This is a genomic window from Streptomyces sp. NPDC003635, from assembly GCF_053587635.1.
Window position 1 is genome coordinate 1 of sequence record NZ_JBSFOK010000037.1, and the last position, 94569, is coordinate 94569.

The following is a 94569-nucleotide window of genomic DNA, read 5'->3' on the forward strand; positions in this document are numbered from 1 at the left end:
GGGAATGGAACCGACCGAGAGCGCGCCGCCGGGCCAGGACGCGCCCGCCCGCGGGCACCGTGCGCGACAGGCTCATCAGACCGGGACGAGCGAGAGGAAGTGCTTCAGATAGCGCGCGTTGACCCGGCGCATCGACAGCAGCACGTACAGGTCGGCGACCCCGAAGTCCGGGTCGTGGGCCGGCTCCGCGCACACCCAGGCGCCGAGGCGGAGGTAGCCGCGCAGCAGCGGGGGCAGTTGCGTGCGCCCTTCGGGACGGGCCGAGCCCTCGGCGTTCCAGGGCAGCAGCGGACGGACCCGGTACTCCTCGGGCGCCAGGTGCTTGTCCCGCACCCGGTCCCAGGTGCCCGCCGCGAGGGCACCGCCGTCCGCGAGCGGGATGGAGCAGCAGCCGGCCAGCCACTCGTGGCCGCCCTCGACCATGTACCGCGCGATCCCGGCCCAGATCAGGCCGATCACGGCGCCGTCACGGTGGTCGGGGTGGACGCAGGAGCGGCCGACCTCGACCAGGCCCGGGCGGATCGGGTCGAGCGGGGCGAGGTCGAACTCGCCCTCGGAGTAGAGCCGCCCGGCGACCGCGGCGCGGTCCGGGGGCAGCAGCCGGTAGGTGCCGACGACCTGGTCGCTGATCGTGTCGCGGACCAGCAGGTGGTCGCAGTACGCGTCGAAGGCGTCGATGTCGTGCCCCGGCTGCGGGGTGGACAGGAGGGCGCCCATCTCGCCGGCGAAGACGTCGTGACGCAGCCGCTGCGCGGCCCGTACGTCGTCCTCGGTGCGGGCGACGCTGACGGTGTAGCGGGTGGGGGCCGCCGGCTGCGGGGGGCGGTCGAGCGTGGAAACGCCGTTCATGGCTCTCTCCTGGTCACGGGCCGGGGACGATTGAGCGGCCGGAACAGTTCTTCCGACGCCGGGCGTCGTCCGCGTGACCATCGCCAGGAGCGCGGATGTGAGCTTGTTGAACGGAACGGTCAGGACACCGTCACTTGGGCGGCTCGCAACCCTCCAGCCGGTAACGCGTCTCCGCGGCGTCCAGCACCCGCTCCAGGACGAGGTCGCCGGTCATGTGGGGGAAGAACCGGCCCGAGGGCCAGCTGCGCTCGTAGGGCGGCGGGTCGAGGACGAGCAGGCGCACGCCGTCGACGACCGGTATGTCGGCCGGCGTGCCCTCGTTCCACACCCACTCTCCGCCGGGCGTCACCAGGTTGAACGACCCCACGGTGTGCACCTGCCCCGGCGCGTCGCGGCACACCGCCGCCTCCTGCGGGGACGGGGCCCGGCCGGGCACGTGGCCGCCGCCGACGAGGACGTCCGCGAGCAGGGTGTGCAGCTGGAAGTTGTCGCCGATGCCGCTCATCCGCATCCGGTAGCCGGTGCCGGTGGGCCGGTGCAGCACGACCAGCGGCTCGTCGTCGAGGACGAGCAGGGCGTACGTCAGACACTTGAACTCGTGGCCCGACGCCTCCGCCACGGCCCGCACCGCCCGCAGCAGCCGGGCGCGCAGCGAGCCGTCCAGCGCCGTACGCACGGCCGGGTGGTTGAGCATCGCGAGGGACGCCATCTCCCACTGCGGCATCGACAGCCAGGCCAGGGCCGCCTCCGGTCCGACCCGTTCGAAGAGCGCCGGATCCACCTCGCCGGGCTCCGGCTCGGGGAAGTCCCCGCCGCCGGTCTCGGCCCAGCGTTCACAGAACTCCCCCGCGTCGGCGAGGGTCTCGGCCAGCTCCACGAAGACGTACGGCGCGCAGGGCCCGGGGTCCGCGCCGCGTTCCACGCAGGCGCCGACGATCACGGCCACGGTGCCGCGAGGCCCCGGGGGCACCTGGGGCAGCAGCGCGGCCAGGCGCGGGGCGGCCTGGGCGACCTCCTGCGGTCCCGCGTCCTGGAAGCTCCGGTACATCTCGTGGAACGCCTGTTCCGCCCGGTCCGGTTCCTGCTCGCGCACGGCGGCCTCGAACCGGCCGACGGCGTCAATGAACCGCTCCTGACGCTGACTTGCGAAGATCATGTGCGCAGCCTATCGAGCCCGGACAAGCGAAGCGGGGCCGGGGAGCACCCTCCCGGCCCCGCTCGTCCGCACGGTCTCGGCGAACGTTCACTGGTGCGGTACGGCTACCGCTTCCCGGCCTTCCGGGTGGCCCGCAGCCACTCCTTGTTCATGCTCGTGATGGAGACCAGCGGGATCCCCTTGGGGCAGGCCGTGGCGCACTCGCCCGTCAGCGTGCACCCGCCGAAGCCCTCGTCGTCCATCTGCGCCACCATGTCCAGCACCCGCGTCTCCCGCTCGGGAGCGCCCTGCGGCAGCACGTTCAGGTGGTTGACCTTGGCGGAGGTGAACAGCATCGCCGCGCCGTTCGGACACGCGGCCACGCAGGCCCCGCACCCGATGCACTCGGCGTGCTCGAAGGCGAAGTCGGCGTCCGGCTTCGGCACCGGTGTGGCGTGCGCCTCCGGAGCGGCCCCGGTGGGCGCGGTGATGTAGCCGCCGGCCTGGATGATCCGGTCGAACGCCGAGCGGTCCACCACCAGGTCCTTGATCACCGGGAAGGCCGACGCCCGCCACGGTTCGATGTCGATCGTGTCGCCGTCCTTGAAGGACCGCATGTGCAGCTGACACGTGGTCGTCCGCTCAGGACCGTGCGCGTCGCCGTTGATCACGAGCGAACACGCGCCGCAGATGCCCTCACGGCAGTCGTGGTCGAACGCGACCGGGTCCTCGCCCTTGAGGATGAGCTCCTCGTTGAGGGTGTCGAGCATCTCCAGGAACGACATGTCGGAGGAGATGCCGTCCACCTCGTACGTGGACATGGCGCCGTCGGCGTCGGCGTTCTTCTGCCGCCAGACGCGCAGGGTGAGCTTCATGCGTAGCTCCGCTGAGTGGGGTGGACGTACTCGAAGACCAGGTCTTCCTTGTGCAGGGTCGGGGCCTCGCCGGTCCCGGTGAACTCCCAGGCGGCCGCGTAGGAGAACTCGTCGTCCTTGCGGGCGGCCTCGCCGTCGGGGGTCTGCGACTCCTCGCGGAAGTGACCGCCGCAGGACTCCTCGCGGTGCAGTGCGTCGAGGCACATCAGCTCGGCGAGCTCCAGGTAGTCGACGACGCGGTTGGCCTTCTCCAGCGACTGGTTGAACTCCTCGCCGGTGCCGGGCACCTTGATCCGCCGCCAGAACTCCTCGCGGATCTGCGGAATGCGCTCCAGCGCCTTGCGCAGCCCGGCGTCGCTGCGGGCCATGCCGCAGAACTCCCACATCAGCTCGCCGACTTCGCGGTGGAAGGAGTCGGGGGTGCGGTCGCCGTCCACCGAGAGCAGGAGGTTGATCCGGTCCTCGGTCTCGGCCAGCACCTCCTGGACCGCGGGGTGTTCGTCGGTCACCGCGTCCTGGTGCGGGTTCCTGGCGAGGTAGTCGTTGATGGTGGCCGGCAGGACGAAGTAGCCGTCGGCCAGGCCCTGCATCAGCGCGGAGGCGCCGAGCCGGTTGGCGCCGTGGTCGGAGAAGTTGGCCTCGCCGACCGCGAACAGGCCCGGGATCGTGGTCTGGAGGTCGTAGTCGACCCACAGGCCGCCCATCGTGTAGTGCACGGCGGGGTAGATCCGCATCGGTACCTGGTACGGATCCTCGTCGGTGATCCGCTGGTACATGTCGAAGAGGTTGCCGTACTTGGCCTCCACCGCCTTCCGACCCATCCTCTTGATCGCGTCCGCGAAGTCGAGGTAGACGCCCTGGCCGCCGGGGCCGACACCGCGGCCCTCGTCGCAGACGTTCTTCGCGGCCCGGGAGGCGATGTCGCGGGGCACGAGGTTGCCGAAGGACGGGTAGATGCGCTCCAGGTAGTAGTCGCGCTCGTCCTCGGGGATCTTGTTCGCGGGACGGTCGTCGCCCTTGGCCTTCGGCACCCAGATCCGGCCGTCGTTGCGCAGCGACTCGCTCATCAGCGTCAGCTTGGACTGGTGGTCGCCGGTGCGCGGGATGCAGGTCGGGTGGATCTGCGTGAAGCAGGGGTTGGCGAAGTAGGCGCCGCGCCGGTGGGCCCGCCACACGGCGGTGGCGTTGGAGTTCATGGCGTTCGTCGACAGGTAGAAGACGTTGCCGTAACCACCGCTGGCCAGGACGACCGCGTCGGCGAAGTAGGTGTCGATCTTGCCGGTGATGAGATCCCGGGCGACGATCCCGCGAGCCCGGCCGTCGACGACGATCAGGTCGAGCATCTCGGTACGGGGGTGCATCTCGACGTTCCCCGCGGCGATCTGCCTGCTGAGCGCCTGGTACGCGCCGAGGAGGAGCTGCTGGCCCGTCTGGCCGCGGGCGTAGAAGGTCCGGGAGACCTGGACGCCGCCGAAGGAGCGGGTGTCGAGGAGACCGCCGTACTCGCGGGCGAAGGGCACGCCCTGCGCGACGCACTGGTCGATGATCTCGACGGAGATCTGCGCGAGCCGGTGGACGTTGGACTCGCGGGCCCGGAAGTCGCCGCCCTTGACGGTGTCGTAGAACAGGCGGTGCACCGAGTCGCCGTCGTTGCGGTAGTTCTTGGCGGCGTTGATGCCGCCCTGCGCGGCGATGGAGTGGGCCCGGCGCGGGGAGTCCTGATAGCAGAACTGGACGACGTGGTAGCCCTGTTCGGCGAGGGTGGCGCCGGCCGAGCCGCCGGCCAGGCCGGTGCCCACGACGATCACCGTGTGCTTGCGCCGGTTGGCGGGGTTGACCAGCTTGGCCTCGAAACGGCGCTTGTCCCAGCGCTCGTTGACCGGGCCCTTGGGCGCCTTGGAGTCGGCGACCGGCTCACCGGTCCGGTAGTCGGTGTAGGTCATCTCAGCTCACCACTCCGGTCATGACGCCCACGGGGACGGCGAGGAAGCCGCACGTGAGCACAAGCGCGAGAACGTTGGCGACGGTCTTCAGGGCGCGGTCGCGGGTGCGGCTGCCGACACCCAGGGTCTGGGCGGCGCTCCAGAAACCGTGCCGGATGTGCATGCCGACGGCGAGCACCGCGACGATGTAGATGACGTTGCCGTACCAGGTGGAGAAGGTGTCGATCACGTTCTGGTACGGGCGTCCCTCCTCGAAGCCGCCCGAGTGCACGGTCCCGGTCGTCAGGTCGAGGATGTGCCAGACGATGAACAGGGCGAGGATGATCCCGCCCCAGCGCATCGTGCGGGTGGCGTAGCTCGCCCGCGGCTTCCTGTGCACGTACTTGTTGGGCCGCGCCTTGATGTCGCGGCGGCTGAGCTGGTACGCGGAGACGCCGTGCGCGATCACCGCGACCACGAGCACGATCCGGACGAGCCAGAGCGTCCACTCGTAGTGCATGAACGGCTCGCCGACCGTCCGCAGCCAGTGCGCGTACTCGTTGAACTCACCGGCCCCGAAGAAGATCTTCAGGTTTCCCATCATGTGCACGACGAGATACGACAGCATGATCAGCCCGCTGACCGCCATCACGGTCTTCTTGCCGACGGAGCTGTTCCACACCGTACGTGCCATGGACGGTCGTCGGTCCGTCCGCGTTGCCAGAGCCATGTCACTAGAAGTTAGAGGGCGGGAGCCCGATCGGTCCAAGACATCCTCCGGCTCGTTTCCATAGCCAACGTCTATCGTGGGTGCCATGCAGTTCCAGCAGCTCCAGTACTTCGTGGCGGTCGCCGAGACCCGGCACTTCACCCGGGCCGCCGACCTGGTCCACGTGGCGCAGCCGTCCCTGTCGCAGCAGATCAAGTCCCTCGAGCGGGAGCTCGGCGCGGACCTGTTCCTGCGGGCTCGCGGCAACATCACGCTCACCGACGCGGGCGAGGCCCTGCTGCCGCTGGCCCGGCGCATCCTGGCCGACGCGGATACAGCGCGGCTCGAAGTCCAGGAGCTGGTCCAGTTGCGCAGCGGTCGGGTCCGCCTCGGTGCGACCCCCAGCCTCTGCACGGGCCTGCTCCCCGACGTCCTGCGCGCCTTCCACGACCGCTACCCCGGCATCCGCCTGCTGATCGAGGAGGGCGGCTCGCACGACCTGGTGCGGGAGCTGGCCCGAGGCGCCCTGGACCTGGCCCTGGTGGTCCTCCCCCTCCCCACCCCGTCCCCGGCCCTGGCGACGGTGGAGCTGCTCCGCGAGGACCTGGTGGTGGTCTCCTCCCCCGACGCCCCGAGGCCGGGCCGGGGCGGCCGCTCGGTCCGCATCGCGGACCTGGAGGGCGAACGCCTGGTGATGTTCCGCCACGGCTACGACCTGCGCGAACTGACGGTCGCCGCGTGCAGGGCGGAGGGCTTCGAGCCGGCCTTCGCGGTCGAGGGCGGCGAGATGGACGCGGTCCTGGGCTTCGCCCGCGCGGGCCTGGGGGTGGCGGTGGTCCCCCGCATGGTGGCGGCCCGCGCGGGCCGGGGCCTGCGCGTCACCCCCCTGACCCGCCCCGGCCTGCACCGCACGATCGCCTTGGCCCACAGGAGCGACGTGGCTCCGCCGCGGGCGGCTCGGGAGCTTCAGCGGATGCTGCTGGAGCGGTAAACCCGAGGTGAACCCCTCCCCGGCGCGGGGCACCCGGCCCTACCCTGGCGCGGCGGGCGCGGAGGGGGGAACCGATGCCGGGGGTGTGGCGGGGCGTGCGGGTTGCCGGGGTGCTGGTGACCGTGGGGGTCGTCGTCGGGTGCTGGTTGTGGGGTCTTCAGCGGTGGGACCGGGGAGCGCACGCCGTCATCGCGGCCAACGAACGGCTGAGGCTGGAGCGTGCGGGGCAGCCGTCCGGCGAGTTGGACGCTTCGGAAGCTGACCGGGCCCGTCCGGGCCGAGGCAGCAGCGGCGAGATCTCCGTACGACTGCACCATGACAGGGACGGTGAGTGGGCGCTCACTACCCGATACCGCCTGGCACTGAAGCCCACGGACCCGCTCGTCGACGAGCTGCGCATCGACCCTTCCTTCATCGAGAAGGTGATCGCCGTTGTGCCGGGCGGAGAGGAGTCGAGCAACAGATCCGACGACTTCGACGAGTCCTACGAGGGCGGACCCCGGTGGTGTCGGTTGAGCCAGAATCCCGAGGACGGGACCGTGACCGTGACGGCCGAGCGCACGACTGCACGGTCCGAGGCCGATGTCTTCCCCGCCAACACTCTGCAATACAGCTTCGGGAACGACGTCCTGGACCGTGACGGACGCAAGGTGGCATTCCCACACGGCCGATGGACGTGGAGCCTGGAGGCCCCCGCCCCTTGGGGTATCAGTTTCAAGGGCAGACCCGCCGTCCAGACCACCGAATCGGTCCACTTCCTCATGTCGGCAAAGGCCAGGCCGGAGTTCGTGGCGGTGACATACAACCCGACGTACGAGGAGCAGGACGCGGACGCTGACGCTGACGCCGTGACCGTCACAGGGCTCAAGGGCGCGCTCTCCCTGGGGGCGGCAGTGGCCGTCGCGGTCGCCGCGCTGCTGAGCTTCGGCTCCCGTGCTCTGCGGCGGTTTCTCGCCCTCGGCGCCACGCTGCTCGCCTGCACGGCCCTCGCCCTGCTGGTGTGGGACCTCATCATCTGGGACTGGGAGGAGCTGTACTGGCTGCGCGCCGCGACCAGGTACTGGGCCTACAACATGCCCGCCAACGGCACTCCGTTCGAGCTCAGGTTCCAGGGCGTACTCCTCGGCACGCTGTTGTTCGCCCTGCCCCTGCTCGCCGTCTGTGGGGAGCGTCTCGTACGGACCGACAGACCGCCGCCCCTGCGGCATGTGCTCGCCCTCGTCCTGCCCGCAGCCGCTCTGCTGGTCGCCTCCAGGCTCCTGGGCGGCCCACTGTGGACCTGGCCCACGGTGGCCTGCGCGCTCGCCGCGTCGGCGGCCGCGGGCGCGGTGCTCCTCGCGGCGGTCCTTGCCGGTGCGGCGGTACGGACCTGGGCGTCCGCTCTCGCCGCGGCGGTCTTCGCGGGGGTGGCGGCCTCGGTCGCCCTCGAGTTCGTCCCGGTGGCGCTGGAGCTGCGGTGGGACGAGAGCACCGCAGTGCCCTTCCACCCCGGCCTCGCGTCCTGGCCGCTGACATACCTCCTACTGACGCCCTGGGTGACGGCACTGCTCCTGCTCGTCGTCCCGCAGGTGCCCAAGGCGGTCCGCATTGCGCTTCTCCCCCTGCTCGTGTCGGCCCTGCTGCCTTGGTGGACGCCGTACGTGGACGCCGACTACGCCCATCCGCCGTCCTTCCCGCTGCTCGTCCAACTGACCGGCCAGTGGCCCGCGGAGAGCTTCGTCGGCGGCATCCGCGTCATCGCTCCCGCGTTCCAGGTCATCTGGCTCACCTGCGCCATCGTCCTGCTAGCCCAACTGCGGCGCGCAGGTGCCTCACCGGGTCACTGGGGCGCCTCCGCCCACTCAAGCTGCACGGCTCTGCTCCTCCTCGCCGCCCTCGCTCCGCTCGCCGGCGACCCGGAAGTCTGGCTGCCGCACTGGACGACGGCCGCCGCCCTGGCGGTCGTATGGCTCGGAGCCCGCATCCTGCTGCCCGCCGAGCGCGAGCAACGTGCCACCCGCCTGCACGCGTTGACGGGCGCTGCGCATGCCCGCCTCGTCAACTCCCTCGCCCGCGCCCTCCTGTTCGCCGAAGGCCGCCACCGCTTCCTCACCGCCTCCCGGGGCACCCTCGCCGACGCCGCGGTCACCCCCGAGGAGTGGCAGCAGCGGTGGCACAGCCTGCGCGCGCCTACGGCCCCCGACGCCGCCCGCGAGGCCGCCCGGCTGCGCGCCGCCGCCCTAGGCGGATCCGGCGGAACGGCCGCCTGGGCCAATGGCGTTGTGGCAGCGCTCGTCTCCGGGCTGCTCACCGCGCCGTGGACCGCGTGGCCCGCCTGGCACGGCCGTGGCTACAGCGGCCTCCCCGAAGCGGTGACCGTGGCGGGCGCCGCGACCTGGGTGTGGCTCGCCCACGGATTCGTCTACGGCTATCTGTATCCCTGGATCCGCGGGCGCGGACCTGTGTCCAAGGCCGGCTGGCTGTGGGCCGTCATGGCGCCGGTACAGCTCCTGCTGCTCTGGCCCCGGCTGCGACTCCCCTTCGACCAGACCGCGCTGACCGTGTGCCTGCTGCTCGCCCAGAGCGCGGTCATGGCCCTCGGCCTCGCCCTGTACTGGGAGATCAGGCTCATCCACCGCGCCGACCTGCTGTGGGGGCACGTGCGCAACTTCCGCCGACTGTCGTCGCTCGCGGCGCCGGTCAGCACGGTGCTCGTGGCGGCCGTGGCCGCTGCGGTCACCGTGCTGGCCTCCTCCTGGGCTGGGGACCTCACCGCACCAGAGGTGCCCCCGAGCCTGCCGTCGCCCACGGCCACGAACGCCCGGTAAGAGCTCAGCCCGTCGCGTCCACCAGGGCCAGTTCGTGCAGGCGCTCCGGTGGGCCCGGGCGGGCGTAGTACCAGCCCTGGGCCGTGTCGCAGCCGAGTATGCGGAGCTGTTCGGCCTGCGCTCCTGTCTCGACGCCCTCCACCGTCACGGCGAGGTTCAGGCTGTGGGCGAGGGAAACGATCCCCTCGACGATCTTGAGGTCGACGGGGTCCGCCGGGAACTGCTGCATGCTCTGGGTGAAGGAGCGGTCCAGCTTGAGGATGCTCACCGGCAGGCGGCGCAGGTTGGCGAGGTTGGAGTAGCCGGTGCCGAAGTCGTCCAGGGCGATGTCCACGCCCATCTCGGCGAGGCGGCGCAGCGGCTTCAGCAGGTCGTCGTCCGCGCCGATCAGCGCCGACTCCGTGACCTCCAGACAGAGCGCGTCGGGGTCCACGCCCTCGCGTTCCAGGATGTCGACCGTGTCCTGCACCAGACCGGGATGCGTGAGCTGGCACGGCGAGAGGTTGACGTTGATCCGCAGCGGGCCCGCGTCCGCGTGCCGGTCCCGCCAGTCCCGGGCCTGGCGCACCGACTGCTCCAGCACCCAGCGGCCGAGCGGAACGATCAGTCCCGTGTGCTCGGCGAGCGGGATGAACCGGTCCGGACCGAGGACGCCGTGCTGCGGGTGCAGCCACCGCACCAGCGCCTCCGCCCCACGGACGCTGCCGTCGCCGAGGTGGACCAGCGGCTGGTACTCGATGAAGAACTCGCCCCGGTCCAGGGCGGTCGGCAGCGCCGTCGTCAGCCCGTGCCGGGTGATCGCGCGCGCGTCCGCCTCCGGGTCGGCCAGCTCGAAGCGGTTGCCGCCCGCCGACTTGGCCCGGTACATCGTGATGTCGGCGCTGCGCAGCACCTCCGCGGGGCTGCGCTCGCCCGCCGGGCCCTCGACGATGCCGATGCTGCCGCGCACGGTCAGCTCCCGGCCGTCGACGCTGATCGGGGCGATCAGCGCGTTCATGATGCGGGCGGCCAGCTCGTCCACCTCGCGCTGGGTGTCGGGTCCGGTGGTCAGCGCCACGAACTCGTCGCCGCCGAGCCGGGCGACCATCTCGCCGGGCGCGGTCGCGCAGGCCTGGAGCCGGTCGGCGACCTCCACCAGCAGCCGGTCGCCGGCCGCGTGACCCAGGCTGTCGTTGATGGTCTTGAAGCCGTCCAGGTCGAGGTAGCACAACCCGAACCGCTGGCCCTCGCCCGCGCACAGCGCCTTCTCCAGGCGCTCGAAGAACAGCGTGCGGTTGGGCAGCCCGGTGAGCGCGTCGTGCGTGGCCTCGTACCGCAGCCGGAGGTTGAGCAGCCGCCGCTCGGTGGTGTCCTCCATGAGCGCGAGCTGGTACTCGGGGTTGCCGTCGGCGTCCCGCAGCAGGGAGACCGTCAGATTGGTCCACAGGACCGTTCCGTCGGGGCGGTAGAACGCCTTCTCCACGTGGTAGTGCTCGCGCTCGCCGCGCACCAGCTCCTCGTAGAGCTTCCAGACCTGCGGCGCGTCCTCGGGGTGCGTCCACTCCATGACGTTACGGCCGCGCACCAGGTGCTCGGCACCGCCGAACATGCGCACCAGGGCGCCGTTGACCTGCAGTATGTTGCCCGCGAGGTCGGCGATGCCGATCCCTATGGCGGCGCCCTCGAAGACCGCGCGGAAGCGGGCCTCGCTGGCGTGCAGCGCCTGCGCCACCACGCCCTGCGCCTGGAGGGCCGCCACGGAGATCGCCTCCTGCTCGGCCAGCGTCCGTTCGCGCAGCGCCTGCGCGTACCCCGCGGCCATGGCGTGCTGGAGCCGGGCGCTGCGGGCCCGCAGATCCTCCTGGGCGCCGCCATGGCCGCAGTACAGCACGAGGTAGGCGTCGACGCAGTCGAGGCTGCGGCTGAGCGCCTCCGGGTCGGTGCAGTGCGCCGTCACGAGGGCGGCGCCCACCGCGCGGCCCGCGTCGGCGTCGAAGGCTCTGGCGACCAGCGCCTGGCTCAACCGCCGCGCGAGCGGCAGCAGTTGCTCCTCCAGCTCGGGCCGGGTCGACGACGTGGAGGTCACCGGGAACACGGCCCGGCTCCAGATCGTCGCGAACCGGCGCAGTCTGTCCTCCGGCCCGTCCGGCTCCGCGCTCACGCCGTACGCCCCACGCCCGCGTAACCGGAGAAGGCCCATGGATCCTCCTCCTCCGGTGCGGTGTCCGGCCGCCACCGCGGCATCGACACCAGTCCGGGTTCCACCATGTCGTACCCCTCGAAGAACCGCGCGATCTCCTCGCGCGAGCGCATGATCAGCGGGTTGCGAATGTCCTTGTATACGCCCACCGTGCCCTCGGCCCGGTCCGCGGAGAGCGGGATTCCCTCGTACGAGGCATGCGTCAGGATCAGCAGGCTGCCGGGCGCGAGCGCGTCGCGCAGTTCGGCCACCGCCCCGTACGGGTCGTCCGTGTCTTCCACGAAGTGCAGTATGGCAACGAGCAGCAGGGCCACCGGACGGTTCAGGTCGATGAGCCGCTCGACCTGAAGGCTCGACAGAATCTCCTGGGGCTTGCGCAGATCGGCCGCTACGACGTCGGTGTGCTCGTCGCCGTCCAGCACCACCTGGCTGTGCGCGACGGCGACCGGGTCGTGGTCGACGTAGACCACGTGCGCGCCGGGTGCCGCCGCCCGGGCCACCTCGTGGACATTGCCGAAGGTCGGGATGCCGGAGCCGATGTCGAGGAACTGGGTGATCCCCTCGGCGGCCGCGTAACGCACCGCGCGGCGCATGAACGCCCGGTTCGCCTGCATGATCTTGGGAAGTCCCGGCATGAACTCCATGGCCTTGCGCGCGGCTTCCCGGTCGACCTCGAAGTTGTGCGAACCGCCCAGGTAGTAGTCGTAGATTCGGGAGACGCTCGGCACCGTGATGTCGATGCTCCGGGGGGCCCAGGCGGGACGCTCCATCTACCTCTCCAAGGCTCAGGCGATCCAGTGTTCGAGCTGAGGCTACTGATCGCCTGCCAAAGGAGCGAGCCGAAACGGAAATTGACCATCCGTTCCCGGTCACTGCCTGCGGCACGTGCCGAATTCGGCGGCCGTGATTCCGCTACGAAATGCAGTCGAAGCATTCCACAGAGTTCCGAATCATGCGGAACGGGACGAAGAGTTGGACCGGCACCGCACACAGGTCCACCCCCTCCGTGCGGTGCGAAGGGGGTGGACCTGGGTCGAGCGCGCTGACCGTTCGTCCGGCACTCGCTGGGCTCTCGCCTCCTACTCCTTTTCCGGCGCGCCGACCGGCTTTCCGTCGGGGGCCACGGCGTACCAGGTGCCGCCGACGCCCTGACCGTTGGTGTCACCGGGAGCCTTGTCACCGGCGAAGGTGTAGATGGGCCAGCAGTTGATGGTCTGCTGCTCGCCCTTGCCGTCCTGCCGGGCGAAGGTCATGTAGCCCTTCTTCTGGATGCCCTTGGTGTCGCCGAAGTCGACGGGCGCCACGGCGGGCCACTTCTCCAGGCAGGCGTCGGTGCAGTTGGAGACCGGCTTCGGCCAGGCCTCGTCCTTCATGAAGCGGTAGACCGTCATGCCGTTCTTGTCGACGACGATCTCACCGAGCTCGGGGTCCTGACGGGTGGACAGGCCGGGCTGGTCCGCCGCCGCCTTGGCCTTCTTGCCGTCGGGCGCCAGCGCGTACCAGGTGCCGCCCACGCCCTGGCCCTTGGTGTCGCCCGCGTTGACGTCCTTGGCATAGCGGTACGCCGGCCAGCCGCCGATCGTCAGCTGCTTGGTGCCGTCGGCCCGGGTGACCTCGCCGAGCTGCGACTTGTCCACACCGGCACCAGCGCTCGCGTCGTCCGCGGGAACCGGCGGCCAGGCGGTGGCACAGTCGCCCTCGCAGTTGGTCTTCGGCGGTTCCGCGGTGTCCTTGTCGAAACGGTAGAGGGTGAGTCCGGCGCTGTCGGTCAGCACCTGACCGAGTTCGGCGTTGGTGGACACGGAAAGCTCACCCGCCGGGGTGGTCTGGGTCGCCGCACCCTGCGCGCCGGTTCCGGCGGTGCCGGACTCGGCTCCGGCGCCCAGGCCCGTGCCCGCGGTTCCGTAGTCTCCGGCCGCGGCCGTCGCACCGACGTTCTGGCTCGCCGGCGGGGTGCTCTCCGAACCGCACGCCGTAGTCAGCGCCAGCACCGCCACGGCGCTCACCACGAGCGAGGCGCTCCGCCACGAGGTCTTCATCGTCAACTCCCCATTATCACAAGGGTGTTGCAGCGCCCTTCTGCGCCGCCGCACGACACTGGGTACGGGCGCCGACCATGGTCGTGTTCAACCGCGGGCAAAATTTCTTGCCGAATCCTGTGATTCCCGGCGCCACTCGCACGGCCGAACGAACCGACGACACGCGAGCGGGCCGCCCAGCAAGCCGTGCGACACGCACGTCCCTCCTTCGGGGCAATCCCCAGGGCAGTGGGGGTCTCGCGGGCCTTCGAGGGCCCAGGATCTTGGGCGTGCATGGACCCGACTCGACCCAATCCGCGCTCGCTGCCCGGGTGTTGGCGCTGCTGGCGCTGAGCTGGCTGGTGGTCGGGGCACCGGCCGCCCCGGCCGCGGCCGACGCCTGCGCGTACGCCTCGACGGGGCCGGGCGGCACGCAGGCGGTGGCGGTCGCCGGGAGCGGCACCTGGCCGACTCCCCCTTCGTGCCCCACACCGACCCCGCCACCCCCGCCGCCTCCCCCCACGCCGTGCCCGACCCCGACACCCACCCCGACGCCCCCCAAGCCCACGCCCACCCCCGAACCGCCGCCCGAGCCCACCCCGAAGCCCCCCGCACCGACTCCCACCCCGGCTCCGAAACCACCGCCGCCCCCACCGCCTCCGCCCCTCGAGCCCGCTGCCCCCCGCCCACAGCCCACCCCACCCCCTCCCCCACCCCCCGCACCGGCCCCCGAGCCGACTCCGACGCCGTCGGCCAAGCCCACGCCGCGCCCCGCCGCGGCCCCGGTGCACTACCCGCGCCACCGCACCACGGCCAAGCGGCCGCCGTCCCGCGGTGCCACCAAGCCCCTCACCTTCGTCCTGCTCATCGCCGCGCCCGCGATCGTCGCCGTCGCCGCGCTGCGCCCGCGCTGATCCCTGGAGGCACCCCTTGCCGGAATGGCTTGTTCTCACCCTCGCGATGCTGGCCGCCTGCGTCGTGGTGGTCGGCATCACGTTCATCCGCCACCGCACCGCGGCGGACGACGAGGACCCATCCGACACCCCGGACGTCATCGAGTACATGACGATGTGGATCGGCGTGGTCTACGCCATCGTCCTGGGCCTGGCCATCGCGGGCGTGTGGGAGGGCCGCAGCGCCGCACAGGACCACGTCCAGGCGGAGGCCATCGCCCTGCACGAGATCTCCGAACGGGTCCGGGTGTATCCGCCGGAGGTCCGTGACCGCATTCGGGAGGATGTCAACGCCTATGTCGGACACGTCGTGACCACTGAGTGGAAGTCGATGGCCGACAAGGGCGAGGTCACCGACCGCGGCACGGAGCTCCTTCAGCGCGTCCGGGCGGACGTCACCGACTACGAACCGCGCGACGACTTCGAGGCGCAGGCCTACCAGCCGCTCGTCGACCAGGTCGCCGCCGCGGACCAGGCCCGCAACGCCCGGGCCAGCTCGACCGGGGAGACCATGCCGGGGGTGGTGTGGTTCGGGCTGATCGCCGGGGCCGTCGTCACCATCGGGATGATCCTCGCCCTGCAGATCCGGCGGACCCCGCGCGAGCTGATCCTCGCCGTGCTGTTCTCCGCGCTGATCGCCTTCCTGCTCTTCCTCATCTGGGACTTCGACGCGCCCTACAGCCGTGGCATCACGGCGTCCGCGGAGCCGTTCCTGGACCTCTTCCCCGACGCCAAGGGCTGACGGGGGCTCACTCCCGCGAGAGGCCGGGGGGCGGGGCGCCACGCCGCCGCCGTCCCCCGGACGCGGGAACGGTCGTCCCCTGAGCGGACCACACGCTTGCCCCATTCGCACGACAGCGTTCGCGCAGGTGTGCGCACCTTCCTAGCGTTTCGATCATCGAGGTGCATTTCAGGCGCAAGCGGAAAAGGTCCGCAGCTGCTCCTCGGGGACCCGGAGGAATCACCATGCGCGCGATACGCGTCGCTTCGGCCGCACTGCTGGGGCTGACCGCCCTGACCCTCACCGCACCGGCCGCCCTGGCGAAGGGCGACGACAACATCACGCCGTTCGGCTTCAGCGTCCTGCCCTCCTCGATCGCGGCGGGCGGACAGGTCACCCTGCGGATCGACCGGAGCGGCGGCGGCTGCAAGGGGCCGGCGACGGTCACCTCCGCGGTCTTCGACGCCGTCACCATCCTGCCGCACCACTCCCAGGCGACGGCCGACGTGGACTGGGACGCCAAGCCGGGGGCCGTGTACAAGGTGACGTTCATCTGTGACAACGCCAGCGGCACGACGGATCTGACCATCGTCGGCGGCCGGCCGACCCACCATCCCGTGCCCCTGCCCGTCGTCCCGCCGCACGGCGTGCACGCCGGCGAGGGCGGCAGCTTCGCCGGGTTCGACCTCAAGGAGATCGGCCTCGGCGCCGCGCTCATCGCCGGCTCCATCGGGGCCGCGTACCGCCTCTCCCGCAAGCGCGCCACGGAGGACGGCGGCTGACCCGCCACCGCGCACAGGCCTTCGCCCCGGTTCCCCCCTCGAAGGGGGCCGGGGCGAAGGCCTTCTGACGTGACGTGCGGTCCCCGAACGATCCGGGACGGATCCCGACGTACGCCGGATCAGATCCGCTTCTCGGACCGGCGGCGCATCCAGAACAGCCCGCCGCCGACGACGGCCGCGGCCACGAGCCCGCCGCCGATGGCGATGTCGGTGGGGGTGGCCCCGGACGTGGAGCTGCCGCCGATACCACCCTGCACACCGCCGATGACGGTGAAGGCGGCGGGACGGGTCAGAGTCCTGCCGTCGCAGTTGACGGTGATGTCGTGCGTGCCTGGGCGCGCGTTGGAGTTGACCGTCGCCGTGCCCTTCGAGGTCTCGTTGGCGCCGTGGATGGGCGACAGCCTGGTCGTGGGGAAGGCGTCGGAGGTCGCGGTGCCGCCGTTGCGGCAGCCGTCGACGGTGATGGTCAGCTGGCCGCCGCGCGCGATGACGCTCGGCAGGGCGACGATGTTGCTCGGGGTGTCCCAGGCCACGGCCGCGGGGGCGGCGAGCCCGAGGGCGGCGACCGCCGCCGCTGACACCGCCAGGGCACGAGAGTTACGCATGTGATCCTCCGCGGAAGACGCCCCGGGAACCGTCCCCGGTCGATCGGCGAGAAAGCGCCTCCCGATAAGACCCTCAGATGCCCGGCACAGAGCCGCATTTCGAGAATGGTCCGTCCTGGTGAGAGGACACGCCGAAGGAAAACCGCACAATCGGATATTGCCGCAGGTCACGGACCGTCAGAAATTTCCTGGTCACGGCAACTCGGATGGCGCACCACGCTCTGGCCGAAGGAGTCCGGACCACCCGTTCGCCTCCGCATCCGTCGCCGGTTTCCCGCCCGGCATTTAGCGTTCTCGTATGCGCGAATGACGTGGCGACGGCCGCGTCGAGAGGGGAAACGAATGTCTGCGTCCGAGCTGGCCGAAGAGGAGGAGCAGCGGAAGAAGCGCGCTCCTTGGGGCGTGATAGCGCTTGTTCTGCTGACCGGCCTCGCGCTCATTCGCAATGGTTCGGGGGAGTTCGACGTGGGGCCTCCGCAGCCCGCGTCGGCCGCCGCGGCCGACAGCCGGGTGCAGAGCGGCACCTTCGCGGGCGCCGCGGCCCCGCTGCCGTACGCCGTTCCGGACCGGGTGCGGATTCCCGCGATCCAGGTCGACGCGCCGATGATGGCCGTAGGGCTGGACGCCCAGGGATGGGTCGGCGCCCCGCCGCCGGAGGACCCGAACCTCGCGGGCTGGTTCTCCGGCGCCGTGTCCCCCGGCGAGAAGGGCACCGCCGTCGTGGTCGGCCACGTCGACAACCAGCAGGGCCCCGCCGTGTTCTACGGACTCGGGGCCCTGAAGAAGGGGAATCGCGTCGAGATCGCGCGCAAGGACGGCAAGACGGCCGTGTTCGAGATCTACGGCATCGAGGTGTTCGAGAAGAACAACTTCCCCGGCGACCGGGTCTACCGCTCCAAGGGGACCTCGGAACTGCGGGTCATCACCTGCGGCGGCGGGTTCTCCGAGCAGAACGGCTACGACGGCAACGTGGTGGCCTTCGCCCGCCTGGTCGAGGTTCGCTGACCGTACCCCGGCCGGGCGGGCGGCCGCCCGTCAGGCGTACTGCCGTCGGGGGACGGTGATGTGGTAGCCGGCGTCCAGCAGATCGGGCAGGTAGTCCCGCAGCGCGTGGACGCTCTGGGAGCGGTCGCCCCCGGCGTCGTGCGAGAGCACCACGACCCCGGGGGCGGCGCCTTTCTCCACCCGGTTCGCGATGGTCCGGGTGCCGGGGGTGGTCCAGTCGAGGGTGTCGACCGTCCAGGCCAGCGGCTCCATGCCCAGCTCGGCGCCGAGTTGGAAGGCGGCGCGGTTCCAGGCGCCGTAGGGCGCGCGGAACCACTCGGGGCGCTCACCGTACGCCTCCTCGACGATGTCGCAGGTCCGTTCCATCTGGGAGCGGATCTGACCGCGGGTCAGCCGGGTCAGCAGCGGGTGGGACCAGGTGTGGTTGCCGACGACATGGCCTTCCTCCGCCATCCGTTCGAGCAGGTCGGGGCGGGCGGCCGCCATCTCCCCGCAGACGAAGAACATCGCCCGCACCTCGTACTCGGCGAGGGTGTCCAGGATGGCGGGCGTGTAGCGGGGATCGGGGCCGTCGTCGAAGGTGAGCACCATGGACCGGCCACGGCCCTCCATGCGCAGCAGCGGGGTGCCCCGGACCGGGGTGCGGCGGGGCACGGCCCGTGGGGCGCCGTAGCCGGTCAGGGGCTGGAGTCGGTAGGCGGAGGGCTTGAGGGCGCGGCGCGCCTGGGGGCCGGCGGCCGGTGCGGCGGGCCTGACCGGCTCGGCGTCCCCGCCCAGCGCGAACAGTCCGGCGGTGCCGGCCGCGCCGACGGCGGCGGCGCCGGCGAGGAGAGCCCGGCGGCGGGTGAGCAGCCGGGAGAGCAACTGATCCTTCTGCATGACTCATGAGTCGCCCGCCCCGCCACCGACGCACCACGACGGCACTGGACCGGCGGCACGATTCCACCCACCCGGCCCATGACGGGCCGTCAGCGGAATCCCTCACGGAGCGTCAGCCGAGACGGATCGGCGGGAGCGGTTGCGACGGATCGACAGGAGCGGCAGCGGCGCCGGACCGACGGGAGCGGCAGGGTCTGGCGGATCGTCAGGCCCGTGCGGAACCCGACCGTGCGGTCGACGCCGATACCGGGTGGGTGCCCTCAGCGCCCAGCCGCTCCCGTTCGATACCGGACGCGGACCTGTTCGGGCAGGTCCGCGTCCGGCTCGGCGCGCCCGGTCTCGTCCCCTCCGTCTAGGCCGAGCGACGACAGCGCGGGCGGAGCCGTGGTGGTCGCGGGGCGCGGGCCGCCCCTCGGGTGCCCCATTCCCCGGAACTTGTGCCGGCTCCGGGCGAGGGAGGCGGCCCGCTCGCCCGTCGGGCGTCCCGTCGGCCGGGGGGCCTGCGGCTTCCGATAGCCTCGGCGCCGTGACGGAACAGCACGCTCACCAATTCGAGCGCGGGACGGACGGGCCGAAGGTCATCCTGGTCGGGGTGGACGGCTCCGACTCCTCATTGCGGGCGGCGGCCTACGCGGGTGGTCTCGCCCGGCGGCAGCGCGCGCTGCTCGCCGTGGTGTACGTCCAGCCGGTGATGTCGGCGGGGGCGGCGCTCGGGGCGCCGGTCGCCGAGGTGACCGATGAGATCGCCGAGGACCTGGTGGCGCAGATCCGGGACGCGACGGAGCGCACGAAGGGGATATTCGATGTGCGCTGGGAGTTCCACACCTTCCGCGGTGACCCCTACAACGGCCTGGTGCAGGCGGCCGACGACCTCAAGGCGGACGCCGTGGTGGTCGGCGCCTCGGAGCAGGCGGGCCACCGGATCGTCGGTTCGGTCGCGATCCGTCTGGTGAAGGCGGGGCGCTGGCCGGTGACGGTGGTGCCGTAGCGGCAGGGGCCGCGGGACGCGCCCCGGCCGTCCCGTCAGGGCCCGGGCCGTGCCCCTCCCCCGTGGAGGCACGGCCCCGGACCTCTACAGAGCACGCAGGAAGTCGAGCACGATCCGGTTGAAGTCCTCCGGCTTCTCCAGGTTCAGGTAGTGGCCGACGCCGTCGATCAGTTCCGTGCGTCCGTTCGGGACCTCGTGGACGAGGCGGTCGGCCGCGTCGAGCATGTCGGCGGGTTCGAGGGTGCCGTTGAGGGCGAGGACGGGGACGTCGATCCTCCGGAGCCGGGGCCAGGAGCCGGTCACGCGCACGTGCCAGTCCTTCTCGCCGGGCGTGTGCTTCATGATCGTGTGCAGGGCCATCTCCCGCAGCCGGCGGAGGATGTCGGGGTTCACCTCCGCTGCGGTCCGGTGCTCGCCCGGCACCCCCTTCAGGAACGCGGTCAGCCAGCCCTCGATGTCGCCCGCGCCCAGGGTGCGGGCGTACTCGGCCTGGATCTCCCGGGTCCAGGGGTCCTGGTACTCGTAGTCGCCCGTCGCCGCACCGCAGGTGACCACGGCACGGACGAGGTCCGGGTGCTCCAGCACCGTGTCCGTGGCGATCACGCCGCCCATCGACACCCCGACGAGCACCGCGGGCCCGGTGTCGAGGTGACGCAGCAGGTCGGCGAGGTCGTCGGCCCAGCGGAACGGCTCGGTCGCGTTGGCGGAGAAACCGTGGCCGCGTACGTCCGGCACGATCACCCGGTACTCGGCGGCGAGCGCCGGTATCTGGTCGGCCCAGAAACGGTGGTCGACGAAGCCGCAGTGCAGCAGCACCACGGGGTCCCCTGAGCCGGTGTCGAGGTAGGCGAGGTCGCCGTCGCGGGACGGGAAGCAGCGAAGATCTGCGGCAGTAGTCATGACAACCAAGGTGTCATCTTTCGCGAGGTTTGACAACTCAGTTGTCATGATGGGGCGATGCATGATGTTCCGGTGAACGACAACGACGCACCGCTGCCCGCCGACGAACTCGGCCACCAGGTCTCCGAGGTGTTCGACCTGATCGGCGCGCTCTACCGCCGCGGCCTGCGCAAGATCGAGCAGGGCGAACAGGTCGAGGGGGTCTCCGTCGGCGTGCGCTCCGTCCTGGTGCTGCTGCGCCGGTTCGGGCCCATGACGGTGCCCCGGATGGGCGGGATCATGGCGCTGTCCCGGCAGTTCGTGCAGCGCATGGTCAACGACGCGGTGGCCGAGGGCTGGGCGGAGGTCACGCCCAACCCCGCCCACCAGCGGTCCTCACTGATCCGGATCACGGCCGCGGGCGAGACGACGATCGACGCGATCCTCGCCCGCGAGCACGCCCTGAACCGGCAGGTCGGCGGCGACCTGACCGACGCCGAACTGCGGGCGTGCAAGCGAGTGCTGAAGGAGATGCTCAAGACCTTCGACCATGTCGACATGGGCTGAGCCGCCAATCCACAAGGGCTGACCTGACAGGGGCTGACCTCCGGGCTTACTCCCCCATCACCAGCCCGTCCTGCTCCGCGCCCCGGCTCAGCACCACGTCCCGGATCCGGTCCCGGACGCCCGCGACGTCGGCGCCTTGCTTCACCGCCTGGTTGAGGTTCACCACCCGGCCGGCGTCGACGTCGAACAGCTGGGGGAGGAATTCGGCCTTGGTCACGTTCCAGCGTCCGCCCGGCTTCGCGGGCGGGGCGAAGGTGAAGCGGCCGATCGTGGACTGGTTCCCGCGCGGGTCGGGGCTGCCGCCGTGGTTGTACATCTGGCCCGCGATCTGGTCGCCCATGCCGTAGACGACCCAGGTGCCGTTGACCTTCTCGTAGGCCTGCGGGACATGCGCGTGCGTACCGAGGATCAGGTCGATGTCGGGCCGGCCGCCGGTGCGGGCGGCGGTGAGGGAGCGGGCGAGGGTCAGTTGCCGCTCGTCGGGCTCGTCCTGCCATTCGGTGCCCCAGTGCAGCGACACGACGACCACGTCGGCGCCGGCCCGGCGGGCGGCCCGGGCCTCGGCGAGGATACGACTCTCGTCGATGAGGTTGACGGCCCAGGGCTGTCCGGGCGGGAGCGGGTAGCCGTTGGTGTCGTAGGTGTAGGCGAGGTGCGCGACCTGGGCCTCGCCCGCGCGCAGGACGGTGGCCGTGCGGGCCTCCGCCTCGGCGCGGGCGGATCCGGCGTGCCGTAAGCCGGCCCGGTCGAGGGCGTCCAGGGTGCGGCGGATGCCCTCGGCGCCGTCGTCGAGGCTGTGGTTGGAGGCGGTGGAACAGCCGTCGTATCCGGTGGCGGCGAGGCCCGCGGCGACCTCGGGCGGGGACTTGAAGGCCGGGTAGCCGGTGTAGTCGCCGTTGGCGCCGTAGACGGTCTCCATGTGGCACAGGGCCAGGTCGGCGCGGGCGACGACGGATTTCGCCCCGGCGAGCATGGGGCGGAAGTCGTGGCCCGCGCCGCCCGCGTCGAAGCGCGCGCGGTCGATGATCGAGCTGTGCGGGAGGACGTCGCCGGAGGCGACGAGGGTGAAGCCGCGGGCGCCCGTGGCGGACGGGGCGGGACGCCCCGGGGAATCGTGCCGGTCGGCCTGGCAGGCCGCGCCCGCCGCGAGGAGGGCCGTCAGGGCCAGGGCAACCTGTCGACTGCGTGCGATCATCACTCACCCCGATGTAGTCGTATTTACACACCAATAGGTAAGAATCGCGACACATCGGCAGCCGGTTCCGACACGCCGATTAGCCCGTCCGGCCGCGCGCGAACGGTGGCCGGGACCGTTCGTCGAACCGTTCGTCGACGCGATCGACCGTCCGTCGCAGACCCGTGTGCGCGGCCTGTCCTCGGGCGGCGCCCTGCGATGCCATACGGCCATGACGGCCGGAACCACACTTGTGAACGGGACGACCGCCGAGCACGAGCTCGCCGCGCTGCAGCGCGAGCACGGCCGGCCTCTCTTCGCGCTGCTGCTCAGGCTCTGCGACGGAGACCGGCAGCGCGCCGAGGATCTGGTGCAGGAGACCCTCGTCCGCGCCTGGCAGCATCCCGAGGCCCTGCGCGCCGACGACTTCGACTCCGTGCGGCCCTGGCTGCTCACCGTCGGCCGGCGGCTCGCGATCGACGCGCGGCGGGCCCGGCAGGCGCGGCCCCCCGAGGTCGGCGACGCGATCCTGGAGAACGCCCGGGTCTGCGCCGACCACGCCGAACGGGCGGCCGCGATGCTCGACGTGCGCGAGGCTGTGAAGACACTCACTCCGGAGCACCGTGAAGTCCTGGTGCTCGTGTATTTCCAGGGGGCCAGTGTGGCGGAAGCGGCGCAGGCCCTCGGCATCCCGCCCGGTACCGTGAAGTCCCGCGCGTACTACGCGCTGCGCGCCCTGCGCAGGGTGCTTCCGGGTTACGCGGCCGACCTGCGGTGAAACCGACGGCTGAGTCAAACCTCCGTAAAGCGCCTTGCTGAGGACCATGGTTGAGTAATCGGCTGTCTTCATCCGTGTTCCGCACTGGGAGTCCGGGATCGGGCGACGCGTACGCACCGGAGGAAGGCAGGAAGGGATGCTGCACAGAGGCCACGAGAGCACGGAGGGCACCGGCGGCGGTGAACTCACCGTCCCCATGGCGTGGTTGTACGCCGAGTACATCGCCGACGAACTGCTGCGGACCGGTGATCTGATGCCGCCGACGTCCTTCGAGTTCCGCGCCGGGCGCGACGCGCTGGCGCTGACGATCTTCCTGTCCGACACCGGCGGTGAACTCTCCGGCATCCGGGTCGTCTCCCAGCTCGACACCTGGCTGTCGCTCACCGCGTACGACCAGCCCTGGCAGGACTGGGTGCGCGAGCGCATGGCCAAGCTCGCCGCCGAGGCGATGGAGTCCGGGGGGCCCACGCCCGACCTGGACCTGGCCGAGGCGGCCTGGCGCTGGCTGGAGGAGACCGAGCTGCTCGCCCCGGACCTGAACGCGGTGCCGGGCGGCGGCGCGCTCGGCACCGAGGACGAGGGGCCGAAGGTGTGGACGCCCGCCTGGCAGCTGGGGCTGCCGCTCGGGCACCTGGCGATCCACCTCTTCTAGATCCCGCCCGTTCGGGCCCCGGCCGGAAAAAATTCCGGCACGGGACCAATCCGCCGCAACGGCCGCTCCGAATCCGTTGGTTGCGATTCTGTGTGTGCCTTGAGTGATTCGGCGGTCCGGTGCGTACGGGTGGGAGCAAGGAGTAACCCACCCCACACCCAACGGCACGAGGATTCCCCATGAGGTCCCTGGAGAGGCATCGCGACGTCGCCGCGTACGCGCTCGGCGTGCTGGACGAGGCGGACGCCTTCCGCTTCGAGGATCACCTCATGGAGTGCCCCAGTTGCGCGGCACACGTGACGGAATTCGGTCCCGCCACCCGTCAGTTGATGCTGTACCGCCGGGCCACCCCGCGCTCGGTGCACCCGATGAGCAAGCCGGGACCGCGGCTGCTGGACCGGCTGCTCGGCGAGGTGGCGGGACGCGAGCGGCTGCGCCGCCGGAGCCTGCTGTACGGCCTGGCCGCCTCGGCGGTCGTGGCGCTCGGCGCGCCGGGGATCGCGATGGTGGCGGCGGACGGCGACAGCCCGGCGCGCCGGGTCGAGGCCACCGACCAGCGCTCGGGCGTGTGGGCCCAGGTCACGTCCGAGAACGAGGAGTGGGGCACCCAGGTCGAGCTGAAGGTGAAGGACGGCGCGGGCCCCCGCACCTGCCGGCTGATCGCCGTGGGCCGCGACGGCTCGGAGCAGATGGTCACCAGCTGGACGGTGGCCCGCCATGACGCCCGCGAGAGCACCATGATGGGCGCCGCCGCCTTCCATCCCGGGGAGATCGCGCACTACGAGGTGCGCACGACGGCCGGGGAGCGCCTGGTCGTGCTCGAGGCGCCCTGATCCGTCGGGCTCGAGGCGGAAGCCGGAAGACACGCATCCGTCACCACTCCCCCGGCGGCCGCAGGCCCCGGGTCCTCCCTGTGGCCTCTCACCCGTACGGCCGTGTCGTCCGTCCCGTCGCCCCGGCCACCGGGCGGGCCGTGGCGCCCGGTGTGAGACTGCTGAGGAACACGCCCCGACCGTGCCCGCGGTCCCGACGAGGGGAGAGACGGTGGCGCCGTCGGAGACCGGTGACGGTCTGCTGGAGGAGTTCCTCGCCGACCCGGCGACCCCGTCGCTGGACCTGTCCACCGCGGTGGCCCGCTGCTCCAGGGCGCTCGGCCTGCAGCACTCGGTGGTCTATCTCGCCGACCTCCAGCAGCGCCGGCTCGTCCCGCTCACCGATGTCGCCTCCGCGCTGCCCATCGACGATTCGCTGGCCGGCTGGACCTACCGCACCCAGTCGCTGCGGGTGGAGGAGTCCGAGACCGGCGGCATGACGGCGTGGCTGCCGCTCGTGGACGGTGCCGAGCGGCTGGGGGTGCTGGCGGTGCACCAGCCCGCCCTGACGCCGCTCTCCCTGCGCCGCAGCCGCACCCTCGCCACCCTGCTGGCGGTCATGGTCACCTCCAAACGGGCCTACAAGGACACCTTCGTACGGCGGACCAGGACCGAGCCGATGCGGCTGCCGGCGGAGATGCTGCGCGCCTTCCTGCCGCCGCGCACCGTCGGCACCGCGCACGTGGTGTCGACGGCGGTGCTGGAACCGGCGTACGAGATCGGCGGCGACGCGTTCGACCACTCGCTCACCGAGACGACGCTGCACGCGTCCGTCCTCGACGCGATGGGCCACAACCTCGCCTCCGGGCTGACCACCGCCGTCTCGCTGGCCGCGTGCCGCAACGCCCGCCGGACCGGGGCCGAACTGCCGGAGCTGGTGCGGTCGGTCGACGAGGCGCTGTCGCACTGGCTGCCGGACCAGTTCTGCACCGGTGTGCTCACCCAGCTGGACCTGGGCAGCGGAGTCCTGCGCTGGAGCAACTGCGGGCATCCGGCGCCCCTGCTCATCCGCGACCAGCGGCTGCTGGTCGACGCGATGGAGCGGGAGGCGGATCCGCCGATGGGGCTGCCCTCGCTGCTGTCCGGCCGGGAGCGGCTGATCCACGAGATGGATCTGCTGCCCGGCGACCGGGTGCTGCTGTACACGGACGGGGTGACCGAGGCGCGCACCCGGGACGGCGAGGAGTTCGGTCTGGAGCGCTTCGTGGACGAGGTCATCCGCGCGACCGCCGCGGGCGAACTGGCCCCCGAGACCCTGCGCCGGCTCATCCACCGCATCCTCGACGCCCAGCCCGGCCGGCTGCGCGACGACGCGACGATCCTGATGATCGAGTGGTGGCCGCCGTCCGGCTGAGCCGGCTCACTTCAGCAGCCGGGACAGCCTGCGGTCGGCCAGCGGCTTGCCGCCGGTCTGGCAGGTCGGGCAGTACTGCAGCGAGGAGTCGCTGAAGGAGACCTCGCGGATGGTGTCGCCGCAGACCGGGCAGGGTTCGCCGGTGCGGCCGTGGACGCGCAGGCCACTCTTCTTCTCCGCCTTCAGACGGCCGGCCGCGAGGCCCCGGGACCGTTCCACCGCTTCGGTGAGCGTGGTGCGCAGGGCTTGGTAGAGGGTGGTGGTCTCGTCCGGGGTGAGCTTGGCCGCGAGTTTGAAGGGGGACATCTTCGCCGCGTGCAGGATCTCGTCGCTGTAGGCGTTGCCGACCCCCGCGATCAGGCTCTGGTCGCGCAGCGCCCCCTTGATCTGGCGGCGTTCGTCCTTCAGGAGGGCGGCCAGGCGGGCCTCGTCGAAGTCGTCGGCCAGCGGGTCGGGGCCCAGCCGGGCGATGCCGGGGACCTGCCGAGGGTCCTGGACCAGGTACACCGCCAGGCGCTTCTGGGTCCCGGCCTCGGTCAGGTCGAAGCCCTCGCCCGTCTCCAGGGCGACCCGCAGCGCCAGCGGTCCCTTGCCGGGTTTGGGCGGCCCGTCGGGGAGACGGTCCTTCCACTGCAGCCAGCCCGCGCGGGCCAGGTGGGTGATCAGGCGGGGTCCGTCCGCCGTCTCCAGGTCCAGGAACTTGCCGTGCCGGCGCACCGCCGTGACCTCGTGGCCCTCGACAGCGGAGAGGGGAGGGTCGTACGTCTTCAGGACGCTGATCGCCACGGGCAGCACGCGCACGATCTCCTTGCCGACGAGATGGTCGGTAAGAAAGTCCTTGAGCGCTTCGACCTCGGGCAGTTCCGGCATACGTCCAGAGTGCCACCGGGGGCCGGTCAGTTCCGTCCGGGGGCGGTGAACTCGCACCACACGACCTTGCCGCCGCCGCGGGCCTCCACCCCCCACACGTCGGCGAGCAGCTCGACCAGGAGCAGCCCTCGCCCGGAGACCCCGTCGTCGCCCGCTTCCCGGCGGCGGGGCAGGGCGCTGGAGGAGTCCTCCACCTCCACCCGCAGCCGCCGCTCGGCACCGGTGAGGACCCGCAGGGTCACGATCGCCGACCCCTCGGTGTGCATCAGGGCGTTGGTGATCAGCTCGTCGGCGACCAGTTCGATCTCGTCGGCGCGGTCGCCGGAGCCCCAGGTGCGAACGGCGGCCCGGATCATGTGCCGGGCATGGGTGAGGGCCTCGGGGTCGCCCGGGGCGACGTGCTGCCGGAGCCGGCCGGCGGTCTGCGGGGAGTCCACGCCCCGGCGCCGCAGCAGGAGCAGGGCCACGTCGTCGTCACCGCCACGCTCCTCGGCCACCTCTATCAGCCGGTCGGCGAGTTTGCGCACGTCGTCCGGGCTGTCCGCGACCAGGGCCGTCAGGGTGCTGGTGCCTTCGTCGAGGTCGAAGCCGGGCTGCTCCACCAGGCCGTCGGTGCACAGCAGCAGGGTGTGGCCGGGATCGAGCTCCAGCGTGCGCACCGGGTACTCCAGGCGGCCGAACTCGGCGGACAGACCCAGCGGCAGACCGCCCTCCACCAGGACGCGCCGACAGGTGCCGTCGGGCGTCCGTACCAGCGGGTCGATATGGCCGGCGCGCACCATCTGCACCACTCCGGTGGACAGGTCGGCCTCGGCGTACAGGCAGGTCGCGAAGCGGTCGGTGTCGAGTTCGTGGAGGAAGACGGAGGCGCGCGCCATCACGGTGGCCGGGGTGTGCCCCTCGGCCGCGTAGGCGCGCAGGACGATCCGGAGCTGCCCCATGACGGCGGCGGCGTGCGTGTCATGGCCCTGGACGTCGCCGATGACCGCTCCGACCCGTCCGCCGGGCAGCGGGATCAGGTCGTACCAGTCGCCCCCGATGTCCCTGCCGAGGGTGCCCGCGGCGGTGCCGGCGCGGTAGCGGACGGCGATGTCGGCGCCGGGGACGCTCGGGATGGTGCGCGGCAGCATGGCCTGTTGCAGCCCGGTGGCCAGGTCCTTCTCCTGCTCGTAGAACATGGCCCGCTGCAGGCTCTGCGCGATGCTGCTGCCGAGGGCGACGAGCACGTTGCGATCCTCGGGCGAGAAGCCGCGACGGTCGCTGTAGAGCAGGCCCATGGCGCCGATGGGGCGGGCCTGGGCGATGAGCGGGAGGTAGGCGGCCGAGGTGATGTCCAGGTCGGTGATGTGCGGCCACAGGATGGGGTAGCCGTTGGCGAACTCCTCCGGCGACTCGATGAAGCGCGGGGTGAGGGTGCGCACCACCTCGCTCATCGGGTACGGCTCCTCGATGCCGGTGACCCGGGTGCCGGGGACGAAGCTGCCGGCGGGGCCCTCGGCGATCAGCCGGATCCGGCCCGCCTCGACCAGTCCCATGACCAGGCTGGTGGCGCCCAGATGGGTGACGCCGTGGGTGTCCTTCAGTACGTCGATGACGTCCTGCACGGTTCGGGCGTGGGCGAGCGCGGCGGTGGTCAGCTCGACGACGTTCGTCTGCTGACGGCGCAGTTCGTCGGCGGCGGCCTGGTCGCGGCGCGCCGCACTCTCGCTCAGTTCCTGGGTGGCGTCCCGGACGATGCCGATGATGCGGCGCGGGCGGCCCGTCCCGTCGCGCCGGATGTAGCCCTGGGTGTGGGTCCAGCGCAGGGAGCCGTCGCGGCGGCGGATGCGGAAGTAGGCGCCGTAATTCTCGCTGCCGTCCTTCATCGCCTGGGCGACCATGGCGTCCAGCCGGTAGCTCTCGGCGCGCGGGACGCGCACCGCGAGGCTCTCGGCGCGGCCGTCGAACTCGTCGGGGCGCAGGTCGAAGACCTCGTGGGCCTGGGCGTCCATGTGGAACAGGCCGCTGTCCAGGTCCCAGTCGAAGCTGCCCATGCGGTTGAGCGCCAGAATCGGGTCCGGGTGGGCGGGCCAGTCGTCCGGGAGTGACAGGGCGCTCGCTCCCCGATCAACCATGGGCCTACCTTGCCAGGATTTGTCCGATTCTTCGACTGGGGGCTTGACCGGGGAGGCCCGCGGAGGGCTCCCCGGTCAAGCCGGGGCGGGGCGCGGTCAGTCGGTGAAGACGTTCGTCGGGCTGCCGAAGATGCTGCCGGAGGGGGACCGGCCCTCGGGGTCGTCGGGGATCAGCCCGCCCCCGTCGGGCAGGTCGGCGGTCTCCGGGACGGACTCGGGACCGACCTCGTCGGGCACGGTGCCGCCGAAGTCGGGCAGCGAGGGCTCGGTGGCGGTGCCCTCGTCGGTGCCGGTGTCCTCGTCCGTGGGCACGAGCGGGCTCTGCGGCTCGGTCGTCGGCGGGGTGGCCGTGACAGTGGCCGGGGGACAGTCGCTCGGCCCGGCCGGCACCTCGGGCGGTACGTCCTCGGTGGCGCCGGGGGTGACGGTGACCGTGGGGGTCACGCAGTCGGTCGGCGTGCCCTCGGGTGCGGCGGAGTCCGTGCGCTCGTCGAACGGATCGGTGGTCCGGTCGGAGGGCTCGGTGCTCTCGTCGTCCGGGGACAGACCGGCGTCCGGGACCCGCGTGTGCGGAGTCGTCGGCCGCAGGGGTTCCGGGCGGGGCACGGGCCGGTCGTGGCGGCAGTCGTGTCCGATCCGCCGCTCGATCCAGGTGTTGCTGACGACGTTGATGATCGTGATGTTGGTGATCACCTGGGGCGCCGGAGCCACCACGACCACCTGGGTCGGCCGGTAGCCGGACCAGGCGCGGCCGCTGGTGGCGGGGCTGCCCTTGGTCGCCACGGCCGGGGTCAGCGGGTTGCCGCAGGCGCAGCGCACGCGCGGCACGCCCCGGTTGTCGACGAGGACGGCGGTGCCGGCCTGGAGGACGGACTGGTAGGTGGTCACCCGTCCGTCGCGGTAGCCGTGGTTGGTGACCCGGGTGTCGGCGCGCAGCTCGACCGGGGCGAGCCCCCTCAGATAGTCCGGGATCCCGGCACTGGAGATGCCCGCGGCCCCGGCGAAGGCGCGGGCCCGGTGCTGGTCCGCGGTCAGGTGGCCGATCTGCCGGTCCACGTCGCAGCTGCCGACGCGTGCGGTGCCGGCGTACAGGCCGGGGGTGGAGCCGGAGTAGGACCGTGCTCCGCCGGCGGACCCGGTGGGCGGCGACTGCGGCGTTCGGGTGACGGGCGGCGGGGTAGCCGTGGAGGTGGCCGTGGAGTCCGTGAAGGGGTCGGGCCCCTGGGCCGCGGCCGGCTGGAGGAACACCTCGCCGCTCGCCGCCGCGCCCTTGTCGCCTCCGTCGTCACCGCAGCCGGCGACGAGGACCGCCACAGCGAGCGCGCAGGCCGTGACCAGGATCCCGGTGGGTGTCCGGGTGGGGGTTCGCACCACGTTCTCCCGCCTCTTCTGGGGGCAATTCGTCCTTATTGTCCGCTTCACCCGCACGGGTTACGCAACCGGAGGGGTCCAGCACGGAGAGTGACCGGAGGGCGGAAGCTGTCGGGCGGGGCACGGACGCCGTCGAGGGGACCCGGACGCCGTCGGCGGGACAATGGACGAAGGAGCACAGGTCGTGGAGTGGTTCACCGCACCCGAGTACTGGCTGAGCCGGCTCGTCTTCCAGCGGGCTCTGGCCGGGGTGTACCTGGTCGCCTTCCTGACGGCCGCCCTCCAGTTCCGGGCGCTGATCGGCGAGCGGGGCATGCTGCCGGTGCCGCGCCATGTGGCACGGCTGCCGTTCAAGGCGGCGCCGAGCCTGTTCCAGCTGCACTACTCGGACCGTTTCTTCGCGGTGTGCGCCTGGTCGGGCTGCGCGGTGTCGGCGGCGCTGCTCGCGGGGCTCGACGGGCTGCTCCCGCTGTGGGGCGCCATGCTGCTGTGGCTGGTGCCCTGGGCGCTGTACCTGTCGATCGTCAACGTCGGCCAGACCTGGTACTCGTTCGGCTGGGAGTCCCTGCTGCTGGAGGTGGGCTTCCTCGCCGTGCTCCTCGGCAACGACGAGGTGGCCCCGCCGGTCGTGGTGCTGTTCCTGCTGCGCTGGATCCTGTTCCGGGTCGAGTTCGGCGCGGGACTGATCAAGATGCGGGGCGACGAGTGCTGGCGAAAGCTGACCTGCCTCTACCACCATCACGAGACCCAGCCGATGCCGGGCCCGCTGAGCTGGTTCTTCCACCATCTCCCCCGGCCGCTGCACCGGATCGAGGCCGCCGCCAACCACTTCACCCAACTCGTCGTGCCGTTCCTGCTGTTCACCCCACAGCCGATCGCCACGGCCGCCGCCGCCCTGATGATCCTCACCCAGCTGTGGCTGGTGCTCTCGGGCAACTTCTCCTGGCTGAACTGGATCACGATCGTGCTGGCCCTGTCGGCGCTCCGGCTCCCCGACACCTCACCCACGGTGCCGGACGCGCCCGCGTGGTACGCGGCCGTCGTCCTGGCGGTCTCCGCCCTGCTGCTCGCCCTCAGCTACCGCCCGGTCCGCAACATGGTCTCCCGCCGCCAGGTGATGAACCGCTCCTTCGACCCGCTCCATCTGGTCAACACCTACGGCGCGTTCGGCAGCGTCAGCCGGGTCCGCTACGAGGTGGTGGTCGAGGGCACCGACGAGGCCGTACCGCGCGAGGACTCGGACTGGCGGGAGTACGAGTTCAAGGGCAAGCCGGGCGATCCCCGGCACTGGCCCCGGCAGTTCGCGCCGTATCACCTCCGGCTCGACTGGCTGATGTGGTTCGCGGCGCTCTCGCCCGCGTACGCCGGCTCCTGGTTCGGCACGTTCGTGGAGCGCCTGCTGGAGAACGACCGGGCCACCCTGAAGCTCCTGCGCCGCTCCCCCTTCCCGCCCGACGCGCCGCCCCGCTACATCCGCGCCCGTCTGTTCCGCTACCGCTACACGACCTGGCGGGAGCTGCGGGAGACGGGAGCGTGCTGGGAGCGGACCTATGTGCGGGAGTACCTGCCGCCGACGCGGCTGGCGACGCGACCGGGGCGTCATGTCCCGTCCTGAGGGCCGCCGGGTCCGCGCCCAGCGCCTCAGTCGGGGAGGTTTCCGTCGCCTCCCAGGTTCGCGACCATGCGGCGCAGCACGTTGATCGTGGTGACGAAGTCAGCCGTGTCGACGCTGGCGTGAACCTGCTGCTGCACGCGCAGGTTGCGTTCCCTGGCCCGCAGCCGTCCCGTCTCCCCGGCCTCGGTCAGCGTCATGGCCCCCGCGTCCTCCGTGAGCCAGCCACGGGCGACGAGATCGTCGAACACGGCGTCGAAGTCGATGCCGAGATCCTCGTACCGCGCGAGCCGCTCGACCAGCGCCGCCCGGGTCCACCTGCCCGGAGCCGCGGCCGCGTGGTTGAGCGTCCACCAGTGCGGCTGGGTGAGACCCTCCACCGCCAGCTGGGTCCGGATCGCGCCGACCACCAGCCGGTACGCCTCGCCGCTCCAGGCGCCGATGGGCTGCGCGGCCAGTTCCTGCTGTGTGTACTCCTTGAGCGTCACGCGTCCCGCCTCCCTCGTGCGATCAACAGAACGCGATCACCGTAGAACCTCAAGTTTTCTTGAGGTCAAGGCGCTTGTCCGTGGCGCCCTGTCAGCGGCGTCGGGCGAGGTCGTGGACCCGAGTGGCGGTACCGGAGAAGACGGCCGCGCGTTCGGCTTCCGACAATCCGGCGGCTGCCGTCAACTGCGCGGCCGTGTCGATGACTTGACCGTAGGAGACTCCGCGACCGTCCAGGAGGCGGGGTCCGCCTCGGTGACCAGGCCGGAGAGCTTGCAGACGGTGTTGGGCAGCGCGGCGAGGGCGCGCAGGTGGGTCACCCAGGGGCCGAGGGCGCCGGAGGCGATGGGCGGCTTGCCCAAGTGGTCCAGGACGAAGACGAGTCCGGGCACGGCGGCGGCCGCCTCCACGCAGGCGGGGAGCTGGTGGGGCAGGACCACGAGGTCGTACACCAGCCCGGCCTCCGCCACGGCGTTCAGGCCTCGGCGCACGTCGGCCCGTAGCAGCCACCGCGGATCCGGTTCGTCCTGGACCTGGTGGCGGATCCCCTTCAGGCGGTGCCCGCCGGGGAGTTCGCGCAGGCGGGCGAGTTCCTCCGCGACGCCGGGTGCGGTCAGGTCGGTCCAGCCCACCACCGCGGCGATCAGCTCGTGCCGGTCGGCCAGGGCCAGGAGCTCCGGGGTCTCCCCGGGCACGGTGACGGTCTGGACGAGGGCCGCGCGGCCGACTCCCGCCGCCTCGGGCGCGAGGTCGGCGATCGTGAAGTCCCGCCGGAGCGGGCTGTCCGGGCCTGTCCAGTGCTGGTCCCGCGCGGACAGGTCCCAAAGGTGCACATGCGCGTCCACGGCACGACCCGGCCGGCTCATGGCAGCGCCCCTATGAGGGGCAGGCCCGCGTCCGCGCCTCCTCATGACGGCTCCTTCAGCAGGCCCGCCTCCCGCAACTCCCGCCAGAACGCCTCGGGCACCGGCGTCGCGAACTGCTCGGCGCAGTCGTGGACCTCCGCCGCCGAGCGGGCGCCGGTGAGGACCGTCGTGACCGCCGGATGGGCCGCGCAGAAGGCGAGGGCGGCGGCACGCAGGCTGATGCCGTGCCGCTCGGCGGTCTCCTTCATGCGCAGGGCCCGGTTCACCAACTCTCCCGGTGCTTGCGTGTAGTTGTACGTCGACTGCGGGCTCGGGTCGGCCAGCAGGCCGGAGTTGAACGGACCGCCGATCACTACCCTCACCCCCCGCTGCTCGGCGGCGGGGAGGAGTTCGGTGAGCGCGCTCTGGTCGAGCAGGGTGTAGCGGCCGGCGCAGAGGACCACGTCGACGTCGGTGTCGCGGACGAAGCGGGCCAGCATCTCCGCCTGGTTCATCCCGGCACCGATCGCGCCCACCACGCCCTCGGAGCGGAGCCTCTCCAGGGCCGGATAGCCTTCGCGGAAGGCCGCTTCGGCGTGGTCGTCGGGGTCGTGGAGGTACACGACGTCCACGCGGTCCAGACCGAGCCGTTCCAGGCTCGCGTCCAGGGTTCGTCGTACGCCGTCGGCGGTGAAGTCCCACACGCGGCGCTGGGTGGCGGGGACGGCGAAGCCGTTGGCCAGGTCGTCGCCGCCCTCGTCGGACGGCTCAAGTCTCCGGCCCACCTTCGTCGAAACCGTGTACTCCTCGCGCGGCCGCTCACTGAGGGCCGCGCCCAGGCGGCGCTCGGAGAGGCCGAGGCCGTAGTGCGGGGCGGTGTCGAAGGAGCGGATGCCGCGCTCCCAGGCGGCGGTGACCGTCTCGTACGCCTGTGCGTCGGTGACCTCGGTGTAGAGGTTGCCGAGGGCGGCCGCGCCGAGGCCGAGCCGGGTCACGGGGTCACCGGTCGCAGGCGCAGGCCCTGCATGCCACCGTCGACGGCGAGGGCGGTGCCGGTGGTGGCGCCGGACAGCGGGCCGGCCAAGTAGACGACGGCATTGGCGACTTCGGCGGCGGATACCAGGCGTCCGGTGGGCTGGCGGGCCTCCAGGGCGGCGCGTTCGGCCGCCGGGTCGGGGGCCTTGGCGAGCAGGCGGCCGATCCACGGGGTGTCCACCGTACCGGGGTTGACGCAGTTCACCCGGATGCCCTCGCGGACGTGGTCGGCGGCCATGGCGAGGGTGAGCGAGTACACGGCGCCCTTGGTCGCGCTGTACAGCGCCCGTTGCGGCAGGCCCGCCGTGGCGGCGACGGAACAGGTGTTGACGACGGCCGCGTGCGCCGAGCGGCGCAGATGCGGGAGGGCGGCGCGGGCGACACGGACCATGCCGATGACGTTCACGTCCATCACGTGGTGCCACTCGGCGTCGTCGTTTTCCTCGACGGTGCCCTGGGCGCCGATGCCCGCGTTGTTGACGAGGACGTCGAGTCCGCCCAGCTCGGCGACGGCGGCGGCCACGGCCTCGCGCACCGAGGTGTCGTCGGTGACGTCGGCGCGGTACGCGAGCAGGGGCTTGTCCACGAAGGAGGGGTCGAGGTCGAGAACGGCGACCCGGGCGCCGCGCGCGGCGAGGAGTTCGGCCGTGGCCCGGCCGATGCCGGAGGCGCCCCCCGTCACCAGCGCCTTGAGTCCCGCGAGGTCGCTCATGCCGCGTGCCCCTTCTTCTCCTCGAGGTCGGCGGCCCAGAACGCGCCGTCCGGGAACGTGTACCGGGCGATCGACTCGGGGCGCATGGCCGCCGAGAAGCCCGGTGCGGTGGGTGCCGTGTAGTGACCCTGGCGGACGACCACGGGGTCGAGGAAGTGGTCGTGCAGATGGTCGACGTACTCGATGACCCGGTTCTCGGTGGTGCCGGTGACCGCCACGTAGTCGAACATCGACAGGTGCTGGACCAGTTCGCACAGGCCGACCCCGCCGGCGTGCGGGCAGACCGGCACCCCGAACTTGGCGGCGAGCAGGAGGATGGCGAGGTTCTCGTTGACGCCGCCGACGCGGGCCGCGTCGAGCTGGACGATGTCGAGGGCGCCCGCCTGGAGCAGTTGCTTGAAGACGACCCGGTTGTGGACGTGCTCGCCGGTGGCGACCTTGACGGGGGTCACCGCAGCGCGGATCGCCGCGTGTCCGAGGACGTCGTCGGGGCTGGTGGGCTCCTCGATCCAGTACGGGTCGAACGGGGCCAGCTCCCGGGTCCAGCGGATCGCCTCGGCGACGTCCCAGCGCTGGTTGGCGTCGATCGCGAGACGGACGTCCGGGCCGACGACCTGGCGGGCGACGCGGCAGCGCCGTATGTCGTCGTCGAGATCCGCGCCGACCTTCAGTTTGATCTGGCGGAAACCGTCGGCGACCGCCCGGGCGGCGAGCCGGGTGAGCTTGTCGTCGTCGTAGCCGAGCCAGCCGGCGGAGGTGGTGTAGGCGGGATAGCCGTGCCGGCGGAGCCGCGCGGCGCGCTCGTGTGCGCCCTCCCGCCCCCGCCGGAGTATCTCCAGCGCCTCCTCGGGTGTCAGCGCGTCCGTGAGGTAACGGAAGTCGATCTGGCGCACGATCCACTGCGGGTCCGCCTCGGCCAGCAGTCGCCACAGCGGTGTGTCGGCCCGTTTGGCGGCCAGGTCCCACACGGCGTTCACGACGGCCCCGATCGCCATGTGCATCACGCCCTTCTCCGGTCCCAGCCAGCGCAGTTGGCTGTCGCCGATGAGGTCGCGGTTCAACGTGCCCGGATCCGCGCACAGTTCCTCGACGGGCCGTCCGACCACATGCCCGCGCAGGGCCTCGATCGCGGCGACCTGGACCTCGTTGCCCCGCCCGATGGTGAAGGTGAATCCGTGGCCCTCGTGTCCGTCGGGCGCGTCCGTGCGCAGCACGACGTAGGCGGCCGAGTAGTCGGGGTCCGGATTCATCGCGTCGGAGCCGTCGAGCTCGCGCGAGGTGGGGAAGCGGATGTCGTAGGTCTCCACCGCCGTGATACGGGACACGGAGCGCCTTTCACTGGGGCGGTCGGCGGAGGCAGCCGACGGTCAGTCCGAAAGAGCAGATGTCGGCATACTTATCAGACCAATCCCCTGAAGGAACACCCTTCGATGGCGGCTTTCCGGACTATCTCGCCCAGTGGTCAGACCACTTGGGTGGTTACACTTCCGCTCACCCGGCGAGTGGAGGAAGCGCGTGGACGAGGAGACGGCCCCGCGGAAGGGCACGGTGACCCAGCGCGCCATCGAGCGGATCAAGGCGCTGATCGCCGAGGGACGCCTGGAGCCTGGCCAGCGGCTGCCGACCGAGCGGGACCTCGCGGCCCGACTCGGCATCTCCCGCAGCTCGATGCGCGAGGCCGTCCGCGCGCTCACGGTAATGGGCGTACTGGAGGCCCGGCACGGCTCGGGCATCTACGTCACCCGGCTGGAGGCCGGCGACCTCCTGGAGACCTTCGGCGTCGTCGCCGACCTGTCCCGGGGCCCGGGTCTGGTGGAGCTGCTGGAGGTGCGCCGCATCCTGGAGTCGACGGCGACCGCTCTGGCCGCCGCGCGCATCACCCCCGAGCGACTGGCCAAGGTGGAACGGCACTTGAAGGCGATGCACGCCACCGACGACCCGGAGGAGATCCTCGCCCACGACCTGGCCTTCCACCGCGAGATCGCGAGGGCCGCGGGCAACGACACCATGGCCGCGATCCTGGAGGGCCTGTCCTCCCGCACCTTCCGCGCCCGGGTCTGGCGCGGCTACCAGGAGGAGGGCGCCTTCACCCGCACCCGCCGCGAACACGCCGCGATCCACCGGGCGCTGGCCGCCCGCGACCCGGAGGCGGCCCGGGCCGCCGCGGCGGCGCACGTGGGGGAAGTGGAGGAATGGTTGCGGGCGCAGCTTCCGGGCTGAGCCCTTCAGCCCGCCAGGACCCGCACCTGGGCGCTGGGCAGTTTCTTCCACCAGTGGCCGTACCGGCCGTACACCCGCGGTTCGCGGCCCGCCAGCAGCGCCACCAAGGCCGCCGCCTCCTCGGCGAGCCCTTCCCACACCTCGTCCGCGAGCTCGTGGAAGGCCGTCGCCTCAATGCCGCCGCTCTCGGCCGGCCGCCACACTCCGGCGACCCGGCCGTCGACCAGGAGGGTCGGCAGCACATCGCCGTTGACCCGGGTCACCAGCGGACGGTAGTCCGGCGGGATCAGCCGGCCGCGGTCGGCGTGGGCGAGCAGCACGCTGTCCCACATCGCCATCAGCCGGGGCGGTGCCGGGGTGTCCCCGGGCGGGCGGAGGGCACCCGGGAGGTCGTACAGGACCGTGCCCTCGGGTCCCTTCAGTTCCACCAGGGAGTCGGCGAGCGAGCGCACCGCGGTGCGGACCCGGCCCCGCTGCACGGTGGCGAACTGGGCCACGTCGGCCACCGAGGCGGGCCCGAACGCCGCCAGGTAGCGCGGGACGAGTGCTCGCAACGCCTCGTCCGGCCCGCCCGGGAACCTGTCCTCGGGCCCGGCCACATGCGCGGGCGAGGTGCCGAACGACCACGGCCGGCCGGTCACCGCGTGCACCAGCGGGGCGCAGGCGCGCAGCCCCCACCAGGCGCCGTCCTTCCTCTCCTCGCCGACCCGCTCCGCGAGCCACGCCGTCATGGCGCCGTTGGACCGCGGTTCCCCCGCGAACTCCAGCAGTCCCGGCTCCAGTTCGGCGGCGTCGGCGGGGGTCAGTCCGGCGGCGGCGAAGCGGTGTCCGAGCCGGGAGGCGTGCAGCGTCGGCCGCATCGCCTCCCGGACCATCCGGTAGTCCTCGGCGTGCACGGCGTGCAGGGTGATCCGCAGCAGGGTCGCCTTCAGGAGCGTGCGGTCGGCGAAGGCGGCGTCCACCTCCGCCGCCGCGAGCCCGTCGACCCGGTTCCACAACGCGAGGTACGGCGACGCCGGCTGCTGCCCCTGGAGCGCCAGGATCCGCCGTACCGCCTCGGCGACTCCCAGCGGTTCCCGGCGCAGCAGCAGTTGGCGGCCGAGGGTGGCCCGGTTGAGTTCCCGCGCGGTGATCGTCACACCCGGGATTGTGCCGTCATCCCCTCCTGAACCGCAGCGTCATCAGCTCGAACGGCCGCAGCCGTACGGCGATCCTGTTGCCGTCGTGCTCCATCGGGCCCCCTGGCAGGGGGCGCTCCAGCAGGTCCGTGGCGGCGACCTCCGTGAAGTCGAAGCCGGTGGTGAGGGTGGCCCGGGAGCGGCCTCCGTGGGCCTCGTGGAAGCGGACGACCACGTCGCCGCTGCCGTCGTCGGCGAGCTTGACAGCGGTGACGACGACCGCGTCCCGGTCCACGCCCACCAGCGGCGCGACCTCCGTGGCGCCGGTGAGCCGGCGCTCGGGCAGATTGATCCGCCAGCCCTCACGGACCGCGTCGCCGATGTCCGCGCCCGGTACCAGGGCGTGCCGGAAGCGGTGCACGCCCTGGTCGGTCTCGGGATCGGGGAAGCGCGGGGCGCGCAGGAGGGAGACGCGGACCGTGGTGGTCGTGCCGCGGTCGCCGTCGGTACGGACCGTGCGGGTCACGTCATGGCCGTACGTCGAGTCGTTGACGATCGCGACACCCCAGCCGGGCTCCCCCAGGTGCACGAACCGGTGGTTGCAGGCCTCGAACTTGGCCGCCTCCCAGGAGGTGTTGGTGTGGGTGGGCCGGTGGAAGTGCCCGAACTGGGTCTCCGACGCGTACCGTTCGGCGTGCACGTCGAGCGGGAAGGCGAGCTTGAGGAACTTCTCCGTCTCGTGCCAGTCCACCTCCGTGTCCACGAGCAGCCGCCGCTCCCCCGGCGCGAGGGACAGCAGTTGGGTGACGCGGGAGTCGCCGAAGGACCGTACGATCCGCACGCCGTCCGGCTCGGGGACGAGTTCGTCCACCTCGGTGAGGTCGGTGACCGTGTGGCGGTAGAACTCGTCGACGTCCCAGGCGTCCCACATGTTCGGGAAGTCGGAGTGGAGCTGGAGGAGGTTCCCGGCGAGCCCGGGCGGGACGCTCTCGCGGTCGCCGTCGTGGTCGTAGGCGGAGACGACGAGGCCCCGGGCGTCGATCTCGATCCGGAGCAGGCCGTTGTCGAGGACGTGCCCGCCGTCGCGGCGCCCGGTGACCGTGGTCCGGCCCTCGGCGACCGGGGTCCGCGCGCCGCCCGCCGGGATGCCGTGGCGGGTGTGCGGGGCGGAGTTGAACACCAGCGGCGTCGAGCCGTCGCCGGCCAGGGCGCGCTGGGCGCCGTCGATGACGGCGTTCAGCTGGCCCGCGAGCCGCTCATAGGTCGCCCGGGCCTCCCGGTGCACCCAGGCGATGGACGACCCGGGCAGGATGTCGTGGAACTGGTGGAGCAGCACCGTCTTCCAGATGCGGTCCAACTCCTCGTAGGGGTACGGGAATCCGGTACGCACAGCCGCCGTGGCTGCCCACAGCTCCGCCTCGCGCAGGAGGTGCTCGCTGCGTCGGTTGCCCTGCTTGGTCTGCGCCTGGCTGGTGAGGGTGGCGCGGTGGAGTTCGAGGTAGAGCTCGCCGACCCAGACCGGCGGGTTCGGGTACTCGGCCTCGGCCTTCTCGAAGAACTCCGCCGGCGTCTCCCACACCACGGTCGCCGAGCCCTCCAGGTCGCGCAGCCGGGCGGCCTTGGCGACCATCTCGCGGGTGGTACCGCCGCCTCCGTCGCCCCAGCCGGTGGGCGCGAGGGAGTGCCGGGCGGCGCCCTTGTCCTTGAAGTTGCGGGCGGCGTGGGCGATCTCGCCGCCCTTCATGGAGCAGTTGTAGGTGTCGACGGGCGGGAAGTGCGTGAAGACCCGGGTGCCGTCGATGCCCTCCCAGGCGAAGGTGTGGTGGGGGAACTTGTTCGTCTGCGACCAGGAGATCTTCTGCGTCAGCAGCCACTTGGACCCGGCCGCCTTGATGATCTGCGGGAGACCGGCGGCGAAGCCGAAGGTGTCGGGCAGCCAGGCCTCGTCGTTCTCCACGCCGAACTCGTCCAGGAAGAACCGCTTGCCGTGCACGAACTGCCGGGCCATCGCCTCCGAGCCCGGCATGTTGGTGTCCGACTCCACCCACATCCCGCCGGCCGGCACGAACCGCCCGTCCGCCACCGCCTTCTTCACCCGCGCCCACACCTCGGGCCGGTGCTCCTTCACCCACGCCCACTGCTGGGCCTGGGACATGGCGAACACGAACTCCGGCTCGTCCTCCAGCAACGCGGTCATGTTGGCGGTCGTACGGGCCACCTTGCGGACCGTCTCGCGCAGCGGCCACAGCCATGCCGAGTCGATGTGCGCGTGGCCGACGGCGCTGATCCGGTGGGCGGACGGGGCGGCCGGCTCGGACAGGACGGTCTCCAGGCGGGCCCGCGCCTGGGCCGCCGTGCCGTTCACGTCCTGGAGGTCGATCGCGTCCAGCGCCTTGTCCACCGCCCGCAGGATCTCCCAGCGGCGCGCTGAGTCCACGGGCAGCTCGGCCATCAGCTCGCCGAGCACCTCCAGGTCGATGACCAGCTCCCACACCGTCTCGTCGAGGACAGCGAGATCCATCCGGGCGAGGGTGTACTGCGGTGCGCTGCCGGCGGTCTCCTTGTCGCCCAACGAGGTGGGCCGGAAGGGGTGGTAGTCGAGGATGACCGGGTTGGAGGCGGCCTCGATGTGCAGCCGCACCTCCTCGCCGCCGTCGACGGGCGCACCGATCCGCACCCACTGGTTGCGCGGGTTGAGGCCCTTCACCGGGGTGCCGTCGGGCCGGTACACCAGGCCCTCGCACTGGAAGCCGGGCATGTTCTCGTCGAAGCCGAGGTCGAGCAGAGCCTCGACGGTCCGCCCGGCCCACGCCTCGGGCACGGCCCCGCTGACCCGGAACCAGCTGGTGCCCCACGGAGCGCCCCAGCGGGCGCCCACCTCGATCGGCTCGGGCTCGGCCGCGAGCCCTTCGGCGACCGGCACGGGCTCACCGGGCGCGTGCCACACCGCCACCTCCAGCGGTACGGACTCGGGGTACACGGCGGGGCGGATGCGCTCGTCGAGGACGCGCTTGAGGCGGGCTTCGACCAGGCTGCGGTCGTCATGCATGGGGTGCTCCGTAGGTCGTCCGGGTGGGGGTGGTCACCGGCGGTGGTGACGGTCGCGGGGGGGTACCAGGAGTGGGTCACGGTCGCGGGGGCCGATGTGGTGTACAGCTCCCCTACGGCACGCAGTTCGAACCGTGCCGCCGTCTCGCCCTGCTCGGCCTCGAGCCCGGCGACGAACCAGGCGCGCCGGCAGGTGGCGCCGAGGAAGCGCAGGGTGCCGTCGGGGAGGAGGCGGTGCGGGGTGTAGTGGCGTACGTCGCCGGAGCCCGGGTTCCAGGCGAGACGCACGTCGCCGCCGCTCGCGCCGGTGACGCGGAGGCCGGAGGGCACGGCGGGCGTACCGGGCTCGGCGGACCGGACGGCGAGCCCGCCGAGCCGCCAGGGCACCGGTTCGCTGCTCCCGTCGCGCGGGCTGAGCCGGACACCGATCGCCCGTATGGTGCCGGTCCGCACTGTGAGCCGTTCGGTCGCGGTCTGCCAGGTGTGGACCGAGTTCACAGGAAAACAGGTGTACGGCGGTGTCGCGCCGGGCGTGGAGGATTCAGCCGTCGCGACGGCCAGCTCGACGTTCACCGCACCCGTGTCGATCCGGTGCGTCAGCTCGACAACGGAGTTCACAGTGATCGGCAGCCGAGTCGCGTACACGTCCAGCACCGCAGCCGCCCTCGAACCACCGCAGCCCGTGCCCGGTGTTGAACACGCTCGCGAGCGGCACCGACGTCACGGTCGACCGTTCGGCCACCGACACGGCCGGCGCCCGCCAGCCGTCCATACCGGCAACCCACCCGCCGCCACCCGGCACCCGGCACCCGCGACCGCCCCCCGCGAGCCGCCCCCGACAACACCCCACCGGAGGACAATGGCTGCATGCGGCTGCGGAGACTCGCCTGTGGTGCCGCCGGGCTAGTGTTGCTGGTCGGGGCCGCCTGTACCGGTGGCAGGGACGATGGTGCGCGCGAGACGACGTCCGCGAGCCCCGCCCCCCGTACGGCCACCGCCGGCCCCGGCCCCCGTACGACCACCGCGTCCCCCACGCCCTCGAAGCCCGTCGCCCCGGTGTCGATCCAGGCCCTGATCCAGCGCGAGCACGACGGCTCCGGCCTCCGCCTCGGCACGGTCCTCGCCCGCACCGGCGCCTACACCTCCTACGCGGTGACGTACGAGAGCGACGGTCTGACGATCTCCGGCCTGCTGAACATCCCGCGCGGAAAGGGCCCGTTCCCGGCACTCGTGCTCGCGCACGGCTACATCGACCCGGCCGTCTACACCACCGGCCGGGGCCTCGCCCGCGAACAGGACCTGCTCGCCCGCGAGGGCTACGTCGTCCTGCACACCGACTACCGCAACCACGCCCGCTCCGACGACGACTCCGACAACGACGTGAACCTGCGCCTCGGCTACACCTCCGACGTCATCGGCGCCGTGATGGCGCTGCGCGAATCCGGCCGCCCGGAGATCGACGGTGACCGGATCGGTCTGCTGGGGCGCTCGATGGGCGGCGGGGTCGTGTACAACACACTGGTCGTGGCGCCGGGTCTGGTCGACGCGGCCGTCGTCTTCGCACCGGTGAGCGGCAGACCGCAGGACAACCTCGAACGGTTCCAGCGCGGCGAGGGCGACCCGATCGCGGCGGAGATCGACGCCGCGCACGGCACGCCCAAGGAGAACCCGGAGTTCTGGCGGAACGTCTCGCCGCTGACCTTCGTGGAGCGGGTGACCGAGCCCCTGCTGATCCATCACGGCACCGCCGACGACACCTGCCCGCCGGCCTGGACGAAACGGACGGTCGCGGCGTTCGAGGCGGCCGGGAAGGACGTGGAGCTGCGCTGGTACCAGGGCGAGGGGCACACCTTCGGGCCGCGGTGGCCGGATTCCATGGACGCGACGACGGCCTTCTTCGAACGCCACCTGCGTTGATCCGCACTCTCGACGCGGGGCGCGCCGAAGGGCAGAGTTCTCCCCGACGCACACGTACCCGCGAGTAGTCCCTGCGCAAGGAGCCCTCCGTGACCAGCTGGGTCGGCCGGACCGCCGCCGAGATCGCCGCCGCCGTGCGGGAGAAGCGGGCCACGCCCCGGGAGGTGGTGGCCGAGCACCTGGAACGGATCGCCCGCCTGGACGACCGGATCGGCGCCTTCCGCACGGTCCGCGGGGAGGCGGCGCTCGCCGAGGCCGAGGCCCTGGGGGCCCGTGGCGACCTGGCGGAACTGCCGCTGGCCGGGGTGCCGGTGGCGGTCAAGGACAACCTGGCCGTGACCGGCGAGTCCCTGCGCGTCGGGTCCGCGGCGACCTCGGCGGCGCCCTCCCCTGGCGACCATGTCACGGTGGCCCGGCTGCGGGCTGCGGGCGCGGTGGTCGTCGGCCTGACGAACGTCCCGGAACTGTGCGTCTTCGGCACCACGGACGGCGTGCACGGCGTCGCCCGCAACCCGTGGGACCTCACGCGCTCGGCGGGCGGCTCCTCGGGCGGCAGCGCCGCCGCGGTCGCCGCGGGCCTCGTCCCGGTCGCGCTGGGCAACGACGGTATGGGCTCCTTGCGCATCCCCGCGGCCAACTGCGGCCTGGTCACCCTCAAGCCCGGTCACGGAGTGGTACCGGCGGGCATCGGCGAGGGCGACTGGTTCGGCATGTCGGAGAACGGCCCGCTGGCCACGACGGTCGAGGACGTCCGCCTGATGCTCTCGGTCCTGGCGGACGCCGAACCGACGGCCCCCGTCCCACCCGGTCGGCGCCGCATCGCCCTGTCCCTGCGCAGCCCGATCTCCGGAGTCGCGGTGAGCGCCCCCTACCGCGCGGCCGCCCGGGAAACGGCCGAGCTCCTGATGAAGGCGGGCCACCAGGTCCGCCGCGCGGACCCTCCGTACCCGCTGTCCCTGAGCCTCACGTCCCTCGCCCACTGGACGGCGGGCACGGCGATCGACGCCCGGGGCCTGGACCGGCGCGCGCTGACCCGCCGTACGAGGGTCCACGCGACGATCGGGAGGCGCTTCACGGGGCACGCCGGAAAGGGGGAGAGCCGCGAACAGCTGCGCCGCCGTCTCGCGCCCTTCTTCGAGGAGTACGACGTCCTGCTCACGCCCGCCCTGGCCCGCCGCTCTCCCGAGGCGGCTCCCTGGCACGAACGCGGCTGGCTCCGCAACATCATGGTGAACACCCACTACTCCCCCTTCACCCCGCCCTGGAACCTCACCGGCTGGCCGGCGATGGCGATCCCGGCCGGCACCCTGCCCTCCGGCGCCCCCTGCGCCGTACAGCTGGTCGGGCGGTCCGGGACGGAGGCCGATCTGCTGGAACTGGCGGCGCAGCTGGAGCGGTCGCGGCCGTGGCGGCGGACGGCGCCGGTGGACGACCCCGAGTAACTCCATACGCAGTACTCTCCATGCAGTGGTTTGAGCGAGTGCTACAGGCGGAGTGGTGGCGATGGTGAGACGGAACGACCAGCGGCGTGCCGCCCTCGTCGACGCGGCGATCGAGGTACTGGCCAGGGAGGGCGCCCGCGGGCTGACCTTCCGGGCGGTGGACGCGGAGGCAGCCGTGCCGGCCGGGACGGCCTCCAACTACTTCGCCAATCGCGACGAGCTGCTCACCCAGGCCGGTGCCCGGGTCTACGAGCGGCTGCAGCCGGACGAGGCCACGCTCGCGCGTCACCGGGAGGCCGAGCGGGACCGGGAGACGTACGTGGAGCTGATGCGCGAGCTCGTCGGCCGCGTGTCCTCCTTCCGTACCGGCTACCTCGCCCTGCTCGAACTGCGTCTGGAGGCCACCCGCCGCCCCGAACTGCGCCGGGTCCTCACCGAGCGGGTCCGGGCCGACGTCGACGCCAACCTCGCCTACCACGAGGCCTCCGGCCTTCCCGGCGACGCCATGGCCGTCAAGCTGCTCATCCTGACCCTGAACTGGCTGATCGTGGAGCAGCTCACCCTCCCGGACGTGTTCACGGAGGCGGAGCGCGACCGGCTGGTCGCGGCGGCGGTGGAACGCATCGTGACGCCGGAATAGGTGAAAAAGAGGTCCGGGCCCCTGTCGATCCGGCCCCGTCCCGTTCGTCGTGTTGATGTAAGCCCCAACCGCCGCACACGACACGACAGACGAGGCATCCCCATGGAACAGCTACTGAAGGTCATGAACTTCGGCGTCTCGCGGGACGGCATCGGCGCCGGCGAGGACCAGACTCTCGAGAGGCCGTTCGGGCACGTCCAGCCTGAGAAGCTGTTCGCCTGGGCGGGGGCCACGGCGAGCTGGCACATGCGGTCCGGCCCCGGGGGCAGCCGAGGGCTGGACGACTACTTCACGCGGGACTACGACCGCAACATCGGCGCCGAGATCATGGGCCGCAACAAGTTCGGGCCCCAGCGCGGGCCCTGGCAGGACCACGAGTGGCAGGGCTGGTGGGGCGACGAACCGCCGTTCCACACCCCGGTGTTCGTCATGACCCACCACCCGCGCCCCTCGTTCACGCTCTCCGACACCACGTTCCACTTCGTCGACGGCGACCCCGCCACGGTCCTGGACCGGGCGCGGGAGGCGGCGCGGGGCAAGGACGTCCGGCTCGGCGGCGGGGTCACCACCATCCGCGAGTTCCTCGACGCCGACCTCGTCGACACCCTGCACGTGGTGGTCTCGCCGGTGGAGTACGGCTCCGGGCTGCGTCTGTGGGAGTCACCCGACGAACTGCGCGACCGCTTCCACCTGGACGTCGTCCCCAGTCCGAGCGGGGTGACGCACCACCTGTTCTGGCGCAAGTGAGAACACCGCCCAGAGGCTTGCGGGAGGATGCTCAGAGAGCCTTGTACATGATGTGCAGTCCCACCAGGCCGTGCCGCGGATGGTCGAAGGCCTCCGGAACCGTGCCGAGGACCGTGAAGCCGAGGGACGTCCACAACCGCACGGCCGGGTTGGTCTCGACGACGGCGTTGAACACCATGCCGCGGTAGCCGACCGCCTTCGCGGCCGTGAGCACGTGCTCGGCGAGGAGGCGGCCGATGCCGCGGCCGCTGTGCTCCGGGTCGACCATGAAGCCGGCGTTGGCGATCCCGGCGGCGGGACCGCCGTAGTTGGGGGTGACGTAGGCGGAGGCGACGATGGCGCCGGTCTCGTCCTCGACGACGTAGACCCGCTTCGGAGGGGCGGTCCACAGGGTTCGGGCCGCCTCCTCGGAGGTGTCCGGGTCCCAGGCGTAGGTCTCGCCGGCCGAGACGACGCGGTGCCAGAAAGGCCAGATCCGCGGCCAGTCGTCGGCCGCGGCTTCTCTGATCAGCATGGGCGCCAGTCTCGCACGCCCATGCGATCGTCGATCGACAAAAAGCTGCCGGCGTCCTCAGTCGACGCTGGGCAGGATGTGGGGCTCGGCGAGGTCGTCCTCGTAACCCGCGAGGCGGATCGGGGCGGACCGGGCCCACACGTCGAGGCTGCCGAGTTCTCCGGGGCGGCGGCCCGCACGTTCCGGGCGCTCCTTGGGACGTGGTTCACGCTTTGTCTTCTCCGGTGTCACCGCGCACTCCTTATGTGTCGGGTCACCCTCGGGACCAGCTGCGCCGGGGTCGCTGCGCCCGGCGTCTGAAGCCCCGCTCAGGTGCGAGTCGAAAGGCAGTTCGGACGCGGTGGCGCCGGTTTCTCGTACGGAGCAGGCCGTTGTCGACCGGCATGTCCCGGGACGGACGGTGGGTGTGGGTGGGACCCATTAGTGCTGTCCGTCCGGTACAGAGTAACCAAATGAGCGGGTACCCGCTCGATGGCGCTGAAAACTCGGGGTTACTGTCTGAAGACGTCCTGTTTTCGCCCGTACTTCCCCCTCCCTGTCACGCAGTTCAGGTCCCGTTGGCCGAATCGCAAGGCGCCCATGATCTGCTGACGGAGGCAACGGCTTGTCCGGCGGGAGGACTGACGCATGGAGCTGCGCAGTGTCGAAGAGCTGATGGATCTGCTGTACGCCTGCCGGGGCACACGGGTCGCCCCCGGCCGCGGCGGCAGCGCCGGAACCGATCTGCGGCAACACGCGCTGCGTACCGCCGCGCTGTTGCGCCGGGGCCGCCCCGCCGACAAGGAGCTCCAGGTGGCGGGCCTGGTCCAGGCCATCGGACCACTGCTCGGCCCCGGCGACCGGGCCACCCAGTCCGACCGCGCCGCCGACGCCGTACGCCCCCTGCTGGGCGAGCGGGTGGCGCGCCTCGTCCGCGCGCAGGGCCAGGACGAGGACCTGCTACGGCTGCGCCAGGCGGGCGAGGAGGGCCACGACCCCAGCTTCGACGCCGGCGTCCTGGAGGACTGGCGGACCGTCTTGGAACTGCTGGCGGCACGGAACTCCCGCCTGGGGGCTGTCGACTGACGATCCGTCATGAGACGGTACGGCGATGACGTCGCCGTACGGACTCCACGGCAGGACCGCCCTCGTCACCGGCGCCACCCGCGGCATCGGGCTCGCCGTCGCCCGTACGCTCACCGAGGCGGGGGCGCGGGTGTGCGTGACGGCGCGGGACGCGGCGGAGGTACGGCGGACGGCGGCGGAACTCGGGGGCGCTGGGCTGCCCGGAGACGTGTCGGACCCCGCCCACCTCTGCGCCCTGGTGGACCTGTGCCTACAGCAGTTCGGCCGCCTCGACGTCGTGGTCAACAACGCGGCGACGAACCAGCCGTTCGGCCCCCTGATGGCCGTGGACCCGCGGGCCTGGCGCACGGCGTTCACGGTGAACGTGGAGGCTCCCCTGCGCCTGACCCAACACGCGTGGCGAGCGTGGATGCGCGAGCACGGCGGTTCGGTGGTCAACATCTGCACGGAGGGCGCCGAACACGTCGGCCCGAACGTCGGCGCCTACGGCACGAGCAAGTCCGCCCTCCTCCACCTCACCCGCCAACTGGCCGGCGAACTGGCCCCGAAGGTGCGCGTCAACTCGGTCTCCCCCGGCCTCGTCCGCACCGAGATGGCCCGCTTCGTGTGGGAACCGGCGGAACAGCGCATCGCCCCGACACTGCCCCTGGGCCGGATCGGCGAACCCGAGGACGTGGCGCGGGCCGTGACCTGGCTGGTGTCGGACGCGGCGGAGTGGGTGACCGGCGCGGACCTGGTGGTGGACGGAGGCACGCGCGTACGGGCGGCTCAGCCGGCCCTCGGCGCCCAGGGGGACGCCGTACCCGACGTGCTGCGTGCCTCGGCGGCTCACCACTTGCCCGGCGCGTAGTCCTTCATGAAGACGCCGTACAGGTCCTCGCCCGCCTCGCCGCGGACGATCGGGTCGTAGACGCGGGCCGCGCCGTCGACCAGGTCGAGGGGGGCGTGGAAGCCCTCGTCGGCGAGGCGGAGCTTGTCGTAGTGGGGGCGTTCGTCGGTGATCCAGCCGGTGTCGACCGAGGTCATGAGGATGCCGTCGCTCTGGAACATCTCCTGGGCGCTGGTCCGGGTGACCATGTTCATCGCGGCCTTGGCCGCGTTGGTGTTCGGGTGCCCCGCGCCCTTGTAGCCGCGGCCGAACACACCCTCCATCGCCGAGACGTTGACGACGTAGGCGCGGCCGGAGGACGCCTTGCGCGCCGCCTCCGCCATCACCGGGCGCAGCTTGCTGATCAGGATGAACGGCGCCGTGTAGTTGCACAGCTGGGTTTCCAGCAGCTCCACGGGGGAGATCTGCTCGATGGTCTGCACCCAGGTGTTGGTGTCGACGACGTCGGGGACGAGCCCGCCCGCGTCGATGGCGGTGCCGTCGCGGTGCCGCTCCACGCTGGCGTTCCCGGCGACCAGGGCGAGGTCGGCGACCTTCTGGGCGTCCAGCCCGGAGGCCCCGAGCGGCAGCGCGGCCAGTCCGTCCACCGCGCCGGAGTTGAAGGCGCCGATGACCTGGTGGGCGGGGAGTTCACCGGCGGGCAGCGGGGCCGACTCGCCCTCCACCAGGGCGGCGTAGGCCGACGGCAGGCGCCGTACCGTCTGGGTCGCGTTGTTGATCAGGATGTCGAGCGGGCCCGCCGCGGTCATCCGGTCGGCGAGCTCGACGGCCTGGGCAGGGTCGCGCAGGTCGATGCCGACGACCTCCAGGCGGTGCATCCAGTCCGCGGAGTCGTCCATGGCCTTGAAGCGGCGGATGGCGTCCTTCGGGAACCGCGTGGTGATCGTGGTGTGCGCCCCGTCCCGCAGCAGCCGCAGCGCGATGTACATGCCGATCTTGGCGCGGCCGCCGGTGAGCAGCGCGCGCTTGCCGGCGAGATCGGCGCTCGCGTCGCGCTTGGCGCGGTTCACGCCGGCGCAGTCCTGACAGAGCTGGTGGTAGAAGTAGTCGACTTCCACGTACCGGGCCTTGCAGGTGTAGCAGGAGCGCGGACGCTGGAGTATCCCCGCGATCTTCCCCGCCTCGGTGATCGACGACGGCAGGATGCCTTCCGTCTCGTCGTCGATGCGCTGCGCGGAGCCGGTCGCCGTGGCCTCGGTGACCGCCTTGTCGTGGGCGGTCTTGGCGGCGCGGCGCTCCTGGCGGCGGCGCTGCTTGACCGTGCGGTAGACGCCGGCCGTGGCGCGGCGCACGGTGATGGCGTCGGGGTGGTCGACCTCGAGCTTGTCGAGCTCCTCGAGCACGCTGAGGCAGACGGCGAGCCGCTCGGGGTCGATGCCGGGGCCGTACACGACCGCGTCACCGGGCTCGTGCACGACCTCTTCCGTGGTCGCCGGGCCTTCCTCTGTCACCGTCATGCCGCTGCCGTTCCCTGCTCACCCGTGCGGCCCCGGGGGCCGCGTCCGCTGTCGAACGGGGAATTCTACGGAGCGCCGGGCCCGACCGCCAAAAACCGGCAGGGTCAAGGGTCGCAGGCCGTGATCAGCGTCTCCACCTCCGCCGTCAGCGCCGCCGCCAGCCGGTCCAGGTCCGGTACCGCCGCCCCGTCGGCCACCAGACCGTAGTGGACCCGGCCGCGGTAGGTGGAGACCGCCACCGCCAGGGACTGGCCGTGGGCCAGGGGGGCGTAGGGGAAGACGGCGGTGACCGGGTTGCCGCCGAGTTTCAGGCCGAGGCCGGGCAGCGGGACGCTGGTGACCAGGATGTCGAACCAGAGCCGGGCGGCCTGGCTGACGAGGGGGCCGCCGAGTCGGTGGCCGAGCGCCGGCACGTGGTCGGCGAGCAGGGCCACGGCGCCCGCTCCGCGGTGGGGGCCCGCGTCCTTGTTGCGGTCCATGGCGGCGCGGACCGTGTCGAGCCGGCTCAGCGGGTCGGGGTCGTCCACCGGCAGCCGCATCAGGTAGCCGGAGAGCCGGTTGCCCTGGGGGTGCGCGGTGCGCGGGCGCCGTCTGGAGACCGGGATGAGGGCGCGGGGCGCCACCCCCTCGCTGCCGTCACCGCGCTCGTCGAGCCAGCGGCGCAGCGCGCCGGCGACGACCGCGATGAGAACGTCGTTGACGGTGCCGCCGACGGCCTTGCGGATGATGTGCACGTCGTCGATGTCGACGACGACTCCGGCGGTACGGCGGGTTCCGCTGGGCTCGGAGGTGAGCGCGGCGGTCGTCCGCGCGCCCAGGGTGGACACGGCCACCGAGGCGCCGATGTCCAGCGCCCGGCCGACGTCGGAGAGGGCGCCACGCACCAGCCCCGGCAGCTTGCGCACGTCCGGCAGCAGCCCGCGCGGGGGCTCGGCCGGGCGGGGCCGGGGCTCGGGCAGGTCCATCGGGTCGAGGACGGCGGCGGCGAGCGTCAGCGCGCGCAGCCCGTCGGCCAGGGCGTGGTGGAACTTGAACAGCACCGCGAAGGACACCCCGTCCTCGCCGGGCAGCACATGGGCCTCCCAGGGAGGCCGGCCGCGCTCCAGGGGGCGTTCCATGAGGCGTCCGGCGACCGCCTGGAAGTCGTCGGTCGGGGCGTGCAGCCGTACGTGGTCGAGCGGGTCGAAGTCGGGAGCCGGCTCCCGGGCGGCGCCGCCGAAGGCGAGCGGTCGTTCCCCGAACGGCTGCCACACGTCCCGGATCCGCATCCGCAGCCCGGGGACGGCCGCGGCGCGGGCGGCGAGCAGATCGGCGGCGTGCGCCCCGGCCGTGGGCGAGTGCGCGGAGAAGACGCCGAGGGCGCCCAGGTGCATCGGGTGCCGCTCGGACTCGATGTTCCAGAACGCCAGGTCGAGTGGGGCCAGCAGGTCAGAAGTCAAGGGCTTGCCTCGCGTCGACGACGGGTGGACAAGCAGTCAATCGCCCCTGGCCGATTACGGTCAAGTACGATCAAGCTACACACAGTTAACAGCAGATTAAGTCCCGCTCCTCGCGGAAGGGGTGGAACTCATGGTGCATATGAGGTCACTTCAGCACGGGTTACGGCGCCGGGCATCCCGAGGGAGTCACCCGGGAGGCGTCACGAATGTGACCGGAGGTGCGGGTCGGGAGGAGACCCCGCCTACGACACGACCTGCCCCTTCCCCAGCGCGATCACCCCGTTCTTGGACACCGTGTACAGCTCCGCGTCCCGTTCCGGGTTGACGCCGATCGTCGCGCCCGGGGGCACCTCCACGTTCTTGTCCAGGACCGCACCACGCACCACAGCGCCCCGGCCTATGTGGACGTTGTCGTGCAGCACCGAGCCCTGGACCACCGCTCCGGGGTCGACCCGTACGCCCGGTGAGAGCACGGAGCCGGTGACCTGGCCGCGGATGAGGCATCCCGCGCTGATGATCGACTCCCCCGCGATGCCGCCCGCGCTGAAGCGGGCCGGGGAGAGCTGGTTGGAGTGGGTGTAGATGGGCCACTGCCGGTTGTAGAGGTTGAAGGCGGGGCGCTCGGCGATCAGGTCCAGGTGGGCGTCGTAGTACGCGTCCAGCGTGCCGACGTCCCGCCAGTACCCCTGGTCCCGGGTGGTCTCCCCGGGCACGTGGTTGGCGCTGAAGTCGTAGAGCTGGGCCTCGCCCCGGTCGGTGAGCTGGGGCAGGATCGAGCCGCCCATGTCGTGCACGGACCGCTCGTCCTCGGCGTCGCGCTGGAGCGCCTCCACGAGGGCCTTGGTGGTGAAGATGTAGTTGCCCATGGAGGCGAAGACGCACTCCGGATCGTCCGGGAGTCCGGGCGGATCGGCCGGCTTCTCCAGGAAGCGGTCCACCGTCTGCCCGTCGGAGCCCGGGCTGATCACGCCGAAGGACGACGACTCGTTGCGCGGGACGCGGATTCCGGCCACCGTCACGCCCGCGCCGGACTCGATGTGCTGGGCGAGCATCTGGCGCGGGTCCATGCGGTACACGTGATCGGCGCCGAACACGGCGACGTACTCGGGGCGTTCGTCGTGGATCAGGTTCAGGGACTGCAGGATCGCGTCCGCGCTGCCCAGGTACCAGCGCGGGCCGAGGCGCTGCTGGGCCGGGACCGGGGTGACGTAGTTGCCGAGCAGACTGGACATCCGCCAGGTCGTGGTGATGTGCCGGTCCAGCGAGTGCGACTTGTACTGCGTGAGCACGCAGACGCGCAGGATGTCGCCGTTGACGAGGTTGGACAGGACGAAGTCGACGAGCCGGTACGTGCCGCCGAAGGTGACCGCGGGTTTCGCGCGGTCCGCGGTCAGAGGCATCAGGCGTTTGCCTTCTCCGCCCGCCAGCACGATTCCGAGCACCGAAGGTCCGCCACGACGCATGGCCACTCCCCTCACCGTGGTTGATCCATGCCTGCCCCCGCACACGGCCCCCTACGCCTGTTCGAGGACCTCCTCGTAGAGGCGGACCGTGCGCCGCGCCACCGTGTCCCAGCCGAACTCGCCCACCGCGCGCTCCCGTCCGGCTTCACCCATCGCCCGGGCACCCTCCGGATCCCCGATGACGGAGTCCAGGGCACGGGCGAGAGACGCCTCGAAGTCGTCGTCCACCGGCACCAGAAGCCCCGTCTTGCCGTCCTCGACGACCTCGGGGATCCCGCCGGTCCGGGAGGCCACCACGGGAGTTCCGCAGGCCATCGCCTCCAGGTTCACGATGCCGAGCGGCTCGTACACCGACGGGCAGACGAACGCGGCGGCGTGCGTGAGGAGTTGGATCACCTCGGGGCGCGGCAGCATCTGCGGGATCCAGTGCACGCCCGCACGGGTCCGGCTCAGCTCCTGGTAGAGCTCGCGGAACTCCCGGTCGATCTCCGGGGTGTCGGGGGCGCCCGCGCACAGCACCACCTGGGCGGCCGGGTCGATGTCCCGTACCGCGCGCAGCAGATGGGGCACGCCCTTCTGACGGGTGATGCGGCCGACGAACAGGATGTAGGGGCGGGAGCGGTCCAGGCCGATCCGGTCCAGGACGTCGGTGTCCGGATCCGGCCGGTACAGGGCGGTGTCGATGCCGTTGTGGATCACTCGCACCCGGGCCGGGTCCAGCGCCGGGTAGCAGGCGAGGATGTCCTCGCGCATGGCGCCCGACACGGCGACGACCGCGTCCGCGGCCTCGATCGCGGTGCGCTCGGCCCAGCTGGACAGGGCGTATCCGCCGCCGAGTTGCTCGGCCTTCCAGGGGCGCAGCGGCTCCAGGGAGTGCGCGGTCATCACATGCGGGATGCCGTACAGCAGCTTGCCCAGGTGGCCGCCGAGATTGGCGTACCAGGTGTGCGAGTGGACGAGTTCGCCGCCCTCCAGGGCGGCGGCCATCGCGAGGTCGACGGAGAAGGTGCGCAGCGCGTCGTTGGCGGTGTCGAGCGCGGACCAGGGGCGGTGCCGCAGCACGCCCTCCGCGCGGCCCTCGCCCCAGCAGTGCACCTCCAGGTCGACCAGGGGCCTCAACTCCCGGGCGAGGAACTCCACATGAACGCCGGCACCGCCGTACACGTCCGGCGGGTACTCCCGGGTCAGCAGTCCCACTCGCACCCGCAACCCCCTGTCTCAGCCCGTTCCCTCATGGTCACCCAGATGCGGCGCGCGGGGAAGAGCGCGGGGGCCGTGTGAAGCAACAGTCGCCGCACACGCCCCCGCCCGGCACCCGGTAGTAGAGGCAGCAACTGCGCCGCCGCAGGGTCTCGTCGAGCGTGCCCGCCAGACGGGGGTGCGCGAGGAGCCCGGCCGTCAGGGCACGGGTGCGCACGACGGCCTCGGTACGGCCCTGGGCCCGCGCCCACCGCTCCAGCTGCCGGGCGGCGCCGGCCAGCGCGGATCCGGCGTTGCCCCACAGCAGGCCCGCCGCGACCCTGCAGTGGTCGTGCACCAGCGCGGTCAGTGGTTCGAGGTGGGCGGTCAGGACGGCGTCCGCCAGGTCCACGGAGGAGGGCCGCACCTCGGTGAGCCACAGATCGTCGGGCGCGCCCCCGTCGGGGTCCCAGCGCAGCAGCCGCGGGTCGAGGTCCGGGAGCCGGCCGTACAGCACCGCGCAGCCGAGGGCCACCGACCACAGCCGTGCCGCGAGACCTTGCTGAGCCACCGAGGCCGCGATCCGCACCTCGGGGGCGCGCAGGGATTCGGCCACCTTCCGTACGCGGAAAGTCATAGAATTCTCGTAAACATCCGATGATGTGCCGCCATAGATCTCGGCCAGGGTCGGCAGGGTTCGCGCGGGCGCTCCGGAGGTGCGTAGGACGAAGAAGCCGCCGAGAGGTCGGAGCGCGATGAGTCCGGGGTCGAGGTCCACGAGGAGCAGTAGTACCAAGGCCGGTCGTAGCCGCCTCGGGGGGTGCCACCCACCCTGGGGAGGACGTAGGGCGTTTTGTACTCCATCGGCAGTAGGAGGCATTGCGTGCTCAGGTACGACGACGGGAAGAACTTTTGAGGGCATCGTGTTGGCTATGGAAGCCGACCGTTCGCCGCGCGGGACGAAGCGCCCCCGCCTCACGCAGAGGAGCAGCTCATGAGCGCCCTCGCGTTGTCCGTGCTGCTGTCGCTCGTCTCCGCCGTCGCCTACGCGGGCGGAGCGATCGTGCAGGAGCATGTCGCGGTGTCCACCCCCGGGCAGAGCTACGCACCCCTGCGCCGGCCGACCTGGTGGGCCGCGGTGGCGCTGAACGGCCTCGGCGGACTGCTGCACGTGGCGGCCCTCGCCTTCGGACCTCTGAGCCTGGTCCAGCCGCTGGGCGCGCTCACCATCGTCTTCGCGCTGCCGATGGCGGCCCTGTTCGTCGGCCGCAAGGCCGGGTCGACCGCCTGGCGGGGCGCCATCATGGCGACCGTCGGTCTGGCCGGTCTGCTCTCCCTGGTCGGCACCTCCGAGTCGCAGTCGCTGGGCACCGCCGAGCGCACCGGCGTCGCGCTGGTCACCGCGGGTGCCGTGGTGACGCTGATGATCGCGGGCCGGGCGGCCCACCGGCACCCGGTGGTGCGCAGCGTGCTGCTGGCGACCGGGTCCGGTATCGCCTTCGGTATGTCCTCGGTGTTCACGAAGATCGTCGCCGTCGACTGGGACGGCGGGGTCTCGGCGGGTGACCTGCCGTCCCTGGCCACCATCGGCGTGTTCGCCACGGCCGGCCTGCTGCTCTCGCAGGCCGCCTACCGCGGCGCCGGACTCGCGGCCCCGCTGGCCGTGCTGACGGTCGTCAACCCGGTCGTGGCGGCCGCGGTCGGCATCACGATGTTCGGTGAGACCTTCCGCTACGGCACCACCGGCACCGCGCTCGCGCTGAGCTGTGGCGTGGTGGCGGCGGGCGGTCTGATCCTGCTGACCACGGAGCGCATCGAACGCACCCAGGGGAAGGCGACGCTCCCGGCGACGTCGGCGCCCGCGGTCCCGAAGGAGTCGGTACCCGCGCTCGCCCTGGAGTCGGCGCCGTCGCTCGTGGACGCGTCGACGCCCGCCGGGAAGCCCTCGGCGGCGAAGGAGCCGGCGTCCGCCAAAGAGCTGGTCATCGTGCTCCCGGCGCAGCAGAACGACACGCTGACGACGCCCGGCAGCTCCTCGCCCCAGCTGTACGGCCCGTTCTACGGCGGGCCGTACGTCCCGATGCCGCTCCTCGACCGGCACCGGGCGCGCATCAGATCCTGACCCCTCCTGCCCTCAGGTAGGCCACCGGGTCGATGTCCGACCCGAATCCGGGCCCGGTCCGCACCTCGAAGTGCAGATGCGGGCCCGTGCTGTTGCCCGTGGAGCCGGAACGCCCGATGCGCTGGCCCGTACCGACCTGCTGACCGTCCTTCACGGAGATCGCCGAGAGATGGGCGTACTGGGTGTACCGGCCGTCCCCGTGCCGGATCACCACCTGGTAGCCGAAGGAGCCCTCCCAGCCCGCGCTCACGACCCTGCCCTCCGCCACGGACCGCACGGACGTGCCGGTGGCCACGGGGAAGTCGACGCCGGTGTGGTAGCCCTGCGACCAGGAGGTGCCCGCCTTGTGGTACGGCGTGCCGGTGGGCGCGCTCACCGGCGAGACCATGGTCTTCTTCGAGGACTTCGCCGCCGCCTTCTCGGCGGTCTGCCCGGAATCGCGCTTCTTCGGCTGGGACTTCCTGGGCTCGGCCTTCCTGGGCTCGGCCTTCTCGGGCGCGGTCCTCGTGGCCGATCTGCCGTCCAGCGCCAGCCGCTGGCCCGGCAGGATCAGGTCGGGATCGGCGCCCACGGTCGTCCGGTTGGCGTCGTACAGCCCCTGCCAGCCACCCCGGACGTCCTGCTCGTCGGCGATCGTGGAGAGGGTGTCGCCGCGTACCACGGTGTACATCTGCGCCGTGCCGGCCCGGGACTGGGGTGTGGTCTGCGGCTTGACGTCCGGCGCCGAGGTCTTCAGCCGCGGGGCGTCCCCGCCCCGGGTCAGCCCGGCCTGGACCGAGCAGACCGGCCAGGCGCCGGGGCCCTGTCCGTCGAGGACCTTCTCCGCTATGGCTATCTGCTGGTCCTTGGTCGCCAAATCGGCCCGCGGCGCGTACCGCGTGCCGCCGTACTGCTCCCAGGTGGACTGGGCGAACTGGAGGCCGCCGTAGTAGCCGTTGCCGGTGTTGATGTTCCAGTCGTTGGTCGACTCGCACGCGGCGACCTTGTCCCAGGTCTCCACGTCGGCCGCCTGCGCGCTTCCGGTACCGATCAGCGGGATCGCCATCCCGGCGCTGCCCGCCGTGACGGTGAGCGAGGCGCGGTTGATCCTGTTCGGCTGATACCGGCGGTGCCGGCCGCGTACGGCCATATCGGTGCCCCCTCGACATGCGTCAGGAGGGCCAAAAGTAAGCGCCCGTAACAGGCCATGACAAGACGGCAATCGGTCGTGCTGTGGCTCAAGAGGCCCGACGGAGACTCCAGTTGAAATCGACTGAGGCGGCGCCGGTATCGCGTACGTATCTGGCTGCGGAACATCGAGCTGCCCGGACGTGCGGTGGACGTACCGGCACGTCAAGATGGTCAGCGGCCATACTGGCGGGCACGAACGGCACCACCGATACCGGATTCCTTAGGAGTCAACCGTATGAGCAATTCAGCCCAGATCGGCGTCACGGGTCTCGCGGTCATGGGCCGCAATCTCGCCCGCAACTTCGCCCGCAACGGCTACACGGTCGCGGTGCACAACCGGACGTCGGCGCGGACGCACGCCCTGGTGGCGGAGTTCGGGGACGAGGGCGAGTTCATCGCGGCCGAGACCGCCAAGGACTTCGTGGCGGCGCTGGAGCGGCCCCGCCGCCTGGTCGTCATGGTCAAGGCGGGCGAGCCGACCGACGCGGTGATCCAGGAGTTCGCCCCGCTCCTGGAGCCCGGCGACATGATCATCGACGGTGGCAACGCGCACTTCGCCGACACCCGGCGCCGTGAGCGCGAACTGCGCGAGCAGGGCATCCACTTCGTCGGCATGGGCGTCTCCGGCGGCGAGGAGGGCGCGCTGCACGGACCGAGCATCATGCCGGGCGGGCCGAGGGAGTCGTACGACTCGCTCGGACCGATGCTGGAGAAGATCTCGGCGAAGGCGGCCGACGGGGCGCCCTGTGTGACCCACGTCGGTCCGGACGGCGCCGGGCATTTCGTGAAGATGGTGCACAACGGCATCGAGTACGCCGACATGCAGCTGATCGGTGAGGCGTACCAGCTGCTGCGCGAGGTGGCCGGCTACTCCCCCGCCCAGATCGCGGAGATCTTCCGCACCTGGAACACGGGCCGCCTCGACTCCTACCTGATCGAGATCACGGCCGAGGTGCTGGCCCACGTGGACGCGGCGACCGGCAAGCCGTTCGTCGACGTGGTGGTGGACCAGGCGGAGCAGAAGGGCACGGGGCGGTGGACCGTGCAGATCGCGCTGGACCTCGGGGTGCCGGTGTCCGGTATCGCCGAGGCCGTCTTCGCGCGGTCCCTGTCCGGGCACGCGGCGCTGCGGGACGCCTCGCGGCACCTGGCCGGCCCCAAGGCGACGGCGCTCGGCCCGGACGAGGCGGCGGCCTTCGCCGACCGGGTGGAGCAGGCGCTGTACGCGTCGAAGATCGTGTCCTACACCCAGGGCTTCCACGAGATCGACGCGGCGCGCGCCGAGTACGACTGGGACATCGACCTCGGCGCCGTCTCGGCGATCTGGCGGGGCGGCTGCATCATCCGGGCGGCGTTCCTGGACCGCATCCGCGCCGCGTACGACGCCCGGGCGGACCTGCCGAGCCTGCTGTCCGACGAGACGTTCGCACGCGAGATCGCCGAGGCGCAGGACGACTGGCGCGAGGTGATCGTGGCGGCGACCCGGCAGGGCGTCCCGACCCCCGGCTTCGCGGCGGCCCTGGCGTACTACGACGCGCTGCGCGCCGAGCGGTTGCCCGCGGCGCTGACGCAGGGGCAGCGGGACTTCTTCGGTGCCCACACGTACCGGAGGGTGGACCAGGAGGGCTCGTTCCACACGCTGTGGGGTGGGGACCGGTCGGAGGTGTCCGCCTAGCGGCCGGGGGCTGTCCGGTCGCTCGGGCGGCGGGGGCGTGGGGGCTGGTCGCGCAGGTCCCCGCGCCTCTCGCTTCAGACCTCGCCCTCAGGAGAGCGGTGGGCCTGGTTCCGGGTTCGGTACCGGTTCCGGCCCCGGTGGGATCGGGGACGGCGTCGGGTCCGGGACCGGCTGAGGGCCCGGAGGTGTGGGCGCGGGGGGCGGCGGGCCCGGGGTCGGCGGCGGTTCCGGAGTGGGGACGGGGTCCGGGGTGGGGACGGGATCCGGAGTGGGGGTGGGGCCCGGGGTCGGGTCCGGGTGGACCGGGTCCGGGTAGGGGTTGGTCATCGTGTCCTCCAGCCTGGGGTCAACGTCGGCTCTCTGGACTACTGCCCCGCGTACCCCGCCTCGCCCGGACAGTCACCCGCCTGGGCCCCGCTGTCGCTCAGAAACGGCCGGGGTGGGCGACCAGCCACTCCTTTGCCGCGCGCAGGAGTTCGGGGTCGGCGGGCGGGGCCTCCTCGGGGTGGCGTTCGGCCCACTTGGTGACGTACGGGCACAGGGGGGCGACGACCGTGGCCTCGCGCTCGGCGATGGCGTAGAGCTCGCGGGCGAGGGAGCCGGCGATGCCCTTTCCCTCGTGGGCGGGCTCGACGATGGTGTGGACGGGGACCAGGGCGCTCCCGGGGCTGTCGAGGACGAAGTACTCGATGTGACCGACCACTTCGTCACCGGCGAGCGCCTCCAGGCGGCCCGCCGCCCGGTCGTCGCGGATCTCGGTCTCGCTCATGGGCACGCTCCTGGTCCCTCTGGTCCCGTCAGGCCGGTACGGCCTGCGGGCTGCGCTCCTGGTCCGAGCCCGGCACCGGTTCGGACGGGTCGGCGCCGAGGGCCACGATCCGGTTGTCGCGGTCCACGTGCACGACCCGCGGCTGCAGCGCCCGGGCCTCGGCGTCGGTGACCTGAGCGTAACTGATGATGATCACCAGGTCTCCGGGGTGGACGAGGTGGGCGGCGGCGCCGTTGATCCCGATCACACCGGAGCCGCGCTCACCCTCGATGACGTACGTCTCCAGCCGGGCGCCATTGGTGATGTCGACGATGTGGACCAGCTCGCCGGGCAGCAGATCGGCGGCGTCGAGCAGGTCCGCGTCTATGGTCACCGATCCGACGTAGTGCAGGTCGGCCTGGGTGACGGTGGCGCGGTGGATCTTGGACTTGAACATGGTGCGCAGCATCGATGCACTCCTGGGGAGATAGGCTCCCTGCCTGCGTTTTTGCAGGTCAAGGGCTGTCTCGACACTCTACCGGCAGCGGCGCGGTGGCGACCGTGACGGTCACCACAGTCGATGCCGTCAGCACGCGTCCTCGTCCAGCTTCTCGACCACCCGCGCGGAGATCTCGCCCAGCGTCCGCAGCTCGGCGGGGGTGACATGGTCGAGGAACAGTCGGCGCACCGCTTCCACGTGGAGCGGGGCGGCCGCCTCGATGGCCGTACGGCCCTGCTCCGTGATCGCGACGAAGGCACCGCGCCCGTCCTCAGGGCATTCCTGCCGTACGACCAGACCCCGTCCCGCCATCCGCGCGATGTGATGGGACATCCGGCTCTTCTCCCATTCCAGGGCGCGGGAGAGATCCTGATAGCGCTGCCGGCCCTCCGGCACGTCCGTGAGATGGACCAGCACCGCGAAGTCGGCGGCCGAGATGTTCGACTCGGACTGCAGCTGCCGCGCGAGCCGCCCGCCGAGCCGCTCCTGCAGCCGGACAAAGCTCCGCCAGGCCTGCTGCTCCTCCGGCGTCAGCCAGCGCACCGTCTCCTCCATGGAGAAAGTGTACGTGTAGTTGACACTTCACCGAATTCGCCCCGCGGTCACACCCTTCGGTGCCCCAGCAGGTACGTCCGTACCGCCGCCGGCAGCCCCGCGTCGGCGGCGGTCGCGACCGGGGTCCAGCGCATCCGCTCCGGAGCGAGAGTGGCGCCGTCCGACGGGTCCTGGGTCAGAAGCTGGCACACCACGGTGGGTACGTCGTGCGCCGAGCCGAGGCTCTGGGTGCCGTCCACCAGGTAGCCGGTGAGTTCGTAGACCACCCGTGCCGCCGTCGCCTCGGGCGACTCCGCCGGCTCCGGAGCGCCCGTCGGCAGGCCCCATCCGCCTCGCCCGTCCACCATCAGCACCTGCCCGTCGTACACCACAACCGCCTGCACCTCCGGTGTCATCGCCGGTCCGCCCCTTCCTCCGTGGCGCTCCGGCCGTGGGGCCGGGCGATGCTTCCCTACCCACGTCGGCCGGGTGAGGCACCTGGTGAAGGAGTCAGGACGGTTTGCGTACGGTGCAGTGGAGGGTGTCCTTGACGACGTCGGCGACGATCGTGTCGCCCGGGTCGGCCACGCCGCCGAGGAGGAGGTCGGCGATGCGGTTGTCCAGTTCGGCCTGGATCGTGCGGCGCAGCGGCCGGGCGCCGAACTCCGGCCGGTGGCCGTGGGCGACGAGGAGCTTCTTCGCGGCGTCGGTGACCTCCAGGCGCATGCCCTGGGCGCGCACCCGGTGCTCACTGCGGGCCAGCAGTTGCTCCACGATCCGCGCCAGGTGCTCCTGGTCGAGCGCGTGGAAGACGATGATGTCGTCGATGCGGTTGAGGAACTCGGGCAGGAACCGTCCCCGCAGGTCCTCCATCAGCTCGTCCTTGATCTCCGACGTGTCGCCCTTGTGGTCGAGGATCCGGTGCGCGCCGATGTTGGACGTCATGGTGATCACGCAGTGCCGGAAGTCGACCGTGCGGCCCTGGGCGTCGGTGAGCCGCCCGTCGTCCAGGATCTGGAGCAGGGTGTTGAAGACGTCCGGATGGGCCTTCTCCACCTCGTCGAACAGCACCACGCTGTACGGCTGGCGGCGGACCTTCTCGGTGAGCTGGCCGGCATCCTCGTAGCCGACGTACCCGGGAGGCGCCCCGACCAGACGGGCGACGGTGTGCTTCTCCTGGAACTCGCTCATGTCGAAGCGGATCATGCGGTCCTCGTCACCGAACAGCAACTCGGCGAGCGTCTTGGCGAGTTCGGTCTTGCCGACCCCGGTCGGGCCGAGGAAGAGGAAGGAGCCGACGGGCCGGTTCGGGTCGCCCATCCCGGCCCGGTTGCGGCGTACGGCCTGGGAGACGGCGACGACGGCCTCGTCCTGGCCGACGATCCGCGCGTGCATCTCCTCCTCCAGCTTCAGCAGCCGGTCCTTCTCGCTCGCCGTCAACTGCGCGACGGGGATGCCGGTACGGCGGGAGACGACGTCGGCGATGTCGTGGGCGGTCACCGTGACCACGCCCGCGCGCCGCTCCTCGATCGCGGCCAGCTCGCCCTCCACCGCGGCGATCTCCTGCTTGAGCCCCGCGGCCTTCTCGAAGTCCTCGGCCGTGACGGCCTGCTCCTGTTCCCGCCGCAGCTTGGCGATACGCTCCTCGCGGTCGGCCACCTCGGTGGACCGTCCGGCGCTGCGCAGCCGTACCCGCGCGCCCGCCTGGTCCATGACGTCGATGGCCTTGTCCGGCAGGAAGCGGTCGCCGACGTAACGGTCGGAGAGCTCCGCCGATGCCGCCAACGCCTCGTCCGTGAACCGGACCTGGTGGTGCGCCTCGTAGGAGTCGCGCAGCCCCTCCAGGATCAGCACGGTCTCCTCGACCGTCGGCTCCGGCACCAGGACGGGCTGGAAGCGGCGCTCCAGCGCGGCGTCCTTCTCCACGTGCTTGCGGTACTCGTCGATCGTCGTCGCGCCCACGACGTGCAACTCGCCCCGCGCCAGCGCCGGTTTGAGCATGTTGCCCGCGTCCATCGCGCCCTCGCCGGCAGCGCCGGCGCCGACCACGGTGTGCAGCTCGTCGATGAACAGGATGATCTCGCCCTCGGCCCGCTGGACGTCCTCGATGACCTTCTTCAGCCGCTCCTCGAACTGGCCGCGGTACTGCGCGCCCGCGACCATGGCGGACAGGTCGAGCGAGATCACCCGCTTGCCCTTCAGCGTGGCGGGCACCTCGCCCGCGACGATGCGCTGGGCCAGGCCCTCCACGATGGCGGTCTTACCGACGCCGGGCTCCCCGATGAGCACCGGGTTGTTCTTCGAGCGCCGGGAGAGGATCTCGACCGTCTGCTCGATCTCCTCCGCCCGTCCCACCACCGGGTCGAGCTTCCCGGCCCTGGCCTCCTCCGTCAGGTCCCGGCCGTACTCCTCCAGGGTCGTGGCCGGTTCCCTGCGCGCGGGAGGGGTGTGGTCGCCGCGGGCCGCCTGCTCCAGCCTGCTCATGTCCTGGCCGTCGGCCCGCAGCAGCCTGGCCGCCCCGGAGTCGCCGCCGTCCAGCAGCGCGGCGAGGATGTGCTCGGGACCGATGTACGAGGCACCGGTCGCCTGGGAGCGGGCGTAGGCGGCGCCCAGGGTGCGCTTGGCGGCGGGGGTGAGACCGGGCTCGGCGGAGGGCTCACCGGCCTCGCGGGGCAGCACCTTGGCGATCTGGGTCGCGAGGGCGTCCGGGTCCACCCCGGCCTGGTCGAGGATGCCGCGTGCCGGGTCGACCTTCGTCGCCGCCCACAGCAGATGCTCGGTGTCCAGGTCCGCCGTGCCGTCCTCGACCGCCTTGCGGGCGGCGAGATTCAGCAGCTCCTGGGAGGACTCGGTCAGCAGCCGTCCGATCGGCACGCGCTGCACGGCCGGGGGCGAGGAGGCGGGCGACATCCCGAAGAAGCGGTTGAGCATCTCGCCGAAGGGATCGGCGGAACCGAATCCGAAGGACGACATCGACATGAGGGCTCCTGTCCCGCGAGATCGACAACATCCACCATCTTGGGCGAAAAAGTCACATACCGCTCATTCGCCGGTCTGTATGCGTCAGCCGGTGACCATGTCGGCGACCGGGGGACCGGACGCGCCCCCCATGTGCCGGGGCTCCGCCCCTACGATGACCGCCGGGGAGCGGAGGAAACATGATCGAGGACGTGGACGGCCGGGCCTATCGCCGGCAGCGATGGGCGGCGCGGACCGCGTTGGCGGCCGCCGGGCTCACGGTCGTCGTCCCCGTCGCCCTCGGTGGGCTGAACGGAGTACTGCTGCTGGTGTCCGGCGCGTTCGGGCTGGTGGTGACGGCGGCCGCGGCGTGGTGGACGGTGTCGCTGCGAGGGCCGCTGCGCTGGGTGGCGGCGCTGGTGGTCCTGGTCGTCCCCGCGGTCGTCGTCGCCCTGTTCGCCGTCACGCTGTTCTGGGCGCTGCCGGTGTCGCTCGCGCTGTGGGGCGTGGCCGTCTGGTGCGGCCGGTACGCCCTGCGCGGCACCGGGGTGCACCGGGTGCGGGAGCGCCGGTGCCCGCCGCCCCGGCGACCGTTCCTGATCATGAACCCGCGCTCGGGTGGCGGGAAGGTCGAACGGTTCGGGCTGCGGGAGCAGGCCGAACGGCTCGGCGCCGAGGTGCACGTCCTGGACCCGGACCGGCCGCAGGACGTCACGGAGCTGGCCCGGCGGGCCGTCGCGGACGGCGCCGACCTGCTCGGTGCCGCGGGCGGCGACGGCACCCAGGCACTGGTCGCGGCCGTCGCCGCCGAGCACGACCTCCCGTTCCTGGTCATCAGCGCCGGTACCCGCAACCACTTCGCGCTGGACCTGGGGCTGGACCGCGACGACCCCGCCTCCTGCCTCGCCGCGCTGGCCGACGGCGTCGAGATCCGGGTCGACCTCGGTTTCGCCGGGGACCGGCCGTTCGTGAACAACGCCTCCTTCGGCGCGTACGCGGCGATCGTGCAGAGCCCCTCGTACCGCGACGACAAGCTCGGCACCAGCCTGGAGCTGCTGCCCGACCTGCTCACCGGGCGGCAGGGGCCGCGGCTGATCGTCGTCGCGGGAGAGGAGATACTCAAGGCGCCGCAGGCCGTGCTGGTGAGCAACAACCCCTACCGGACCGGCGATCCCTTCGGTTTCGGGCGGCGCGACCGGCTCGACACAGGAGTGCTGGGCGTCCTCGGTGTACGGGTGGCGGGCGCGGCCGAGGCCACTGGGCTGCTGCTGGACCCGGAGCCGACGGGACTCGCCGTGCTGACCGCCCGCGAGGTCGTGGTGGAGTCGGACCGGCCGGAGGTCGAGGTCGGCCTCGACGGCGAGGCCCTCGTCCTGTCCGGCCCGGTCCACTGCCGTATCGCACCCGGCGCCCTCAGAGTCCGGGTCCCGCGTCGGCGCCGACGCCAACTCCACCTCGACTGGCGCCGGCTGCGCAAACTCGCCGCGGCCGTCGGCCGTACGGCCGCGCCCGGGCGCCGGTGGTGACCGAGCCCTCCGCGCTCACTCCGTCGCCGTCGGCCGCCGTGCGGCCCGGGTCGCGTCGGCGAGGTCGGCCAGGGGACGCAGCCGGTAGGTGTAGGCGTAGTCGCGGTTGGCGAACAGCTTGTACTCGTCGTGCGTGTGCGCGCCCCAGCTGTTGTCGCCGCCCACGCCCATCTGCCGGTGGCAGACCCGCAGGACGACCTCCTCGCGCGGGGTGATCTGGTAGTCGTGGCGCACTCCGGACGACAGGTCCTCCGGGGTGACGTGCGAGGCGTTGATCTCCAGCAGCGGTTCACCGCTGACGAGCAGCCCGACGCCCTCACGGTCGGTGAGCGCGGCCCAGCGGACGTCGGTCTTGTTGCCGTTCTCCTGCGGGCGGATGTACGGCGTCCACTGTCCTGAGACGGTGCCGGAGTACCGCCCCACGTCGGTTCCGTTGTTGCGGTCCCAGTGGTTCTCCTCGGGGCCGCGGCCGTAGTAGTGCAGTCGATCCAGGCGGCCGGGCAGCAGGAGCAGCGTGCCGACCTCCGGGATGTACGGCAGGGAACTCGCGCCCGGGTGCAGGGTGTTGTCGACCTTGATCTCGCCATTGCCGAAGACGGTGTAGGTGGTGCTGTACCTCGACTCCACCGTCGTCGGCAGGGTGCCGCTGACCTTGATCTCGACGGCCCGGTCCCGTACCGGGCGCACGGTCACCTCGGTCACCTTGCGGCGCGCGCCGGCGTCGCGCCAGGTCTCGTTGCGGGTGTGCTGTCCGTTTCCCTTGTCGTTGTCGGTGGGCGCCCGCCAGAAGTTGGGCGTGGGCCCGGAGGCCAGCAGCGCTGCGCCCGCCGCCTCGTAGGAGGTGATGACGCCGCTCTTCTTGTCGACGGTGACGGAGAAGCCCTCTCCGGTGACGGTGACGTCGTTCTCGCCGTCGACATGGGCGAGCGCGCGGACGTCGGCCAGTGGCACCGGGGTGACCTCGGGGCTGCCCAGGTCGAGGGGAAGCTGCTGCCGGGCCACTTCGAAGCCCGCCTTCGCCCACTTGGTGGGCTCCTTGGTGGTGAAGGAGAGTTCGAGGAAGTACTCGGTGCCCGGGGCGGGGTCGGCGGGCGGCTTCACGGGCACGGTGACGTTCTTGCTCGACAGCGGTGGCACATCGAGCTGGCCGCGGCTCAGCGTGCCGCGCTGCACCACCTCGCCGTCGGCGACCAGGAACCAACTGGCGTCGAAATCGCGGAGGTTGGTGAACAGGTTTTCGTTGGTGAGGGTGACGGCCCCCACCCGGCCGTCGGAGGCGGGCGAGACGTTGATCGCCTGGTAGACGCGTTTGACCTCGGCGGCCTTGCCGGTGTGCCCCCGGTCGGCGGTGACGATGCCGTCGGCGACGAAGTTGCCGTCGTTGGGGTTGTCGCCCCAGTCGCCGCCGTAGGCGTAGAAGGTCTTCTCCGCGGGCCGTTTCTCGGTCAGCTGGACGGTGGCCGCGTCGAACCAGAAGCGCACGCCCTCGTCGCCGGGGCCGCGCTGCTCGGAGGCGAGTTCGGCGGCGCTCAGGGCGCGCGCGTAGACGCGGGCCCGCCGGATGAGACCGCTGAACTCCCGGGTGGAGTTGTCGACATCGGTGGCCAGGGCGAGCGGCGCGGTGTTGCTGCCGGGGCGGCGGGTGGTGGTGCGGGTGGCCTTGGCCTCGCCGTCGACGTACAGGGTCAGCGTGCCCGCGTCGGCGTCGAACACACCGGCGACGTGGTGCTCGGTCCCGGCCCAACCTTCTTTGGGCAGGGCCCAGTTCACGCTGATCCACTGCCCGCCGCCGTGGATGAAGAACTCCAGGTTCCTGTTGTTCTGCTTGAGCGCGTATTGGGTGTCGCCCTTGGCGATGATCGGCTGGTGATAGCCCGTCACATGCGGGGTGACCCACGCCTCCAGGGTGAGTGAGCCGGTGAGGTCGAGCCGCGGGTCCCGGGCGAAGACGGTGCCGCCGTAGAGGCCCTTGGCGCGGTCGAAGGTGCCCGCGGGAGCCATGATCTCGCCGCGCAGGGCGCCGGGTCCGGTCTCGGTGAGCAGCTTGCGGGTGGGCGTCGGCCAGCTCAGCGACTGGTCGACGAAGTCCCAGATCCAGCCGCCCTGAAGCACGTCGTAGCGGCGGATCAGGTCCCAGTACTTCTTGAAGTTGCCGTTGGAGTTCCCCATCGCGTGGGAGTACTCGATCATGACGTACGGCCGGGTGTCCGCGGTGTCCTTGGCGCGGGACTCGACGCGGGCGGGGGTGTCGTACATCTCGGAGCGGATGTCGCTGATCCCGGGCCGGTCGTCGCCCTCGTACTGGACGACGCGGGTGGGGTCGTAGGACTTGATCCAGGTGTGCATGTCGACGAAGGTGCTGCCGGTGCCGGCCTCGTTGCCGAGGGACCAGATGACGACCGAGGCGTGGTTCTTGTCGCGGTGGACCATGTTCTGCGCGCGGGCCACGCAGGCCTTGCTCCAGTCGGGGTCGTCGCCGGGGAAACGGTTTCTGATGCCGTGGGTCTCCAGGTTGGTCTCGTCGACGAGGTACAGGCCGTACTCGTCGGCGAGTTCGTACCAGACGGTGTTGTTCGGGTAGTGCGAGGTGCGGACCGAGTTGATGTTCATCCGCTTGATGACCTCGATGTCCCGGACCATGTCGGCGCGGGTGAGGGCCGTGCCGCGCTCGGGGTGCGTCTCGTGGCGGTTGGTGCCGCGGAAGGACACCGGCTGGCCGTTGATGCGCATCAGGCCGTCGCGCAGGGCGAATTCGCGCAGGCCGACCCGGTGGGACAGGGTCTCGATCACCTTGCCGGACGGGTCGCGCAGTCTGAGCACCGCGGTGTAGAGGTGCGGGTGCTCGGCGGACCAGAGCTTCGGTGCGGGCACGGACTTGGCGGCGGTCACGGTCGTGTCCGCGCCGGGATCGCCCACCTTCGCGACCTGGGTCAGCGGCCGGGACCAGACGGCGTGCCCGCCGGCGTCGTAGAGCTGGGTCTCGACGGTGTACGACCCCTGCGTGCCGTCCGCGTAGGCGCGCACGCTCGCGGTGACCGACAGCTCGGCGGCCTTGTAGTCGGCGCTGAGCGGGGTGTCCAGTGTGAAGTCGCGCAGGTGGACGGCCGGGGTGGAGTAGAGGTGGACCGAGCGGAAGATGCCGCTCACCCGGATCATGTCCTGGTCCTCCAGCCAGTCGCCGTCCGAGTAGCGGTAGACCTCCACGGCGATCTGGTTGGTGCCCGGCCTCAGGTGGTCGGTGATGTCGTACTCGGCCGGGGTGTAGGAGTCCTCGTGGTAGCCGACGAGTTCGCCGTTGATCCACACGTAGTGCGCCGACTTCACGCCCTCGAAGTGCAGGAAGGTACGGCGTCCCGACCAGCCACGGGGGACGGTGAAGGTACGGCGGTACTGGCCGACCGGGTTGTAGCGGGTCGGCGCGGCCGGGGGCTGCGGTTCCTCGCCCAGGCCGTTGGGTCCCCAGTAGGGGTAGGTGATGTTGAGGTAGATCGGGCGGTCGTAGCCGTGCAGTTGCCACACCGAGGGCACCGGGAGGGTGTCCCAGTCGCTGTCGTCGACGTCGGTGCGGTGGAAGTCGGGGTCCCGGTCGTCGGGGCGGTCGGCGTACGCGAACTTCCAGGTGCCGTCCAGGCTCAGCCGGTACGGCGAGCGGGTGCGGTCGGCGGCCAGGGCCTGGGCGAGCCCCTCGTACGGCATGAGCGTGGTGTGCGGTGGCTCGGTGCCGAGCCGGAAGACGGCGATGTTGCCGTTCCATTCCGGGGTGCCGTCCGCCGCGTCGGCGCGCCGGACGGCGGCGGGGCCGGCGGAGAGGGCGAGTGCGCCGAGCACGGCGGCCCCGCCCTCCAGCAGACGGCGGCGGCTGACGGCCACGCGCTCGGGGCGGCCGGTGGGGGACACGGGTGGGTGCGGCATGACCGTGGCGCCTTCCTCGAAACGACAGGGACTGCACGTACTGAGGACACGTCAGATGCTGGTGAGCCAGCCACACCCTAGGACTCCAACAGAATCGAAGCAATCACCCCGTCCGTATCTGTTCGGTCCTGATCTGTTCGGGCTTCATGGCTCAGGCCGCCACGTCCGCGGACGGACGCTCCTCGAACTGCGTTCGGTACAGCTCGGCGTAGCGTCCCCCGGTCGCCAACAGCGCGTCATGGGTGCCGCGTTCCACGATCCGGCCGTCCTCGACCACCAGGATCAGGTCGGCCGCGCGCACCGTGGACAGCCGGTGCGCGATGACGACGGCGGTCCTGCCCTCCAGCGCCTCGGTCAGGGCCTCCTGGACGGCGGCCTCGGAGGTGTTGTCGAGGTGGGCGGTGGCCTCGTCGAGGATCACCACGCGCTGGCGGGCCAGCAGCAGCCGGGCGATGGTCAACCGCTGGCGCTCCCCGCCGGAGAGCCGGTACCCGCGCTCGCCGACCACCGTGTCCAGACCGTCGGGCAGCTCTCGCACGAGGTCGTCGAGGCGGGAGCGGCGCAGAGCGTCCCACACCTCCTCCTCGGTGGCGCCGGGCCGGGCCAGCAGCAGGTTGGCGCGGACCGTGTCATGGAACAGGTGGCCGTCCTGGGTGACCATGCCGAGGGTCGCCCGCAGGGACTCGGCGCTCACCTCGCGGACGTCCAGGCCGCCGACGCGTACGGCGCCGCCGTCGACGTCGTACAGCCTGGGCAGCAGGCTCGCGATGGTCGACTTGCCGGCGCCGGAGGAGCCGACGAGCGCGACCGTCTGTCCGGGCTCGGCACGGAAGGAGATCCCGCGCAGGACCTCGGAGCCGCCGCGGGTGTCGAGCGAGGCGACCTCCTCCAGGGAGGCGAGGGAGACCTTGTCGGCGGACGGATAGCCGAAGCGGACGTCGGCGAACTCCACCGAGACCGGTCCGTCCGGGATCTCCCGGGCGTCCGGCTTCTCCTGGATGAGGGGTTCGAGGTCGAGCACCTCGAAGACCCGCTCGAAGCTGACGAGGGCGCTCATCACCTCCACGCGCGCCCCGGCGAGGGAGGTCAGCGGGGCGTACAGCCGCGTCAGCAGCAGGGCGAGCGAGACGACGGCTCCGGGTTCCAGGCTGCCGCGCAGGGCGAAGAAGCCACCGAGGCCGTAGACCAGGGCGAGCGCGAGGGCGGATACCAGGGTCAGGGCGGTGATGAACGCCGACTGCGCGGTGGCGGTACGGATGCCGATGTCGGCGACGCGGCGGGCGCGAGCCGCGAACTCCTCGGACTCCTGCCCGGGTCGGCCGAAGAGCTTGACGAGGGTGGCGCCGGGGGCGGAGAAGCGCTCGGTCATCCGGGTGCCCATCGCCGCGTTGAGGGTGGCCGCCTCCCGCTGCATGCGCGCCATCCGGCGGCCCATCCGGCGGGCCGGGATCACGAACACCGGGAGCAGTACCAGCGCGAGCAGGGTGATCTGCCAGGACAGGGTGAGCATCACGACAAGAGTGAGCAGCAGTGTGACCAGGTTGCTCACCACTCCGGAGAGGGTGTTGCTGAAGGCGCGCTGGGCGCCGATGACGTCGTTGTTGAGCCGGGAGACGAGCGCGCCGGTACGGGTGCGGGTGAAGAACGCGACCGGCATGCGCTGCACGTGGTCGAACACGGCCGTCCGCAGATCGAGGATGAGCCCCTCCCCGAGCGTCGCCGAGAGCCGCCGGGAGAGGATGCCGAGCCCGGCCTCCACGACCGCGATGAGGGCGATCAACAGGGCGAGCCGGACGACCTCGCCCTCGTCGCCGCCCGAGACGATCGCGTCGACGACGAGTCCCGCCAGTACGGGCGTCGCCACCGCGAGCAGCGCGGTGACCACCCCGAGCACCACGAACCGCGCGATGCGCGCGCGGTGCGGACGGGCGAAGGCGCCGATGCGGCGGAGCGTGTCGCGCGCGAACGGGCGGCGCTCCTGTTCGGCGTTCATGACGGTGTGCAGCTGCGTCCAGGCTGTCGTCTCCATGCTCATGGGAGAGAACGTAGAACCTCAAGCTTCCTTGAGGTCAACGCGTTCTCCGGTACGAGGGTCCCGATGACCGGACGTAAGCCGGAAGCCCCGTTTCCGCAACCCGCAGTTGGGACGGTGCGGAAAACCTCTCCGACTGTGACAGCGGTACAACTCCCCCACGTGCCCAAGGCCGGACGGCGCCTCCCCGTCCGCCAGATCCTCTGCCTGCTCCCGCTGGTGCTGGTCGCGGTGGTGGCGGTGCGGCACCGTGACGTGCTCGCGCAGGGCTTCGCGCACCTGGGCACCGCCGAGTGGCCCTGGCTGCTGGCGGCGGTCGGCGCCACCTGCGGGACCTGGGTCGCCGCCGCGTGCTGCCGTCAGGGTGCCGTCGCCGAACGGCTGCCCTCGGCGCGGCTGCTCGTCACCCAGTTCGCGGCGGGCGCGGCCAACCACCTGCTGCCGACGGGGCTCGGCGCCAGCGCCGTCAATCTGCGGTTCATGACGGTCTGCGGGCTGCCGCTGGCCCGCTCCTCGGCGGCGATCGCGCTCTATCTCCTCGCCGAGTCCATAGGCCGGCTCGCGCTGCTCGCCGCGCTGCTGCTGGCCTGCCCGGACGCGCTGCGACTGAGCACCCTGCTGCCGGAGGGGGCGACGGGCCCGCTGCTCGTCACCGTCGCCGTGGCCGCGCTGCTGACGGCGGGCGCCCTGGCGCTGATCCGCCGGGTGCGCACCGCCGTGCTCTCCTTCCTGCGCACCGCCCTCGGCGAGGCCCGCTCCGTGCACACCCGCGCCTCCCGGGCCCTCGCCCTGTGGGGCGGCGCGTTCGCCTTCCCGGCGCTCCAGGCGGCCGGGCTCGTGGCGGTGGGCGAGGCGCTGGGCCTGGACGTGCCTCCCCTGCACATGGCGGTCGCCTACCTGGCGGCGACGGTCGCGGTCGCCCTGATCCCCACACCGGGCGGCCTCGGCTCGGTCGAGGCGGCGCTGATCGTGGCGCTGGTGGCGGCGGGCGGCTCCGCCGCCGTGGCGACGGCGGTGGTACTGGCGTACCGGATCATCACGGTCTGGGTCCCGATCCTGCCGGGGGCGCTGACGCTCGGCGCGCTGGTCCGCTGGAAGGTGATCTGACCGGTCGGTAACGTGCTGGGCCGACCCACGGAAAGGGGCTTTCGCCATGCCGGTCCGCGTCGAACGCCGGGAACACGTCACCACGGTCGTCCTGTCCCGCCCCGAGGTCCGCAACGCCGTCGACGGCCCGACGGCGGCCGAACTGGCCGCCGCCTTCCGGGCCTTCGAGGCGGACGAGGAGGCGCGGGTGGCGGTGCTGTGGGGTGAGGGCGGCACGTTCTGCGCGGGGGCCGACCTGAAGGCGATGGGCACCGACCGCTCCAACCGGGTCGAGGAGGACGGCGACGGCCCGATGGGCCCCACCCGCCTGCGCCTGACGAAACCGGTGATCGCGGCGATCGCCGGACACGCGGTCGCCGGCGGCCTGGAACTCGCCCTCTGGTGCGACCTCCGCGTCGCCGAGGAGGACGCCGTCTTCGGCGTCTTCTGCCGCCGCTGGGGCGTGCCGCTGATCGACGGCGGCACGGTACGCCTGCCCCGCCTGATCGGCACCGGCCGAGCGATGGACCTGATCCTGACGGGCCGCCCGGTCCCGGGACCGGAGGCGTACGGGATCGGACTGGCCGACCGCCTGGTCCCCACCGGCACCGCCCGCGCGGAGGCGGAGACCCTGGCCGCCACGATCGCCGCCTTCCCCCAGGCGTGCCTGCGCGCGGATCGCGCCTCGGTGCTGGACCAGGAGGGCCTCGACGAGCCGACCGCGCTGCGATCGGAACTCCGGCACGGCGCACGGGTGTTGGCGGAGAGCCTGGAGGGGGCGGCACGGTTCGCGGCGGGGGCGGGCCGGCACGGAAGCTTCGGATAGCCCTCAGGCCCTTCCCGCACCACGCATGTCCTCACGACCGCAAGGGCCAACGGCCCGTGCCGGCAGGAGAGTCGTGCAGAGCGCGGGCGTACACGGGGGCATGGACGCGCCCGGTCCGCGCCCCCGGCCGCTCCCGCCACGGCGACGGACCTGGTACGAACCCCTGTGCGCCATACGGCAGGATGAGCCGTCGTGCCCGGTCGGCGGGCGTTGGTAGGGTCCGGGAATCAAGCAGGTGACAGACGTGACGAAACTTCACATCCGGCCGACGGCGGGGTATCGCGCCGCCGCTTCTCTCCTCGGAGGTGACCGGTGAAGCGGGATCTCACCATGGACGACCTGGTCATCGCCGGCATCGCGCTGGCCGCGGGCCTGCTGGCGGCGTTCCTGCTGCGGACGCTGCTGCGCTGGCTGGGCAAGCACGCCGACCGCACCCGCTGGAGCGGCGACGACCTCATCGTCGACGTGCTGCGCACCAGCGTGCCGTGGGCCGCGTTCCTCGGCGGTGCGGCCACCGCCGGGGCCGCGCTGCCGCTGACCAAGACGGTCCAGCACAACGTCAATCAGACCCTGACCGTGCTGCTCATCTTCGTCGTCACGCTGGCGGTGGCCCGGGGCATCGCCGGGGTGATGCGGACGGTCACCCAGTCCCGGCCCGGCGTCGCCGGATCCGCCACGATCTTCGTCAACATCACCCGGATCCTGGTCCTCGCCATCGGCTTCCTCGTGGTGCTGCAGACCCTGGGCATCTCCATAGCGCCCCTGCTCACCGCCCTCGGCGTCGGTGGTCTCGCGGTCGCGCTCGCGCTGCAGGACACGCTGGCCAACCTCTTCGCGGGCATCCACATCCTCGCCTCCAAGACCGTCCAGCCCGGTGACTACATCCGGCTGAGCAGTGGGGAGGAGGGCTACGTCGAGGACATCAACTGGCGTCAGACGACCGTCCGTAATCTCTCCAACAACCTGGTCGTCATCCCCAACGGCGAGCTCGCCAAGACGAACATGACCAACTTCATGCGTCCCGAGCAGGAGTTGACCATCCTGCTCCAGGTCGGCGTCGCCTACGACAGTGATCTGGAGCAGGTCGAGCGGGTGACGAACGAGGTCATCGGTGAGGTGATGTCCGAGGTCGAGGGCGCCCTCCCGGACCACGAGCCCATCATCCGCTTCCACACCTTCGGCGACTCCCGGATCGGCTTCACCGTCATCCTGGGCGTCGGCGAGTTCAGCGACCAGTACCGGATCAAGCACGAGTTCATCAAGCGCCTGCACAAGCGCTACCGCCTGGAGGGCATCCGGATCCCCGCTCCGACGCGGACCGTGGCGATCCAGCAGGCCGGGCCGGCCGCGGAGCCGGAGCCCTTGGTCATCCCGCAGCAGCGCGGCCCGGAGAACGAGCCGGGCGAAGTCCCCTCCGCCCGGCTCGACTGAACCTGCTCAGCGGTCAAGCGGCTCAGAGGGTGGCCGAGTTGTCGTGGTAACCACCGCGCCGCCTGCGCGGGGCGGCCGGCGACGGCGACGAGGCCACCGGGGTCACCGTCCAGTCCGGGTGGCCCGGCATCCGCGGCGTCTTCGTGCCGTAGAGCCAGTCCCGCAGGAAGCCCGACAGGTCCTGCCCGGACACCTCGGAGGCGACGGCTATGTAGTTCTCGGTCGACGCCGAGGAGTCGCGGTACCGCTCCAGGAAGGCGCGCTCGAGCGCGTCGAAGGCGTCCTCGCCGACGGCCTGCCGCAGGGCGTACAGGACGAGGACGCCACCCAGGTAGCGCTGGCTGTCGAAGAGGTTCGCGGCGTTCGGCGCGGCGACCGGGCCCGAGGTGGCGCGCCACTGGTCACCGAGCGCGTAGGTGTGCTTCATCCGGGCTTCCAGGCTGGTCATGCCGAGCGAGTCGGGCCAGCCGCGCTCGTAGCGGTACAGCAGCCCGTAGAAGTCGGCGTGGCCCTCGTTCAGCCAGAGGTCGGCCCAGGTGGCGGGTGAGACGCTGTTGCCGAAGTAGGAGTGGACCAGCTCGTGCATCATGTGCGAGCCGATCTTCTTCTCCTCCTGGAGGAGGTAGTTCGGCCGGTAGATGGTGAGCGTCTGGGTCTCCAGGCCGGTGAAGCCGAAGGGCTCCGGGACGTCGGAGTTGCAGGGCAGCAGCCCGTAGGTCTCGAAGGGGTAGGCCCCCAGCTTCCCCTCGATCCACTCGACCAGGGCCGGGGTGAGCGCGAGCGCGGGCTCCAGCGCGGCGGCCCGCGCGACCGGCACGACGTCCCGCAGCGGCAGCCCGTGCGGGCCCTGCCGGTCCTTGATCACATAGTCGCCGACCGTGATCTGCACCATCTCCGTGGCGATCGGCGAGCGGGAGCGGTACGTGTACGCGGTCCGGCCGTCGGCCAGGGTCTCGGTGCGTACGAGCCGGCCGGTGGCGACGCCGCGCAGTCCGGCGGGGACGGTGAGCCGGAAGGTGAAGTCGGCCTTGTCCACCGGGTGGTCGTTGCAGGGGAAGACCGTGTGCGCGGAGTCGGGCTGGCAGGCCACCGCGAAGCCGTCCGGGGTGGCCACCCAGCCGGTGTGCGAGAGGGTGAGGCGCGGGTCGGCGGAGTACTCCACGCAGACCGTGACCCCGGCCTTGTTCGGCAGCGTCACGGCCGGGGTGATCCGCAGCTTCTCCCCCGCCTGCTCGAAGGCCGCGGCGCGACCGGCGACGCGGACGGCGCGGACGTCCAGGCCGAGGGCGTCCAGGGAGAAACGGGTCAGGGCCTGGGTGGTGCGGATGCGCAGGGTGGCGGTGGCGTCGACGAGCCGGGTCGTGGCGTCGTAGGCGAAATCGAGGTGGTACGACGAGACGCGGTAGCCGTCGTTGCCGAGCGCGGGGAAGACGGGGTCGCCGATGGTCTCGGGGCCCGGGGTCCCGGTCTTCGCGGAGGCGGCGTGCGCGGACGGGGCAACGGACAGGGCCGCCGCCGTACCGATCAGGGCGGCCGGTGCCGTCACTCGGGTGCGATATCTCATGGTCTGCTTTCGCTCGGGCGGCCGGGTGGTCAGGTCCGGCCATCGCCTCGGATCGAGTGATCCACTTACAGGACTGCCGGATCCCGCCCGGAGGTTGCCCCTCCGACCAAAACTCGTGCCGCACGCGTTCCGACGGGGAGCAGGGCGTACGGCGACGCAGGGGCGGTCCTGCAGGCGAGTGGCCGGGGGCTTCCGCCGCCGGCGGGCAAGCCGCGCCGAGTCAGAGGGCGCACTCCCGCGAGGCGGGTGAGGGCTCCGGCGAGGCGGGGGCGGGCCGCGCTCCGGTCGAGCCGGGTACGGAGCCCGGTCGAGTCGGGGCGGATCCTCGTCGAGTCCGGTGCGGACCCCTGTCGAGCCGGGGGCGATCACGAGATATCTTGATGTCGAGCAATGTTGCAGACGTGGAGCGGAGCACCCGGTGACTGACTCGACCATCATCTATACGCACACTGACGAGGCCCCGGCCCTGGCGACGTATTCCTTCCTGCCGGTGGTCCAGGCGTACGCCTCGCGCGCGGGTGTCGCCGTGGAGACGCGGGACATCTCGCTGGCCGGCCGCATCATCGCGGTGTTCCCGGAGTACCTGACCGAGGACCAGCGCATCCCGGACGCCCTGGCCGAGCTCGGTGAGCTCGCCAAGACGCCCGCGGCCAACATCATCAAGCTGCCGAACATCTCGGCGTCGATCCCGCAGCTCAAGGCCGCCGTCGCCGAGCTGCAGGGCCAGGGCTACGCGCTGCCGAACTACCCGGACGACCCGAAGACCGACGAGGAGCGGGACATCCAGGCCCGCTACGACAAGGTCAAGGGTTCCGCCGTGAACCCGGTCCTGCGTGAGGGCAACTCCGACCGCCGCGCCCCCGCCTCGGTCAAGAACTACGCCAAGACCCACCCGCACCGCATGGGCGCCTGGAGCTCCGACTCCAAGACGAACGTGGCCACGATGGGCGTCGACGACTTCCGCTCCACCGAGAAGTCCGTCGTGATCTCCGAGGCCGGTTCGCTGCGCATCGAGCTCAAGGGCGACGACGGTTCCACGACCGTGCTGCGCGAGTCCGTACCGGTCCTCGCCGGCGAGGTCGTCGACGCCTCCGTGATGCGCGTCGCCGCGCTGCGCGAGTTCCTGACCGCGCAGGTCGCCCGGGCCAAGGCGGAGGGCGTGCTGTTCTCCGTGCACCTGAAGGCCACGATGATGAAGGTCTCCGACCCGATCATCTTCGGCCACGTCGTCCGCGCCTTCTTCCCGAAGACCTTCGCGAAGTACGGCGAGGTCCTCGCCGGTGCCGGTCTGACCCCGAACGACGGTCTGGGCGGCATCTTCAAGGGCCTGGAGGCCCTGCCCGAGGGCGCCGAGATCAAGGCCTCCTTCGACGCCGAGCTCGCCGAGGGCCCGGCCCTGGCGATGGTCGACTCCGACAAGGGCATCACCAACCTGCACGTGCCGTCCGACGTGATCGTCGACGCCTCGATGCCGGCCATGATCCGCACCTCCGGCCACATGTGGGGCCCGGACGGCCAGGAGGCCGACACCATCGCGGTGCTGCCGGACTCGTCGTACGCCGGTGTCTACCAGGTCGTCGTCGACGACTGCCGCGCCAACGGCGCCTACGACCCCTCGACCATGGGCACCGTCCCGAACGTCGGTCTGATGGCGCAGAAGGCCGAGGAGTACGGCTCGCACGACAAGACCTTCGAGATCCCGGTCACCGGCACCGTCCGCCTGGTCGACCAGAACGGCGATGCCGTCATCGAGCAGGCCGTGTCCGCCGGTGACATCTTCCGCGCCTGCCAGACCAAGGACGCGCCGATCAAGGACTGGGTGAAGCTGGCCGTCACCCGCGCCCGCGCCACCGGCGACCCGGCCGTGTTCTGGCTGGACGAGACCCGCGCGCACGACGCCAACCTGATCGCCAAGGTCAAGGCGTACCTGCCCGAGCACGACACCGACGGCCTGGACATCCGCATCCTGGCCCCGGTCGAGGCCACCAAGCTGTCGGTGGAGCGCATCCGCCGCGGCGAGAACACCATCTCCGTCACCGGCAACGTGCTGCGCGACTACCTGACGGACCTCTTCCCCATCCTGGAGCTGGGCACCAGCGCCAAGATGCTGTCGGTCGTCCCGCTGATGGCGGGCGGCGGCCTGTTCGAGACGGGCGCCGGCGGTTCCGCGCCGAAGCACGTCCAGCAGCTGGTCAAGGAGAACTACCTGCGCTGGGACTCGCTCGGTGAGTTCTTCGCGCTGGTGCCGTCCCTGGAGCAGTACGCGAAGACCACGGGCAACGCCCGCGCCCAGGTCCTCGCCGACACGCTCGACCGCGCCACGGCGACCTTCCTCAACGAGGACAAGTCCCCGACCCGCCGCGTCGGCGGCATCGACAACCGCGGCAGCCACTTCTACCTGTCCCTGTACTGGGCGCAGGAGCTGGCCCAGCAGACCGACGACGCGGAGCTGGCCAAGGCCTTCGCCGCGATCGCGGAGACGCTCACGGCGAACGAGCAGAAGATCGTCGAGGAGTTGAACGCGGTGCAGGGCTCCCCGGCCGAGATCGGCGGCTACTACCAGCCGGACCCGGCGAAGGCCGCGAAGGTCATGCGCCCGTCGGCGACCTGGAACGAGGCGCTGGCGTCCCTGAGCTGATGCCTTGAGCTCATCCGGAGGGCCGACCCCGTCAGGGGCCGGCCCTCCGGCATTTCCGGACGATCTCGTTCAGCCCCGCACCGCTGTCGATCATGCTTACGATCACTCCCGCGGCCCCGGGAGACACCCGTACGGCCGCAGAGGGAGGGGACCCATGTCCAGCATGTCCAGGCGAGCCCTGCTCGGCTATTCCGGTACGACCGCGGCGGGCGCGGTGCTCGGCAGCGCGGCGTCGGCCCAGCCGGCTTCCGCGGCGGAGGCGGAGGCGCAGGCCGCGGCGGTGGCGACCGAGTTCGACCCGCAGACGTTCTTCAAGGGTCGTACCTGGAGGGCCGGCGCAGACGAGGGCGGCACGAACATGGAGGTCGAGATCGAGTTCCGGGTGCAGAACCACGAGACCCCGACGGCCTCCGCCGTCAGCCCCACCGAGATCGCCGAGGCCCTCAACGAGTTGGCCGCGGCCAAGGGCTGGCCCCCGATCACCTTCTACGGCACCCCCAAGCAGGTCCCGCTGAACTGACGCGGCTACCCGGCTCGGCGGTCAGGTGTTCCGGACGGGCGCGCTGCCGCGCCCCTGGCTCCGGCCGCCGAGCTCGGCGTCGAGGGTCTCCTGGGCGACGCGCATGCCCTCGGCGTGGACCGGCTGCCGAAGCCGCTTCCACATCTCGTCCTCGGGCACGTCCTCGACGTGGCTGACCACCCACCAGATGTTCCCGAAGGGGCCCTTGACCCGCCCACCGCGCTGTCCGAAGGCACTGTCCGACAGTTCGGTGACGACCTGCGCGCCGGCCGCGACGGCCCGCGCGAACGCGGCGTCCGCGTCGGCGACGAACACCCTCAGCAGGCTCGGCAGGACGGGCCACTCGGGCCGGCGGTCGAAGGCCAGTACGACGGTTTCCCCCACCCTGATCTCACCGTGCCCGACGAGTCCGTCCTCGGTCACCACCCGAGCCAGCTCCTCGCCCTCGAACACCTCGGCGACGAAGTCGAGGAAGGCCCCTGTGTCATCGGTGACGACCCAGGGCGCGACAGTGGTGTAACCCTCGGGCACGGTACGGCTCCGCTCGGACATGATGGCCCCTTCGCTGAGGACGACGGTCAGCGACGACGCTATCGACGCACTGGGCCGGTTCCTGTCCTGCATGCCGCGCCGGACGGCGCTGTCAGTGGCCTCCGCTACCTTCTGCGGCATGTCGATCACCGCACAACTGCGCGACTCGGTGAAGCTGCCGGGCGGGCGGGCACTGGTCAACGGGTTCGCCCTGGAGAGCCGTGGGGACGGCTCGCGACGCGCGCTGCTCCGGCAGGGCCACGAGCTCGAGGTCTACGACCTGTACGAGGTCTTCGAGGGGGAGTCGGCGCCCACGGCCGTGTTCCCGCTGCCCTGGCCGGGCTGGGACCGGGGGGTTTATTCGGTAAGCCCCGACGGTGAGTTCGCGGTGTTCTCGGGGCAGCGGGCGGTCCGCGCCGTGGGAGCGGAGGGCCGGACCCTGTGGGAGTACCGGCACGGCTGCTGGGGCCCCGAGATCGGGCACCCGCACACGGGCGACGAGCAAGAGGTCTGTCGCGGGCTGGAGCACGGGTCGTGCCGGGTGTCCGACGACGGCCGGCTGGTCTGGGCCCATGTCGTGCTCGAACCGGAGGACGGCTCCTGGGAGGAGTGCTGGGTGGTCCTCGACGCCCGCGACGGGCGGGAGTTGGCCCGGCTGCCGCTGGACAGCGCGGCGGCCGGTTCGCACCAGGTCTCCCATCCCGACGGTGCCCACATGGGCCTGTGCATCGGCATGGGGCAGGACGGCGTCCTGATCCACTGGGCGCGCTGGGACGGCGAGGCACTGACCAGCTGGGACAACGACGGAAGCACGGCCCGCATCCTGACGGACGTCCACCCCGACCATCCCGGCTTCCTGACCGTCGAGCACTACGGAGCGGACCTGCGGCTGCACGCCCTGGACGGCACCGTGCTGGCGCAGGGGGAGCCGGAGGACGCCGACAGCTGGGACCACGGCTGCGGCTTCGTCGACGCCGGCGCCGTCATCGCGTCGACGGTCGAGTACGACGAGGACCCGGACGAGGCCCGGCACTGGCTCCTCGACGCCAGGACCCTGGAGACACGCGGGACGATCACCTATCCTTCCGGGCCGGTGGACAGCGCCGTGTGTCCCCTCGGCGACGGGACCTGGCTCACCTACGACGACGGCACCCGGACGCTCAACCGCTGGGCCCTGGAGGGCTCGTAAATCGCTTGCACGCCCGCCCCTTCCTCAGCATCGTGAGCGCAATGAGCGACGTACCCGAGCGATGGACTCAGGCAAGCGTCTACCCGGACATGTGGGCGGACCCGGGCGAGGATCCCCGCGACAACGACGGGCCCGGCCCGGAGGGTGAGCTGGCGACGTACCGGAGCGTGCTGCGCGACTTCCGGCTGACGCTGGAGATGAAGTGCCAGGGTCTGGACCCGGAGCAACTCGCCCGCCGATCGGTGCCGCCGTCCACCATGTCCCTGCTCGGTCTGCTGCGCCATCTCGCCGAGGTGGAGCGGGACTGGCGCAACTGGATCGTGCCGGGCGAGCCGGAACCGAAGCTGTACGGCAAGCGGGACGACGACTTCGAGGGGGCCGTCGCGGAACAGGCCGTGGTCGACGGCGCGTTCGCCGACCTCGCCCGGGAACAGGCGGCGACCGACGCGGTGTTCAACGGGCATCCGGACCCGGCCACCCGGGTGGGCGAGGACAACAACTCGCTGCGCGAACTGTGGGTGCACCGCATCGAGGAGTACGCCCGCCACTGCGGCCACGCCGACCTGCTGCGCGAACGGATCGACGGCCGGGTGGGACAGTAGGCACAGGAGCCCACCCATGAACTTCGCCCTCACCCCCGGCGCCGAGCACTCCCCCGTCGTCCTCCATGTCCCGCACTCCGCACGCGAGATCCCGGACGAGGTGCGGCGCGGGATCGTGCTCGACGACGCGGCGCTCGAGCGGGAGCTCGATCACCTCACCGACGCGCACACCGCGCGGATCGCCGACGCGGCGGCCGACGCGTGCGCGGTCACGCCCTGGGTGTTCGCCAACCGGCTGTCCCGGCTGGTCGTGGACCCGGAGCGGTTCCCCGACGAGCGGGAGGAGATGGCCGCCGTCGGCATGGGCGCCGTCTACACGCGGACCACGCACAAGGACGTGCTGCGGGAGGACGACGGGGATCCCGAGCCGCTGCTCGCCCGGTACTTCCGGCCGTACGCGCGGGCCATGAGCGATGCCGTGGCAGGACGGCTCGCCGCCACCGGGCGGGCCGTGATCATCGACGTGCACTCCTATCCGAGCCGGGCCCTGCCCTACGAACTGCACGGGGACGGGCCCCGCCCGGCGGTCTGTCTCGGGACCGACTCCTTCCACACGCCTCCCGGGCTGCTCGCGGCGGCCCGGGAGGCGTTCGCGGAGTGCGGGGACGTCGGACTCGACAGTCCCTTCGGCGGGACGTACGTACCGCTGGAGTTCTACGGGGCCGACCCGCGGGTCAGCGCGCTGATGGTGGAGATCCGGCGGGACACGTACATGGCGGAGCCCGGCGGCCCCGCCGGGCCCGGGCTCCCGCGCCTCGCCTCCGCCCTCGCCCGCCTGGTCGACGCCCTGCCCGGGTGACCCACGGCGGTCGAGACACCGCCGACGCCGCCACGACCGGCCGAGACGCCGCCCGCCCCCACCACCGGCGTCGAGACCGCCCGGACAGCCTCCGACACCAAGGATCCCGCCACCCCGGCCACCACCCGCGTCGAGCCTGCCCGGACAACAACCGACACCAAGGATCCCGGTCCGGCACCACCGGCAGTCGAGAACAAGCCCGGACGGCCAGCGGCAGCCGGAAACCCACCCAGCCCACCCCCGACACCCGAGAACCCGCACGGACCACCACCGGCAGTCGAAGCCCTCACCCACCCCACCACGCAGACCCGAGCACCCGCCCGGACGACCACCGGCTGGAGCACTCCCGGGCGACAGCCGGGCGGGTGGGGTCGAGGGTTGAGGGCATGACTGAGGAGACCACCACGCTCACCGGGCAGGCGCCTCCCCCCGTACGGGACTGGCCCGCCATGGACCTCGACGGCACGGACTTCGACCCGGTCCTCGCCGACCTCATGCGCGAGGGCCCGCTCACCCGCATCCGGCTGCCGCACGGCGAGGGCTGGGCATGGCTGGCCACCCGCTACGACGACGCCAAAGCGATCACCAACGACCCCCGGTTCAGCCGGGCGGAGGTCACCACACGTCAGGTGACCCGCATGGCCCCGCACTTCAAGCCCCGCCCCGGCTCGCTGGCCTTCGCCGACCAGCCCGACCACAACCGGCTGCGCAAGCCCGTGGCCGGCGCGTTCACCGTCGGCGCGATGAAGCGGCTGCGCCCGCACGCGCAGCGCATGCTGGACGAGCTCGTCGACGGCGTCGTACGCGACGGTCCGCCCGCCGATCTCATCGAGCGGGTGCTGGAGCCGTTCCCCATCGCCGTGGTCAGCGAGGTCATGGGCGTACCGGCCGCCGACCGCGCCCAGGTGCACTCCTGGACCCGGACCATCATCTCCACCTCCGGCGCCGAGGACGCCGAGCGGGCCAAGAACGGGATGTACGGGTGGATCACCGACACCATCCGGGCCCGCGCCCACAGCCCCGGGGACGACGTGTACTCGCTGCTCGGGTCCGCCGTGCACCGCGGTGAGATCAGCGAGACCGAGGCGGTCGGCCTCGCCGGGCCGTTGCAGATCGGGGGCGAGGCCGTCACCCACAACTGCGGCCAGATGCTGTACCTGCTGCTCACCCGCCCCGAGCTGCGGGAGCGCATGCGCGGGCGGCCCGAGGAGCGGGGGGCGCTCCTCGACGAGCTGCTGCGCTTCATCCCGCACCGCAGCAGCGTGGGCCTCGCCCGGATCGCCCTGGAGGACGTCGACCTGCGGGGGTTCCGCATCCGCGCCGGGGACCCGGTGTACGTGTCCTACCTGGCCGCCAACCGCGACCCCGAGGTCTTCGCGCAGCCGGACCGGATCGACCCGGACCGCTCGGCACCGCCGCATCTGGCCTTCGGCAACGGCCCGCACTACTGCACCGGCGCGGTCCTCGCCCGGCTCCAGACCGAGCTGTTGCTGGACACGCTGCTGGAGCGGCTGCCGGGACTGCGGCTCGCGGTGGCACCCGAGGAGGTGCCATGGCGCCGTAGGACCATGATCCGGGGTCCGCAGTCCCTGCCCTGCGCCTGGTGAGTCAGGCGCGCAGCCACTCCGTGACGACCACCTCCCCGCCGGTCCGCAGCCTCAGCGCGAACGGACCCGCGGGCGGGGCGTCACTGACGAAGCGGCCCATGGCGTCGGCCGTGAGCGGCGCCGCCGTCTGAGGGCCGCTCAGCACCTCGATCCGGGCCGGCTGGGGCGGCAGCAGCTGCCCCATCAGGCCCTGCCCGGTCACCTCGACGTCCACGGTGACCTCCCCCGCGCGAAAGGTCAGCATCCGCGGTACGTCGGTGGCGCCCCGGACCGGGATGGCGTCCACCACCGAGTCGAAGGTCAGCTCGGCGATCCTGGCGTCGAGGTCGTGCAGCGCGTAGGCGTCGACGGCGATCCGGCTCAGCTCCGCCGGGACCGGGTCCAGGATCGCGGCGGCCCGCCTCAACTCCTCCTCCAGCAGGGCGTCGTCGAAACCGCCCTCGTCGACACGTTCTTCGTCGAATCCCTCTTCGCCGATACCCCGCTCGTCGAACTCTTCCTCGTTCACAGCGCTCCCCGTGCGTCGAGTCGGGCCCTCAGGCGGCGCAGACAGCGCTGACGCAGCGGCCCGATGCTGCCCACGGCGATGCCCAGTGCCGCGGACACCTCCTGGTAGCTGGGCGGCGGTGCGGACATCAGCACGCGCAGCAACTCGCGGCAGCGTTCGCCGAGTTCCTCGAACTCCTGCCACAGCCGCCGGACGCGCTCGGTCTGCGCGGCCGCCTCCTCGGAGTCCAGCAGTGACTCCTCGGGCGTACGGTCCTCGCTGACCCGGTCCAGCAGTTGCGGGTCGTCGGTCGGTGTCAGCCGCCGGGAGTTCTTGAGGACCTTCAGGCTCTCATGCCGGGCCGTGCTGGCGAGCCAGGACCCGGCCTTCTCCGGTTCCCGGATCCGCCCCAGATGCTGGGCGAAGCGGAACCAGGCGGTCTGGTACACCTCGTGCGCGTCGGCGTCGGAGAGCCGGTGGGCGCGCACCACCGACCACACCAGCGGGCTCAGCCCTTCCACAAGCGCCTTCCAGGCCGCCGCCTCACCGTCGACGGCGGACTGGACGAGCGCGCCGACCTCTGCACGTTCCACGGCCCCACCCCTCGTGTACGGCAAGTCATCGTACGCCGCGGAGGGGGCGGTTCCGAGCCTCATGCCGGAGGAGTGAGCGGCACGACGGGGACCGGGCGCCAGGTGGGCGGGCGCAGCGCCGGCACATGCGCCCCGCGCACCTCCGCGAACTCCGTGTTCGCGGCGAGCAGCTGGGCGCGGGCGGTGCGCGGGTCGGTCTCCTTGTGCGCGGTCATGTGCGCGGCGATCATGCCGGCCACCACGGGGGTGGCGAAGGAGGTGCCGCTCCAGTGCGCGAACCCCTCGAACATCACCTGGTCCGGCTTGCCGGTGCTCGTCGCGGCCCGCTCCTCGCTCAACAGGCCGGTGTGGCGCGGCGACTGGCACGTGCACACGTAGGCGAAGCCGTAGCGGCAGGAGTCGTAGGTGGAGTGCTGGTAGACGTACGGCACGGGTACGTCGAAGCCGGTGAAGGAGCTGGTGAGGCGCTCGCCGGGGGCGTAGGCCTTCACCCAGGAGCCGTGGTTGGAGAAGCAGGCGCCGTACTCGCCGTCCCCGCGCAGCGCGCCGATCGACAGCACGCAGTCGGCGTAGTCGGGCAGTTCGGCGTAGGCGGCGGGCCAGAAGGGGGTCGCGCTGGCGTTGTTGCCGGCTGCGGCCACCAACAGGGTGCGCTGCGTGCGCAGTTCCTGCATGAAGGCGTCCAGGCCGAGGAGCCCGTCGGTACGGCCGTTGGAGGTGCCCGCGGAGAGGCTGAGGATGTCCGGCCAGCCGCCGGCCTCGACGGCCTCGAAGAGCTTGTCGCCGAACTCGGACTCCAGGATGGCCCCGGCGTCGTTGAGGGTGTTGCGGACGGTGATGTCGGTGTTGGGGGCGACGGCGGCGACGAGTCCGGCGATGAACGTGCCGTGTCCCACGTACTGCTGGAGGATCCCGTCGTCGTCGCACTCCTTGATCTGCCCGTCACCGTCGGTGTGCGCGAGCAGCGGGTAGGAGCGGTAGTCCTTCATCAGGCCGGTGTCGATGACGAGGACGCCGACGGCGGTGTCCGGGTCGTAAAGGCCCTCGGCCGCGGCCGGGTTGGGCGGCTGGGTGAGCGGCGCGGGCAGGGGTTCGTCGCCCGGGCAGGCGTTGACGGCGATGGACACCACATGGTTACGGCTGACCAGGCGGCGTCCGGCCCGGCCCTCCGCGGTGCGCAGGGCCCGCAGCGCTCCGGCGACGGCGCGGTCGCCGCGCCGGTCGCCGTGGCCGGGGTCGCCGACCTGGATCCGGGTGATGCCGGAGCGGTTGGTCTCCGGGCTCGCCCGGCGCACATGGTCGGCGGTGAGCCCGGTGAAGCCGGCGAAGTGCTCGCGCACGGTGTCCTCGACGACGCGGGCCTCCTCACCGTCCCGGGCCAGCACGACGCCCTTCTCGTAGAAGAACTCGGCGGAGTCGTCGGGACCCATCGCCAGGGGGACGTCGGGCATGCAACGCTGGATCTGCTCGAACTGCTCGTGGAATCGCTGTGGTGCCATGGCATGTCCTCCCGCTGAGGCGACGGTCGTCAGACAGAGTCGCGGAGCCCGCGATTGATACAGCGCCGAACCTGTGTGGGCGGCAAGGCGGAGCACTACTATCCGTTGGGTGACGGCGGGAAGCGACTCGGTTCTCGAACTGCTGCCGAAGGTGTTCGCCGCGCCCGGTGAGGCTCTGGCCGGGGCGGAAGAGGTGCTGGGCGCCGATCCCTCACCGCTGCACGCCTCCGTCGCGCATCAGGTGATCGGTATCTGGCAGCGGGACTTCGGTGATCTGCGACTCGCGCTGGACCATCTGCGAAGGGCGCGCGATCTCGCGGCGCGCGCGGACTCGGCGGAGCGGGAGGCCGACGTACTCGGCACGCTCGGTGTGGCGTTGGTGCACGCGGGGCGCACCCGGCAGGGGCTGGCCGCCTTCGACCAGGGGGTCGCCCGCGGTTCGGGGCACACCCGGGCGCGGGTGCTGTACCGGCGGGCGTACGTGTGGTGGGTGCTCGGTCATCACCGGGAGGCACTGGAGGACGTCCGGCGGGCGATCCCGGTGCTGCGGCAGGCGGACGACGTGATCTGGACGGCGCGGGCGCTGACACTGCGCGCGACGGTGCATCTGGCGCTGGGCGCGGTGGAGCGGGCGGACGCGGACTTCACGGCGGCCGAGGCGCTGTGGGACACCACGGGCCAGGAGCACGACAAGGCGGACGCGGTGGAGAGCCGAGGGCTCGCGGCGTTCCGGGCCGGGGACATCCCGGTGGCGCTGCGGCTGCTGGACGAGGCCGAGGAGCGGTACGCCAAGCTCGGCACGCCGACGTTCATGCTGGCCATCCGGCGCTGCGAGGTGCTGATGGCGGCCGGGCTCGCCCCGGAGGCGCTGGCCGAGGCGGACGCGGCGATCGGGGTCCTGGACGAGCTGGGCGGGCAGTCCACACGCAAGGCGGAGCTGCTGCTGGTGGCCGCCCGGGCGGCCCGGCTCACGGGTGATCCGCACACCGCGATCGCCCGCGCGGCACTGGCGGTACGGCTGTTCGCGGGGCAGCGGCGCACCTGGTGGGAGACGCACGCCCGGCTGGTGCTGATCGAGGCGCGGCTCGCCGCGGGACGCGCCTCGGGGCGGCTGGTCGCGGACGCCGCCGGGGTCGCCGAGCGGCTGGCCTCCTTCGGCGCCCCCGCCGCCCCCGAGGCCTCGCTGCTCGCGGGCCGGATCGCACTGGAGCTGGGCTGGCGGGCGGACGCCGAACGGCACTTGGGCATCGCCGCCCGCAGCAGGCACGCGGGCCCCCCGCTGGCGCGGATGACGGGCTGGGCCGCACAGGCGCTGCGGGCGCGGGCCGCCGGTTCCGGGCGCGGGGTGCTGGAGGCGTGCCGCCGGGGCCTGGACGTCCTGGACGACCACCGTACGACGCTGGGCGCCTCGGAGCTGCGGGCGCGGGCGACCGCCCAGGGCGCCGAACTCGCGGCGCTCGCGCAGCGGGTGAGCCTGGACGCCGGGGGGCCGCGGCGGCTGCTGGTGTGGAGCGAGCGGTGGCGGGCGACCGTACTGACCGCGCCGCCGACCCGGCCGCCCGCCGATCCCGTGCTGCAGAGCGGGCTCACCGCCTTCCGGGAGATCGCGGCCCGCGCGGAGGCGGCGCGCATGGAGGGGCGGCCGGTCCCGGCCCTGGAGCGTGAACAGCGCCGTCTGGAACGGGAGATCCGCTCGCGCACCCTGCACATGCGCGGGGAGGCGCCGGGCGACGGGGACCGCTTCGACCCGGGGCGGCTGCTGAACCGGCTCGGCGACGACACCCGGCTCGTCGAGCTGGTCGTGGTGGACGGGCGGGTGCAGGTGCTGCTGTGCGGGCAGGGTCGGGTGCGGCGGTTCGAGGGCGGGCCGCTCGCCGACGCGGAGACCGAGGCGGAGCATGTGCAGGCGGGGCTGCGGCGGCTGGCGCATCCCGGGGCAGAGGGCCGGCTGCCCGTGGTGGAGGCGGCGGGCCGACGCCTGGAGGAGCTGCTGCTCGGTCCGGCGGCCGAGCACCTGGGCGAGGGCCCGGTCGTGGTCGTACCGCCGGGGCGGCTGCACCGCGTGCCGTGGGCGCTGCTGCCGTCGCTGCGGGAGCGGGTGCTCAGCGTGTCGCCCTCGGCGAGCAGTTGGCTGCGCGCCCGGGAGACCGAACCGCCGCCGGGCGGCCGTCAGGTGCTGGTGCGCGGTCCGGGCCTGGCCACGGGGGGCGCGGAGGTGCCCGAGCTGGCGGACGGGTACGGCGGAAAGCCGACGCTGCTGGAGTACGAGGACGCGAGCGTGCCGCGCGTGCTGGAGGAGCTGGACGGGGCCGCGCTCGCGCACATCGCCGCGCACGGCACCTTCCGGGCGGACAGCCCGCTGTTCTCGGCGCTGCGGATGGCCGACGGACCGCTGATCGTCCATGACTTCGAACGCCTCGACCGCAGCCCCTACCGCATCATCCTCTCCTGCTGCGACACGGCCCGCTTCGCCCAGGTGGGCGCCGACGAACTCCTCGGCCTGGTCACGGCGTTGCTGCCGCTGGGCACGGCCGGGGTGGTGGCGTGCAGTGCCCCCGTCAACGACGCGGCGGTCGTCCCGCTGATGGTCGCCCTGCACAAGGGCCTCGGCGCGGGGCTGTCCCTGGCCGAGGCCCTCCGTGACGCCCGAGCCGCCCTACCGGATGACGCGACGCACCGGGCGACCGGATGGGCGTTCACCGCGTTCGGCGCGGCGTGACGGGCGGCGGGCCTACGCCGGTTGCGCGTCCGGGAGTTCCACGAGCCACGGCAGCGCGCCCCGGTCGCTCGCGCCCAGGCGGGCGTAGGCGCTGTAGAGGTGGTTGCCGACCGTGCGGACGGAGAGGGTGAGCCGTTCGGCGATCTGGCGGTTGCTCAGGCCGGCCGCTGCCAGGGTGACGATCTGACGCTGGCGGGCGGTGAGTTCGCCCAGCACCAGCCCGGACAGGGCCGGGGTGCGGGCGCCCTGGCAGCGGCGGGCGAGGGAGACGGCACGGGTGCGTGAGGTGCGGGCGGCCCTGGGGTCGCGGTGGGCCCGTACGGCCTGAGCGTGCGCCTCCGCCGCGTACAGCAGCAGTCCCCGCTCCCGCAGCGCCTCGGCGGCCCGGTCGAGCGCGGGTCCGTCGCCCCGGGCGAGTGCCTCGGCGTGCTCGGCGAACACGCCGTCGAGCCGTCCGACGGCCCGTTCGGGCGCGCCGAGGCGTACGGCGTCGTAGGGCTCGACGGTCTCCAGGGCCGCGTCGATGTCACCGCGCGCCACGGCGGGCCAGCCGTCCCGGCCGTCCACTGCGGCCGTCACCTCGCCCGACTGGGCGGCTGCCAGGGCGAGTTCGTCCCGGCAGCCGGGGTCGTCGGGCGCACCGCGCAGCCCCTCCCTGGCCCAGGCCTCGGCCTCCCGCAACCGCCCGCAGAGCCGGGCGAACCGGGCGCGTACGGCCGCGTATCCGGCCGGGACGGGCACCCCTTCGTCCACCAGCCACTCCCCCACGGGCGCCGACACGGCCCGCACGTCGGCCAGTTCGACACTCCGTGCCAGTACGGCCGTCTCGGCTTCCAGGGCCGCCGCGCACTGCTCCGGGGTGCGGGCGAGGCGGCGCGCCCGGAGCCGGCCGGCCGCGGCCCGCAGCACCGGGCCGTGCAGCGGGTGGACGAGGCGGACGGAGCCCTGGTCGTCGATGTGGATCAGGCCCTCGGCCTCCAGGCGTTCGAGGACCCACAGGTCGAAGGAGTCCATGTCCAGGGCCAGGGGCTCGCCGAAGGCGAGGCGTTCGAGCGTCTCGCGCTCCTCCGGGCGTCCCCGGTCCAGGACCTGGGCGGCGCGCTCCCGCACGGTCGCGGTCAGCGGTACCGGCCCGCGCCAGGCCCAGGCATCCGTGTCGGGGACCTGGCTGAGCATTTCGCGTTCGCGCACCGCGCCCGACAGATCGCGCAGCAGTCGCAGGTCGCCCCGGCACAGGCGGTTCAGCCGGTGCACGGTGAGGGGTTCCAGGCTGCCGCCCGCCTCGGCCGCGAGCAGATGGGCCGTCTCCTCGGCGGACAGCGGGTCCAGGGCCAGGCGGGGCAGCAGCTCGCCGGTCCACAGCCGGGAGATCGCGCCGGGCGCGGGGACCCCGTCGGTGGCCACGACCAGCAGCCGGGCGCGGCCCTGTACGGCCAGCTGGTGGACCAGGGCGGCGGAGGCGTCGTCGAGGAGATGAGCATCGTCGACGAGCAACAGCCTCACGGAGGACAGCAGTTGTACCGCCCGGTGCAGGGTGACGCCCTCGGGCAGCAGATGCGCGAAGGCGGCGAAGGGGATGGTGCGGGCCTCGGGGGTCCCGGCCACCTTGGCGCAGTCGGTGCCACGGGAGGCCTCCACGGCGAGGCGGGTCTTGCCGCAGCCCGCGGCTCCCGTCACGACGATGCCGTGCCGCCCCGCGGCCAGGGACCGGCGGATCAGCTCGACTTCGCTGTCCCGTCCGGTGAACGGCCAGGGCAGCTCCAGGGTCTTCGCATCCCGTTCGAATGTCATCACATCTACCAGAGCACGGTTACTCATCCCTGATACAGGGTGACTTGAGTAGCCCCCGACTCAGGCGTGGGGCGCCCGGCGACGGCAGTCTTCTCGCATGACCGCTCGCTACTGCTCTCTCGCGCAGCAGTCGGCCCCCGTTCTGGCACCGGGGCTGACCGCCGAGCGGCAGCGCGCGCTCATCGGCGGACGCCGTATGTGGGTGAACAACACCGTCCTGCACTACTGCTTCTTCGACGGGGGCGCCGACGCGTCAGTGATTCCCGTACCGGGTACCGGGGGGTCCCGAAGGGTGTCATGGGTCGGCGCGAAGGAGCAGCGGGACGTGGTGCGCGAGTGCTTCCAGGAGTGGCAGGACCTCGGCATCGGGGTGTCGTTCACCGAGGTCGCGGACCGCTCGGAAGCGGAGTTGCGGATCGGGTTCCAGCTGGGTGACGGTTCCTGGTCGACCGTGGGCAAGGACGCGCTCCAGGTCGGCCTGAACGAGCGGACCATGAACTTCGGCTGGGACCTGACCGTGCCCGGGGAGCGCGGGACGGCCCTGCACGAGATCGGGCACGCGCTCGGCATGCTGCACGAGCACCAGAGCCCCTTCGCCGGCCTTCACTGGGACGACGAGGCCGTGGTGGCGGACCTCGCGGGCCCGCCGAACTTCTGGAGCCGGGAGACGACGTTCTCCAACATCCTGCGCAAGCTGGACCCGGACGAGGTCAACGGCTCCGCCTGGGACCCACAGTCGATCATGCAGTACCCCTTCGAGGCGGGGCTCATCCTGGAGCCCGAGCAGTTCCGCGCGGGTCTGAACCCGCCCGGCACGCTCTCCCCCGCCGACAAGGAGTTCGTGCTGCGCTGGTATCCGCCGGCCGGACCCGCGCAGCCGCCCGCGCTCGAGCCGTTCCGATCGGCACCGATCGGTCTCGGACCGGGGGAACAGGCCGACTTCACCGTCGAGCCGCCGGAGACCCGCGAGTACACCGTGGGCGCCTTCGGTGACAGCGACACCGTCGTGGTGGTATTCGAGGAACGGGACGGCGAACCCCGCTACCTCACCGGCCAGGACGACGGAGGCACACCTGGCAACGCCACGATCAGGGCCCATCTCGTCAAGGGCCGCCGCTACTTCGTCCGTGTGCGCCTGTACTCCGCCTGGGGGTCGGGGGAAACCGCGGTGATGTGCTGGTAATCAGCACGGGTACGACCGCACACGGACGGACGGACCACTGTCCGGCGCCGGGGGAGCGGCCGGGAACATCGCCTTCGGGGGAGGGTGATGTTCCCGGCCGCGAGCGTCAAACCACTTACCTCAATGCTTACTTCACCCCTTGACGGAAGTGGTCCATACCTTTAGGTTCCGTGGGCATGTCAAGCCCCCACCCCCCGATCGTCTCCCTGGCGGCGCTCTCCCTGGCCGCCACTCTGCTCGGTACCCTCCCCACACCCGCGCACGCGGCGGCCGAGGCGCTGCCCACCGGATTCGCCACCGTGATGAACGCCGCGAGCGGCCGCTGCCTGGACGCCCGCGCGGCCGGGACCGCCAACGGCACGGCCGTGCAGCAGTACTCCTGCAACGGCACCACCGCCCAGCGCTGGAGCTTCACCGCGACGAGCGGCGGCTACGTCCGGATCAACAACGCCAACGACACGAGCCAGGTCGCGGACGTCGCCGACGTCTCCACGGCCGACAACGCCCCCGTCCATCTGTGGACCTACGGCGGCGGCGCCAACCAGCAGTGGCTGCCGGTCGACGAGGGCGGCGGCGCCTACCACTTCGTCAACCGGCACAGCGGCAAGTGCCTGGACGACCCCGGAGCCTCGACCGCCGACAGCGTCCAGTTCGTGCAGTACACCTGCAACGGCAGCGCGGCCCAGCGCTTCCAGGTCGTGCCGGTGACCCAGTCGACGGCCAACCCCGACCTCGGTCCGAACGTCGTCGTCTTCGACCCGTCGATGTCGTCCTCGACCATCCAGTCCCGGCTCGACACGATCTTCCAGCAGCAGGAGACCAACCAGTTCGGCTCGCAGCGGCACGCGGTGCTGTTCAAGCCGGGCGCCTACCACGCCGACGTCAACGTCGGCTTCTACACCCAGGTCGCGGGGCTCGGACTGTCCCCGGACGCGGTCACGATCAACGGCGCGGTGCACGCGGAGGCCGACTGGTTCCCGCCGCAGAACGCCACCCAGAACTTCTGGCGCGGCGCCGAGAACCTCTCGGTCAACCCGACCGGCGGCAACGACCGCTGGGCGGTGTCACAGGCCGCGGCCTACCGCCGGATGCATCTGCGCGGCAACCTCGCCCTGGACGACGGCGGCTGGGCCAGCGGCGGCCTGTTCGCCGACACCAAGGTCGACGGTCAGGTCAACTCCGGGACCCAGCAGCAGTGGCTGACCCGCAACTCCCAGCTCGGCAGCTGGACCGGCGCCAACTGGAACATGGTCTTCGTCGGCAGCCAGGGCGTCCCGGGCACCAGCTTCCCCAACCCGCCGTACACGACGGTGGCGCAGACCCCGGTCAGCCGGGAGAAGCCGTTCCTGTACGTCGACGGTGACGGCGCCTACAAGGTGTTCGTGCCGTCCCTGCGGTCCAACTCCACGGCGACCAGCTGGGCGGGCGGTACCGCCGCCGGCAGTTCGCTCTCCCTGGACTCCTTCTACGTCGTGAAGCCGGGCGCGACCGCCGCGGACATCAACGCGGCACTGGCGGCGGGCAAGAACCTCCTGGTCACCCCGGGTGTGTACCACCTGAACCAGACGCTCCAGGTGAACCGGGCCGACACGGTCGTCCTCGGTCTCGGGCTCGCCACGTTCATCCCGGACAACGGTGTCACCGCCCTGAAGGTGGCCGACGTCGACGGGGTGAAGGTCGCGGGCATCCTCTTCGACGCGGGCACCACCAACTCCCCCACCCTGATGGAGGTCGGCCCGGCGGGCTCGTCCGCCTCGCACGCGGCCAACCCGACCTCCCTGCACGACGTGTACTTCCGGGTCGGCGGCGCCGCCGTCGGCAAGGCGACCACCAGCCTCGTCGTCAACAGCGACCACGTGATCGGCGACCACACCTGGATCTGGCGCGGCGACCACGGCAGCGGCATCGGCTGGAACTCCAACACGGGCGACACCGGGCTGATCGTCAACGGCGACAACGTCACCATGTACGGCCTGTTCGTCGAGCACTACCAGAAGTACCAGACCATCTGGAACGGCAACGGCGGCCGGACGTACTTCTACCAGAACGAGATGCCCTACGACCCGCCCAGCCAGGCCGCCTGGATGAACGGCTCCACACAGGGCTACGCCGCCTACAAGGTCGCGAACAACGTCACCAGCCACCAGGCGTACGGCCTGGGCAGCTACTGCTACTTCAACGTCAACCCGAGCGTCACCGCCGAGCGCGCCATCGAGGCACCGAACAACCCGGGCGTCCGCTTCACCAGCATGGTGACCGTCTCCCTCGGCGGCACCGGCACCATCCGGCACGTCGTCAACGACCGCGGCGGGCCGTCCAACTCCACCACCAACGTGGCCAACCTGCCCAGCTACCCCTAGTACTGCAACGGTGCTTGCCGTGACTGGTGGCCAGGTTGGTCGTTGGTGTGTTCATGGGTGGGGACCTTGCTGATGTCAGGTTGTGGGCGGG

Annotated in this window: 77 protein-coding genes and 2 pseudogenes; 35 read left to right on the forward strand and 44 right to left on the reverse strand. The window is 71.9% G+C overall.

What is annotated here, in order from left to right:
• Positions 1-75: 75 nt before the first annotated feature.
• The 5 genes from ACWDRW_RS28655 to ACWDRW_RS28675 all read right to left on the reverse strand — a co-directional run bounded on the left by ACWDRW_RS28655 (position 76) and on the right by ACWDRW_RS28675 (position 5475).
• Positions 76-849, reverse strand: a complete 774-nt coding sequence (locus ACWDRW_RS28655) for a GNAT family N-acetyltransferase (protein ID WP_451727533.1) — start codon at positions 847-849, stop codon at positions 76-78.
• Between the two features lie 130 nt (positions 850-979).
• Entirely contained in the window at positions 980-2005 is a 1026-nt protein-coding gene (locus tag ACWDRW_RS28660) for a hypothetical protein (protein ID WP_451727536.1), read from the reverse strand.
• A 104-nt stretch (positions 2006-2109) separates the two neighbouring features.
• Entirely contained in the window at positions 2110-2859 is a 750-nt protein-coding gene (locus tag ACWDRW_RS28665) for a succinate dehydrogenase/fumarate reductase iron-sulfur subunit (RefSeq protein WP_451727539.1), read from the reverse strand.
• Entirely contained in the window at positions 2856-4802 is a 1947-nt protein-coding gene (locus ACWDRW_RS28670) for a fumarate reductase/succinate dehydrogenase flavoprotein subunit (protein ID WP_451727542.1), read from the reverse strand. Before ACWDRW_RS28670 ends, ACWDRW_RS28665 begins: the two co-directional genes overlap by 4 nt.
• Before the next feature lies 1 nt (position 4803).
• Positions 4804-5475, reverse strand: coding sequence for a succinate dehydrogenase (locus tag ACWDRW_RS28675; protein WP_451727545.1), 672 nt, complete (start codon positions 5473-5475; stop codon positions 4804-4806).
• A 121-nt stretch (positions 5476-5596) separates the two neighbouring features.
• On the opposite strand from ACWDRW_RS28675, the gene ACWDRW_RS28680 reads away from it, so the two are divergent.
• Together ACWDRW_RS28680 and ACWDRW_RS28685 are read left to right on the forward strand one after the other, a co-directional pair.
• The gene (locus tag ACWDRW_RS28680; protein ID WP_451727547.1) at positions 5597-6481 is read left to right on the forward strand and encodes a LysR family transcriptional regulator; all 885 of its coding nucleotides are present in this window, start codon (positions 5597-5599) and stop codon (positions 6479-6481) included.
• Between the two features lie 74 nt (positions 6482-6555).
• The gene (locus ACWDRW_RS28685; protein WP_451727549.1) at positions 6556-9288 is read left to right on the forward strand and encodes a hypothetical protein; all 2733 of its coding nucleotides are present in this window, start codon (positions 6556-6558) and stop codon (positions 9286-9288) included.
• Positions 9289-9292: 4 nt separating this feature from the next.
• Here ACWDRW_RS28685 and ACWDRW_RS28690 read toward each other — a convergent pair whose 3' ends face one another.
• From ACWDRW_RS28690 to ACWDRW_RS28700, 3 genes are all read right to left on the reverse strand, one after another.
• A complete protein-coding gene (locus tag ACWDRW_RS28690; RefSeq protein ID WP_451727552.1) occupies positions 9293-11428 on the reverse strand; it encodes a putative bifunctional diguanylate cyclase/phosphodiesterase in 2136 nt (711 codons plus the stop codon).
• On the reverse strand, positions 11425-12237 hold the full coding sequence (locus ACWDRW_RS28695) for an SAM-dependent methyltransferase (RefSeq protein ID WP_451727554.1): 813 nt from the start codon (positions 12235-12237) through the stop codon (positions 11425-11427). The genes ACWDRW_RS28690 and ACWDRW_RS28695 overlap by 4 nt, the downstream gene beginning before the upstream one ends.
• Before the next feature lie 309 nt (positions 12238-12546).
• A complete protein-coding gene (locus ACWDRW_RS28700; protein ID WP_451727557.1) occupies positions 12547-13506 on the reverse strand; it encodes an SCO0930 family lipoprotein in 960 nt (319 codons plus the stop codon).
• A gap of 764 nt (positions 13507-14270) precedes the next feature.
• Here ACWDRW_RS28700 and ACWDRW_RS28705 point away from each other — a divergent pair.
• From ACWDRW_RS28705 to ACWDRW_RS28715, 3 genes are all read left to right on the forward strand, one after another.
• Entirely contained in the window at positions 14271-14399 is a 129-nt protein-coding gene (locus tag ACWDRW_RS28705) for a hypothetical protein (RefSeq protein ID WP_451727560.1), read from the forward strand.
• Positions 14400-14415: 16 nt separating this feature from the next.
• Positions 14416-15180: a bestrophin-like domain gene (locus ACWDRW_RS28710; protein ID WP_451727563.1), complete on the forward strand. Its 765-nt coding sequence runs from the start codon at positions 14416-14418 to the stop codon at positions 15178-15180.
• A 224-nt stretch (positions 15181-15404) separates the two neighbouring features.
• The gene (locus tag ACWDRW_RS28715; RefSeq protein ID WP_451727565.1) at positions 15405-15941 is read left to right on the forward strand and encodes a hypothetical protein; all 537 of its coding nucleotides are present in this window, start codon (positions 15405-15407) and stop codon (positions 15939-15941) included.
• 119 nt (positions 15942-16060) lie between these two features.
• On the opposite strand, the gene ACWDRW_RS28720 is transcribed toward ACWDRW_RS28715, so the two are convergent.
• Complete coding sequence (locus ACWDRW_RS28720; protein ID WP_451727568.1) at positions 16061-16546, reverse strand: hypothetical protein; 486 nt, start codon at positions 16544-16546, stop codon at positions 16061-16063.
• A 342-nt stretch (positions 16547-16888) separates the two neighbouring features.
• On the opposite strand from ACWDRW_RS28720, the gene ACWDRW_RS28725 reads away from it, so the two are divergent.
• Positions 16889-17551 carry a class F sortase gene (locus tag ACWDRW_RS28725; protein WP_451727570.1) on the forward strand — a complete coding sequence of 221 codons (663 nt, stop codon included), beginning with the start codon at positions 16889-16891 and terminating at the stop codon, positions 17549-17551.
• 30 nt (positions 17552-17581) lie between these two features.
• On the opposite strand, the gene ACWDRW_RS28730 is transcribed toward ACWDRW_RS28725, so the two are convergent.
• Positions 17582-18430: a polysaccharide deacetylase family protein gene (locus ACWDRW_RS28730; protein ID WP_451727572.1), complete on the reverse strand. Its 849-nt coding sequence runs from the start codon at positions 18428-18430 to the stop codon at positions 17582-17584.
• Between the two features lie 526 nt (positions 18431-18956).
• On the opposite strand from ACWDRW_RS28730, the gene ACWDRW_RS28735 reads away from it, so the two are divergent.
• On the forward strand, positions 18957-19418 hold the full coding sequence (locus ACWDRW_RS28735; protein ID WP_451727575.1) for a universal stress protein: 462 nt from the start codon (positions 18957-18959) through the stop codon (positions 19416-19418).
• Positions 19419-19502: 84 nt separating this feature from the next.
• On the opposite strand, the gene ACWDRW_RS28740 is transcribed toward ACWDRW_RS28735, so the two are convergent.
• Complete coding sequence (locus ACWDRW_RS28740) at positions 19503-20318, reverse strand: alpha/beta fold hydrolase (RefSeq protein ID WP_451727578.1); 816 nt, start codon at positions 20316-20318, stop codon at positions 19503-19505.
• A gap of 72 nt (positions 20319-20390) precedes the next feature.
• On the opposite strand from ACWDRW_RS28740, the gene ACWDRW_RS28745 reads away from it, so the two are divergent.
• A complete protein-coding gene (locus ACWDRW_RS28745) occupies positions 20391-20864 on the forward strand; it encodes a MarR family winged helix-turn-helix transcriptional regulator (protein ID WP_451727581.1) in 474 nt (157 codons plus the stop codon).
• Between the two features lie 46 nt (positions 20865-20910).
• Here ACWDRW_RS28745 and ACWDRW_RS28750 read toward each other — a convergent pair whose 3' ends face one another.
• A complete protein-coding gene (locus tag ACWDRW_RS28750; RefSeq protein ID WP_451727584.1) occupies positions 20911-22059 on the reverse strand; it encodes a CapA family protein in 1149 nt (382 codons plus the stop codon).
• A gap of 211 nt (positions 22060-22270) precedes the next feature.
• Between ACWDRW_RS28750 and ACWDRW_RS28755 the strand changes: the two genes are divergently transcribed.
• The 4 genes from ACWDRW_RS28755 (at position 22271) to ACWDRW_RS28770 (ending at position 25694) form a co-directional block, all read left to right on the forward strand.
• The gene (locus ACWDRW_RS28755; RefSeq protein WP_451727587.1) at positions 22271-22816 is read left to right on the forward strand and encodes a sigma-70 family RNA polymerase sigma factor; all 546 of its coding nucleotides are present in this window, start codon (positions 22271-22273) and stop codon (positions 22814-22816) included.
• A gap of 136 nt (positions 22817-22952) precedes the next feature.
• Positions 22953-23468: a hypothetical protein gene (locus ACWDRW_RS28760; protein ID WP_451727590.1), complete on the forward strand. Its 516-nt coding sequence runs from the start codon at positions 22953-22955 to the stop codon at positions 23466-23468.
• Positions 23469-23647: 179 nt separating this feature from the next.
• Positions 23648-24301, forward strand: coding sequence for a zf-HC2 domain-containing protein (locus ACWDRW_RS28765; RefSeq protein WP_451727592.1), 654 nt, complete (start codon positions 23648-23650; stop codon positions 24299-24301).
• A gap of 211 nt (positions 24302-24512) precedes the next feature.
• On the forward strand, positions 24513-25694 hold the full coding sequence (locus ACWDRW_RS28770) for a PP2C family protein-serine/threonine phosphatase (protein ID WP_451727594.1): 1182 nt from the start codon (positions 24513-24515) through the stop codon (positions 25692-25694).
• A gap of 6 nt (positions 25695-25700) precedes the next feature.
• Here ACWDRW_RS28770 and ACWDRW_RS28775 read toward each other — a convergent pair whose 3' ends face one another.
• The 3 genes from ACWDRW_RS28775 to ACWDRW_RS28785 form a co-directional block, all read right to left on the reverse strand.
• Entirely contained in the window at positions 25701-26564 is an 864-nt protein-coding gene (locus ACWDRW_RS28775) for an Fpg/Nei family DNA glycosylase (protein WP_451727596.1), read from the reverse strand.
• A gap of 26 nt (positions 26565-26590) precedes the next feature.
• Positions 26591-28678, reverse strand: coding sequence for a SpoIIE family protein phosphatase (locus ACWDRW_RS28780; RefSeq protein WP_451727598.1), 2088 nt, complete (start codon positions 28676-28678; stop codon positions 26591-26593).
• A gap of 96 nt (positions 28679-28774) precedes the next feature.
• Positions 28775-30049, reverse strand: coding sequence for a DUF6777 domain-containing protein (locus ACWDRW_RS28785; protein ID WP_451727600.1), 1275 nt, complete (start codon positions 30047-30049; stop codon positions 28775-28777).
• 184 nt (positions 30050-30233) lie between these two features.
• On the opposite strand from ACWDRW_RS28785, the gene ACWDRW_RS28790 reads away from it, so the two are divergent.
• Complete coding sequence (locus ACWDRW_RS28790) at positions 30234-31664, forward strand: lipase maturation factor family protein (RefSeq protein WP_451727603.1); 1431 nt, start codon at positions 30234-30236, stop codon at positions 31662-31664.
• Between the two features lie 26 nt (positions 31665-31690).
• Here the strand turns inward: ACWDRW_RS28790 and ACWDRW_RS28795 are convergent, their stop codons facing one another.
• From ACWDRW_RS28795 to ACWDRW_RS28815, 5 genes and pseudogenes are all read right to left on the reverse strand, one after another.
• Positions 31691-32149 (reverse strand): MarR family transcriptional regulator, encoded by a 459-nt coding sequence (locus ACWDRW_RS28795; protein ID WP_451727606.1) that lies wholly within the window; start codon positions 32147-32149, stop codon positions 31691-31693.
• Positions 32150-32240: 91 nt separating this feature from the next.
• Positions 32241-33013: pseudogene (locus ACWDRW_RS28800) on the reverse strand (amidohydrolase family protein).
• Positions 33014-33054: 41 nt separating this feature from the next.
• Positions 33055-33987 (reverse strand): aldo/keto reductase, encoded by a 933-nt coding sequence (locus tag ACWDRW_RS28805; RefSeq protein WP_451727608.1) that lies wholly within the window; start codon positions 33985-33987, stop codon positions 33055-33057.
• On the reverse strand, positions 33984-34739 hold the full coding sequence (locus tag ACWDRW_RS28810) for an SDR family NAD(P)-dependent oxidoreductase (RefSeq protein WP_451727611.1): 756 nt from the start codon (positions 34737-34739) through the stop codon (positions 33984-33986). Before ACWDRW_RS28810 ends, ACWDRW_RS28805 begins: the two co-directional genes overlap by 4 nt.
• Complete coding sequence (locus ACWDRW_RS28815) at positions 34736-36064, reverse strand: L-fuconate dehydratase (protein ID WP_451727613.1); 1329 nt, start codon at positions 36062-36064, stop codon at positions 34736-34738. The genes ACWDRW_RS28810 and ACWDRW_RS28815 overlap by 4 nt, the downstream gene beginning before the upstream one ends.
• A gap of 190 nt (positions 36065-36254) precedes the next feature.
• On the opposite strand from ACWDRW_RS28815, the gene ACWDRW_RS28820 reads away from it, so the two are divergent.
• Positions 36255-36959: a FadR/GntR family transcriptional regulator gene (locus ACWDRW_RS28820; RefSeq protein ID WP_451727616.1), complete on the forward strand. Its 705-nt coding sequence runs from the start codon at positions 36255-36257 to the stop codon at positions 36957-36959.
• 5 nt (positions 36960-36964) lie between these two features.
• Here ACWDRW_RS28820 and ACWDRW_RS28825 read toward each other — a convergent pair whose 3' ends face one another.
• The 3 genes and pseudogenes from ACWDRW_RS28825 to ACWDRW_RS28835 form a co-directional block, all read right to left on the reverse strand.
• Positions 36965-38098: a winged helix DNA-binding domain-containing protein gene (locus tag ACWDRW_RS28825; RefSeq protein ID WP_451727619.1), complete on the reverse strand. Its 1134-nt coding sequence runs from the start codon at positions 38096-38098 to the stop codon at positions 36965-36967.
• Positions 38099-38114: 16 nt separating this feature from the next.
• Positions 38115-41126 (reverse strand): alpha-mannosidase, encoded by a 3012-nt coding sequence (locus ACWDRW_RS28830; RefSeq protein ID WP_451727621.1) that lies wholly within the window; start codon positions 41124-41126, stop codon positions 38115-38117.
• Positions 41127-41191: 65 nt separating this feature from the next.
• Positions 41192-41894, reverse strand: a pseudogene (locus ACWDRW_RS28835) (endo-beta-N-acetylglucosaminidase); the annotation flags it as partial.
• Positions 41895-41992: 98 nt separating this feature from the next.
• Here ACWDRW_RS28835 and ACWDRW_RS28840 point away from each other — a divergent pair.
• The 4 genes from ACWDRW_RS28840 (at position 41993) to ACWDRW_RS28855 (ending at position 45871) form a co-directional block, all read left to right on the forward strand.
• Positions 41993-43042 (forward strand): alpha/beta hydrolase family protein, encoded by a 1050-nt coding sequence (locus ACWDRW_RS28840; protein WP_451727623.1) that lies wholly within the window; start codon positions 41993-41995, stop codon positions 43040-43042.
• An 89-nt stretch (positions 43043-43131) separates the two neighbouring features.
• Complete coding sequence (locus tag ACWDRW_RS28845) at positions 43132-44484, forward strand: amidase (protein ID WP_451727625.1); 1353 nt, start codon at positions 43132-43134, stop codon at positions 44482-44484.
• Positions 44485-44545: 61 nt separating this feature from the next.
• Positions 44546-45124 carry a TetR/AcrR family transcriptional regulator gene (locus tag ACWDRW_RS28850; RefSeq protein WP_451727628.1) on the forward strand — a complete coding sequence of 193 codons (579 nt, stop codon included), beginning with the start codon at positions 44546-44548 and terminating at the stop codon, positions 45122-45124.
• Positions 45125-45226: 102 nt separating this feature from the next.
• A complete protein-coding gene (locus ACWDRW_RS28855) occupies positions 45227-45871 on the forward strand; it encodes a dihydrofolate reductase family protein (protein ID WP_451727631.1) in 645 nt (214 codons plus the stop codon).
• A gap of 31 nt (positions 45872-45902) precedes the next feature.
• Here the strand turns inward: ACWDRW_RS28855 and ACWDRW_RS28860 are convergent, their stop codons facing one another.
• Positions 45903-46385: an N-acetyltransferase family protein gene (locus ACWDRW_RS28860; protein ID WP_451727633.1), complete on the reverse strand. Its 483-nt coding sequence runs from the start codon at positions 46383-46385 to the stop codon at positions 45903-45905.
• A 57-nt stretch (positions 46386-46442) separates the two neighbouring features.
• Positions 46443-46616 carry a hypothetical protein gene (locus tag ACWDRW_RS28865; protein ID WP_315883613.1) on the reverse strand — a complete coding sequence of 58 codons (174 nt, stop codon included), beginning with the start codon at positions 46614-46616 and terminating at the stop codon, positions 46443-46445.
• A 396-nt stretch (positions 46617-47012) separates the two neighbouring features.
• Between ACWDRW_RS28865 and ACWDRW_RS28870 the strand changes: the two genes are divergently transcribed.
• A complete protein-coding gene (locus ACWDRW_RS28870; protein WP_451727636.1) occupies positions 47013-47450 on the forward strand; it encodes a hypothetical protein in 438 nt (145 codons plus the stop codon).
• A 25-nt stretch (positions 47451-47475) separates the two neighbouring features.
• The gene (locus ACWDRW_RS28875) at positions 47476-48300 is read left to right on the forward strand and encodes an SDR family oxidoreductase (protein WP_451727639.1); all 825 of its coding nucleotides are present in this window, start codon (positions 47476-47478) and stop codon (positions 48298-48300) included.
• On the opposite strand, the gene ACWDRW_RS28880 is transcribed toward ACWDRW_RS28875, so the two are convergent.
• From ACWDRW_RS28880 to ACWDRW_RS28900, 5 genes are all read right to left on the reverse strand, one after another.
• The gene (locus ACWDRW_RS28880) at positions 48279-49796 is read right to left on the reverse strand and encodes an SDR family NAD(P)-dependent oxidoreductase (RefSeq protein ID WP_451727642.1); all 1518 of its coding nucleotides are present in this window, start codon (positions 49794-49796) and stop codon (positions 48279-48281) included. The genes ACWDRW_RS28875 and ACWDRW_RS28880 overlap by 22 nt on opposite strands.
• Before the next feature lie 104 nt (positions 49797-49900).
• The gene (locus ACWDRW_RS28885; protein ID WP_451727645.1) at positions 49901-51235 is read right to left on the reverse strand and encodes a wax ester/triacylglycerol synthase family O-acyltransferase; all 1335 of its coding nucleotides are present in this window, start codon (positions 51233-51235) and stop codon (positions 49901-49903) included.
• A gap of 242 nt (positions 51236-51477) precedes the next feature.
• Positions 51478-52698, reverse strand: coding sequence for a glucose-1-phosphate adenylyltransferase (gene glgC, locus ACWDRW_RS28890; RefSeq protein WP_451727648.1), 1221 nt, complete (start codon positions 52696-52698; stop codon positions 51478-51480).
• 51 nt (positions 52699-52749) lie between these two features.
• Entirely contained in the window at positions 52750-53901 is a 1152-nt protein-coding gene (gene glgA, locus ACWDRW_RS28895; protein ID WP_451727651.1) for a glycogen synthase, read from the reverse strand.
• Between the two features lie 34 nt (positions 53902-53935).
• The gene (locus ACWDRW_RS28900) at positions 53936-54673 is read right to left on the reverse strand and encodes a (2Fe-2S)-binding protein (protein WP_451727654.1); all 738 of its coding nucleotides are present in this window, start codon (positions 54671-54673) and stop codon (positions 53936-53938) included.
• A gap of 198 nt (positions 54674-54871) precedes the next feature.
• Between ACWDRW_RS28900 and ACWDRW_RS28905 the strand changes: the two genes are divergently transcribed.
• On the forward strand, positions 54872-55999 hold the full coding sequence (locus ACWDRW_RS28905; protein ID WP_451727656.1) for a DMT family transporter: 1128 nt from the start codon (positions 54872-54874) through the stop codon (positions 55997-55999).
• Here the strand turns inward: ACWDRW_RS28905 and ACWDRW_RS28910 are convergent.
• Complete coding sequence (locus tag ACWDRW_RS28910) at positions 55989-57128, reverse strand: transglycosylase family protein (protein WP_451727658.1); 1140 nt, start codon at positions 57126-57128, stop codon at positions 55989-55991. The two genes, ACWDRW_RS28905 and ACWDRW_RS28910, sit on opposite strands and share 11 nt — an antisense overlap.
• Before the next feature lie 276 nt (positions 57129-57404).
• Between ACWDRW_RS28910 and gndA the strand changes: the two genes are divergently transcribed.
• On the forward strand, positions 57405-58844 hold the full coding sequence (gene gndA / locus ACWDRW_RS28915; protein WP_451727661.1) for an NADP-dependent phosphogluconate dehydrogenase: 1440 nt from the start codon (positions 57405-57407) through the stop codon (positions 58842-58844).
• 424 nt (positions 58845-59268) lie between these two features.
• Here gndA and ACWDRW_RS28920 read toward each other — a convergent pair whose 3' ends face one another.
• From ACWDRW_RS28920 to ACWDRW_RS28940, 5 genes are all read right to left on the reverse strand, one after another.
• Complete coding sequence (locus ACWDRW_RS28920; RefSeq protein ID WP_451727663.1) at positions 59269-59613, reverse strand: GNAT family N-acetyltransferase; 345 nt, start codon at positions 59611-59613, stop codon at positions 59269-59271.
• 28 nt (positions 59614-59641) lie between these two features.
• Complete coding sequence (panD, locus tag ACWDRW_RS28925) at positions 59642-60061, reverse strand: aspartate 1-decarboxylase (RefSeq protein WP_451727665.1); 420 nt, start codon at positions 60059-60061, stop codon at positions 59642-59644.
• Positions 60062-60178: 117 nt separating this feature from the next.
• Positions 60179-60646 (reverse strand): MarR family winged helix-turn-helix transcriptional regulator, encoded by a 468-nt coding sequence (locus tag ACWDRW_RS28930; protein WP_451727667.1) that lies wholly within the window; start codon positions 60644-60646, stop codon positions 60179-60181.
• A gap of 47 nt (positions 60647-60693) precedes the next feature.
• Positions 60694-61041, reverse strand: coding sequence for an NUDIX domain-containing protein (locus ACWDRW_RS28935; protein WP_451727670.1), 348 nt, complete (start codon positions 61039-61041; stop codon positions 60694-60696).
• A 94-nt stretch (positions 61042-61135) separates the two neighbouring features.
• Positions 61136-63604: an ATP-dependent Clp protease ATP-binding subunit gene (locus ACWDRW_RS28940; protein WP_451727673.1), complete on the reverse strand. Its 2469-nt coding sequence runs from the start codon at positions 63602-63604 to the stop codon at positions 61136-61138.
• Between the two features lie 179 nt (positions 63605-63783).
• Between ACWDRW_RS28940 and ACWDRW_RS28945 the strand changes: the two genes are divergently transcribed.
• On the forward strand, positions 63784-65109 hold the full coding sequence (locus ACWDRW_RS28945) for a diacylglycerol/lipid kinase family protein (protein WP_451727676.1): 1326 nt from the start codon (positions 63784-63786) through the stop codon (positions 65107-65109).
• Positions 65110-65124: 15 nt separating this feature from the next.
• On the opposite strand, the gene ACWDRW_RS28950 is transcribed toward ACWDRW_RS28945, so the two are convergent.
• Positions 65125-69021 (reverse strand): glycoside hydrolase family 2 TIM barrel-domain containing protein, encoded by a 3897-nt coding sequence (locus ACWDRW_RS28950; protein ID WP_451727679.1) that lies wholly within the window; start codon positions 69019-69021, stop codon positions 65125-65127.
• Positions 69022-69172: 151 nt separating this feature from the next.
• Positions 69173-71050: an ABC transporter ATP-binding protein gene (locus ACWDRW_RS28955; RefSeq protein ID WP_451727724.1), complete on the reverse strand. Its 1878-nt coding sequence runs from the start codon at positions 71048-71050 to the stop codon at positions 69173-69175.
• A 141-nt stretch (positions 71051-71191) separates the two neighbouring features.
• Between ACWDRW_RS28955 and ACWDRW_RS28960 the strand changes: the two genes are divergently transcribed.
• The 3 genes from ACWDRW_RS28960 to ACWDRW_RS28970 all read left to right on the forward strand — a co-directional run bounded on the left by ACWDRW_RS28960 (position 71192) and on the right by ACWDRW_RS28970 (position 74396).
• Complete coding sequence (locus ACWDRW_RS28960; RefSeq protein ID WP_451727682.1) at positions 71192-72160, forward strand: lysylphosphatidylglycerol synthase transmembrane domain-containing protein; 969 nt, start codon at positions 71192-71194, stop codon at positions 72158-72160.
• Positions 72161-72206: 46 nt separating this feature from the next.
• Positions 72207-72965 carry a crotonase/enoyl-CoA hydratase family protein gene (locus ACWDRW_RS28965; protein WP_451727684.1) on the forward strand — a complete coding sequence of 253 codons (759 nt, stop codon included), beginning with the start codon at positions 72207-72209 and terminating at the stop codon, positions 72963-72965.
• Between the two features lie 312 nt (positions 72966-73277).
• Complete coding sequence (locus tag ACWDRW_RS28970) at positions 73278-74396, forward strand: mechanosensitive ion channel family protein (RefSeq protein ID WP_451727687.1); 1119 nt, start codon at positions 73278-73280, stop codon at positions 74394-74396.
• A 22-nt stretch (positions 74397-74418) separates the two neighbouring features.
• On the opposite strand, the gene ACWDRW_RS28975 is transcribed toward ACWDRW_RS28970, so the two are convergent.
• Positions 74419-75960 (reverse strand): M1 family metallopeptidase, encoded by a 1542-nt coding sequence (locus tag ACWDRW_RS28975; RefSeq protein ID WP_451727690.1) that lies wholly within the window; start codon positions 75958-75960, stop codon positions 74419-74421.
• A gap of 418 nt (positions 75961-76378) precedes the next feature.
• Here ACWDRW_RS28975 and ACWDRW_RS28980 point away from each other — a divergent pair, with 418 nt between their 5' ends.
• Positions 76379-78598, forward strand: coding sequence for an NADP-dependent isocitrate dehydrogenase (locus tag ACWDRW_RS28980; RefSeq protein ID WP_451727692.1), 2220 nt, complete (start codon positions 76379-76381; stop codon positions 78596-78598).
• A 154-nt stretch (positions 78599-78752) separates the two neighbouring features.
• Complete coding sequence (locus ACWDRW_RS28985) at positions 78753-79118, forward strand: hypothetical protein (protein ID WP_451727695.1); 366 nt, start codon at positions 78753-78755, stop codon at positions 79116-79118.
• 21 nt (positions 79119-79139) lie between these two features.
• On the opposite strand, the gene ACWDRW_RS28990 is transcribed toward ACWDRW_RS28985, so the two are convergent.
• Positions 79140-79670, reverse strand: coding sequence for a VOC family protein (locus ACWDRW_RS28990; protein ID WP_451727727.1), 531 nt, complete (start codon positions 79668-79670; stop codon positions 79140-79142).
• 118 nt (positions 79671-79788) lie between these two features.
• Between ACWDRW_RS28990 and ACWDRW_RS28995 the strand changes: the two genes are divergently transcribed.
• The 4 genes from ACWDRW_RS28995 (at position 79789) to ACWDRW_RS29010 (ending at position 83846) form a co-directional block, all read left to right on the forward strand.
• Positions 79789-80838 (forward strand): hypothetical protein, encoded by a 1050-nt coding sequence (locus ACWDRW_RS28995; protein WP_451727698.1) that lies wholly within the window; start codon positions 79789-79791, stop codon positions 80836-80838.
• Between the two features lie 41 nt (positions 80839-80879).
• Entirely contained in the window at positions 80880-81440 is a 561-nt protein-coding gene (locus tag ACWDRW_RS29000; protein ID WP_451727700.1) for a DinB family protein, read from the forward strand.
• Between the two features lie 16 nt (positions 81441-81456).
• Positions 81457-82239, forward strand: a complete 783-nt coding sequence (locus tag ACWDRW_RS29005; protein ID WP_451727703.1) for an N-formylglutamate amidohydrolase — start codon at positions 81457-81459, stop codon at positions 82237-82239.
• Between the two features lie 386 nt (positions 82240-82625).
• A complete protein-coding gene (locus ACWDRW_RS29010; protein ID WP_451727705.1) occupies positions 82626-83846 on the forward strand; it encodes a cytochrome P450 in 1221 nt (406 codons plus the stop codon).
• 1 nt (position 83847) lies between these two features.
• On the opposite strand, the gene ACWDRW_RS29015 is transcribed toward ACWDRW_RS29010, so the two are convergent.
• Genes ACWDRW_RS29015 through ACWDRW_RS29025 form a run of 3 tightly spaced genes read right to left on the reverse strand, consistent with a single transcriptional unit; the run spans position 83848 to position 86425 of the window.
• A complete protein-coding gene (locus ACWDRW_RS29015; RefSeq protein WP_451727729.1) occupies positions 83848-84324 on the reverse strand; it encodes a hypothetical protein in 477 nt (158 codons plus the stop codon).
• Positions 84325-84350: 26 nt separating this feature from the next.
• Positions 84351-84989, reverse strand: coding sequence for an RNA polymerase sigma factor (locus ACWDRW_RS29020; protein ID WP_451727708.1), 639 nt, complete (start codon positions 84987-84989; stop codon positions 84351-84353).
• Positions 84986-86425, reverse strand: a complete 1440-nt coding sequence (locus ACWDRW_RS29025) for a S8/S53 family peptidase (RefSeq protein WP_451727711.1) — start codon at positions 86423-86425, stop codon at positions 84986-84988. The genes ACWDRW_RS29020 and ACWDRW_RS29025 overlap by 4 nt, the downstream gene beginning before the upstream one ends.
• Before the next feature lie 109 nt (positions 86426-86534).
• On the opposite strand from ACWDRW_RS29025, the gene ACWDRW_RS29030 reads away from it, so the two are divergent.
• Complete coding sequence (locus tag ACWDRW_RS29030) at positions 86535-89144, forward strand: CHAT domain-containing protein (protein ID WP_451727713.1); 2610 nt, start codon at positions 86535-86537, stop codon at positions 89142-89144.
• A gap of 12 nt (positions 89145-89156) precedes the next feature.
• Here ACWDRW_RS29030 and ACWDRW_RS29035 read toward each other — a convergent pair whose 3' ends face one another.
• Positions 89157-90935, reverse strand: a complete 1779-nt coding sequence (locus tag ACWDRW_RS29035) for a LuxR family transcriptional regulator AbsR2 (RefSeq protein ID WP_451727716.1) — start codon at positions 90933-90935, stop codon at positions 89157-89159.
• A 97-nt stretch (positions 90936-91032) separates the two neighbouring features.
• On the opposite strand from ACWDRW_RS29035, the gene absR1 reads away from it, so the two are divergent.
• Both absR1 and ACWDRW_RS29045 read left to right on the forward strand, forming a co-directional pair.
• A complete protein-coding gene (gene absR1, locus ACWDRW_RS29040; protein ID WP_451727718.1) occupies positions 91033-92118 on the forward strand; it encodes a beta-glucuronidase AbsR1 in 1086 nt (361 codons plus the stop codon).
• A gap of 176 nt (positions 92119-92294) precedes the next feature.
• A complete protein-coding gene (locus tag ACWDRW_RS29045) occupies positions 92295-94478 on the forward strand; it encodes an RICIN domain-containing protein (protein WP_451727721.1) in 2184 nt (727 codons plus the stop codon).
• The last annotated feature ends 91 nt before the right edge of the window (positions 94479-94569 follow it).

Excerpts from the sequence above, each read along its gene's own strand:
- ACWDRW_RS28655 (WP_451727533.1), bottom strand. The coding sequence starts at position 849 with ATGAACGGCGTTTCCACGCTCGACCGCCCCCCGCAGCCGGCGGCCCCC.
- ACWDRW_RS28660 (WP_451727536.1), bottom strand. The coding sequence starts at position 2,005 with ATGATCTTCGCAAGTCAGCGTCAGGAGCGGTTCATTGACGCCGTCGGC.
- ACWDRW_RS28665 (WP_451727539.1), bottom strand. The coding sequence starts at position 2,859 with ATGAAGCTCACCCTGCGCGTCTGGCGGCAGAAGAACGCCGACGCCGAC.
- ACWDRW_RS28670 (WP_451727542.1), bottom strand. The coding sequence starts at position 4,802 with ATGACCTACACCGACTACCGGACCGGTGAGCCGGTCGCCGACTCCAAG.
- ACWDRW_RS28675 (WP_451727545.1), bottom strand. The coding sequence starts at position 5,475 with ATGGCACGTACGGTGTGGAACAGCTCCGTCGGCAAGAAGACCGTGATG.
- ACWDRW_RS28680 (WP_451727547.1), top strand. The coding sequence starts at position 5,597 with ATGCAGTTCCAGCAGCTCCAGTACTTCGTGGCGGTCGCCGAGACCCGG.
- ACWDRW_RS28685 (WP_451727549.1), top strand. The coding sequence starts at position 6,556 with ATGCCGGGGGTGTGGCGGGGCGTGCGGGTTGCCGGGGTGCTGGTGACC.
- ACWDRW_RS28695 (WP_451727554.1), bottom strand. The coding sequence starts at position 12,237 with ATGGAGCGTCCCGCCTGGGCCCCCCGGAGCATCGACATCACGGTGCCG.
- ACWDRW_RS28700 (WP_451727557.1), bottom strand. The coding sequence starts at position 13,506 with ATGAAGACCTCGTGGCGGAGCGCCTCGCTCGTGGTGAGCGCCGTGGCG.
- ACWDRW_RS28715 (WP_451727565.1), top strand. The coding sequence starts at position 15,405 with ATGCGCGCGATACGCGTCGCTTCGGCCGCACTGCTGGGGCTGACCGCC.
- ACWDRW_RS28720 (WP_451727568.1), bottom strand. The coding sequence starts at position 16,546 with ATGCGTAACTCTCGTGCCCTGGCGGTGTCAGCGGCGGCGGTCGCCGCC.
- ACWDRW_RS28725 (WP_451727570.1), top strand. The coding sequence starts at position 16,889 with ATGTCTGCGTCCGAGCTGGCCGAAGAGGAGGAGCAGCGGAAGAAGCGC.
- ACWDRW_RS28730 (WP_451727572.1), bottom strand. The coding sequence starts at position 18,430 with ATGCAGAAGGATCAGTTGCTCTCCCGGCTGCTCACCCGCCGCCGGGCT.
- ACWDRW_RS28740 (WP_451727578.1), bottom strand. The coding sequence starts at position 20,318 with ATGACTACTGCCGCAGATCTTCGCTGCTTCCCGTCCCGCGACGGCGAC.
- ACWDRW_RS28750 (WP_451727584.1), bottom strand. The coding sequence starts at position 22,059 with ATGATCGCACGCAGTCGACAGGTTGCCCTGGCCCTGACGGCCCTCCTC.
- ACWDRW_RS28755 (WP_451727587.1), top strand. The coding sequence starts at position 22,271 with ATGACGGCCGGAACCACACTTGTGAACGGGACGACCGCCGAGCACGAG.
- ACWDRW_RS28760 (WP_451727590.1), top strand. The coding sequence starts at position 22,953 with ATGCTGCACAGAGGCCACGAGAGCACGGAGGGCACCGGCGGCGGTGAA.
- ACWDRW_RS28765 (WP_451727592.1), top strand. The coding sequence starts at position 23,648 with ATGAGGTCCCTGGAGAGGCATCGCGACGTCGCCGCGTACGCGCTCGGC.
- ACWDRW_RS28775 (WP_451727596.1), bottom strand. The coding sequence starts at position 26,564 with ATGCCGGAACTGCCCGAGGTCGAAGCGCTCAAGGACTTTCTTACCGAC.
- ACWDRW_RS28780 (WP_451727598.1), bottom strand. The coding sequence starts at position 28,678 with ATGGTTGATCGGGGAGCGAGCGCCCTGTCACTCCCGGACGACTGGCCC.
- ACWDRW_RS28810 (WP_451727611.1), bottom strand. The coding sequence starts at position 34,739 with ATGAGCGACCTCGCGGGACTCAAGGCGCTGGTGACGGGGGGCGCCTCC.
- ACWDRW_RS28830 (WP_451727621.1), bottom strand. The coding sequence starts at position 41,126 with ATGCATGACGACCGCAGCCTGGTCGAAGCCCGCCTCAAGCGCGTCCTC.
- ACWDRW_RS28840 (WP_451727623.1), top strand. The coding sequence starts at position 41,993 with ATGCGGCTGCGGAGACTCGCCTGTGGTGCCGCCGGGCTAGTGTTGCTG.
- ACWDRW_RS28850 (WP_451727628.1), top strand. The coding sequence starts at position 44,546 with ATGGTGAGACGGAACGACCAGCGGCGTGCCGCCCTCGTCGACGCGGCG.
- ACWDRW_RS28855 (WP_451727631.1), top strand. The coding sequence starts at position 45,227 with ATGGAACAGCTACTGAAGGTCATGAACTTCGGCGTCTCGCGGGACGGC.
- ACWDRW_RS28860 (WP_451727633.1), bottom strand. The coding sequence starts at position 46,385 with ATGCTGATCAGAGAAGCCGCGGCCGACGACTGGCCGCGGATCTGGCCT.
- ACWDRW_RS28870 (WP_451727636.1), top strand. The coding sequence starts at position 47,013 with ATGGAGCTGCGCAGTGTCGAAGAGCTGATGGATCTGCTGTACGCCTGC.
- ACWDRW_RS28875 (WP_451727639.1), top strand. The coding sequence starts at position 47,476 with ATGACGTCGCCGTACGGACTCCACGGCAGGACCGCCCTCGTCACCGGC.
- ACWDRW_RS28880 (WP_451727642.1), bottom strand. The coding sequence starts at position 49,796 with ATGACGGTGACAGAGGAAGGCCCGGCGACCACGGAAGAGGTCGTGCAC.
- glgC (WP_451727648.1), bottom strand. The coding sequence starts at position 52,698 with ATGCGTCGTGGCGGACCTTCGGTGCTCGGAATCGTGCTGGCGGGCGGA.
- ACWDRW_RS28905 (WP_451727656.1), top strand. The coding sequence starts at position 54,872 with ATGAGCGCCCTCGCGTTGTCCGTGCTGCTGTCGCTCGTCTCCGCCGTC.
- ACWDRW_RS28910 (WP_451727658.1), bottom strand. The coding sequence starts at position 57,128 with ATGGCCGTACGCGGCCGGCACCGCCGGTATCAGCCGAACAGGATCAAC.
- gndA (WP_451727661.1), top strand. The coding sequence starts at position 57,405 with ATGAGCAATTCAGCCCAGATCGGCGTCACGGGTCTCGCGGTCATGGGC.
- ACWDRW_RS28920 (WP_451727663.1), bottom strand. The coding sequence starts at position 59,613 with ATGAGCGAGACCGAGATCCGCGACGACCGGGCGGCGGGCCGCCTGGAG.
- panD (WP_451727665.1), bottom strand. The coding sequence starts at position 60,061 with ATGCTGCGCACCATGTTCAAGTCCAAGATCCACCGCGCCACCGTCACC.
- ACWDRW_RS28930 (WP_451727667.1), bottom strand. The coding sequence starts at position 60,646 with ATGGAGGAGACGGTGCGCTGGCTGACGCCGGAGGAGCAGCAGGCCTGG.
- ACWDRW_RS28935 (WP_451727670.1), bottom strand. The coding sequence starts at position 61,041 with ATGACACCGGAGGTGCAGGCGGTTGTGGTGTACGACGGGCAGGTGCTG.
- ACWDRW_RS28940 (WP_451727673.1), bottom strand. The coding sequence starts at position 63,604 with ATGTCGATGTCGTCCTTCGGATTCGGTTCCGCCGATCCCTTCGGCGAG.
- ACWDRW_RS28945 (WP_451727676.1), top strand. The coding sequence starts at position 63,784 with ATGATCGAGGACGTGGACGGCCGGGCCTATCGCCGGCAGCGATGGGCG.
- ACWDRW_RS28950 (WP_451727679.1), bottom strand. The coding sequence starts at position 69,021 with ATGCCGCACCCACCCGTGTCCCCCACCGGCCGCCCCGAGCGCGTGGCC.
- ACWDRW_RS28955 (WP_451727724.1), bottom strand. The coding sequence starts at position 71,050 with ATGGAGACGACAGCCTGGACGCAGCTGCACACCGTCATGAACGCCGAA.
- ACWDRW_RS28965 (WP_451727684.1), top strand. The coding sequence starts at position 72,207 with ATGCCGGTCCGCGTCGAACGCCGGGAACACGTCACCACGGTCGTCCTG.
- ACWDRW_RS28975 (WP_451727690.1), bottom strand. The coding sequence starts at position 75,960 with ATGAGATATCGCACCCGAGTGACGGCACCGGCCGCCCTGATCGGTACG.
- ACWDRW_RS28985 (WP_451727695.1), top strand. The coding sequence starts at position 78,753 with ATGTCCAGCATGTCCAGGCGAGCCCTGCTCGGCTATTCCGGTACGACC.
- ACWDRW_RS28990 (WP_451727727.1), bottom strand. The coding sequence starts at position 79,670 with ATGTCCGAGCGGAGCCGTACCGTGCCCGAGGGTTACACCACTGTCGCG.
- ACWDRW_RS28995 (WP_451727698.1), top strand. The coding sequence starts at position 79,789 with ATGTCGATCACCGCACAACTGCGCGACTCGGTGAAGCTGCCGGGCGGG.
- ACWDRW_RS29000 (WP_451727700.1), top strand. The coding sequence starts at position 80,880 with ATGAGCGACGTACCCGAGCGATGGACTCAGGCAAGCGTCTACCCGGAC.
- ACWDRW_RS29005 (WP_451727703.1), top strand. The coding sequence starts at position 81,457 with ATGAACTTCGCCCTCACCCCCGGCGCCGAGCACTCCCCCGTCGTCCTC.
- ACWDRW_RS29010 (WP_451727705.1), top strand. The coding sequence starts at position 82,626 with ATGACTGAGGAGACCACCACGCTCACCGGGCAGGCGCCTCCCCCCGTA.
- ACWDRW_RS29020 (WP_451727708.1), bottom strand. The coding sequence starts at position 84,989 with ATGAGGCTCGGAACCGCCCCCTCCGCGGCGTACGATGACTTGCCGTAC.
- ACWDRW_RS29025 (WP_451727711.1), bottom strand. The coding sequence starts at position 86,425 with ATGGCACCACAGCGATTCCACGAGCAGTTCGAGCAGATCCAGCGTTGC.
- ACWDRW_RS29035 (WP_451727716.1), bottom strand. The coding sequence starts at position 90,935 with ATGACATTCGAACGGGATGCGAAGACCCTGGAGCTGCCCTGGCCGTTC.
- absR1 (WP_451727718.1), top strand. The coding sequence starts at position 91,033 with ATGACCGCTCGCTACTGCTCTCTCGCGCAGCAGTCGGCCCCCGTTCTG.
- ACWDRW_RS29045 (WP_451727721.1), top strand. The coding sequence starts at position 92,295 with ATGTCAAGCCCCCACCCCCCGATCGTCTCCCTGGCGGCGCTCTCCCTG.